We start from the raw sequence: 87,311 nt of genomic DNA on the forward strand, positions 1-87,311 counted from the left end.
GTGTTGCGACGCTGTCGCATGCGTTCGATGCTGCTGGTGCTCAGAGTGTTACGGCTGACTTCACTGCCGGTGCAGGGTTTGTCAGCTCGTCGGCGCCTGCTCAGACGGTGACGGTGTCGGATCCGGCTCCGGTGGATGTGGTGACGACGACGTCGTTGTCGGTTCCCGCGACTGCCATCACGGGCACGGCTGTTGATCTGACCGCGACGGTTGCTCCGAACAATGCTGTCGGTACGGTGCAGTTCAAGTCGAATGGCACTGCGATCGGCACTCCGGTGGCAGTCACGTCGGGTGTTGCGACGCTGTCGCATGCGTTCGATGCTGCTGGTGCTCAGAGTGTTACGGCCAATTTCACCGCCGGTGCTGGCTTTGTGAGTTCGTCGGCGTCGGCTCAGACGGTGACCGTTTCTGATCCGGCTCCGGTGGATGTGGTGACGACGACGTCGCTGTCGGTTCCGGCTACGGCGGTTACGGGTGCGGCTGTTGATCTGACGGCGACGGTTGCTCCGAGCAACGCTGTGGGTTCGGTGCAGTTCAAGTCGAACGGTGCGGCGATCGGTTCCCCGGTCACGGTGTCCGGTGGTACCGCGACCCTCTCACATTCCTTCGATGCCGCTGGCGCGCAGAGCATTACCGCGGATTTCACCGCTGGTGCCGGATTCAAAAACTCGGTTGCGAGTGCGAAGTCAGTTCAGGTCAGTGTTGCCGACCAGGAATCCGTCGTCGAACTGAATATTCCGACCGACGCCAAAACTGGTGTGGCGACCGACTTGTGGGCAACCGTCCGAACGTCGTCGGATGATGCTGTCGGCGTCGGAACCGTGCAGTTCTACGACGGTGGCGTCGCGATCGGCGGTCCTGAAGCGGTTACGGCCGGCGCTGCGGGCCTGACGCATTCGTTTACCTCTGCGGGTGCGCACAGCATCACTGCGGTCTATTCGGGAGGAGCCGGTGTAGTCGGATCCTCGGCCCAGGCGCGGACGGTGAATGTAACGGACCCTGCGCCTTCGGATGTCACCACGGAGACTGTGGTGACGGTGCCTGGTGATGCCGTGGTGAACAAGTCGGTGACCCTGTCGGCGACTGTCAGTTCGGTGCAGAACGGTGGAACGGTGCAGTTCATGGATGGGGATACTCCGATCGGTGACGCTGTGGCAGTGGTCAACGGGATCGCGGCGCTGAACCACACCTTCACCACAACTGGCACGCATTCGATTTCGGCAATCTACAGTGGCGCAGCCGGATTCACAGGCTCCACCTCGGCGGCCCACGCAATTCAGGTCAAGGCTGCAACCGGTGGTGGCACGGGCAGCCTCGGTTCAGGCAGCGCTGGCTCGAGCGATTTCCTTCCCTTCGGTTCCTGACCGAAGCAGTTCAGGTCGCGGCCCCGAGGCAATATCCCTCGGGGCCGATCGACAGGGTGAACTGCATCGAGCGCGAGTTACCGGTTCCGTCGCTGACGGGCAGGGTGACACGGACGTAGTCGCCGCGAACCGGAGTGACTGTTGCAGCGTCGGCGTCGAAAGACTTGATACCGGCCAGCTGATTCGGATCGAGCTTGAGAGGCGGCTGGCCGGTGGCGCCGGTGCCGTCCGGATCCCACGGGCTGTTGCCGGGGCAGATCAGTGGATAGAACGTCTCGACGTCGCGGGTATTGACCGGCCGTCCCGTGGCGCGTGAGAGAAACCTGACGACGGCGTGGGAAGCGTCGGCCGCGGTGTAGAAGTTTGATTGCCCCGCAGGGAAGACGAACGGGCACGCATAGCCGGAAGCGATCTCCGAGCGCTTGGCGGCGACGGAGAGTCCGCCGCCGCTCCAGGTGACCGCGTACTGGCCGTCGACGCCTGGTGCGGCGATGGCCGTCAAGATGGCGGGAACATCCGAGTATCGGTCGGCGATCGTTGTGGGCGGCATCGTCCAGCATGCGTTCGTGAGCGCGTCCACGTCCAAGGACACCAGGTCCGTTGCCCAAGCTGCCAAGGCCGGCGCAGCAGCCGGATTGCCGGGCACGTCACCAACCGGAGGTGGCGCGACCGGCGCAGCGGGCGCAATTGTCGTCGTGGGTGCGAGAGTGGTTGTCGTCGTGGTTTCAGTCGTCGGCGGAGACGGTTCGTCCGTCAGGATTCCCGTCCGTCCGTCGTCCTCACATGCGGTTATCGCCAACGTCATGGCGAGTGCGACTGCCCCCACTGCCGCTCGTCCTGCCGACTTCATTCGTTCGTACGCCCCTTTTGCGACATTCTGACCAACATCCACCCCAGAACTGCTGCGGGTCAGATCACGGATTCCCGTCTACGCTAGCGAACTGTGGATCCCGTTTACAGAACAGTCATCGGCATCGCCCGTACCGTCTTCGCTTTCGAGGGCCTGAAGTTCTCCGTCAAGGGAGAGCAGAACATCCCGGCGTCCGGTGGCGCCGTGATCGCGATCAACCACACCGGGTACATGGACTTCACGTATGCGGGACTGCCGGCACGGACCCCGAAGCGCTACATCCGGTTCATGGCCAAGAAAGAGGTCTTCGACAACAAGATCTCCGGACCGATCATGCGGGCCCTCAAGCACATCCCGGTCGACCGCGGCGCGGGCGCCGACTCCTACAAGGCGGCCGTAGATTTCCTGAAGCGCGGCGAATTGGTGGGCGTGTACCCCGAAGCCACGATCAGTCGGAGCTTCGAGATCAAGGAATTCAAGTCCGGCGCCGCCCGCATGGCGATCGAGGCGGGCGTCCCGATCGTTCCCGTCGTCATCTGGGGCGCTCAGCGCGTGTGGACGAAGGGTTATCCGAAGCGTTTGGGCCGCACCAACACTCCCATCTCCATTGCCGTCGGCGAGCCGATTGCACCTTTCGAGCCGGCGAGTGAGCTGACGGCGAAGCTGCGGTCGACGATGCAGGAGTTGCTGCTCGATCTGCAGAAGAGCTACGACCATCCCGCCGGCGAGTACTGGGTGCCGGCCCGCCTCGGTGGCAGCGCGCCGACGCTCGAGCAGGCCGACAAGATGGATGCCGATGAGGCCGAGGCGAAAGCCAAGGCTCGCGAGGCGCGGAAGTCCGAAGGCTGACCGATGTCCTTCGAACCCGTTTACACCGCTGTCGAGGTAGTCGCGCGTGGTTTGAGCGGTTTCCAGGGCGTGAAAGTCACCCGCACCGGGACGGAACACGTCCCGGTGTCCGGCGGTGCCGTCATCGCGATCAACCACACGAGCTACCTTGATTTCATACCGGCGGCCCTGGCGGTCGGTACCGCGAAACGCAAGCTCAGGGTGATGGCAAAGGCCGAGTTGGCGGACAACAAGGTCCTCGGCGTCCTCATGCGTGGATGCGGCGTCATCGAAGTCGATCGCTCTGCCGGAGCGCAGGCGTATCGAGCCGGAGTCGACGCCCTGAAACGGGGCGAACTGGTGGGCGTCTACCCGGAGGCGACGATCAGCCGGAGCTTCGAGATCAAGGAAATGAAATCCGGAGCAGCTCGGATGGCCATCGACGCCGGCGTACCGATAATTCCGCTGATCGTCTGGGGCGCCCAGCGGATCGTCACCAAGGGCGGACCGAAAAATCTGGGCCGCAATCATTTCCCGATCTCGGTGGAGGTGGGTGCACCGATCGATCCGGTCGAGCCCGCCGAAGCGCTGAGCGAGATCCTGCGCATCGAGATGGATGCGATCCTGCGCCACGTTCAGGACGGGTTCGTGCACGAGCCCGGGGCGTACTGGGTGCCTCGTCGACTCGGCGGTGGCGCACCGACGCCGGAGGAAGCTGCGGCCATGGACGCACAGGAACGCGCGAAGCGGGCGCGCTGAGCGAGACCGTCGTACCGGGCAGGCACAATGGCGGTGTGAGCCCAGACCGTCGTATCAGCCCTGACCGCCCAACCTTGGTTGCGACCGATGTCGACGGCACCCTCATCGATCACGACGAGTTGGTCAGTGCCCGCACCCGCGCCGCCGTGCATGCCGTCGTCGAATCCGGCACGCCGTTCCTGCTGGCAACCGGGCGTCCTCCGCGATGGATTTCGCCCGTCGTCGAGGGCTTGGGATACGCGCCACTCGCCGTGTGCGCCAACGGAGCCGTTGTGTACGACAGCTACGCCGACCGTGTCCTCAGCGCCGCGACCTTGTCGGTCGACGCACTCACCGAACTCTCCGAGCTGGCACTGGTTGCCCTCCCGGGCGCAGGTTTGGCCGCGGAACGGGTGGGGGAGAGCGCACATGACGCCGCCACCCCACAGTTCGTCAGCTCACCGGACTACGAACATGCCTGGCTCAACCCGGACAACACCGAGATGTCCGAGGACGAAGTGCTTGCGGCGCCGGCCGTCAAACTCCTGATTCGCCGTCCAGGCATGACCAGCACGGCGATGTACGACACGCTCGCTCCGCACGTCGGTGCGCTCGCCGACATGACGTACTCCACCGAGAACGGACTGATCGAACTCTCGGCGCCGGGCATCACGAAGGCGTCGGGCCTGGTTGCTGCCGCGGAGAGGTTCGGCTTCGACCTGTCGGGTCTGGTGGCCTTCGGGGACATGCCCAACGACATCCCGATGCTGGGGATGGCTCGACTCGGCGTTGCCATGGGCAACGCTCACCCCGAAGCCAAAGCCGCAGCCGACGAGGTCACCGACACCAATTCGGCACACGGGGTTGCAAAAGTCCTCGAGCGCTGGTGGTCGTAGAACCCACCAGCGCCCGAGGACGTGTCTTGCTCGAGTGTCAGCCGACAGGCGCGCTGTTGGCCATTTCCTGGGCAAAGGTCTCGTTGTAGGTCTTGAGGACCTTCGTGACCATGCCGGTGATCTGGTTGAAGATCAGCGAACCGTTCTCGAAGTCGCTTCGCAGGCCGTCCGGGATCGAGTACTCGTCCGAGATCGGCAATCCCAGTTCACCCGCGTCGGAACCGAAACTCTGCCACGACTTGAAGATCTCGCCGAGCACGGTGAACACTCCGCCGTTCGGCGAGGTGTAGACAGCGCCGTTCTGGAACAGCGCACCCTGGTTGCCGAGCTTCGCCTGCAGAATTCCGGACAGTGCCTGGCCGAGGCGTCCGATCTCGCCACCTTCGGCGATCCACTTCTGCGCGAGCGGTGAATTGTCGGTGATCTGCAGAATCTGTGTGACCAGATCCGGGATCGACGAACCGGTGCCACCGGTGACCGTGTCGACAGGAGTGGTCGGCTTGGGCGCAGGCGTCGACGGATTGGAAGGGTTCGAGGGGTTCAACGTTCCCCCGATGTTCGCGGCCGCGATGTTCCGGATGTCGTTCATGTGTGCGTATGCGGCATCACCCGGGCACGCGGTGTTTCCGACGTCGCGGTGGGCGAAGATGATCGGCAGATCGACTGCTGCGCCCTGCGGGTACGGCGTGAACTCGGTGCCCTCGGAGTACATCGTCGTTCGGCCCTTGGGATCGAGTCCGGCCATGCCGAGCTTCCAACCGAGGAACTTGCCGACGGCGTTGAGCGTCGCCTGCGAAGGCTCGACGGTGGAGTAGTCGCCCATCATCGCGATACCGGTGGTGTTCTCGTTGAATCCACCCGCGTGTGCACCCTGAACTGCCTTGTCGAGTCCGCCTGCGCGGCCTTCGAAGGTCTGACCGTACTTGTCGACGAGGACGTTGTATCCGACGTCGCACCAGCCGAGCGTCTGTGCGTGGTAGGCGTAGATCGAGCGGACGATGCCGGCCGATTCGGCCTTCGTGTAGTTGTTGCTACCTGCGGTGTGGTGAACGGTCGCGCCACCGATGAAGTCGTCGTAGGTGGGGGAGTCGCAGCGAAGTGACTCGTCTGCTCCCCACTGAGCGCGGGTGATGACGGACGGTCCGCTGCCGCCGAGCGGCGCTGCGACGGCCTGCAGATTGCTGTCTGCCTCGCTGGCACCCGGGTCGATCAACACGGCGGTGACGGCATCTGCTGCCGTCGTCACCTGGCGAAGCGGCTTGGACACCGAAGCGGGTGTGTACCCGAGTTCGCCGGTGGCTGCGGGTGCTTCAGCGGGGGCAGCTTCCGGAGCGGGCGCGGGGGCAGCTTCCGGAGTCGGGGCCGGCACAACCTCGGCTGCGGGAGCAGCGGCACCCTGCGGCGTGAGGATCTGGATGGACTTGGTGGCGCCGACGAAGACCGGTTCGGTGGCGGTACCGGAGTTGGTGGCCTGATCCGAGCTGGCGGAGTCGATGGCGTCAGGGGTGAACCACGGGCCCCAGGTGCCGTCTTCGGCCAGGGCGCGGACCTTGGACTGCGCCGAGGCGATGGTGTCCGAGGTCAACGCGACCATGCTGAACGGAGTGTCGCGGGTGACTTCCTTGACCACGGCACCTGGCTCTTCCTCGGAAGGAACCGGAGCGGTTTCGGTCGGGGCGCCGGGAGCAGCGGGTGCCGGGAACAGCTCGGTCGGCAGCGTGATCCCGGGAGGTAGCGGGATTTCGGTCGGGAGCTTGAGGTTTCTCAGATCACCGAGGTTGATGTCGGGGAGATCGAGACCGGTCAGCTCCTTGACCGGAATGATGATGTCGGGCACCGACGCGAGGAGCACCTCTGCGATCTGGGTCGGCACTGCTACTGACGTCGTCTCGTTCGCGGAACGTACATCGGACGTAGTGCTCGTGAAGCCGTAGACCGCAAAAGGACTTGCGACAGCCACTGCGGCTACAGCCCCGAGTACGAGCGAGGGCTTCGGTCGACGGTGTGGCAAGGGATTACTCCTCGGTTGTAGTTACTTGCGAGCGAACTTCAGGGCCGATGACGGCCGTGAACGGAATCCTTCAAAACCGGATCCGAGCAGGTCGGATGCCATGTTCTGGGGTTGAACTCCAGTTTTCGGACGCGTACGTCTGCAACTCGTGATGCTGATGTGACTCGTGTGACTGGTGTTGCTAACTCCAAACACTCTTGCCACACTAGTCACAAAAGTCCATAACGCTCAACCTTAGGGTGAGACTTTAGTTAAATCGTTGTGGACTGGCCTGCGCGCGAAGTACCGACTTCGCGGACTCGTGAGGCCGGTAGCGATGAGGAGAGCATTGATGGCGAGAAGCGGAAGAAGCGGAACTGCAGGTAAGAAGCCTGTGTCCGGTCGCGCAGGTCGCTTTCTGGTGGGCGGACCCGGGAGGCGAACCTCGCTGATGCGGATCTCGGTCCTCGGTCTCGTTCCGGCTCTTGCGCTCGGCGTCGCGATCGGAGGTTTCACGCAAATCCGCGCTGACGAGCCGTCGATCCTGCACGCCGTCGCTGCCGACACGCAATTCACGCTCTCCGGGCACGGCAACGGACATGGCCGTGGAATGGGCCAGTGGGGCGCTTACGGCTACGCCAAGAACGACGGCTGGTCCGGCGAGCGAATCCTCAGTCACTACTACGGGGGAACCGTCCTGGACTCGATGCCGCCTGCCCAGATGAGTGTGCGGCTCACGGCCCAGGACAACTCGACGCTCGACGTCTACTCCGACGCCGGCCTCGTGGTCAACGGTCAGCGCACCGCGCCCGGCGAGGCTGCCCATCTCACTGCACTGCCCGGTGGCGGTGCGCAGGTAGTGGTCACCAGCGGGTGTGGTGGCGGGGTTGTCTGGGAAGCGGTCACCGACCATCCGTGGGTGGACCCGGTGGACCTCGGTCCTGATCGACCCGCCGACCAGTTCCTGAAGCTGTGCAACAACGACGCGCCCTATCGAGGCGCCCTCGGCGTAGTGCTCGACAACGGCTCGGCTCGGACAGTCAATCTCCTCGACATGGAGGACTACCTGCTCGGCGTGGTGCCGGTCGAAGCGAAGGCCGAATGGGCCGATTCCGGTGGGGCCGAAGCGCTACGGGCGCAAGCCGTGGCAGCACGCTCGTACGCTGCGACCGAGCATCGCAGCTCGTACGCCGACACCTGCGACACTCAGGACTGCCAGGTCTACGGCGGAGCGGGCAAGGAAGATCCCCGCACCACCGAAGCCGTCCGGTCCACCGCCGGCGCCGTTCTGTCGCGTGACGGCAAGATCGTTGCCACCGAATTCTCCTCGTCCACAGGAGGTTACAGCTCCGGCGGTGAATTCCCGGCCGTCGAGGATCTCGGTGACGCCCTTTCTCCGAATCATGACTGGACAGTGAATCTGACCGCAGGGCAGATTGCGGACGCCTTCGATGTGGGTGAGCTGCAATCGCTCAAGATTCTCTCGCGCAACGGATTCGGTACCGACGGCGGGCGAGTGACGGCAGTCGAGGTAGTCGGAACAGATGCAACTGTTGGCGCCACCGGAATTCAGTTCCGTCAGAAACTCGGCCTGAAATCCGACTGGTTCACCATCGGTGACGGTGCGGGTGTGGTAGTGGCACCGAATTCGGAATCGACAGTGCCGGAATCCAATTCGCCATCCGACGATCCATCGGGTACGGTTACGGAGACGCAGATCGAGAAGAAGTATCGGGAGCTCGGCGGTGAAAGCGGCTCTCTCGGTGCTCCTGCCGGCCCGGAGATGCAGTTGCCCTCCGAAGCAGGCACTTTCCGTGTCTACGAAAACGGAACCATCATCTGGACAAAGGTTTTGGGCGCGCAGGTAGTTGATGCCAACGTGCTCCGCGAGTGGATACCGACGGGCGGAAGCTAGGGGAAGGTCGGTCGGTAGCGACTCGCACGTATCGACTCTGAAGGGTCTCTGCCGTAACCCGGCGGAGGCCCTTCAGGTCGTTCAGGGTTCGTTGGTTGTCGGTCAGATGGTCGGGGCGTCGCCGAGCAGGCGGTACTCGAGCCACAACTCCGCACGTTCCGTGGGGGAGCCGAGGTCGAGCTGGAGAAGGCTCTCGATCCGAGCGAGTCTGCTGCGCAACGTATGCCGATGAATATTCAGCGCTGTGGCTGCGGCGTCGCCCACCCCGTTGTGTGCCAACCACATGGCCAAGGTCCGGTAGAGATCGCTACCGCCCTTCGCTTCCAGAAGCGGGCGCAAGTGTGCCGCCGCGAATGCCGTCGAGCGATCCTGGTCGAGAAATGCGGACAATCCGCTCTCCGAGAGTTCGGCGAACCGCATCGAAGGCAGGTTGCGGGCACCCGCCTCGGCTGCTGCTTGCGCGGCTTGGCGTCTGGCGCGCGAGAGATCGTCCCACCACAGCATGTCCGACACGCCGACGGTGACGTCGATTTCGTTGACACGGGCGAGGATTCGCCCGCTGTCGGTAGCCGAGACGACGGCAATCAGTGCACCGTCGGTGATGCCGAACGCCAGATCGCGGCTGAGACCATCGAGCAGTGAGACGGACACGCTCTCGAGCAGGCCACTCGGGCCCGCTACGTGGAAGACCTGGAAAGGCTCGACCGGAAATCCTCCCCACAGTTCCCCGGAGATGTTGCGGGCGAGCGCATTCTGTCCCTCGAACAGCTGATGCATCGCAACGGTACGAAGGTGGTTCATCGTCAGCTGTGCGTCTCGGGTTCGAGCCGTCATCAACGTGAGCAGAGACGCGGCTGCGATGACGATGCCCTGATTCAGTGAACCGACGGCGCCGGGGCAGCCGGCGACGAGGTACCCCATCAGCTTTCCCCTCGACGTCAGCAGCGGATGGGAGATGACGTCCTCGTTCTCACTCGTGAGGAAACTGACTTCCATCGGGCGGGCGTCGCGCTCGGGGGCAGTTCGCTCGATTCCGGCGGCCGCGGCGGTGTGTGAGATCTCGACGGTATGTCCGGCCGAGTCCAGCAGAGCCGCCCATCCGCCGATCAATTCCGCCACCCGTCGTACGACTGCCCGGGTGCCGTTGACCGTCACCGCAGCTTGAAGCAGTCGCCGCAGGCTCTGGTAATTGCTGCGCAGCGCTTTCATGTCGTCGTCGGATTGCGCCTTCGACACCGCTTTGGTCAGGGCGATGAAAGGTGTTCGCAATGGGACGTCGAGAAGGGGCACACTGAAACGGGTGGCCGCATCCACCAGAGTCTGTGGCGCCTGCTCGTATCCGAGGCCGGTTCCGAAACCGATTCCGGCAATTCCGGCCGCCACCAGGGTCCGTACGAATCGGGTCGTTTCCGCGGCCGTCGTCGGTAGTGACACCCCGGTGATGAGTAGTAGTTCACCGCCGTCGAGGAAGGGCGTCGGGTCGGGAAGTTCGGAGACATGTGCCCAGGTCAGGGTGCGATCGAGCTGGTCGTGCCCAGCCAGGACGCGAAGGCCGAACTGTTCGGTCGCACAAAGCTGGCGGAGCGTGATGGGCATGAGTCCAGTCTGACACCTCGAACTTGCCACTTTGTAGTGCCTGCGGTCACGTTTGTACAAAGTGGAGCCTGACGCGAGCTTGCCGAAGGTCCGACACTGGCGCTATCGAAAATGCGCTCCGGATAGAGCGCCACCGAGATCCACGTTCCGAACAGCCCACAAGGAGTACTGATGTCCAGTACAGACCAGCCGGCACTTCAGCACACGCTGAAGAAGCGGCATCTGTCGATGATTGCGATCGCAGGCGTCATCGGCGCCGGACTGTTCGTCGGCTCCGGTGTGGCGATCCAGGAGACGGGACCCGGTGTCCTGATTTCCTACGCGCTTGCCGGCGTCGTCGTCATCCTCGTGATGCGCATGCTCGGTGAGATGTCGGCAGCGTCGCCGGAAACCGGCTCGTTCTCCTCGTACGCCGACAAGGCCATCGGCCGCTGGGCGGGCTTCTCGATCGGCTGGCTGTACGCGTGGTTCTGGATCATCGTGCTCGGTATCGAGGCCACCGCCGGTGCCCTCATCATGAATCGCTGGGTCCCCGGCGTTCCCCAGTGGACCTGGGCATTGATTCTGATGATCGTGCTGACGCTGACCAACATCATCTCGGTCAAGTCGTTCGGCGAGTTCGAGTTCTGGTTCGCCTCCATCAAGGTCGTCGCCATCATCGCGTTCCTCGGCATGGGCATCGTGGCGATCTGCGGATGGATGCCCGGCGTCGAAGCACCCGGAATGACAAACCTGACCGGTCACGGCGGCTTCCTGCCGAACGGAACAGGAGCGATGCTCGCCGCAGTCCTCGTGGTCGTGTTCTCGTTCTTCGGGGCCGAAATCGCCACGATCGCCGCCGGTGAATCGGCCAACCCGCTCGAAGCTGTTCGCGCAGCCGTCAAATCCGTCGTCTGGCGAATTCTCATCTTCTACATCGGCTCGATCGCGGTGGTCGTCACCCTGCTTCCCTGGGACAGCGCGTCGGTTGCACTCAGCCCGTACGTCGCCGTCATGGACTCCTACGGCATTCCGGCCGCGGGCAACATCATGGACGTCGTCGTCCTCACGTCGGTTCTGTCCTGCCTCAACTCGGGTCTCTACACCGCGAGCCGCATGATCTTCTCCCTCGCCGGCCGCGGCGACGCCCCCAAGTCGCTCTCACGTATCGAGAAGACCGGCGTCCCGATGCGCGCTGTCCTGGTCTCGACGATCGTCGGCTTCCTGACCGTCGGCATGAACTACCTCTCCCCGGACAAGGTCTTCCTGTTCCTGGTCAACTCCTCCGGTGCGATCGCGCTGTTCGTCTGGCTGGTCATCTCGGTGTCCCAGCTGCGCACCCGCCGCAAGCTCGAAGCTTCGGGCCAGGAGCTGGAACTCAAGATGTGGTTCTTCCCGTACCTGACCTACGCCACGATCGCCGCCATCATCGCGCTCTGCATCGGCATGCTCACCCTGGACTCGACGCGCAGCCAGATGATCGTGTCCCTGGGACTTGCAGCGATCCTCGTGGGTATCGGGCTCTACCGCTACCGGAACCACAAAGACACCGACGCCGAGGTCGTGCCCGTCGCCGAGAGCGCTCCCACACCCTGACACCAACGTCCCCATCTGCGAGATACTTCGATGTCCTAGTATCGGCCACGGACAGAGAAATCGACGTGAGCACAGCAGATGGGGACAATCATGACCACACCCGAACCGATCGTCATCGTCGACGGGGCCAGGACCCCCGTCGGTAGCTTCGGCGGCGTCTTCAAGGACGTACCCGCACACGAGCTGGGCGCCGCAGCAGCCAAGGCCGCGCTGAGCCGCGCCGGCGTTGCGCCAGAAGACATCGACGAGGTCGTCATGGGCTGCATCGGCCAGGTCGGCCCGGACGCCTACAACGCACGCCGCGTCGGCATCGCCGCCGGACTGCCCGAGAACGTCCCCGCCTACACCGTCAACCGCCTCTGTGGCAGCGGCCTGCAGGCTGTGTGGTCTGCGGCGATGCAGATGCGATGGGGCGCAGCTGCCATCACGCTCGCCGGCGGTGACGAGAGCATGTCTCGCATGCCCTTCTACGACTTCGCCGCCCGCTCGGGCTACAAGCTCGGCGATCGCAGCCTCGTCGACGGCACCGTCGCGATGCTCACCGACCCGTTCAGCAAGGCTCACATGGGCCGCACTGCCGAAGCCGTCGCCCGTAAGTACGGCGTCAGTCGCGAGCAGCAGGACGAGTTCGCCGTCGAATCTCAGCGCCGCGCCGCTACCGACGCAGCGAAGGCGGCATTCGCCGAGGAAATCACTCCCGTCGAGACCGGTGGTCGGCGCTCCGTCACCGTCACCGAGGACGAGCATCCCAAGCCCGGAACCACCGTCGAAACCCTCGCCAAGCTGCGCCCCGCATTCGAAGAGGGCGGATCCGTCACCGCCGGTAACGCGTCGGGCATCAACGACGGCGCCGGCGCACTCGTCCTCGCGACGGGCACCGAGGCAGCCAAGCGCGGTCTCACCGGACTGGTCACGCTCGAAACCGTCACGACGGCAGCCATGGAGCCCGGCCTGATGGGCTACGCTCCCGTGCTCGCTCTCGAAAAGCTCTTTGCACAAACAGGATTGAAGCCTTCCGACATCGGCACCGCCGAGGTCAACGAGGCGTTCGCTTCGCAGGCCATCGCCGTCATCCGTGACAGTGGCCTGGATCCGGAGAAGACCAACCCGTACGGCGGAGCGATCGCCCTCGGACACCCGGTCGGCGCCACCGGAGCCATCCTGACCCTGCGTGCCGCACGCGACATGGTCCGCCGCGACCTCGAATTCGGCATCGTCACCATGTGCATCGGCGGCGGTCAGGCACTCGCTGCCCTGCTGAAGCGGGTCTGATCATGGCGACCAAGCGCAAGCCGTCGTGGCACGACGACGAGATCACCGCAGTAGCCGAACTGGCCCGTGGTTTCTTCGATCGTGAACTGATCGCCAAGCGTGAGCAGTGGGACGCTCAGCATCGCGTCGACCGGTCCGTGTGGCTCGAAGCCGGCAAGCTCGGCCTGCTGTGCTGCTCGATTCCCGAGGAATACGGCGGGGGCGGTGGAACTTTCGCGCACGATCTCGCTGTCTTCGAGGCGCAGGGCTACTGCGGTGACTATGCGCTCGGTAACTCCGTGCACAGTGGCATCGTCGCCCACTACGTGCTCGAGTACGGAAGCGAAGAGCAGAAGAAGGCCTGGCTGCCAGGTATGGCGACAGGCGAAATCCTCGGCGCCATCGGAATGACCGAGCCCGGAACAGGTTCCGACCTCAAGGCCATCACGACGTCCGCTATCCGCGACGGTGACTACTACGTCGTGAACGGGTCGAAGACCTTCATCACCAACGGCGGCAGCGCCGACATGATCGTGCTCGCCGTCAAGACCGACCCCAAGGCGGGCGCCAAGGGTGTCTCGCTCCTGATCGTGGATCTTCGTGACTGCGAAGGCTTTGCGGTCGGCCGCGTGCTCGACAAGGTCGGGCAGCACGGCGCCGATACGTCGGAGCTGTCCTTCACCGACGTTCGCGTTCCCGTCTCGAACCTCCTCGGTGAGTCCGAGGGGCTCGGCTTCGGTCAGTTGATGGCGCAGCTGGTGCAGGAACGCCTCATCATCGGCGCGCAGGCCATCGGCACCATCGAGCGTGCAGTCGAGGAGACCGTCGCATACACCAAGGCGCGTCAAGCGTTCGGGCACAGCCTCTTCGAGTTCCAGAACACCGCCTTCGAGCTGGCCGAGTGCCAGACGATCGCACGCACCTGCCGTGTCTTCCTCGACAACTGCATCGAGGATCACCTCAACGGCGAGCTGGACGGCGCAGACGCCGCGATGGTCAAGTACTGGCTCACCGAGCAGCAATGCGCCGTCGTCGACCGGTGCGTGCAGCTCTACGGCGGATACGGCTACATGCGTGAGTACCCGATCGCGCGCATGTACGAGGACTCCCGCGTCCAGAAGATCTACGCCGGCGCCAACGAAGTGATGAAGGGCATCATCGCGAAGAGTCTTTGATCACCGGCGTCGAAAACCATTGACACCGACCAGGCACCCACCGAGCATTTCGGTGGGTGCCTTTGTGTGTGCCTACAAGCGGTATCGAGCTGTTCGGAAGGCAATCACTGATGAGCTTCACCATCGACGTCGGATCGGCGCGCGTCACCCAACTGACGGAGCTGGCGCACTGGCCGTTTCCGCCGCGAGAGCTTTTTCCGCACGCGGGTGATGCGGAGATCGAGGACACGTCGGCGCGGCTGACACCGGAGTTCTTCGACGCGGATAGCGGTGACCTCGTACTTGCCATCCACACCTACCTGGTGGAGATCGGCGGCAAGGCCGTCGTCGTCGACACCGGCAACGGAAACAGCAAGCACCGGCCGAACCTCTTGCCGCATCACATGTTCGGCACCGACTACCTCTCACGCTTCGCAGCCACCGGTGTGTCCGTCGACGACGTCGATCTGGTGGTCAGCACACATCTGCACCCTGACCACTGTGGCTGGAACACCGCCCTCGACGCCGAAACCTGGCGGCCTACCTTCCCCCGCGCGACCTACATTTTCGATCGCACCGAACTGGCCGCGCTCGAACAACTCGCCGCCGACGGTCCACACGAAGGAGTGGTCTCGGATCTGGCGCAGACCTTCGAGGACAGCGTCCGTCCCGTTCTCGACGGGGCGAAGTGGGAGGCGGTCGACGACGGCCACGTCCTGGTCGAGTCCGAAGGCACACGCGTCGTCGTTCGCAGCGCGCCCGGCCACACGCCGGGCCATATCGTGATCGAGATTCGCACTGCCGACGGCGGCGCCGTCATCTCCGGCGATGTGATCCACCATCCGATCCAGTTTCTGTACCCGGACCTCAGCCAGGGCGGCGACGCGGATCCCGAGATCGCCAGGGTCACCCGCCGCGAACTTCTCGAACGCTGCGCGTCGGAGGGACTCCTTCTACTTCCCGCACACTTTCCGGTCGACGAACCGATCACGGTTCGGTTAAACGAGGACGATCGCCCGATGGCACCTTCGATATATGTTGCGAGGCCTGCATAGAATGAGCCAATGCCTGCGACCGAATCGACGCCATCGCTCTCCGGCAGGCCGCTTTCGAGTCGGATCGGATACGGCTTGGTCAAAGCCGCACTCCGCGTGAGGCAGTCGTACGCGGAGGCTTTGTCTCGCGTCGGACTGCTGCCCAATCATCACGCCATTCTCAGCACACTCGATGAACTCGGCCCATGCCATCAAAAGGAGCTTGCTTCCCGAGTGGTGGTCGACCCCGGTGACATCGTTGCCTATCTCGACAGTCTGCAGGAGTCGGGATACGTTGTGCGCGAACGTGATCAATCTGATCGGCGTAGGCAGGTCGTTTCGATCACGGACTCCGGAGTAGCGAAGTTGATCGAGGGTGATGCGGCCCTCGACGGCGTCGAGCAAGAGGTCTTCGAGTCGTTGACCGATCAGGAACGTGAGACATTGACGGTCGTATCCGCCAAGCTCACGGGGCCGACGGCGCGGCCGTCAGAGGCCTGATGATTCCGGGTACTCTTTTGCTCGTCTCGGCTGGACGCTTGTGGCCCCAGTAACTCGGTTGGTTGTAAGTTCTTGCCACCCAACTCAGATCGTCAACGGTGAGTCCACCGAACCCGTACTCGATCTGCAGACCGGACGGGCTGCCGATGTAGATCGACGTCATCAGGTCATTGGTGTGGCGCCCCAGCGTTTGCATGACCTCGGTGTCGTGGCTGTCGAGAAGATCGATCAGGCGTCCGAGATCATCCATGCATTCGACTTCGAGCATGAGGTGGTTGAATCCGACGTGGCCGGGATATTCGGCCAGTGCAAGTGAATGATGACGTCCGTTGACGTGATAGAAGCGCACGGTGAATTGGTCGTTGGTGATCCGGTCCGATAGTCGGAAACCCAGCACATCCACGTAAAACTTGTTGGCTTCCTCGATATTCGGTACCTGTAAAACGATGTGGCCCAGGCCTTGATCTCCGGTCACGAATCCGCCGCGCATGACACGACCCGGTGTGAACGACAGTGGTGTCGATGCCTTTCCCCACGAAATCTCGTGTCGAGTTCCCCATGGGTCGGTGAACCACACGAGTTCGGCGACTTGCCGCTCGGCGAGCAGGTCGGGATTGCCGTCGTGCAGCGTGATGCCGCTCCGGTCGAGGTGCGCGGCAAACGAGTGAAGATCGGTTTCATTGGCCATTGCCCAACCGGCGTACAGGAATTCGTCTACCTTGCCGGGGTGGACGGCAATTCGATAGTTGACGTCGTCTACTGCGAGCCGGATTGCGCCATCCGGTCCGTCTGGTGACAGTTTCGCGCCCAGAAGTCCGGTTCCGTACTTTCTCCAGTCGTCAGCCCTGGGTGACGCGACTCCGATATACGACAGTTCCTGGATCACGATGATCTCCCTCGAATGCACTTGGTGGTTACTGTTCCCAAAATATAAGCAGTGCAACCAATGGTTGGCAAGACAATCGTTGGTTTTGCCAAGCAATTTGTGAGTGGCAGCCGCCAGCGATGCTGAAATCAGGAAACGAGGGCCATAGTCCCTGGTGACGCATCCAACCCTCGGCTTCCGAACAGGTCCGATACCCTGGTTCATCGTGACCGCTGCAAATTCAGAGACCGTCCGTGCCCAGTACGACCTGATCGTCGTCGGTTCGGGATTCTTCGGGCTGACCATCGCCGAGCGTGCCGCTACCCAGCTGGGTAAGCGCGTGCTGGTGTTGGATCGCCGTCACCACCTTGGGGGGAACGCATACTCGGAGGCTGAGCCGGAGACCGGCATCGAGGTCCACAAGTACGGTGCCCACCTGTTCCACACCTCCAACAAGAAGGTCTGGGACTACGTCACTCAGTTCACGGAGTTCACGAACTACCAGCACCGCGTCTTCGCGCTGCACAAGGGGCAGGCGTATCAGTTCCCGATGGGACTCGGTCTCGTGTCGCAGTTCTTCGGTCGGTACTTCACTCCCGAAGAAGCACGCGCCCTCATCGCCGAACAGTCCAGCGAGATCGATTCGAAGGACGCCTCCAACCTCGAAGAGAAGGCGATCTCCCTGATCGGGCGCCCGCTCTACGAAGCATTTGTGCGTGACTACACGGCTAAGCAGTGGCAGACCGACCCCACCGAGTTGCCCGCGGCGAACATCAGCCGCCTGCCGGTCCGCTACAACTTCGACAATCGCTACTTCAACGACACGTACGAGGGCCTGCCCGTCGACGGATATACGGCGTGGCTCGAGAACATGGCGAAGGATCCGAAGATCGAGGTCCGCCTCGACACCGATTACTTCGACGTCCGCGACGAACTGCGCACCGCCAGCCCCGACGCACCCGTCATCTACACGGGCCCGCTCGACCGCTACTTCGACTACTCCGAAGGTGCACTGGGATGGCGCACCCTCGATTTCGAGACCGAGGTTCTGCCCACCGGAGACTTCCAGGGCACCCCGGTCATGAACTACAACGACGCCGACGTGCCGTTCACCCGAATCCACGAGTTCCGTCACTTCCATCCGGAGCGCGAGTACCCGACCGACAAGACCGTCATCATGCGTGAGTTCTCACGTGCCGCGGAGGCGAAGGACGAGCCGTACTACCCGATCAACACTCCGGAGGATCGTGAGAAGCTCTCCGCGTACCGCTCACGCGCCAAGAAGGAGACCGCGGAGAACAAGGTCCTCTTCGGTGGGCGTCTCGGCACCTACCAGTACCTGGACATGCACATGGCGATCGCCAGCGCGCTGACGATGTTCGAGAACACCCTGCGCCCGCATCTCGAAACGGGTGCGGAATTGGCAGGGGAGAGCGAATGAACGCACGTCATCTACTCGAAGGCGAAGATGCCGTCACCGGCGACGAGGTGACCTACCTCGGCAAGTCCCTGCTCTCTCGGATCATCCTTCCCCGCGCCGGCGAACCTCTCGACGTCCGCACGCTGTACTTGGAGGAAGCTTCGACCAACAGTCGTCGGGCTCACTCCACCTCAAGGACGTCCGTCGCGCTCGGTGCCGAGACCGAGGTCTCGTTCGCCACGTACTTCAACGCGTTCCCCGCCAGCTACTGGCGTCGATGGTCCATCCTGAAATCTGTGGTCCTTCGACTCGAACTGTCCGGACACGGCCGCGTGGATGTCTACCGTTCCAAGGCGGACTCCTCGCGAATTCACGTGGAAGGCAAGGAATTTGCCGACGGTGATGCCGCGGTCGAACTCGAGGTGGAGCTGGCACCGTTCGAGGACGGCGGCTGGATCTGGTTCGACATCACCACCGATACGGCCGTAGTCGTCGAGAGCGGCGGCTGGTACGCGCCCGTCGAGGCTCCCGGCGAAGCGACGGTCGCCGTTGGTATTCCGACGTTCAATCGCCCGACCGACGCGGTCAAGGCGCTGGCTGCGTTGTCCTCGGATCCGCTGGTGTCGGACGTGATCAAGGCCGTCATCATGCCGGATCAGGGCACTCGTAAGGTGCGTGACGAGCCCGGGTTCGCCGAAGCTGCTGCAGCACTTGGTGATCGGCTCGCCATTCACGATCAGGGCAACCTCGGTGGCTCCGGCGGATACAGCCGAATCATGTACGAGGCGCTCAAGACCACGCAGTGCCAGCACATCCTGTTCATGGACGACGACATCGAGATCGAACCCGACTCGATCCTTCGTGCGCTTGCTTTCTCGCGCTTCGCGAAGTCGCCGATGCTGGTGGGTGGGCAGATGCTCAACCTTCAGGAACGTAGCCACCTTCACGTGATGGGTGAAGTGGTCAACCGCGGGATCTTCATGTGGTCTGCCGCGCCGAACGTCGAATACGACCACGACTTCTCCAAGAATTCGCTGCGAGATTCGAAACTGCTGCACCGTCGCATCGACGTCGACTTCAACGGTTGGTGGATGTGCATGATCCCGCGCCAGGTCGCGGAAGAGCTCAAGCAGCCGCTGCCACTGTTCATCAAGTGGGACGACTGCGAATACGGTTTGCGCGCAAAGGAAGCCGGATACCCGACCGTCACGTTGCCTGGTGCCGCGATCTGGCACATGGCGTGGAGCGACAAGGACGACGCCATCGACTGGCAGGCGTACTTCCACCTCCGTAACCGTCTGGTGGTGGCCGCGCTCCACATGCCGGGCAACGGGCGCGGCCTTGTCGTCAACACGGTGAAGGCGACTCTCAAGCACCTGCTGTGCCTCGAGTACTCCACCGTCGCGATCCAGAACAAGGCCATCGCGGACTTCCTTGCCGGACCGGAACACGTCGCGAACATGCTGCCCACCGCACTCGGTGAGGTCCATGCCCAGCGCAAGGAGTACCCCGACGCCGTCGTGGTGCCCTCGGCAACCGCACTACCGCTGCCCTCCGGCGCCGAGGTCGGGGACGTCAGCGCGCCGACCAACCCCGTCGCCAAGATCGTCCGCGTCGGCAAGGCCGTGGTACACAACCTCAAGCCTGCGCACCCTGAGCATCACGAGCGTCCTCAGCTCAACGTGCCGACCATCGACGCCAGGTGGTACCTGCTCTCGCAGGTCGACGGCGTCACCGTCACCACCGCCGACGGCCGCGGCGTCGTCTACCGCAAGCGCAACCCCAAGCAGGCACTCGAACTGCTCAAGGAAGCCATGCGTTTGCGCCGCGAACTCGCCGCGCGTTTCCCTGAGCTCAAGAAGCAGTACCAGGACGCCGTTCCTTCACTGACCAGCACGGAAAGGTGGGAACGTGTCTTCGGCATCTCCTGAAGTACAGATTCTGGCCGGAATTCAATCGACCGTCGGGCAGCTGCCGGGAGCCGTCAAGGTCGCCCGCGGTATGTCTCACTTCGGTGAGCACTCCCTCGGGTGGATCGCGATCGCTGCCGTCGGAGCTGCTGTGGACAAGCCGCGTCGACGGGAATGGGCCGGAGCAGCCGTCGGAGCATTCGGTGCACACGCCGCCTCCGTGGTGATCAAACGAGTGGTCAGGCGCAAGCGACCTTCCGATCCTTCGGTGCAGGTCAACGTCTCGACACCGAGCAAGCTCAGCTTCCCGTCATCACACGCGACGTCGACGACGGCGGCGGCTGTGCTGATCGGTCGGCTCACCGGGCTACCCTTACCGGCGTTGCTGGTGCCCCCGATGATGCTCTCGCGTCTGGTCCTGGGAGTTCACTACCCGACCGACGTACTCGCCGGAGCGGCACTGGGAGCCGCATCCGCGGCGGTAGTTCGCCGGGTCGAAGAAGCCAGAGCCGAACAGAAATGTGGAGATAAATGAGCGAGGAACCGGCTACGGTCAGCGGACCCCCGAAGTCCCTGCCCGCCGGCATCGTCAAGGCGCTTCGCCCACGTCAGTGGGTCAAGAACGTCCTTGTGCTGGCAGCGCCCATCGCGGCCGGAACCGCCACCGAAGCCGACGTGCTGTTGCCCGTCGCGCTGGCGTTCGTCGTGTTCTGTATGGCGGCATCAGGCATCTATCTCGTCAACGACGCGATGGATGTCGAAGCCGACCGTGCTCACCCCACGAAGCGATTCCGTCCCATCGCGGCCGGCGTTCTACCCGTCAACATCGCCTACGGCATGGCAGTCGTGCTGCTTGCCGGTGCGATCGGGCTGTCCTTCCTGGCCAACTGGCAACTCGCCGTGGTCATGGGCGTGTACATCGTCATCCAGCTCGCCTACTGCTTCGGTCTCAAGCATCAGGCCGTCATCGACATCTGCATCGTCTCGTCCGGCTTCCTGCTTCGAGCGATCGCCGGTGGCGTTGCCGCCGAGATCGATCTCTCGCAGTGGTTCCTGCTGATGATGGCGTTCGGCTCACTCTTCATGGCGGCAGGCAAGCGCTACGCCGAACTGCAGTTGGCCGAGAAGACCGGCGCGAAGATCCGTAAGTCCCTCGAGAGCTACACGATGACGTACCTGCGTTTCGTGTGGACGATGGCAGCGACGACGCTGGTCCTCTGCTACGGACTGTGGGCGTTCCAGCAGGACGCCATCAAGGGCACCAACTGGTACGCCATCTCGATGGTGCCGTTCACCATCGCGGTGCTGCGATACGCGGTGGACGTCGACGGCGGCGAAGCCGGAGAGCCTGAGGAGATCGCGCTCGGTGACCGGGTGCTGCAACTCCTCGCGATTGCGTGGATCGGAGTAGTGGGTGTCGCTGTCTACCTCGTCTGAGCCACGCACCGAGGCCGACCCGCACGTCGACACTGCGGCGAATCGCACCACCCTCAGTCGAGGAGTTTTTCTCGGCGGGGTGGTGCTTGCTGCTGCCCTCATGTTCTGGGGGGCGTGGGAGCGTCGCTGGATCGCCGACGACGGACTCATCGTCTTGCGAACCGTCCGCAACCTGCTCGCGGGGAACGGCCCGGTCTTCAATGCGGGTGAGCGTGTCGAGGCGAACACGAGTACCGCGTGGACGTACATCGTCTACGCGTTCAGCTGGCTCACGCAGATCCGCCTCGAATACGTCGTTCTGACGATCGCGCTCGTGCTATCGACTGCTGCCGTCGTGCTGGCGATGCTCGGCACCGGTCGTCTGTACCGCGGCGTTCGGCCGTCGGCGGGCGGAACGATCCTGCTGGTACCGGCGGGTGTTCTCGTCTACATCGCGGTTCCGCCTGCGCGAGATTTCGCCACTTCCGGGCTCGAGACTTGCTTGGTGATCTTCTGGATCGCGCTCCTGTGGCTACTGCTCGTTCGGTGGGCGCAGGCGTCGACGCCGTCCACGGCGTCGATCCTGACTCTCTCGTTCGTGGCCGGACTCGGACCATTGGTTCGACCCGAGATGGCGATTCCCGGTGCTGCCGCGTTGATGATGATCGTTCTCTCCGCAGGCCTGACCTGGAAGATTCGCACATTGATCGTCGTCGTCGCCGGACTTGTCCCGGTGGCCTATCAGGTCTGGCGAATGGGCTATTACGCCTTGCCGTACCCGAACACCGCGGTGTCGAAGGACGCCGGTGGCGCGAAGTGGGCGCAGGGATTTGCGTACCTGTGGAACCTGGTCGGGCCGTACCTGCTCTGGTTGCCGTTGCTGTTCCTGCTCATCGGTGCGCTGCTGCTCGTGTGGCGAAGCCGAGCGGACACACCTACCGCTACCGCAGATCAACCCGCACGCCCGCTGTGGCAGCGCTTTCAGCAGTTTCTGCGCACGCCGCGGGCGATTGTCACCTTCATTCTCGGCAGTGGGCTGATCCTCGGGATCTACTCTCTGCGCGTCGGCGGCGACTTCATGCACGGCCGCGTCCTGTTGCCGGTGCTGTTCTGCCTGCTCATCCCGGTGGCGGTCATTCCGTTGCGGGTGCCGGCGCGGGCAGCGTTCGGAAGTAATCGCGACACCGCGATCTTCGGAGTCTCGGCGGTGCTGTGGATCGGCACGATCATCTGGGCCTTCTTCGCCGCGAACACGACGGGTATGCCCGAAGGATCCGTGGTGGGTCGCTCGGGAATCGTCGACGAGCGAGCGTTCTACGCACTCAACACCGGTCACAAGCATCCGATCCTGGCCGAGGACTACCTCGACTATCCGCGAATGCGTGCCATGGTCGAGACCATCGCGCGGACTCCGGAGGGTGGGCTGCTGCTGCCGTCCGCGAGCTACGACTCCTGGTTCGTCGTCCCACCACCCGGACCGATCGACGAGCCGGCCGAGCACGTCGTCTTCTTCCTCAACCTCGGAATGACGAGCATGAACGTCGGCCTCGACGTTCGGGTGCTCGATCAGATGGGGCTGGCGTATCCCCTGGCAGCTCACACCGAGCGACTCGAGGACGGCCGGATCGGGCACGACAAGAATCTCTATCCGGACTGGGTGGTCGCGGACACGGGAATGATCGACGTTCGACCGTGGCTGCCGTTCTTCCTCGACGAAGACTGGGTTGCGGACGCAAAGCTGGCCATCACCTGCCCGGAAACGCAGGAGTTGCTCACGTCGTACCGCTCCGAGCTGACCTGGGCCAGATTCAAACAGAACTTCCAGCAGGCATTCGACTTCGCGAAGTACCGATTCGACCGGGTTCCCGCCTACGAATTGGAACGCTGCGGTCTCGTTCCACCGGATTCACCCAGGTGATGTGATCAGCATCACCGACTGTTGAGGGTTTGAATATTTCGATTCAGTAACACCGAATTGATTGGCCACGATGTACTCGAAGACGATTCACCTAACCTGAATCACCCCCGAGGGGTGATGACGGTGTTGCTCGCGGACTGGGACGTAACGGTCCACCTATTTGTCACAGCTGAACCTGTGACATAAAGTCCAGCGAGCGCAGTGTGACTTGGAAGAGGTCCGCTGCCGACCCGAACTCGTTCGGGCTGGCAGAAAAGCCTGTTCCCCGACGGAATCCGCCGGAACCACTCCACCGAGTGGGTTCCGCAGACGAAGAGAGAGAGCAGTATCCATGCGTTTTGCCAGAAAGAGGCTGACCCAGCGCCTCAAGCACCGAGCGTTGGCCATCGGTGCCGCAGCACTTGTGCTCCCCCTTGCTGCAGGAGTTGCCGGTAGTGCTGTCGCCTCTGCTGCGCCTGCGCACACTGCTCCCAGCCACACCGCCCCCTCCGGCGGATACGACGAGCTGTGGGTGCCCTCCTCGATGGGCAACATCAAGGTCCAGGTCCAGTGGGCCGCTCGCGGCGGAAACGCTGCCCTTTACCTCCTCGACGGCCTGCGTGCGCGTAACGACGCCAACGCGTGGAGCTTCGAGACCAATGCGAAGGACCAGTACCGCAACGACAACATCACCCTCGTGATGCCCGTCGGCGGCGAGTCCAGCTTCTACAGCGACTGGTATGCACCGTCGAACTTCAACGGCCAGCAGATCACGTACAAGTGGGAAACCTTCCTCACCGAAGAACTGCCCAACTTCCTCGCGAACTACGGCGTCTCGCCCACCAACAACGCGGTCCTCGGCCTCTCGATGGGTGGCAGCGCTGCTCTGACGCTGGCTGCTTACCACCGTGACCAGTTCAAGTTCGCCGGCTCGCTGTCGGGCTACCTGAACATCTCGGCTCCGGGCATGCGCGAGGCAATCCGCGTCGCAATGCTCGATGCCGGTCGCTTCAACGTCGACTCCATGTGGGGACCGCCGTGGAGCCCGTCCTGGCTGCGCAACGACCCGTTCGTCTTCGCACCGCGTCTGCAGGGCCTGTCGATGTACATCTCGTCGGCAAGCGGCCTGCCCGGTGAATACGACCACCCGCGCGCACCGATCGACTACTACAACACGGCTAACGGCATGGGCCTCGAGGCTCTCGCCCTGGTCAACACCCGTGCATTCCAGATCCGCATGAACTCGCTGGGTATCCCGGCCACCTACAGCTTCCCGTCCAACGGCACGCACTCGTGGCCGTACTGGTCGGCAGAGCTGTGGAAGGCTCGCGGCCAGATCCTCGACACCATGAACGCTTGGTGATCGTGCGCGATCCCGTGACCTAGTCACTTCACCAGTGCCGTTCCGGACTCCTCGAAGGAGAACCGGGACGGCACTTGTGTATTCAGGTGCTGCACAAGCGCCCGATGTCAGTAACAATTGCACCACCAGTAACAGCGCGGCTACCCCAAGCGGGGATCGTTTGCGTGTAGAAATAGTTTCAACGGGGGTCTGGCTGCTCAGGCGGCCACACGATCGACGCGCGGACCGAACGTAAGGAAAGAGAGTGAGCTCATGCGAGTAGGCCTTGCCACGGAGGACCGTCGCCGGTCCCGGGCAACCTTCCGGACAAAGGTCGTCGGCGCACTGGCAGCGATGCTGGTTCTGCCGATCGCCGCGGGCTTGACGACGGCCGGAACCGCGGCAGCCGCGCCGGCACCTGCTCAGGCCGCACCGGCCGCCACCCAGAACCCCACCGGAGCAGCGGTCACGAAGGTCGACTGGCTCAGCGAGCGTCGCGTCGCGCTGTGGGTGAACTCTCCCGCGATGGGCACCCCGATTCAGGTGCAGATCCTCTTGGCCCGCGATTGGAACGTCAATCCGTCGGCCAGCTTCCCCTCGGTCTGGATGCTCGACGGTCTTCGCGCGACCGACAACGAGAACGCCTGGACCTACGAGACCGACGCCGAGTCCTTCTACGCGGACAAGAACGTCAACGTCATCCTCCCGGTCGGCGGTCAGTCCAGCTTCTACTCCGACTGGCTCCAGCCCGACAACGGCAAGAACTACCAGTGGGAGACGTTCCTGACCAAGGAACTGCCCCCCATCCTCGAAAAGGACTGGCGGACCACGCAGACACGCGGTGTCGTCGGACTGTCGATGGGCGGCACGTCCGCCATGTTCCTCACGGCGCGCAACCCCGGCTTCTTCAAGTTCGCCGCTTCGCTCTCCGGCATCCTCACCACCACCTCGCTCGGCATGCCTCAGGCAATCCAGTTCGCGATGACCGACGCCGGTGGATACAACTCCGCCGCGATGTGGGGACCGCCGTCCAACCCGCAGTGGGCTGCACACGATCCGTACGCGCTCGCCGAGAAGCTCAAGGGCGTCAGCCTGTACGTCTCGAGTGGTAGCGGTACGACCGGCCCGTACGACCAGCCGTCGGGAATTCCCGGCGTGAGCACCAACTACGCAGGCATGGGCCTCGAGATCCTCGCTCGCCTGACCTCGCAGACCTTCGCGACCAAGCTCAACCAGCTCGGAATCCCCGCGCAGGTCAACTACCGCCCGTCCGGAACCCACTCGTGGCCGTACTGGCAGTTCGAGCTTCATCAGCTGTGGCCGCAGTTGGCCAACGCCATCGGCGTCGAGGTCGAGAAGCCGGCTTGCGGCACTTCGGGTGAGATCGGTGCGACGGCCGCAGCCAACGGCTGGATCGGTGACTGCATCACCCCCGAGTACAGCGTCGCGGGTGGCCTGGCACAGGACTTCCGCAACGGTCGCATCTACTTCACCAGTGGAACGGGCGCCCAGCCCGTCGCCGGTCGTATCGCCGGCGCGTACATGAACACCGGAGCAGCGGCCGGCCCGCTCGGCTTCCCGCGTACCCCCGAACTCGGTACCCCCGACGGACGCGGACGCTTCAACCACTTCCAGAACGGCTCCATCTACTGGACCCCGCAGACCGGCGCTCACCCCGTCAGCGGCGACATCCTCGCCGAGTGGTCCGCACAGGGTTGGGAAGGTGGCCCGCTCGGCTACCCGACTGCCGACGAGATCGCGACCCCCGGCAAGCCGGGCAAGGTCCAGGGATTCGAGATCGGCGCAATGTACAGCAGCGCCAACGGAACTCACGCGGTTCTCGGAATGATCATGGGCAAGTACGGCGAACTCGGCTGGGAAAACGGCTGGCTCGGATTCCCGAAGTCGAACGAGGTTCCGATCAAGGACAACGGACGCTTCACCGAGTTCGAGGGCGGCAACATCTACTGGAGCCCCGGCACCGGTGCATGGTCCGTCGAGAACGGTCCGCTGTTCGACGGTTGGAAGAGCGTCGGATACGAAGGTGGACGACTCGGATTCCCGATCAGTGACAAGTTCGACATTCCCGGTGGTGTCCAGCAGAACTTCCAGTTCGGCTACATCACGGTGATCGGTGACAAGACAGAAGTTCACTAACTCACAGTGGTGCACGACGGGCGGGCCCGATCACGGATCGGTGCCCGCCCGCGTGCGTTGCGTAACCTGTTGATGGACTTTCGACTGAAGGCAAGGACGGACATTGATGTCGCTTTTCTCGGGTAACCGAAACACTTGTGCACGCGCGATCGCGGTCGGCGCCCTGGCGCTCGCCACCGGTGGCGCGCTTGTCGCGTGCGGTAGTGACGACTCCACTGCAACCTCCAATCCGGTCACCACGACGTCCGCGGCGGCTTCGTCCTCGAGCGGTTCGGCATCTGCGTCCGCCTCTGCGACCACGACGGCGTCGGCTGCGCCCACCAGCCCGGGAGCCGCGGCCACCGCGCCGCCGGAGCAGCCGCAGAGCATCGAGGGCTTCCCGGGTCCCACAGTCGTCGAGGTCAGTCCCGAGGCACAGAAGTTCCTCGACGGACTGAAGGCGAAGGGCATCACCCCAGCCGGTGACGGAAGCATCGCCGTCAACACGGCCAATTACATCTGCGCTGCCGGTCCTCAGACCGACGACGAGGTCCTGACCTTCGTGACCGCCTTCGTCGGCCAGGAAGCGTCGGCGGAAGGCAAGCAGATCACTCCCGAGCAGGCAGGTGCGAACGCTCAGATCTACATCGACGTCGCCAACGCCACCTACTGCAAGTAGGCGCGGGTCATGGCGAGGTCTGGAAAGCGTCGTGGGTGCCTGATCCCGCTGCTGATCATTCTTGTGGTCGCAGCGGTTGTGATCGGCGGTTGGTACATCCTGGCCGGGCGGGTGCCTTCGCCGACTCCGATCCCGCCGAGCCCGGAGCCTCCGGTGTCTCAGCCGGCCAGTTGCCCCGATGTCCAGGTAGTAGCCATACCGGGTACGTGGGAGTCGAGCGCTACCGACGACCCGTACAACCCGACGGCCAATCCGGCGTCGTTGATGCTGAACGTGACCCGTCCTCTGCAGGAGAAGTTCGATACTTCACGGGCCGACGTCTACACCGTTCCGTATGTCGCACAGTTTTCGAATCCGGTTGCGATCCCGCCGGACGGACAGCAGTCCTACAACAACAGTCGGGCCGCGGGAACTGCTGCCACTAACGACTTTCTGATGAAGCGGCACGCCGAGTGCCCGCTCACGAGTTACGTCCTGACCGGATTTTCCCAGGGCGCGGTGATCGCGGGTGACGTCGCCGCGAGTATCGGCGACGGTACCGGCGCGGTGCCTGCCGATCTGGTTCTGGGCGTCGGCTTGATCGCCGACGGTCGGCGCGATCCGGCGTTCGGGAACACCGTTGGCCCGAGCGTTGCCGGTGTCGGCGCCGAGCTGTCGCTGAACGGGCTGAAGCTGCCCGGTCTCACGATGACCGGCCCGAGGCCCGGCGGGTTCGGTGACCTCAACGATCGGACCTATCAGATCTGCGCGCCGAGCGACGGTATCTGCGACGCGCCGGCAGCCGCTCTCAACCCGACCAACTGGCTGAGTTCGGCGCCGCGACTGCTCGAGTACTACAACAACCCTGTGCACGCGATGTACAACTCCTTCCAAGTCGATCCGAACGGCACGACGGCCACCCAATGGATGGCACAGTGGGCTGCGGAGAAGATCGACGCTGCACCGACGCCGCCCCACAGTTGAGTCACCGCCGCACTGTTGATTCGTCACAATCGGGCGTCTCGGGAGTTCGCTCGCGGGTAATCTGCTCGTTTGGTCCCGGTAGAGTGCTGCACGGTCCGGGGGCTTCCTCTACAGTGCTGTCACGTAAGTGACTGGCGAGTAGGTTCGATTTGTCCGAGTTTGTAGTTCGAGTACGACGTACGTGTCCATCACAGGAGATCGATATATGAGTTCCACCCACGGCAGCGATGCCCTACGCAAATTTCGGTTTGCGGCCGGTGGCGAGGGCAACGCCGAAGAGGGTGGTGCGCGACGCTTCGTCAAGCTCGCGCAGAAGGCCGAGGAACTCGGCTACGACTCGTTCATGATTCCGGATCACCTGGGTAATCAGGTCGGCCCGATCGCCGCTCTCGGAGCGCTCGCGGTGGCCACCGACAAGATTCGTCTCGGCACCGCCGTGTTGGCCAACGGCTTCCGTCATCCTGCTGTGCTCGCGAAGGACGCGGCGACTATCGACGTGCTGTCCGGTGGTCGACTCGAACTCGGTATCGGTGCGGGCTGGATGAAGGAAGAGTTCGACAAGGGCGGCATCGCCTACGAAAGTCCGGGCGTTCGCATCGAGAAGCTCGAGGAGTCTCTGCAGATTCTCGACGTTCTTCTGCGCGGGCAGGAATGCACTTTCGAAGGCAAGCACTATCAGGTGCGCGGCCTCAAGGGCAGCCCGCGACCGCGGCAGGGCCCGCGGCCACCGATCATCGTGGGCGGCGGAGGCCCGAAGATGCTTGCTCTCGCGGCGAAGTACGCGGACATCATCTCGGTCGCCACACCGACCAACCGTGACGGGCGGCTTCTGCTCTCCGGAATCACGATGGAAAAGACCATCGAACGTGTCGAGCGGATCCGCGAAGCTGCCGGCGAGCGTTTCGATGAGATCGAACTCAACTGGACCATCACCATGATCATGATCACCGACGATCGAGAGCAGGCTGCCGAAATGGCAATCGCCGCTCTGGACCAAGGTTTTCCGCCGAACATCGAAGTGGATCGTAAGCTGAGCGTGGAGGAGCTGTTGAACTCTCCATACCTGGCTGTGGGCACTTTCGAGGAAATCGCAGACCAGATTCGACTGGTCCGCGAGAAGACGTCGATGTCGTACGTCGGGGTCTTCCCGACGCAGATGGAAGCGTTCGCCCCGATCATCCCGTTACTGGCGGGCGAGTAGGCCGGAGAATACGGACGATGCGAATCTGTAACATATCGATGGTTTGGGATCGATGAAGTGATTCAGGTGAGTTGCGCACAAAGTGCGATTCGATTGATCGAAGATGGACCCGAGAGAGCGAAGGAAGTCTGGGGCGCAGGCATGAAAGACAGTGCTTGTGTGATCGCTTCGGAGGAGATGGAATGAACGCGCTGTTCGATGGCTTTCTCGACGAGAAGGGCCAGATCCGCCTGCAACCAGGCTTCACGCTGGTCGACTACGTCGAGCAACACTCGCGTGTCAACGCGGACGAGCTCGCGTATCGGTACATCGACTACTCACGCGAGCGTGACGGTGAAGCCCTGGAGCTGACCTGGGAGCAGTTCGGTGTGCGTCTGCGCGCTGTTGCAGCCCGTCTGCAGCAGGTCACCAAGCGTGGCGACCGCGTCGCGATTCTTGCTCCGCAGGGACTCGACTACGTCATTTCGTTCTTCGCGGCCATTCAGGCCGGTTCCATCGCGGTGCCGCTCTTCGATCCGGACGAGCCCGGTCACACCGACCGTCTTCACGCTGTTCTCGGTGACTGCAAGCCGACTGCGATTCTGACTGCCGCATCGTCGGCGGCCGGTGTTCGCCAGTTGTTCCGCTCGCTTCCCGCTGCCGAGCGTCCGCGCATCATCGCCGTCGACGCGATTCCCGATACCGTCGGTGAAACGTGGGTTCGTCCCGACATCGAACTCGACGACATCGCGTACCTGCAGTACACCTCGGGTTCGACCCGAGTTCCCGCCGGCGTGGAGATCACCCATCGTGCTGTCGGAACGAACGCGCTCCAGATGGTCGACTCCATCGAACTCAACGAGGACTCACGCGGTGTCACGTGGCTGCCGCTGTTCCACGACATGGGCCTGCTGACGGTCATCCTGCCTGCTCTGGGCGGCAAGTACATCACCATCATGAGCCCGCGCGCTTTCGTGCAGCGGCCGTACCGGTGGATCAAGGAACTTGCTGCGGTTTCCGACGGCGCCGGCACCTTTGCTGCCGCTCCCAACTTCGCTTTCGAGCACGCTGCCGCGCGTGGCCTGCCGAAGGACGGCGAGACCCTGGACCTGAGCAACGTCATCGGACTGATCAACGGCAGTGAGCCGGTCACGACGTCGTCGATGCGCAAGTTCAACGACGCTTTTGCTCAGTACGGTCTGCCCAAGACTGCGATCAAGCCGTCGTACGGCATGGCCGAGGCGACGCTCTTCGTCTCCTCGACCAAGCATTCCGACGAGGCCAAGGTCATCTACGTCGACCGCACGGAACTCAACAAGGGACGCATGGTCATCGTCGACCAGTACTCCGAGAACGCAATCGCGCAGGTCTCCTGTGGGTACGTCTCGCGCAGTCAGTGGGCGGCGATCGTCGATCCCGAGACGCTGACCGAGGTCCCCGACAATCACGTCGGCGAGATCTGGTTGCACGGCGAGAACATCGGTATCGGCTACTGGGGTCGCCCCGACGAGACGGCGGAGACCTTCCACAACAAGCTGGACAATCGGTTGAGCGAAGACAGCCACACCGAGGGCACGCCGGCGGATGCCAACTGGATGCGTACCGGCGACTTCGGCGTCTACGTCGACGGCGAGCTGTACATCACCGGGCGCGTCAAGGACCTCGTGATCGTCGACGGTCGCAATCATTACCCGCAGGACCTCGAGGCTTCGGCTCAGGAAGCCAGCCCGGCTCTGCGCCCCGGCTTCATCGCTGCGTTTGCCGTACCGGCCAACCAGCTGCCGTCCGTCGTGTTCTCCAACACGCACTCGGGTCTGAAGTTCGACGACGACGATTCCTCGGAGCAGTTGGTCATCGTGGCCGAGCGTGCTCCCGGCGCAGGCAAGGCCGATCCGCAGCCGATCGCGGACACCGTGCGTGCGGCGATTTCTTCCCGTCACGGTGTTACGGCCCGAGACATCCTGCTCGTCCCCGCGGGTTCGATTCCGCGTACGTCCAGCGGCAAGATCGCTCGCCGCGCGTGTAAGGCGAGCTATATCGAGGGAACGTTGCGAGGCGGCTATCAGCAGACCGCATTCCCCGATAGCGTTTGAGGAGCAGTCCCTTCATGATCGGTGGCTTGGTGAGTTGATGGTTGAACAAGATGGTGCGCAGAGCAAAGACGTTGTGAGCGAGATGAGTGTCGCGCAGCTGCGTGAGTGGCTTCGCAATTGGATCGCCAACGCGACCGGACAGCCGGCGGGTTCGATCACGGACGATCGCCCGATGGAAGAGTTCGGGCTCGCCTCGCGGGACGCAGTCGCTCTGAGCGGAGACATCGAGGATCTGCTCGGCGTCACGCTGACCGCCACGGTTGCCTATCAACACCCCACCATCGCTTCGCTGGCTACTCGGATCATCGAAGGTGAGCCCGAGGCGCCGGAGGAGACCGTCGACGCCTCGTACTACGTCTCAGGCGGCGCGACGGACGCTCACGACATCGCCATCGTCGGACTGTCCACACGATTCCCCGGTGCCGGGCACACGCCTTCGGACATGTGGGAAATGCTGGCGGCCGGACGCGACGGCATCAGCGACCTCCCCGAGGACCGCTGGGCCGAGTTCATGTCGGATCCCGCCATCAAGGCCGCGGTCGAGAACGCGAACACCAAGGGCGGGTACCTCGACGACGTCAAGGGCTTCGACGCCGAGTTCTTCGCGATGTCTCCGCTCGAGGTCGTCAACGTCGATCCGCAGCAGCGCCTCGCACTCGAACTCGCGTGGGAAGCACTCGAGCACGCTCGCATTCCGGCGAGTGGGCTCAAGGGCAAGCAGGTCGGTGTTTTCATCGGCAGTTCCGCCAACGACTACCAGTTGCTCGCGGTCAGTGATCCGACGACGGCGCATCCGTACGCGTTGACCGGAACGTCGACTGCCATCGTCGCGAACCGGGTCTCGTACTTCTTCGACTTCCGTGGACCGTCCATCGCTCTGGACACCGCGTGTTCGTCTTCGCTGGTTGCCGTTCACGAGGCTGTGCGTTCGCTGCGCAGCGGTGACTCCAACATCGCGCTGGCCGGTGGTGTCAACATGCTGCTGGCCCCTCCCGGAACCCTCGGTTTCGATCAGACCGGGATGCTCGCTCCCGACGGAAAACTGCGTGCCTTCTCCGCTCAGGCTCAGGGCATCGTTCGCAGTGAGGGCGGCGGACTCGTCGTGCTCAAGCGTCTCGAAGACGCCGAGCGTGACGGAGATTCCATCCTCGCGGTGATCGCCGGATCCGCGGTCAACCAGGACGGCCGTTCCAACGGTCTGCTCGCACCCAATCCCGATGCCCAGGCCGACGTGTTGCGTTTCGCGTACCGCGACGCCGGAATCTTGCCGACCACCGTCGACTACATCGAGGCGCACGGAACGGGTACCGATCTCGGTGATCCCATCGAGGCCGACGCGCTCAGTCGTGTCGTCGGTCGTGGTCGTGACGACGACAAGCCGGCACTGCTCGGTAGCGCGAAGACCAACTTCGGGCACCTGGAAGCAGCTGCAGGCGCCGCCGGCCTGATCAAGGTCGTTCTGGCGATGCAGGAAAACAAGATTCCCGCGACGATCAACTACCTGGGCCCGAACCCGCACATCGACTTCGAGAAGTCGCACCTGCAGGTGACGCCCGAGGCCACCGACTGGCCGCGCTACACCGGCAAGGCTGTCGCCGGTGTCTCCGGTTTCGGTTTCGGTGGAACCAACGCGCACGTCGTGGTCAAGGAATACGTGCCCGCCGACGCAGTAGTCGATGAACCGGTTGTGGATGCCCCCGTGGTCGACGAACCGGCAGCAGAGAACGAGAGCACCGTTGTGCTGGCCGTTTCCGGTGCGCTGCCGTCGCGTCGTCGCCGCGCAGCCGCTGACCTGGCCGACTGGCTCGAAACCGAAGAGGGAAGCAAGACGCCCCTCGCCGACGTCGCCCGCACACTCGCGCGTCGCAACCACGGACGCTCGCGCGCCGCTGTTCTGGCGAAGACGCGCTCCGAGGCCATCAGCTCGCTGCGCGCCGTCGCCGCGGGCAAGCCTGCTCAAGGAGTCTTCTCCGCCGACTCGCCGTCGCCCAAGGGCGCGGTGTGGGTGTTCTCGGGCTTCGGCTCGCAGCACCGCAAGATGGCCAAGCAGCTCTACACGGAGAACTCGGCCTTCAAGGCAGCCGTCGACGAGGTCGACGCGCTGATCCAGGACGAGGCCGGTTACTCGATGGTCGAGATGTTCCTCGACGATTCGATCGAGTACAACGTCGAGACAGCCCAGGTGGGAATCTTCACCATCCAGGTCGGTCTGGCCGCGTTGCTGCGTCACCACGGCGCCGAGGCCGAAGCCGTGGTTCCGCACTCGATGGGTGAGGCCGCTGCCGCGTACGTGTCCGGTGGTCTGAACCTGGAAGACGCTGTGCGCGTGATCTGTTCACGTTCACGGCTGATGGGTGAGGCCGAGGGCGCACTCGTCGGTGACGACATCCGTCTGATGGCTTTGCTCGAGTACAGCGCATCCGAGATCGAGGCGCTACTGCCCACGTACCCCAAGCTCGAGGTCTGTGTTTACGCAGCTCCGACGCACACGGTGATCGGTGGACCACAGCCGGACATCGAGGCGATCGTCGCGGCCGCCGAGGCCGACGGCAAGATGGCGCGTGTCCTGCAGACCAAGGGCGCCAGCCATACTTCGCAGGTAGATCCGCTGCTCGGTGAGCTTGCCGCCGAGTTGGCCGGTATCGAGCCGACCACGTTGAAGCTCGGCGTCTACTCGTCCGTCGACAAGGACACTTTCTACCGCCCCGGTCACGAGCCGATCCATCAAGAGGCGTACTGGGTCAAGGGTCTTCGCCACAGCGTGTACTTCACCAACGCGGTACGCGGTGCAGTTGCCCACGGCCACACCACTTTTGTCGAACTTGCACCCAATCCGGTGACGTTGATGTCGGTGGCGGCTACTGCTTTCGATTCGGGCCTGCACGACATGGAGCTCATCCAGACGCTCAAGCGTAAGGAAGACGAGTCCGCGGGTGTTCTTGCCGCTCTCGCACAGCTGTACGTGCACGGCCATGCCGTGAACCTCGAGTCTCTGCTTCCCGCAGGCGATTTCGCTTCGGTTCCGCGTACCGCATTCCTGCGTAAGCCGTATTGGCTCGACATTCGCGTCAGTGCCGGCGGTTCGGCTCGCGTACCCGGTTCGCACGTCGCTCTGCCCGACGGCCGCCACGTGTGGGAGGTCGATGCATCCGTCGTCACCGATCTGGCTGTGCTCGTGAGCGCTGCTGCCGGACAGGTGCTCTCGGATGTCGCTCTCACCGCTGCCGTTCCCCATGGTGAGCTGGCCGGCGCTGCGACCCTGACGACGACACTCAACCCGCATCCGGGTGGAGCGTCGGTGCAGGTGCACGCTCGTGAGGGTGCTACGTTCCGTCTGCTCTTCGACGCCGTCGTCACGTCGGGTGAGCCGCTGCCCGAGCTGGTCGTCAGCGCGCCGGTCAAGACCAGTGCGCCGATGGAATCCCTGGCCGAGGTCGTCGAAGACGCCGGAGACAAGTGGGATCCGAACGGTTCGCAGAGCCTCGACGACCGCCTCAAGATCGTGGTTGCCGAGTCGATGGGGTACTCGCCGGAGGATCTGCCGGCCGAGGTACCGCTCATTGAACTGGGTCTCGACTCGCTCATGGCGATGCGTATCAAGAACCGCGTCGAGTACGAGTTCGACATTCCGCAGCTCCAGCTCCAGGCAGTCAAGGACGCGAGCCTCAACGAGGTCAACAAGTACCTGCGCTACGCGATCGACAATCGCGAAGAGGTTCAGGCGATGGCCGACAAGCAGGCCGCGGAGAAGTTGGCGGCCGACGCTGCTGACGAGGACGTTGCTCCCGCCGAGGTGGCAGTGGAACTACCTACCACTGCTCCGGTTGCAGCTGCGCCTTCCGATCCTTCTCGTGCCGGAACTGCCGACGACGCAGGCTCGGACGTTCCGCCGCGAGATGCGGCCGAGCGCTTGACGTTTGCGACGTGGGCGGTTGTCACCGGGAAGTCGGCCAAGGGCATCTTCAACGATCTGCCGATCGTCGGTGACGAGCTCGCCGAGAAGCTTGCTGCTCGGCTTTCCGAGCGTGCCGGCGGCGAGATCACTCTCGATGACGTTCTCGACTCCACCACCATCGAAGAGCTTGCGGACGTCGTTCGCCAGTACCTCGAGGACGACGGCAAGATCGACGGACTCGTACGTACTCTGCGTGCCCGTCCCGAAGGTTCCACTGCCGTACCGGTATTCGTCTTCCATGCTGCCGGTGGTTCGACGGTGACGTACGAGCCTCTGCTCAAGCGCCTGCCCGCCGGCACGCCGATGTACGGATTCGAGCGGGTCGAGGGCTCGATCGAAACCCGCGCTGCTGCTTACGTTCCGCTGCTGCGTGAGATCCAGGGCGACGGGCCGTACGTGCTGTGTGGCTGGTCGTTCGGTGGCGTGATGTCGTATGCGGTCGCGAAGTTGCTGCGCGAGCAGGGTGCCGACGTGCGTGTGGTCGGGCTGCTCGACACCATCATGGCCGGCGAGGTCGTGCCGGACACCGAGGCGGAACGACGCAAGCGCTGGGAGCGCTACGGCAAGTTCGCCAAGCGCACCTACAACCTGGATGTGCCGCTGCCGCTTGACGTTCTGGCTTCCACCGAAGCCGACGAGGATCAGATCCAGATCTTGATGGACATGATCAAGATGAGCGGCGCCAAGATTCCCGGCGGCATCATCGAGCATCAGCGGACGTCGTGGTTGGACAATCGCGCCATCCAGACGGCCGAGTTCAGCAGTTACGACGGCGACGTCGTGCTCTACATGGCTGACAAGTACCACGACGAGCTGATGACGCTCGAGCCTGCATTCAAGACCCGCAAGGCGGATGGTGGCTGGGGTGACTACGTGAAGAACCTCGAGGTCGTCTACATCGGCGGGGACCACCTGCAGATCGTCGACGAGCCGTACATCGCGAAGGTTGCGGCAGACCTCACCACCAAGCTGGCCCAGATCGAGACAGCTCAGACCAAAGCAGCGGAAACCGGAGTTCAGAAGTGACGACAACCACCGCGGAGAAGCTCGCTGAACTCCGCGAAAAGTTGGAGAAGGCAAAGGAACCCGGCTCGGCTCGGGCCATTGCCAAGCGCGATGCAGCAGGGCACAGCACGCCGCGCCAGCGCATCGACATGTTGCTCGACCCCGGTAGCTTCATCGAGATCGGTGCCCTGGTGAAGATGGCGGGCGAGGGCAACCCGTACAGCGACGGCGTCATGACCGGTCACGGAACCGTCGACGGGCGTCCGGTAGCCGTGTTCGCGCACGATCAGACGGTGTTCGGCGGTGCCGCCGGAGAGATGTTCGGCCGTAAGGTCGCAGCTGTCAACGATTTTGCGCTGAAGGTGGGCTGCCCGGTCGTCGGTATCAACGATTCCGGTGGAGCTCGCATCCAGGACGCCGTTTCCTCGTTGGCCTGGTACGCCAACATGGGTTCACGTCAGGAGCCGTTGTCCGGCCTGTGCCCGCAGATCTCGGTCATCCTCGGTAAATGCGCCGGCGGTGCCGTCTACGCCCCGATCAACACGGACGTCGTGGTCGCGACCGAAGAGTCGTACATGTTCGTCACCGGACCCGACGTCATCAAGTCGGTCACCGGCGAAGAGGTCAGCCTCGAGGACTTGGGTGGAGCCCGCAAGCAGGCGGAGTACGGAAACATCCATCACGTCGCTCCCGACGAGAAGGCTGCCTTCGACTGGGTGCGTGAGTACCTGAGCTTCATGCCGTCGTCGTGCCAGGAGAAGGCGCCGCTGATCAACCCGGGCCTCGAACCCGAGATCACCGAGTCGGATCTCGAACTCAATGCGTTCATGCCGGATGCCGACAACGCCGGCTACGACATGCACGACATCATTCTGCGGATCTTCGACGACGGCACTTTCCACGAAATCGGAGCCCAGGTCGCGCACAACGTGATCACCGGATTCTCCCGCGTCGACGGCCTGCCCGTCGGTGTCGTGGCCAACCAGCCCACGTACCTCAGTGGCGCCCTCGACGCGGACAGCTCCGACAAGGCTGCCCACTTCGTGCGTCTGTGCGACGCTTTCAACATCCCGCTCGTCTTCGTCGTCGACACACCGGGCTTCCTTCCCGGCGTCGATCAGGAAAAGGTCGGCGTCATCAAGCGCGGCGGGCGTTTCCTGTTCTCGTACATCGAAGCCACTGTGCCGAAGGTGACCGTGGTGGTTCGTAAGGCGTACGGCGGCGGTTATGCCGTCATGGGCTGCAAGCAGCTCGGTGCCGACATCAACCTCGCGTGGCCGACCGCTCGTATCGCCGTGATGGGCGCCGAGGGTGCCGTCAACATCATGGGGCGGCGTCAGCTCGCCGAGGCCGGCGATAATGCACCCGCGGTGCGTGCTCAGCTGATCAACTTCTACAACGAGTTCGTCGCGACGCCGTACATCGCGGCCGAGCGCGGATACATCGACGCGGTGATCGAGCCTTCGCAGACGCGTCTCGAGATCCGTAAGGCTCTGAAGTTGCTCGCGGACAAGACGATCTTCAAGAACCCGCGCAAGCACAACTTGATGCCGCTCTAGTTCTTTTTGTCACCGAGGGCGTCGAACTGGCGGCGTAGCGCTTCTATCGCCGCCAGGACGGCCGGCCTTTCGCTGTCTGTCCGCCAGGCGAGGTAAATGTCTCGGCCGAGCGGCGGAACCGTGTCGAGCATTCGAACACCTTCCGGCGGTACAACTCTCGCCAGACGTGGAATCAATGCGACGGCGAGGCCCTGAGCGACGAATTCGACCTGGGTGGGAAACTCGGCGACCTCGTACTCGATTCGTGGGTCGAACCCCTGCGCGCGCAGGGTCCGGACGGTGAAGGTGTGAAAGTCCGTTCCCCGGGTCCACGTCGCCCAGGCATGCTCGGACAGCTCGCTGAGCGCGACGACCTTGTTCTCCGCCAGCGGATGTGACGTCGGGAGAGCGAGCAGCGCCACGTCGTCGTACACGGGTGTGAAGGAGAGTCCGTCGGGAAGTTCGACGGGCAGAGTGCTCCAACTGTCGACCACCACGACGTCGAGGTCGCGGCGAATCAGTGCGGGGAGCAGTTCTTCGGATTCGCCTTCGTTGAAGGTGATTTCGAGCTGCGGGTGCGCATGCCTGATTTCGGCGATGGCTCGCGGCAGCACCGTCCTGCTGGGGGAGACCAGGGCGCCGATACGTACGCGGCCCGTCACCTCGCTCTGCAGCGACGCGATTTCCGCCTCTGCCTGGGCGAGCGTCGAGAGAACCTCTGCGGTTCGGCGCGCGAGGATTCGGCCCGCTTCGGTAAGTCGTACACCGCGGCCCTGCGGTTCGAGGAGCGGAACACCGACCTCGCGCTCGAGTTTGTTCAACTGCTGCGAAATCCCGGATGGTGTGACATGCAAGGTGCGGGCGGCCGCCGCTACTGATCCGTTCTCGGCGACAGCGTGCAGGGCGCGAAGTCTTTCGAGATTCAACACGGTAGTAATGCTACCGAATATACGGTCTGAACATTTGCTTGTGCTGAATAGTTAGCGGCAGGAACATTGTCGAGTGACCACACTGACCTCCGCGACCGCGCAGACACCGACACCCACCCGAACTCCTCGGGGGCGCATCGACCCTCGATTGCTCGTCGTCGGAGGCGCAGCCGCGATCTCGATCAGTTCGCTCCTCATCAAGTTGGCTGATGTCGGGCCCTCGACGGCCGTCTTCTTCCGTTGCTTCCTGGCCCTGCCGCCGCTGTTGTGGTTGGCGTGGCGGGAGTACCGCCGGGTGGGCAAGCCGAGCCGGCGGGCAGTCGTTCTGCAGGTGCTCGGCGGTCTGCTGCTCGGACTGGATTTCGCGTTGTGGTCGCAGTCGATTCTGATGATCGGCGCGGGGATGGCGAGCGTCGTCGTGAACGTGCAGGTGGTCGTGGTGCCCGCACTGTCCTGGTTGGTGTTCGGCCATCGGGTGCCGATGCGGTTCGTCTTCGCCCTGCCGTTCATGTTCACGGGAATCGCCTTGGCGGGCGGCGTGTTCGGGGGTGGGGGAACCGGCGACGACTTGCTGTGGGGAACGGCGCTCTCGCTCGTCTCCGGAATCGCCTACGGCGGCTACATCTTCGTGGTCGGCCGGACGGGCGAGGCGGATCGGGCAGCGAGCCAGGTGTTGATCTCGACGACGTCCGCGGGCATCGCCGGGTCCGTCATCGGATCACTGTGGGGCCGGATCGATTTCGTCCCGGGCTGGGAAGCCTTCGGCTGGCTCGCGGCACTGGCGCTGGTCGGCCAGGTGTTCGGCTGGATGCTGATGGGGCACTCGCTCCCTCGGCTTCCCGCCGAGGTGGGCGCGACGCTCCTGCTCATGCAACCGGTTCTCGCCGTGCTGCTGGCAGTTGTGCTGCTCGGCGAACGGCCAGGCGTTGGGCAACTACTCGGGTGCGTCGTCGTTGTCGGAGCGGTCTCGGCCGTCTCCGTACGTCGCACCCGAGCAGTCACCCGAGTAGGTAGCGCAGGCTAGTGCACTCGCATCTCGCCGGGCATCCACATGCCCGAGCGGGTTGCGGTGCCCGTCTCCACCTCTGCCGGAACCGCATTGGGGAAGTACCGGTCGTACCGCTCGAGTGATCCCCAGTCCCGCGCCCAGTCGTCCTTCAGATATGTAGGAACCGTCGTCGCACCGGCAAGAACCTCGGTGAATCCGAGCGGGCCACCGTTGTCCGCGGACTGCCAGGTGTCGGTGGAACTGACCGCAAGAGGACGGTCCGGGAGGATGCGGAAGTTCGGCATCTCGGCCACGCCGTTCTGATGTGTGAACGGACGTTGGCACGGGAACTGAAGGCCGACAGCCCAGTCCAGGAGGATCGGCTGCTCGTTGCCGATGTACGAGTTCAGGGACTCGAGCTTGGGCACGCGCGGCGGCGTGAATGCCATCCACTGATCGCCCGTGAGGTTGGGATCGAACGCGACCACCCGAACGGCGTCGGCGTCCGGCGCGAGTTCGTCGATCGGGATACGGACGTTGCGCCACGACGGCGCGGGTCCGATGTCTCGCGGCATGTACGAACCCTGAACCTGCACGGTCCCGTCGGGCTGAGTCTTGCCGTACTCGACCAGAAGTGACTGGCCGTACGTGATCGCACCGGTGTTGTCGACGGACCACACACGCCCGGCGACGGACATGACCACCAGCGGTGATTCTTCACTGCGAGTGGGCAATCCGTACCAACTCGAGATGAGGGAAGCAGGTTCCTGCACACCGGGCTGGTAGCTGCCCATGACCGGTGTCTTCGACGGATCGAGGCCGAAGGGGAGCTTGGCCGTGCTGCCGTTGACGCCGACGTTGCCGGTGCCGCCGCTGGTTCCGGCGCCGGAACCGGTGGCGAAGGTGGGACCGACGCTCTGGCTGTCGGTATTACCCATGCCCTGCTTGACTTCGATGTAATCCGCAGTCAGATCGCTGGGAACCCCATTGGGGGAGAAGCCCTTCGATTCAACTCCGGACAACGGATCCTCGGCGTTGAATCCGGGAGCGGTCAGAGGCCGCAGATTCCCGGAATTGACGTCGGTCTCGACCAGAACGTCCTCGGCCATGCCGCAGGTCTTGCCCGCGAGTGCCTCGATGTTGCTTCGGCCCAGCGAGTACGCCGGGTACTGCGACACTGCGCCCTTGAGTAGCGAGAGCACCTCGAACAGGACCATCAGACCGGCGATCACGGTGAGGGGAGCGGCCGCGAACTTGCGAATTCGTCTGCCCTTGGCCGTGTTCGGCTTCTCGGGCGGGGCCGCGAATCCCTCACGCAGGTACTGCCAGGCGGCAAAGGCCAAGGCGAGAGCAAAGAGTGCGAGGAACAGGGTGTTGGATTCACGGCCGTCGTAGGAGATGGTCTTGTCGAACCACGGCACGCCGTAACTCGAGACGTACCAGTAGCCGTTGATGCCGGCGAACGTCAACGCGAGCATCAGGAGCAGTCCGGCCACGAACACCGATCGGTTACGACGCGAGCGCAGGGCGGACGCGGACACGGCCACGGCGGTCAGCGCGGCGAGAGAACCGGCGATGCCCGCGTACGCACCGAAGTGGTGAGTCCACTTGGTGGGGTTGAACATCATCAGGAACATCGTGCCGAAGACGACGCCGACCAGGCGCCACGACGGACCGGTTGCCGCGCCGGGGACGCGGCCGCGGCGCAACAACACGAAGAGCGTCGTGAAGAGGCACAGGATCATCGTCAAGAACGCGAAGCGTCGGGCAACCGAGCCGTCGACCGTCTGGACGAAGAGGTAGTAGTAGCGCAGGAAGTCCTGGTACCACTCGAGATTGGGGCCGATGATCGTTCGGACGCGCGTGGCTTCCATGACGCCGGCAAAGGTCTGGTCGGCGAAGATGACCACCAGCACGATGGTTCCGGCAGCGGCGATCGGAGCGAGAAGCGGCAGGGTGCCGACCAGTCGGTGACGCTTGACGACGATGCGCACCAACGGGCGCACACCGGCGAGAAGGGCTGCGATACACATCAATCCGGTGGGTGCGGCGGCAAGAGTGAAGGCGCCGATCAAGATTGCCGTGGCCGCGGGCAGCAGACGTCCGGTGGCGATGGCGCGCTCGATGGAGCACCAGGTGAGCAGTGCGCCGAGAGCCACGATGGGCTCGGGGCGAAGACCGTTGTTGTACGCCAGCCAGAAGGACAGGAACACCAGACCGCCGGTCCAGAGGGCGACGTTGCTCCGGCGAACCGCCCGCCCGAGACGCGGGACGACCTCGCGGCTGATGACCATCCAGCAGAGGATTCCGGCGAGCAGAGCGGGCAGACGCATGAACGGGCTCGCGGTCGAGATCTTCGCCATCACGGCCAGGACTTCGTAGTACCAACCGAACGGGGCCTCGGGAACGCCGAACCAACGGAAGTAGTTGGCCATGTATCCCGCGTCCGGTGAGACTCGGGCCATGGTGAGGAGGTAACCGTCGTCGGCGGTGTTCGCGCCGATGAAGTGCCACACGACGAGCGTGCCGACCACCACTCCGTCGATACCGGAGAACTTCCACCAGCGTGCGGGCAGGAAGCGTCGGTGCTTGCGGCCGTCGGTGCCGTCGAGGCGAGCCAGGGCGACCAGCGCGACGATGGTCGAGAGGACTGCCACGATCATCGCGACCAGCTTCAAGACGCTCGGGCTCGACGAGAAACGTGAGTCGATCGTCATCGAGAAGCCGAGGCCCTCGGGGGCAGCGCCGTCGGGCAGGTCGCTGAAGACGCCGACCACCTGCGGGCGGAAGTCACCGTCGAGTTGGCCACGAATCGGGTTGCCGTCGGGATAGGTCAGTCCGACGAACTCTGCCGTGGTTCGGTTGACGTCAGAGCTGAACGCGATGGCGCCACAGCGACTGGACTCGACGTCCTCGCGTGCCGCCGAAGCGACGACGACGTTGCGATCGAGCACGTCGACGCTGGTAGCGGACACGCGGACGAACATCGACGAGAGCGCGGCGCCGTCGCCCTGAGCAGGTGCCGTCGACAGCAAGATGCCGCCGCCCTCGGGCAGCGAGCTGACCGCGGTGCAGGGGATCGACGCGTTGACGTCGATGGGAACCTGCGCCATCAGCGGTGCCTCGACGTCGCCGATCACGCCGTTCTGCGGCCAGTTGACCGAAGCCGTCGTCTGCACGACGGGAAGCAGCGGAGTTGCCAGTGCGAGCACGAAGCCGAGCAAGCCGGCGATGATCGCGACCCATCGCGTGCGATGGAAACGCTCGCGGGCATCCTGACCAGCAGGAGGCGGCGAACTCGAAGTCTGAGGTGAAGCTGTCACGGCGTCGGGCACGGCTACCGATGGTATGTCAGGGCTGAGCGTGGACCTACCGTGCCCAGGTGGTTGGTAGGTCCACGCGTAACAGTTACGACTGGTAACGAATCGGGCCCGGTGTCCAGGTGCCCGATCGGGTCTCGGTGGTGACGTTCATTTGCGCGGGAACCGCGTCCGAATCGAGCGGTGTGTACTGCTCGAGCGATCCCCAGTCACGATCCCAGTCGTTGTCCAGATAGGTCGGCAATGCCCTGGCCGAGAGCAGTTCGGTAGTCCAGCCGAGCGGTCCGCCGCCGTAGTGGTCCTGCCAGGCGTTGGTGGACTCCGCGCCGATGCGGTCGGGCAGGATGCGCCAGTCGGGGATCTCGGCGACGCCGTACAGGTGATCCACCGGACGTTGGCACGGGAAGGCCAGACCGACAGCCCAGTCCATCAGCACGGGATCGGTGGATCCGACGACGTCCTGCAGCGTGCGCATGGTCGGCACTCGTGGCGGTGTGACCGCCAGCCACTGGTCGGCGCTGATGTCGGTGTCACTGGCCACCAGACGCACGGTGTCGGCGTCGGCGGGCAGCTGATCCATCGGAACGCGCAGGTTGCGCCACGACGGCGACGGGCCGATGTCGATCGGATCGACACGTCCCAGTGCGTCGACGCTCCCGTCTGCCTGCTTCTTGCCGTACTCGACCTGCAGCACTGCGCCGGGGGTGATGATGCCGTCGGAGTTGACGTAGCGGATGCGTCCGGCGGCCGCGACGGTCAGGAGCGGTGCGGCGTCGTTGCGCTCGGGGAGTGAATACCAACCGGTGGTCAGTGACGCGTTCTGAGGTGCTCCGTAACTACCGAGCACCGGGGTTTTTGCGGGGTCGAGCCCGAACGGGAGCGCGACGTTGCTGCCGTTGACGCCGGCCGTCGACTGCGAGCCACCGGCGGTGCCGGATCCGGTTCCCGGCGTGGTGGTGCCGGACTGCGAGGTCGAGGTGTCGAGGCTGTTTGCACTGCCTGCCGTCGAGTCTTCTGCGTCGGCCGTGAGGTCGCCTGCAACCCCGTCCGGCGAGAACCCGGTTGATTCGCTCGCACCGAATGCACCTGCGCCGGCGAGATCGGTGGGCCGATCCGTCAATTGCAGAACGCCGGCGTTCGGATCGGACTCGACGAGTACCTCACCCGCGAGACCGCAGCTTCCGCCGAAGACGGATTCGATGTTGGACTTGCCGATCGAATACGCGGGGTACTGCGCGACCGCGCCCTTGAGCAGGGACAGCACCTCGAACAGCACGACCGCTCCGGCCGCGATGGTCAACGGTGACGGGGCGAGAAGGCGGAGTCGCCTGGTCTTCTTGACGCTGTCCTCCGTGCCGTTTCGCCGGCGCGGCTCCATGACGTGGTACCACGCGGCCAGCAGCAGCGCGAGAATCGTGAGGCCGAGGAAGGCCGTCGAGAATCCCTTGCCGGCGATTGACGGCGGCTTGTCCCACCACGGGACGCCGTAACTCGAGACGTACCACCAGCCGTTGGAGCTCGTGAACGCCACAGCGAGGATGAACAGGATGCCCGCGGCGAACAGCGCGCGGTTTCGTTTGGAACGCATGCTCGACGCACTCACACCGACGGCAGCGAGGACGGCCACCGTGGCGGCCAGACCGGCGTACACACCGAAGTGGTGAGTCCACTTGGTGGGGGTGAACTGCATCAGGAGCAGCGACGCGAACACGATGCCGAGGATTCGGCGCGAGGGCCCGATAGCGGTGCCGGGGATCCGGCCCTTGCGCAGGATCATCATGACGCAGAAGACGAGTCCGACGATCATGACGAACATGCCGAAGCGGCGTGCGAGTGAGCCGTCGGGGGAGATGGTCATCAGTGCGTCCCAACGCAACCGTTCCTCGAACCACGGAACGTTCGGCCCGACGGCCGTTCGCACTCTGGTCGATTCGAGAACTGTCGCGAGGGTTTGATCTGCGAAGACCGCGACGAGCACCACGGTTCCGGCGGCGAGAATCGGCATGATCTGGGACAGGAAGCCGACGCGTTTGCCGCGGGCGATCAGGATCTGCAGGATCGGCCTGGCTCCGGCGATCAGCGCGCCGATGGCGATCAGCCCGGAAGGCCCGGCGGCCAGCGAGAATGCGGCGATCAGCACGGCCATCGCGGCGGGCAACAGACGTCCGGTGGCGATGGCGCGTTCGATGGAGCACCACGTGAGCAGGGCGCCGAGGGCGATGATGGGCTCGGGACGCAGGCCGTTGTTGTACGGCAACCAGAAGGCCAGGAACACGAGCCCGCCCGTCCAGATGGCAACCTTGTTGCGGCGCACCGCAACACCGAGTCGCGGTATCACCTCGCGGCTGATGACCATCCAGCACAGAATGCCGGCGATCAACGCGGGCAGGCGCATCCACATGCTCGCGGTGCTGACCTTCGCGAACAGCGCCAGCACGTCGTAGTACCAACCGAACGGCGCTTCGGGGACGCCGAACCAACGGAAGTAATTGGCCATGTACCCGGAGTGCTCCGAGACCCGGGCCATGCCGAGCAGGTAACCGTCGTCGGAAGTGTTGGCGCCGAACACATGCCACAGCGCCAGCGTGCCGATAACCAGGGCGTCGATGCCGGTGAACTTCCACCATCGCGCCGGCAGGAACCGCCGCGCACGACGGCCGTCGACGCCGTCGATCCGGTGCAGTGCGTACAGCGAGACGATGGTCGAGAGTGCCGCCACGATCATCGCGAACAGTTTGAGAAGTGTGGGGCTGGACGAGAACCGCGAGTCGACGTCCATGTGGGCGGACAGTCCGGCGGGCGCTGCGCCCTGCAGGTCGGTGAAGATGCCGACCACCTGTGGGCGGTAGTCACCGGTCAGGGTGGTGCCGACGCCGTCGATTCCGCTGACCGCCGCGACGGTCTGCTCGGAGTTGGTCGTGATGGTGATCGCCGAGCACCCGCTCAGTTGATCGAGCGGGGTCGAGATCAGTACCGAATCGCGGGTGAGTGCTTCGAGGCGGTCGGCAGTGGTGCGGACGGTGAGGCCGCGGGCGTTTCGGTCCGGCGCCCCGTTCGGCATGGTCGAGAGCAGTGTGCCGCCGCTGCCGCCCAACTGGCCGAGGGTGGAACAGGGGATGCTGATGTCGAGCGATGTGGGCGAGTAGGAGATCAGCGGCGACGAAACGCTGTTGACGGTCCCACCCTGTGGCCAGTCGATGCTCGCGGCTTCCTGCTTGACGGGCAGGCACGGCGTAGCGAGTGCAAGAAGCAGGCCAAGAAGTCCGGTGACTATCGCGATGAGTCGTGCCGTCCGGACTCGCTGGGAATCCGATTCTCGGGGAGCTTCGGGGCCAGTGGGCACGGGTTTCGGGGGCACTACTACTTCAGACGGCACAAGGAACGATGTTAGGCGAGTGCGGGCCCGCACATCCTGAGAGAACTACTCAGGATGCAACTTCCTGTTCGGATTGTGGTGTTTCAAGTGTTCGGGCGATGGTGTCGAGTGAAATACCCAACACTTCCGCGACCGCGCTGATGGTGAAGAAGGCGGGTGTCGCGATGCGTCCGGTTTCGATCTTGCGCAGCGTTTCGACGGAGATGCCGGCGTCGAGCGCTACCTGAACCATGCTTCGGTCCCCCCGCGCCGATCGCAGGAGTTCACCCAGTCGTAGTCCTCGTTCGAGTTCTTCCGCCGTCAGCGGCACGCGCACCATGTGCTTATAGTAATACCGGTATAGTTATTCGACAGGGAAGGTGTTCGAAATGGTCGAAATCAAGACCGCAGGGGAAATCGACGCGATGGCGGCGGCGGGGAGAATCACCGCGCAGGCGCTGGCTGCGGCGCGTGAGGCGGCGAGCGTCGGAGTGACGTTGCTCGAATTGGACGCCGTTGCCGCGGAGGTCATTTCGGCTGCCGGCGCCTCGGCGCTGTTCTTGAATTATCGGCCGGCGACGGCGCCGATACCCTTTCCCGGTGTGGCCTGTATCAGCGTGAACGATGCTGTGGTGCACGGTATCCCGAATGGGTACCGACTCCGTGACGGTGACCTGATCAGTATCGACTGCGGTGCGAGACTCGACGGCTGGTGCGGCGACTCCGCCATCAGCTTCACCGTCGGACAGGGAAGTAGTGAGGATCAGGCACTGATCGACGCGACCGATGAGGCACTAGCCCGTGGCATTGCCGCCGCCCAGCCCGGAAACCGATTGGGCGACATCGGTGCCGCGATCGGACAGTACGCGCGCGGCCTCGGATACGGAATGCTCGCCGATCACGGTGGGCACGGCATCGGCCGCGAGATGCACGAAGGCCCGGACGTGCCCAACGAAGGCCGAGCAGGCAAAGGCTTCCGGCTACGGCCCGGCCTGGTCATCGCCATCGAACCGATGCTCATCGCCGACGGAACCGACGACTACCGGCACGACGCCGACGGGTGGACCCTTCGCACCGTTTCGGGCGCCCGGGCTGCGCACAGTGAGCACACGGTCGCGATCACCGAAGACGGTCCGGTGATCATGACCCGCTGATCAACCCGCTCAGCTCTGGTTGGAGGTCTTGCCGCTCACGAGGTCTCGTACGTCCCACACCCACACGTCGTCGACGCGCTTGGCGTCGAAGCCGACCAGTTCGTCGACCGTGTGGCGCAGGGCGTCGTCGCCGGAGAATCGGGGAAGCACCAGTACGTCGGCGTGCCAGTACCGCAGGTCGGTAAGTGCGTTCGCTCTGGTGCCCACGTCGATCAACGGGACCTTGCCGGTTTGTTTGGCATTGACCAGCAGGGTCGAGGTGGGCCGGGACTCGGCGCCGTAGATTCCGGCGCGGGTCTTCGAATCCGGGCCGACGAAGTACCCGCCGGCGATGGGGAAGCCGAAGTCGGCGTCGACCTGCCAGCTCAGTGCGCGGGCGTCTTCGGCGCTCGCGACGGGAACCGTCACCAGGGTGCCGTCGCTGACGTAGTTCTCCCACGAGCCGCTGGTGATGAATTCGGGCGTCGCAGATCGCTGATCGGCGTCGATGGGGGTCGGGATCAGGGGAATCATCGCGACGGCGAGTGCCACCAGCCAGACACCGGCGGCCGTGCGGCGCGGTCCACGAAGTTCGACAAAAGCGCGGTAGGTGCCGAGGGTGAGCAACAGTCCGATCGCCGGAATCGCGCCCATCGCGAATCGGGATTCGAGCACCGATTCGAACAACGGCAAGTCTGCGAGGAGTTTCCACGGCAGGGTGATGCCGGTCTTGTCACCGTCGATGGTCAGTTCGGAACCGAGCGAGAGCACACCCATCACCACGATCACGGCAGCGGCAGCGCGGGTCAGACGGATGCGCCACAGCCACACCGTTGCACCGAGAAGCAGGAGCACCAACGGCCATCCGAAGTACGCATTCTCCTCGGTCGGGTTCATTCGGAACTCCGCGCCCTCGGGATCACCCGCAACCGATTCGGTCGGGAACGTGGTGAGTGCAGCGGTGTCGTTGCCTGCCTGACCGTGTGAGACGCCGTCGTAGCTCGCTGGGCCGAAGAACTGCGACCACAGCGGCACCGCGGTGATCAGGAGTGTGACCGCGCCGCCGATCACGAGGCCGGGCATCGCGCGCTTGATCGCCTGGCGCGACTTGGCCAGGTCGGGCAGTGCATAGGCGGCGCCGAACACCATGGCTGACATCGTGAAGATGAGGAGCGGTTCTTCGCCGAGGAAGATCTGCCAGGCGACGAGTAGGCCGAGGACGATTCCGTCGCGAACCGGACGCTTGCCGTTCGAAATGCGCACTACCTGCAAGAATATGAACGGAAGTACGAAGAACGCGACGAAGTTCGGGTGGCCGTTGGCATGCGAGATCATGGCGGGCGCAAATCCGCAGAACCCGGCTCCGACAGCGGCGGCGACCTTGGAGCGGACGGAGACTCCGGTCAGTACGTGCCGCGAGAATGCCCAGTACCAAGCGATGGCGGTGCCGCCGAGGCCGGCGGTCAGCCCGATCGCATACGTGGCTGTCGGTCCGAAGATCAGCGTGATCGGGGCCAACGGGATGCTGATGCCGAACATCGCGGTATTGGCCATCAGGTTCACGCCGAGTGGGTAATTCTGCAGGTCACTGAACAGTGGGCTGCGGAACTGGGCGAGGGCGTGAGCGGTATCGGCGAAGAACCATTCCCACATGGCCTGGTCGCGGCCCGCGTTGAACAGATAGCCGGACTGCAGATCGCTCCACAGGTTGGACATCACGTAGATCGCCGCGACGGTGAACGTCGCCATGATCGCGAGGTCGACAAGACGCCCGCGCTGGACGACCGAGCGCCGCACTGCTGAACGGACTCGCCCTGGACGTGCTTCTTCGAGCAGTTGGACGTCGGGCAAGGTCTCGGTCATGCAGTCGGTGCCTTTCGGTTCTGGCGCCCATCCCTGAAGTGGCAGTTCTCAGAAGTTCGGGGTGGCCTATTTAGGTCTCGATTCGATAACTTCCACTGTCAGAGTAACGAACAAAACGGTTCGCGTCCGCGAGCGGGCGCACTCAGCGGGACAAACCGGTCCGCCCGACTTGTCCGGAAAGTAATGTTTTCGTGCACCGTTTGACGGGTTCGTGACCGGGGTATCGCAACAAGGATCTTGCTCGCGTTTGTTCAGGCAGCCCCGACGAATCCCATCCTCGACGAAGAGTTGGAACCTACGTCCGGGGCCTATACCGGATGGGATGGTGCTTGTGCATGTCGAAGACAGCAGTTCGTAGTAGCGCAGTAGGAGCAGTGGCCTTGTTGGCCGTTGTCCTGGGGGGTGGGACGGCGTCGGCAGGCGTCGACAACACCAGTTCGATCACCGACGTCAAAGGAAATCGGATAGAAGTCTTCCAGGCTGATACCGCTATCCACGTCTTTCCACCTCTCGACAGCTCACCGCTGAGTGTCGAGTTCTTCCACGACGGGGTTGCCGGCGTGAAGATCGACGGCCCGGATGCAGCAAGTTTCACCGGAACGAAGCTGACGATCGGCTATCAGATCGGTTACCCGATCGCGTTGACCGGCGCGACGGTCGTTCTCAACAGTCCTGGTCTCGACTGGGCAGTCGAGAGCGGAACGAACCTCGGGATCGGTCTGGTTCCGGATTTCGAACTGGGCCTGGATATTTCCAATGGGTTCGTCATCGGTGGTGACATCATTCCGTCGCAGGAACTGGACGTCGACCTGGCGCCGGGCGGTATCACCGACGTCGCGCTGCTCGAAGATCAGGAGTTCGACGGTCCCGAAGCCGCTGTCCGTCTGTCCGGAGTTCACGGTTATGTACAGGGAGCAATCGGTCCGGTGACCATCAGGCCGTACGCGAAGGCTGTCACGTCGAATGGCGATACCGTCGTCACTTACGGTGTACCGCAGAGGCTTTAGCGAAAGCGGATGCTCCCGCCGTCACGCTGCAACAGCGTGACGGTGGGAGTTTTCCGCGTTCCTTGTGGTCGAATCGGCGCCACGAATCGGCGAAGCGTCCGCCCAGTGGGCACTACGGGAAACACTGACGAGTTTCGCGACCAACCGTGCCGCGATCCACACGAGGTACACGGCGGTGATCAGAAGCAGAAGTGCCCAGTCGTGCGCGAAGAATCCGACTATCCCGCCGATCGTGAACGCGAGGGCGACGAAGACGACCCGTCCGCCCACGTCGGTCTCGACCAGATATTCGGGTTCGATCGGATCGTCGGGTTCACTCGATTCATCGACGTCCTCGGATGACTCGGCCCTGGACTTCTCGTGGTGTTCGGTGGGGATCTCGAGTAGCTCGCCCCATTCGAGCACCGCAACAGTGTGCGCGGTGTCGGTCGGGATCGCTCGGTAGTCGCGGGACTCGGACACGTCGATGAGAGCCCTTGCCAGAGTGAGTACTTCGATGCGATTGCGAATCGCGACGCTCAACACTTCATGGAAAGCCTGTTCGCGCCCGAACGGTTTGCCGCGCGCAATGACCAGAACATGCTCTGCGGAATCGAGAACTGCACGATGCGGTACAAGCTCGCGGCTTTGCGCAACGAGTTCGCTCACTGTCATCACCTACCCCGCCGGTGGTTGATGCGGCCGTTTGCTCGACTGCGCTTGGAGGGGCTGAGTACCCCGGCAGTTTCGGAAACAAACTCGCCGGACAGCGTGTCAGATTTGCGCAGCCGGGGCCGAGAGTGCTCCGAGGCAACTTTCGATCAGGTCGGCAACGATCACGTGAGCACGTTCGCGGCTGTCGACGCGGCCTTCCCACGTGGCAAAAGTGACGACGGTGAGCACGGTCAGAGTTCCCGCCCGAAGTTCGGCGATCTCTGCCGGTAACGAGGACGCAGCGACTATCCGCCGCTGAACTTCGCGGAAACTCTCGGCCTGCATGTGGTCACGGATAGTCGACGACATCGCCGGGTCGAAGATCGACTGCACCAGGAACCGCGCGTACAACGTGCCCTCGCGGTAGATGGTCTGTTCCGCCAACGGCAGGACGAGAGCCTCGACGAGGGCACGCATCGTCGGTGGATTCGCGTCGAGATCGATCGTGTCGAGCAACTCACGACGACGCTCACCGGCAGGTCGCATTCTGGACTCGACGACGGCCGCCAGCAAACCTTCACGTGACCCGAAGTGATACTGCGCAGCCGATTTGTTGGCCTGCCCGGCTTCGGTCTGAACATCACGAAGAGTCAGAGCGGCCAGACCTCGCTCGGCAACCAGACGCTCGGCTGCATCGATCATCGCCGCTCGGGCATCGGTTCGGGGCACGGTATGAAGTTAGGGGTGCGTCGGGGTCGCGTCAACGACCCCGACGGTAAGCCTTTTGTGACGTATCTCCTGGTTAGATTGCGTCAGAGCGGGTAACGACCACAAACGGCCCCTGCTCGGTCACGGTGAAACGAGGATCGTCGAACAGTTCCTTGGGGAACGTGACCGTGTAGCGGCGGACGTTCGGGTCGTTGGGGTAGACGTCCTCTGCCAACCGCAGCGTGTACCCGTCGGCGCCCTGGCGGAAGACGAAGGCGTCGGGGCTGCGCCACGGCGCCGAGTCCAGCGCAGCTACCAGTTCGTCAGGCGTCTTCAGTTCCGACCACTGCTCGATCAGCGCGGCGCGCGCACGGAAATCGGCGAGCGGGTTCGCGTAGTGCGACGTCAGTCCTTGAAAGCCGAAGTACGGGTAGAAGCTGAGGAAGCCGATGTCGGCAGTGAGGACCACCGTGTCATGGGGTTCGCGTCCCAACTGCTCGCGAATGATCCGGTCGATGTCGGCGTAATTGGCTTCGGCACCCGGGGGTCGCTTGTCCCCGCGCTCGCCGTTGCCGTCGGTATCGCTGTATGCCACAGCGATATCCGGCGCCAGCACCTGCGGGATGTTCTGCGCGAAGGCGATGGCTCCGATGACACCGAGTGCAACCAGTACCGCTTTGACGCGAGGATTTTCGCTGGTGGCCAGCACGATCCAACCGGCGAACTCGAAGAAACCGAACACACCGGCGGCGGCAAGGAGTCCGATCAGGACCGGCTCCAGTCGGAAACCGAGGAGCGTACTGCCGGCGACGGTGAACGTCATGGACAGCAATGCCCACAGATACACGGCAATGACACCGATGCCGAGTGCCCGGGCGCGGCGGGAGAAGAGGAAACGAGAAATCAGCCAGATCGTGCCGAGTAGGCACAGTCCGCCGACGAGGGTGAAGCTCAGCATCGGGAAGGGCAGCACCGCACCGGAATCGGGGAGGTAGTGCATTGCGGTGCCGGACTCTGCGGTGGCACCGGAGAGTGCCTTCAGCAGGTACGGCGTCCAGACGGTCAGAGCCACCAGGCCGGAGATCACGGCGATCACGGCGAGCCTGACGAGGGGTCCCAGTGCGGCTTTCCACGTGTTCTGGGCGCGTGCGGCAAGTACTGCGGCAACCAAGGCCATCAGAGTCACTGCGAACGCGGCGAATCCGAGATAGAGCGTGTAGACCGTTGCGGCGAAACCGAGGAACAGGCCGGTTCCGAGTATTGCGCCGGCTCCGGCAAATCGAGATGCCCCCGGCCGGTCCAATGCGCCCCACGCGAGGATCAGCACCGGCGGGATCAGGAGGTTGATGACGGCGCCGTACGCCTCGGGGGAGTTGTACGCCAACACGACGGCAGTGACGGCCAATGCCGCGACGACGGCCCAATCGCGTCGAATCAGCTTGGTCCACAACACGAGTGCAACGACGGCGACGACAGCCAACGAGCCGATCGCATAAGGCTTGAAGGCTTCCCAGCCGTCCATTCCCAGCAGGTTCGCGACGCGTCCACCGATCCAGAACCAGCCGGCCGGGTAGAACGGCGGCAGATCCACGTACGTCATGTCCTGCAGCGCAGCAGAATCCGTCAGCCGGGTCAGGTACTCGGTCCGGAACTGCTGATCGACCGAGACGCCGTGCAGATACAGACTCGTCGCGGCGAGGGGAAGTCCGAGCGTCGTGGTGACGAAGCCGGAGAGCCCGGCCCACGAGAGGAGTTTTGCGACCCGCTCGGCCTTGCGGGCGCGGAACATCAGAACCGCAACACCGACCACTGCGATGCAGAGCACCTGCAGCACCGTCGTGACGGCCTGCGTGACATTGGAAGAGGTGAACGCCGGCCACTGCACTCGGCCGAAAGCAAAGAGCCCGACAGCGGCTACAACAGCGGCGACCAGCGCTCCGAGGGCCATTTCCACCACCGTCGCCGCGGCATTACGCCACGGCGACGGGGTCGAAAGGTCTGTACTCGGAGCAGTTGTTGTTTCTGGCACGGGAGGAGCTTAAACCGGCAACTTCCGGAAGATCGGGCGCGGCACGTGGCGAAGACCCATCATGACGAAGCGCCACGGGCCGGGAGTCCAGACGATTTCCTTGCCCTTGTCCGAGGCGGCAACAGCGAGCTTCGCGACGATGTCCTTGTTGACCGTCAGCGGAGCTTCCTTGACGTGGGCACTGAACTGCGTGCGCACCATGCCGGGGCGAACGACGGTGACCTGCGGTCCGAATTCCGCGAGAGCCTCGCCGAGTCCGAGGTAGAAACCGTCGAGGCCCGCCTTGGTGGATCCGTAGACGAAGTTGGCACGCTTGACGCGCTCGCCGGCAACCGACGACATCGCGATGATCTTGCCGAAGCCCTGAGCCTTCATCTTCTCGCCGAGAAGAACACCGACCGAGACGGAAGCGGTGTAGTTGACGTTTGCCACCAGAACGGCCTTGCGCTGGTTCTGCCACAGCTCTTCGGAGTCACCGTCCAGTGCGAAGGCGACGATGGCGACGTCGACGTCACCGTTCGAGAACGCCTGGTCGATCACCTTCGGGTGCGATTCGAAATCAACGGCGTCGAAGTCGATGAGTTCCACCGAGGTGGCGCCCTTGGCTTCGAGCTGTTTGACCGCAGCTTCGCGTCCCGGATCGCCGGGGAGTGCCGCCAGAACGACGCGGAGCGGCGCCTTCTTCAGGTACTCCTCACAGATGGCGAGGCCGATCTCGGAGGTTCCACCGAGAAGCAAAACGGTTTGCGGGTTACCTACAGCGTTGATCACAGTTCCAGCCTTCTGGACATATCGGAGGCGAAAACGCCTGTGGGGTCGTACTTGCGGCGCGTCGCGATCCACTCGTCGATGCGCGGGTACATGGCGTGGAAGGTTTCCGCGGACGTCCGCGAGTCCTTGGCCGTGTACAGGCGTCCGCCGAATTCGAGGACACGCTTGTCGAGTTCGGTGACGAACTCGTTCAGGCCCGGCTTGATGCGGAAGTCGACGCAGATGTTCCAGCCCGGGATCGGGAAGCTCAGCGGCGCCTGATTGCCTTCGCCGAAGAGCTTGAACACGTTGAGGAACGAGTAGTGCCCGCTGCGCTGGATGTCGACGATGATCTTCTTGAACTCGTCGACGGCCTCCGGCGGAACCACGAACTGGTACTGCAGGAATCCGTTGGATCCGTACGCGCGGTTCCACTCACCGAACATGTCGAGCGGGTGGTAGAACTGCGTCAGATTCTGGACCTTGCCGCGGTACTTGCCGGACTTGCGGAACCAGACCTCACCGATCGCGGTGAAGTTGAACTTGTTGGCCAGCCCGTTGGGGAAGACGTCGGGGAACGTCAGCAACTGCGGTGCGTCGAAGGCGAGCGGGTTCTTCTGCAGCTTGGCCGGAAGCTGGTCGAGCTTCGCCAGAGATCCGCGCGAGACTGCCGCACGACCGAGCTTCGGGGGCGCGGAAATCGCGTCGAACCAGGCGCTCGAATACTCGTAGTTGGCCTCGCTGCCGTCGCTGTGCAGCGCGATGGTCTCGTCGAGGCTGTTGGTGACGTCGCCGTCGGCGATGAAGTACGCCGTCTCGGTCGGTGTCATCTTGATGGTTGCCCGCAAGATGATGCCCGTCAGGCCCATGCCGCCGATCGTGGCCCAGAACAGTGCGGCCTTCGGGTCGTTGCGCCCGCCCTTGGGGGTGAGCGTGCGAACCTTGCCGTCGGCCGTCAGCAGATCCAACGACACGACGTGGTTGCCGAAGCTGCCCGCGCTGTGGTGGTTCTTGCCGTGGATATCCGAGCCGATGGCGCCGCCGATCGTGACCTGACGAGTACCCGGCAGGACCGGAACCCACAGGCCGAACGGCAGAGCAGCCTTCATCAGCTGATCCAGATTCACGCCGGCGTCGACGTCCACCAGAGCGGTGTCGCGATCGATGCGGTGAATGCGGCTGAGTGCATTCATGTCGATGACCAGGCCGCCGGCGTTCTGCGCTGGGTCACCGTACGAGCGGCCGAGGCCGCGCGCGATGACGCCGCGTCGCAGATGCGAGGGCTTGGAATCGTTCTGTTCCGCAACCTGGGCGACCGCGTTGGCGATCACTTCCACGTCGGGGGTGGACAGCACCTGTGCAGTGGTGGCGGCGGTGCGTCCCCAACCGGTGAGGGTGCGGGCTTGGGTGTGGAGAGCCGGCTGCGGCGTCTCTTCTGCTGTCGTGGACATCAAGGTAGAGGTTACCTGGGAGTAGTGCCGACGGCTCCGACTCGAGTGGTTACTCTCGTCGTCGTGCCCGAAACACCTGCAAGTCACCAGCACGAACCCCACGTCCCGCTGCCCGTCGAGATTCCTGTCACGACGGACATCGCCGACGACGCGTTGGACCTGAAAACGCAGATCGTCCGGTTCGTCGCGACGGGTGGGCTGTCGGCGGTCGTGGACTACGGGCTGTATGTGCTGCTCCTCGCGTTGGGGTTGCCGCGCGTCGCCGCAAAATCGCTGAGCTTCGTTGCGGGCACCACGACGGCGTACCTCATCAATCGTCGGTGGACGTTCAAGGCCGAGCCTTCTCGCGCCCGCTTCATCGCTGTAGTCGCGCTGTACGCGGTCACTTTTGCGGTTCAGGTCGGACTCAACGAACTGATGGTCCATGTCTTCGACGAGCATTGGTGGCGGACACCGCTGGCCTTCGTCATCGCGCAGGGCACCGCGACGGTCATCAACTTCATCGTTCAGCGGGCAGTGATCTTCAAGATCAAGTAACGGTTCGGGGTGGATTAGCGCATTCGTCCGGTTTCTCGAGAGAGAATCGAGCCCATGATCATCGTTCTCGATTCTTCGGCCCTGACCAGGGGCGCACGGTTCGACACTGCCATCGCCGACGCTCGCGCACTCGGACACCGCGTCGTCGTGCCGCGATTGGTCGTCCTCGAGGTTGCGAGTCGCTACCGCGAGGAATCGGCGGAGATGATCGCGGCCCTGAGCGTCCAGGCGCGCATGTACGACCGACTGGGGTTGCGGCGCGACCTTACGAGGTTCGTCGACGCGGCTCACGACAAGGCCGACGGCTACGTCGACGACGTGATCGAAGACCTCGTGGCGATCGGCGTCGAAGTGGTCGATCCAGTCGACGTTTCGCATCTCGAGGTGGCCGAGAGGGCGATCTCGCTGCGTCGGCCCTATACCGACAAGAAGAAGCGAGACGGATATCCGGCGACGCTGAACTGGCTGACCGTGCTCGATCTCGCCGACCGCAACCCGGGCGTCGACGTCATCTGGGTGAGCTCCGACGCACGGGCATACGGCGACGGCGAAGACGGGGTCTGGCACGGCGATCTCGCGCGTGAGCTGGCGTCGCGCGGTCTGGAGTATCGGGTCCGCTGGGCGTCGGACATCCCGGTGATCGACGGACCGGTGCAGGTGGAGCAAGTGGCGGAGGTCGAGGAAGCCGCTGAGGTCGCGCCCGAGGCCCCGGTTGCTCAGGGCTTCGTGGAGCCGGAAGCGGTGGTTCCAGCCGAGGTTCCCGAACCCGCGGCACCTGCAGCAGCCCCCGCCCCCAAGCCTGTTCAGCGCGCAGCGCGGACGAGAGTTGCGCCGCAGCGCATCGAACCCGCCCCGAAAGCTCAGTCCGGTGGACTGCGCGGTCTGGGCAAGGTCATCGGCGGGCGGAAACGAAAGGTCACGATCGTCGACGATCTCGACGAAGTCGACCTCTTCGGTGCCTGATCGCTTCTAATCTGGACAGATGTCTCTGTTGCCGACAGTCAGTCGAAGGACCGGAACTCGATACGGCAGGCCGAGTATCGAATCGCAGGTCCTCTACAACGCGTGCCGATGGATGCTTCGGCCCGTGGTCGGGATCGCGCCGCTGACGCCTGGCGCCATGCGCCGCGCCGCAGTGCTGGACTCGGCCGCGGGTGTACGCATTCCGTCCGGGATCGATCGGGAAGCGATTCGCTTTCCAGGTTTCGACGGTGAACTCGTGCGGACGGCAGGCTCGACGGCTGATCTGCGCGACGGTGTTGTTCTCTACCTGCACGGCGGCGGGTTCATGTGCTGCGGGCTCAACACGCATCGGCCGGTCGTTGGCAGCATCGCCAAGCGAACCGGCCTTCCGGTCCTGCACATCGCATATCGACAGTTGCCGAGCACGAGCATCAGCGGGTCCGTCGACGACTGTCTCGATGCATACCGGTGGCTCCTCGAACAGGGAGCCTTGCCGGAAAAGGTTGTCTTCGTAGGTGATTCGGCCGGAGGTTTCCTGGTTTTCGCGACGGCACTTGCAGCTGTTTCCGCGGGGCTCGAGGTTCCGGCCGGTCTTGTCGGGCTCTCACCTCTCCTCGATCTCGATTGCACCACCAAATCGGTCCATACCAACGCTCGACGCGACGTGATCGCCCCGGTGTCGGCATTGATGGCGATCGGAAAGCTTGGCGGACAGACGAACTCACCCGTCGACGGCGATCTGGCCGCTCTGCCGCCGTCGTTGCTGATCGCCGCCGAATCCGAGGTGCTCAGAGTCGATTCGGAGGTGATGGCGCAACGGCTCGCCGCCGCGGGGGTGCCGTGCTCGCTGCAGATCTGGAACGGCCAGGTTCACGCGTTTCCCGCCGTCTGGCCTGGCTTGCCGGAGAGCCGGGCTGCGCTACGTGACGTTGCCAGGTTCATTCGCGCCAGGCTAGATGCGGTCCCGCCCCAGGCGTCACGTGCGCAGTGACGCGACAACTGCCCGTGCGAGGGCGTCGGCAGATCCAGGGGCGAATGGCAGAAAGAGTTCGGGCTCGATCAGTTCCACTTCCATGAGCAGTGGCTGATCCACCGGACCCACGACGTCCACACGCGCATAAAGCAATTCGCCGGGGCCGCATGGGGTCGCGGCCAGTGCTGCGTCGGCCACCGCGAGTTCGGCGGCGGACGGTTCGTGGAGGTGGTTGGTTCCGCCGTGAAATTCCTGCACGCGGAAGTCGTTGGCGGCCGGGATCTTCCGGACAGCGTGCGAGTAGCGTCCGCCGATGTGGATGATCGAGCGCTCGCCGTCGACGACGTCCGAGACGAATGGCTGGACCAACGCGTCGTTGCCACTCTCGAGGATCGAGCTGAGGTGAGCGTGGGCCTGCGCGGACCCCGAGGCAAACTTTCCCACTCCGACGGCGCCGGCGGACACTGCAGGCTTGACGATGACGTCGGCACCCTCGAACGAAGGGAGGGTGAGTGTTTCGCTCTGTCCGGCAGCGATCACAGCGGTTGGGACGATAGGTACGCCGGCCGCGGCAAGTTCGGTGAGGTATCCCTTGTGTGCGTTCCACTTCACGATCGAGAGTGGATTGGCGATCGGAGCGGTCAGCTGATCGAGAACGGCGAGAAATTCGTCGAGGCGCTGGGTGTAGTCCCAGGTCGACCGGATCAGAACCAGGTCGGCGTCGATATCGAGGAGGGACGGGCTCGACCACGGCGCCATCGTCGACGCGATGCCGTAGGAGGTGAGAGCTTCCATGACGAGTTTGCTTTCGACATCCGCCTCGCGGGCGGCGCCGTCACAGGTGAGCAGGAGAACCGTGGTCATGCCACGATGCTTTCACGGCTGGCGCCTTCTAAGACTAGCGAGGTGGCCCCTCGTCGAGGACCAGCGAACCGGTCCCGGGTTGCCCGGTTGCGTCCACCCACGTCACCGCGACGGTGTCGCCGGGGCGGCGCGAGCTCATCGCCGCGTTGAGATCAGCGGACGACGCGATCCGGCTGCCACCGAACTCGGTGATGACCGCACCTTTGGTCAGCCCCACCCGCTCGGCCGGCGAATCGAAGCTCACGGCAACAACTTCGGCGCCGGCCGGCATGTCCGCGTGATCCTTCACCGCGACACCGAGTACGGGTGTCGGTCCCACACGCACGGTCTCGGAGGAGCGGCCACCGAGTACCTGCTCGACGATCGGTAGTGCGGTGTCGATCGGTATCGCGTAGGACTGAGGCGCCGGTGAGGTTTCGGTGCGGTCGGTGACGGCGTTGCCTGCGCTGCTGACGCCGATCAGCTCGCCAACGGCGTTGACCAGGGGACCACCGGAATCGCCAGGCCGGATGTCCGCGTCGACCTCGATGAGGCCCTTCAACTGGTTTCGCGATCCGTCGGACACGTTGCGGGTGTTGACGGTGACACCGAGGTTGGTGATGACGCCGGGAGCAGGGACGGGTACTCCGCCGCCTTCCGCATTTCCGATTGCAGTGACGGCATCCCCACGAGTGGCTTCTGCTGATTTGCCGACCACAGCCACCGGCAGATCGTCAGCGCCCGCGAGTCGAAGGACGGCAAGATCGCTGACGCTGTCGTACCCGAGGATCTCGGCGTCGTAGATCAGCCCGTTGGACATGCTGACGGCAGTGACGTCCGAGGCTCCGCTGATGACGTGGTGATTCGTGAGCACCACTCCGTCAGGGGAGAGCACGATCCCGGTCCCAGCAGTGGTGGTGAATCCGGCCGGCGCCGTGATGGTGACGATGGTGGGGACCACTCGGGCCGAGAGCTCCTCCGGGGTGAGCGGAACAACCGGCGCGGGTGGGGTGGTCGTGATGACGGTGACCGGTGCGGACTCGATCGTTCCCGGAGTCAGGGGCGGTGCGACCAGCGCGAGACCACCGAGGCCGGCTGCGAGAACGACGGCCGTCCACAGGCCGCGTCTGCTCGCACGTTTGGTCATCCAGCCGTCCGTCCCGCCGGTGTCATGCCATCGAGTCGTGAAAGGTGAAGATTACCGATTCGGCGAATCTTCGGCCACAAAACCGGGCAACATGCCGTCCGCGCGGAGCGTCGCCAGGGACGGCGCGGCAGCGTCCTTTGCGGAGAGCTCGTAGGTCAGAGGGTTGCCCTTACGGTCTGTTCTCGGCCATTCGATCGCGAGTTCCGGATCGAAGGGATCGAGGTCGCGGTCCAGGTGGGGGGAGTATTCGATGCTGCACAGGTACATCACTGTCGATCCGTCTTCGAGTGAAAGGATCGCGTGGCCGAGGCCTTCCGCCAGGAACACCGCTCGTCGATCGACGTCGTCGATCACCACTGCATCCCACTCGCCGAAGGTCGGTGATCCGACGCGCAGGTCTACGACAACGTCGAGGAAGGCACCTTTCACGCAGGTGATGTACTTCGCCTGTCCGGGCGGATTGTCGGTGAAGTGGATCCCGCGGAGGCTACCGGCTTCGGAAACCGAGCAGTTGGCCTGCGCGAGGTCGAGAGTGCGGCCGGTCGCGGCGGTGAAGGCGGAGCTTTTGAACCATTCGAGAAAGACACCGCGGTTGTCGCCGAACTGCTTCGGTGTAATTTCCCAAGCTCCGGCGATCTTCAGTGGACGGATTTCCACGTCACCATTCCTTGCCGTGCTCGAGCAGCTCGAGTAGGTAGTTGCCGTACCCGGATTTTCCCAATGCTTCTGCCTGAGTGCGTAATTGGTCGGAGCTGATGAATCCTTGACGCCACGCAACCTCTTCAGGGGAACCGATCTTGAGGCCTTGGCGGTGTTCGATGGTCCGCACGTAGTTCGCTGCCTCGAGCAGGGAATCGGGTGTGCCGGTGTCGAGCCACGCGGTTCCGCGGGGGAGGACATCGACAGAAAGTTTGCCAGCTTCGAGATAGTGCTGATTGATGTCGCTGATTTCGTATTCGCCACGCGCAGAGGGCTTCAGAGTGCGTGCGATGTCCACGACGTCGCTGTCGTAGAAATAGAGGCCGGGGACTGCGTAATTGGATTTCGGCGACGTCGGCTTTTCCTCGATGGACACGGCGCGACCCGAGTCGTCGAATTCGACGACGCCGTAGGCGGTCGGATTCGAGACCCAGTAAGCGAATACGGCTCCGCCGTCGATGTCGGAGAAACGCCTGAGTTGGGTTCCGAGGCCGGGGCCGTAGAAGATGTTGTCGCCGAGGACGAGCGCCACGGAGTCGGATCCGATGTGCTCTGCGCCGAGGGTGAATGCCGTTGCGAGGCCGTTCGGTTCGTGTTGCACTGCATAGGTGAGGTTGACGCCGAATTGTGAGCCGTCGCCGAGAACCCGGCGGAATTGTTCGGCGTCGTGTGGGGTCGTGATGATCAAGATGTCGCGAATGTCGGCGAGCATGAGAGTGGAGAGCGGGTAGTAGATCATCGGCTTGTCGTAGACGGGCAAGAGTTGCTTGCTCACTCCGAGGGTGATCGGGTGCAACCGCGACCCGGTGCCACCGGCCAGAATGATTCCGCGCATGCGTGCAGTGTCCTGCACTCCTGCCTGCCGACGCAAACGGACATGACACGCCCGGCCGCTAAAGTGGGGTTCGTCCGATGAGCCTGAGGAGATGACGTGCGACTACTGGTCACCGGGGGTGCCGGCTTCATCGGTGCCAATTTCGTTCATCAGACGGTGGCGACGCGTCCCGACGTGGAAGTCACGGTTCTCGACGCTCTGACCTACGCCGGAAATCGCCAGTCCCTGGCGTCCGTCGAGGACCGGATCACGTTTGTCCACGGCGACGTGGCCGACGAGTCGCTGGTCGACGATCTTGTCTCGCGCTCCGACGCAGTCGTGCACTTCGCGGCCGAAAGCCACAACGACAATTCCCTCGCCGACCCCGAACCGTTTTTGCGCACCAACGTCATGGGAACCTTCTCGCTCCTGCAGGCAGTGCGTTCGCACGGGGTCCGTTATCACCACATTTCGACCGACGAGGTGTACGGCGACCTCGAACTGGATGATCCGGCGAAGTTCACGGAGACGACACCGTACAACCCGTCGAGCCCGTACTCCGCGTCCAAGGCGTCGAGTGATCTGTTCGTGCGCGCCTGGGTGCGCTCGTTCGGGATCGCGGCGACCATCTCGAACTGCTCCAACAATTACGGCCCGTACCAGCATGTGGAGAAGTTCATCCCACGCCAGATCACCAATCTGCTCGACGGAGTGCGTCCACGGTTGTACGGGGAAGGCCGCAACGTCCGCGACTGGATTCACGTCGAGGACCACAACCGCGCCGTCTGGGACATTCTGGACCGCGGAAAGTCCGGCGAGACTTATCTGATCGGCGCCGACGGTGAAACCGACAACCGGACGGTGATTGCGGCTCTGCTCGAAATTTTCGGACGCAAGCCGGACGATTTCGACTTCGTCACCGACCGCCCTGGTCACGATCTGCGGTATGCGATCGATTCGACGCGACTGCAGCAGGAGCTCGGGTGGAAGCCGCAGTACCGCGATTTTCGAAGCGGACTGGAAGCCACCGTCGAGTGGTATCGCGACAACGAGCAGTGGTGGCGTCCGCAGAAGGCCGGCGTCGAGGCAACGTATTCAGCCGGAGAATCCGTCGTCCGCTGAACCACCGGCTGCCGCGGTTGATACCCTCGAGCCCGATACGTGCTCAGATGTAGCTACATCAACAACGGTAGGGATCAGTAGATGAACGAGGCCTCCGCGGATACGCCGGTCGCAAATGACACGGCTGTGCTTGACGAGGTAATGGTCGAGCATCCACACGGGGATCGTTTTCTGGTCCAGCGTGGCATCTTCCGATCGATGTCCCCCAAGGTGCCAGAGGCAATGTATGTGGTTACCAAGGGTGATGCGCTCGTCGATCGGCATTCTCTGACATTGGGCGAAGCGGCGACCGCGAGCACCAACACGTATTTCGGACGATTTGCTGCCAGTTTCTGGCAGCGGTGGACGCCTGTGAGTTCGGTGCGGATTCAGCTGAGCTACGTCGGCGACGGCGGGCTCGACGTCAGCCTGCGTGCATCGGATGTGCGCGGACGCAAGAGGACGATTTCACTTCACTCGGTCGCCGGATCGGGTGAACTCTCGATCGATGCCCCACTCGCTCATTTCGTCGACGGCGGGGCGATGTGGTTGGAATTCGTCGCGACCAAAGGTTCCGTTGTCGTTTCCGGCGTGTCATGGACTGTCTCGGCCCCAGAGTTCATACGCCCGGCGGCTGTTGTCATCTGCACTTTCAATCGCGCCGACGACTGTGTCGAAACCGTTGCGACCATGGCGTCCGATGCGGGTGCGATGACCGGTATCGACGCCGTCTGTGTGGTCGATCAGGGCACAGATCAGGTTCAATCCAGGGATCGTTTCAAGACTGTCGCGCACGATCTCGGCAAGAAGTTGATCTATCTGACGCAGCCGAATCTTGGTGGCGCGGGTGGTTTCTCGCGTGGAATGCTCGAAATCACTTCCTCGTCAGGTTCTGAGCACGCCAACGTCATCCTCATGGACGACGACATTCTTTGCGAGCCCGAATCGGTGCTCAGGATGAATGCATTCGCAAATATGACGGTCGAGCCGGCAATCGTCGGGGCGCAGATGTTGTCACTGAACAATCCGACGATGTTGCATGTCAGTGCGGAGCGAGAGGTTCTCGACGAGCTCAAGGCCGGGGTCCTGACTCCTGGCGCGATGATGGGCGTCGACCTGTTGAAGAAGAAGCAGGAGATGCGCTTCGATGCGGGCTGGAATGGTTGGTGGACTTGCCTGTTGCCGGCCGAGATCATCTCCGAGCTGGGCTTGCCGATACCGCTTTTCTTCCAGTGGGATGACATCGAGTACGGAATCCGAGCGCGCTTCGCCGGCCACCCGACGATAACTCTGCCCAATGCCGGTGTCTGGCACGCGGATTTCCATCTGAAGGATTACGACGACTGGTCCCGGTACTTCAGCATTCGAAATGGGTTGATCGTTTCTTCGATCTACGGCCCGTTCGACGGTAAGGTGATCTCGAAGTTCTTGTTACGCAAGATTACTCAGCTCATTGTAGGAATGCAGTACGGGTTGGCGGCAACATTCGTCAAGGCGGCTGAGGATTTCCTGCAGGGGCCTGACTTCCTCAACGACGGCGGGCAATCTGCTCTTGTCGACGTTCGTGCTCTACGTGACGAATACCCTGAAACGAAAATGCAGCCGGCCTCGGCAGTCGGTGCGGAGTCCGATCCACATACGCAGATGACCGTGTGGGAGTTCGAGCCCGACGAGAACCGCGAGGGTCTGGTGCTTCTCAAGCGCGTAGTTCAACAGTGGACTGGGCGTGTCGACCGTCGACCGGTAACGGTTCCTGCGATCTTCGGCGACTGGTGGCATGTGTCGTTGTTCGAAAATGCCGCTGTCACGGACGCGTCGCAGAACGGCGTCCGCGTCCGTCGGCGCAACAAGAAGCAGGCTACCGAGTTGGCCAAGCGCGCGGCCAAAGTCTGTTGGGAGCTGCGTAAGCGCGCACCTGAGATGAAGAAGGCGTACTCGGACGCCATGCCGCGCCTCACGAGCGCCGAGAACTGGACGCGCTTGTACGGAAACAAGATCGGATAGCTTGTGGCCCTCCCGCTGGGGCAGAGATTGGCCCAGTGGCGCTTGCCGGCTCTACTGGGGCTCGCGGCTACCGTCGTGGGTGTCGCGTGGTCCGGTCGTCCGTCGTTCTGGTGGGACGAAGCGGCGACGGTCTCGATGGCGGACCGATCGCTTCGTTCGACGCTGGCAACCCTCGGACACGTGGATGCGGTCCATGGGCTCTATTACGTGCTGCTCCACTGGTGGTTTCAGGTTTTCGGGGTATCGGAATTCTCTGCGCGAGCGCCGAGTGCGCTGGCAGTCGGAATCGCGACGGCAGCGTTGGTAGCGCTGGCGCGGATGTTCGGGGGTACCAGACTCGGCGTTATCGTCGGCGTCACTTTCATGGTGCTTCCCCGAGTTACCTGGGCAGCCACCGAGGCACGCTCGTATGCAATGGTGTTGGCATTGTCCACGGTCACAATGCTGGTGCTCGTGTGTTCGCTGCGAACGTCGAAGCGCGCGTGGTGGATCCTGTACGGCGTGTTGGCAGCTGTCTCTGTAGCACTGTTTCTCTACAGCGCCGTGCTGCTGCTGGTACACGCTGTCATCGTGGTGTTCGGGGCCAAGGTGATTCCGGACGCCGATTCGAAGCGGAATCGTTTCAACGGGTTGTGCTTTGTCGGTGCTTCCGCGTCCGCGGTCCTGCTTGTGTCCCCGCTGATCGCCCTGTCGCTCGGACAATCGAGGCAAGTCAGTTGGATACCACCGTTGGATCGGCATATTTTCACGACGATCGCCGTTGACCAATGGTTCCTTTCGAGTCCGTTGTTTGCTGTCGTGGCGGGGATCATCGTGCTCTCAGGGATTGCGGGCTATTTCTTCGCACCCAGTCGGTGGACTGTCGGGGATCGCAGTGCGTCGACTGTCGCACTGGTGTGGATTCTGGTCCCGATGGCGCTGTTTCTCGTGTATTCGGTCGTCCTGGGAAACATCTACGTCGATCGGTACGTCATATTCACTGCGCCCGGTGTGGCCTTGCTGCTGGGTGTCATGATCAGCCGCCTGACGTCGAGCTGGGTCCTGGCCTCGGCGGCGGTGATACTTCTTGCTACGGCGTCTCTACCTGCATACGTCAGCCAGCGAGAGCCGTGGGGAAAATCGGGTGGGATGGACTACAGTACGGCTGCGGATTTTCTGAAAGCCAATGGGAATGCGGGCGATTGCGTCGCGTTCCAGCCGGTGGTGTCCTGGGCGCCGAGTTCGTTGCATGCTGTCGCCGAGGCACGGCCTGACTCGATCAAAGGTTTGCGAGATATCGGCCTCGAGCATGATGCGAACTCGATCGACGAGCTGTGGGATTCCGAATATTCAGTGGACGAGACGGCCGAGCGGGCACAGGGCTGCCAGACCGTGTGGGTCGTCACCGACGGTGAGCGTCAGAGCTATGAGGCAATACTTCATACGGCCAATGTCGTGTGGAATTTCGAGCCTTTCCATTTCATCGACACGGAACTGTTCACACAACTTTCAGTGCGAGGGTTCGTTGTCGAAACAGCGACACCGCTGCACCACTTGCAGATCGTGCAGATGGTTCCTTCCACACGCAGGTGACTATACCCAGTACGCGACGCGTGAACGGTAGTTGCGCATGGCCAGAAGTGCCAGGCCCCACCCCACGACGGTGACGGCGAGCACGATGACCCAGTGGTACAGCTGCTGGTCCCCGCCGAGGAGTGGCGTTCGCACGATGTCGAGGAAGTGATACAGGGGATTGAGCTCCGCGATTCGTGCTCGTTCAGCGTTGGCTGTTCCTTGCAGTGACTTCTCGGTCCAAATGATGGGAGTCATGAAGAACAAGAGTTGAACGACGCTCGCGAGCAACGGACCGATGTCACGGTACCGAGTGGAGAGGATGCCGAAAACCAGGGAAACCCACACTGCGTTGATCGCGATCAACGCCAAAGCAGGAATGAACGAAAGATCCGTCCAGGAAAGCTGTTTCGGGAACACGATCAAAATGACGATGTAGATCACGAAGTTGTGGGCGAAGAGAATCAACTGGCGCCAGACCAGCCGATACACGTGAACGCTCAACGGCGTGGGTAGCTGTTTGATCAGTCCCTCGTTGGAAATGAAGACTTCGGCGCCCTCGAGGATGGCACCGGAGATCATGTTCCACACGATGAAGCCAAGAGTGACGTACGGGAGGAATTCCGCGACGTCCAGATTGAACAATGACGAGTAGAGGATGCCCATCGCGACTGCAGTGGTGCCAGTGGCGATCGTGATCCAGAACGGTCCGAGGATGGATCGTCGGTAGCGCTGCTTGATGTCCTGCCACCCGAGATGGAACCACAGTTCTCGATGGCCGAGACCCTCGCGCAGATCCTGGATTGCTCGGGCGAACGTGCGGGACGCCGGCGCTATGGGGGCCTTGTCGGCAAGGGTTGGGGCAGACACAGCCGCCAAGCCTACTCGGTCGCCGAGCGGGCTCGATCAGATGCGAGAGAAGCGTTCGGATCTACCCAGCTTGCGTAACCTCATCCACTCGCGCAGCCCGGAGACGTCACGCCTGGTGATGAGGAAGTACCAACCGAATCGCACCCATTCCTGTGGAAGGAGCCGTCGCATCCCGGGTTGCGAGAGTAAATAGCCACGGTTGCGATAGGTGTAGAAACGCTTGGTCTCGTTGTCCGGGTACTGCGTGTGCATACGGCCGCCGAGAATGGGTTTGAATTCGTCGGCGCCGTCGGGGTGCAGGTACGCAGTCTGTAGGCATGTGCCGAACCGAAGTCCGGAACGGATCAGTCGGCGATGGACCTCCACCTCGTCGCCACGGACGAAGAGCCGCAAATCGGGAACGCCAACGGTCTCGATCGCTTCCGCGGTGAACAGCGCACCGTTGAAGAGGGACGCGATTCCCGGGAGAAGATCACCTTCACCCAGCTCGCTACGTCGTCGACGCCATTCGACCCCACGGCGTAGCGGGAAGGCCAGCTTGTCAGGTTCGGAGATGTCGCACACGACGGGAGATACTTCCGCCAGGTTGTGACGAATTGCGCAATCGAGAAGCGTCGAAAGTACCTCGGGCCCCTCGGGGCGGCCGTCGTCGTCGGCAAGCCAGACTCGGTCTGCACCGAGCGACAATGCCAGCAACATTCCGAGGGCGAAACCACCGGCGCCGCCGAGATTGTGTGCCGACCCTATGTACGTGGTGGGGATCGAGCAGTCGTCCACGAGCGCGCGGACATCGGATTCGTCGGCATTGTCGACGACGACGAGATGGTCGAGTGGGCGCGTCTGGGTTGTGAGTACTTTCAGGGACGAAGCGAGAAGTTCACGACGCCGATGGGTGACAACGACGCCGATTATCCGCTCAGGCATCGTCCGAGCTCGCTTCAGCAATCGCCGATGCCGCGGCGTCTTCGCGTTCCATTTCGCGAATCACATGAGCGACGTGGTCGCCGGCATCGTTGCCCTCGTACGCGCGGACGATTTCTTCGATTCCCCCGGACTGTCTGACAGTTCCGTGATCGATCCACATCGCGCGGTCGCACAGTTGCGCCAGAAATTCGTTCGAGTGGCTCGCGAAAACCAAGATTCCAGATCGTTTGACGAGGTCTTGGAGACGGGTTCGCGCCTTCTTCATGAATTCTGCGTCGACGGCACCGATGCCTTCGTCGAGGAGCAGGATCTCCGGATCGATGCTGGTCACCACACCGAGTGCCACTCGGACCCGCATTCCGGTCGAGTAGGTGCGAAGCGGCATCGAGAGGTAGTCGCCCAACTCGGTGAAGTCTGCGATCTCATCCATTTTCGCGAGCATCTGCTTACGGGTCATTCCGAGGAACATTCCGCGGATGATGATGTTCTCGTATCCCGAGATCTCGGGATCCATACCCACCCCAAGATCGAAGACAGGGGCTACGCGGCCACGAATTGCGGCTGATCCGCGAGTCGGCTCGTAGATCCCGGACAACAGTCGGAGCAATGTGGATTTGCCTGCACCGTTGTGGCCGACGAGTCCGATTCGGTCGCCCTCCTTCAGGGACAACGTCACGTCCCGCAAAGCTTCGACGACAACGACGTCGGAATCGTTTCGTCCGATTGCGCCACCTGCACGACCGAGGAACGCCTTTTTCAGCGAACGCGATTTCGCGTCGAAGATCGGGAAGTCGACACACGCTCCGCGTGTTTCGATGCTGACGTTCTCGGTCATTCTGCTCCTTGCATCCGGTGGAGCGCCTGGTTGGGCGGGCTCCCCGGTTCGGCGTCGCCGGGATTGAATCCGCTCAGTTCGCGGAGTCGGGCACGAGCACCGAGCCTACCGGGGCGCAACACCGTGAAGACTTCAGCTGGGGACGCAGCGCTGCTCGTTACAGATACTGGCCGGTTCCCGGGCTCTGTTGGTCCGGATGCGCAGGCGAATGCGGAGCCCCGATGCTCATGCCGGGAGGCAGTGCACCCTGCCGCATTTGTTCGAGCTGAGCGCGCGCTGCCATCTGCTGCGCGAACAGTGCGGTTTGAATTCCGTGGAACAGTCCTTCGAGCCAGCCGACGAGTTGGGCCTGCGCGATTCGCAGTTCGGCGTCGGAGGGAATGGAGTCGTCGGTGAACGGGAGGCTCAGTCGCTCGAGTTCTTCACGGAGTTCGGGTGCCAGGCCCTGTTCCAGTTCTCGGATGGACGAGGTGTGGATGTCCTTGAGGCGTTTGCGGCTGGCGTCGTCGAGCGGCGCGGCGCGCACTTCTTCCAACAGTTGTTTGATCATCGTGCCGATTCGCATGACCTTCGCCGGCTGCTCGACCATCTCGGCGACGGACTCGGCTTCGGATTCCGCGCCTTCGGTGGTGCCAGATGTGGAGGCCTCTGCCTCGGCCGCCGGCATCGCGACGGGTCGACCGTCGGGTCCGATAACGAGTACCTGCTCTTTGTCGGGGTTCGTCATGCTTCCATCTTGTCGTGTGTGGGCGACAAACGCCGCGTAACCCCCAAAAAGTTAGCTACCGAATAACTGTACTGACGGGTAATTGGGTGACTGCCTTCGACTAAGCGGGCGTCTGCACCTAGAGTGTCGAGCATGGCTTACGACGTTGCCCGCGTACGGGGGTTGATTCCCTCACTCGGTGACGGCTGGATCCACCTCGATCCGCAGGCCGGAATGCAGATCCCGGACGCCGTCTCGCGGACGGTCTCCACCGCGTTCCGTGCCTCTGCATCTTCTTCCTCCGGTCGCCACGTCTCGAACCGTCGTAGTGCTGCCATTCTCGAGAGTGCGCGCACCGCGGTCGCGGATCTGGTCGGCGGAGATCCTGCGGGAGTCGTTCTCGGATCAGACCGAGCGGTGTTGTTGGCTTGGCTCGCCGAGTCGCTCAGTTCGCGGTTGGGCCTCGGAACCGGTCTCGTACTCTCGCGCCTCGACGAAGAGGCGAACGTCGCGCCCTGGCTTCGTGTGGCCAGTCGCTACGGCGCTCAGGTGCGATGGGCAGAGGTCGAAATCGAAACGTGTGAGCTCCCGAGTTGGCAGTTCAACGATCTCATCACCTCGACCACTCGATTGGTGGCCTTGACGGCCGCATCACCGGTCGTCGGTTCGGCTCCGAACGTCCGCGCCGCAGCTGATCGTCTGCACGAATTCGGCGGACTGATGGTGGTCGACGCCGTCGGTGCAGCGCCATATGCGCATGTGGACATGGCTGATCTCGGGGCGGACATCGTTGCCGTCAGCGCGCCGTCGTGGGGCGGTCCGCAGGTGGGCGCACTCGTCTTCCGCGATCCCGGACTGCTCGACCGAATTCCGGCCGTGTCGCTCAACCCGTACGCGCGTGGCGCCGAGCGACTCGAGGTGGGCGGTCATCAGTTCGCGCTGCTGTCCGGTCTCACGTCGTCGATCGATTTCCTGGCGGGCTTGGACGAATCGGCAACGGGAACCAGGCGTGAGCGCCTCGAAACCTCGATCAGCTCGCTGCAGGACTACCAGGACGGTCTGTTCGATCACCTCATGCGTTCTCTCGCAGCCCTGCCCAACGTGATGGTGATCGGCGGCGCACCCACGCGGGTGCCGACGCTCAGTTTCACACTCGAGGGGATGGCGGCAGACAAGGTCGCGGCGCACCTGGCCGACAAGCGCATCGCGACGGTCAGCGGTACGCATGGTGGTTCCAGGCTGCTCGACGCCCTCGGTGTCAACGACGAAGGCGGCGCGGTCACCGTCGGCCTTGCGCCGTATACGACGCGGTACGAGATCAATCAGCTGGTCGCCGAACTCGGCGCCCTGGGCTGATCGATCCCGCTCGGCTCACTTCACGGTGAGGATGACCTTGCCTACGGTTTCCGGCGAATCCAGCAACTGATGGGCTAATGGCGCCTCGGTGATCGGAAGTTCGGTCGACACGATCGGTTGAACCGATCCATCGGCGATCAACGGCCACAACTTCGCACGGACGTCGGCGACGATGTCCGCTTTACCGCCTGGGCCGGTGAGCGGACGCCCGCGCAGGCCCGTCGACGTGATGTTTCCGCGCTTTCCCATCAGCTTGGCGATGTCGACTTCGCCCTTGCGGCCACCCTGCATTCCGATGATCACGACGTGGCCGTCCATGGCGAGTGCGTCGACGTTGCGCCCGAGGTACGACGCTCCCATGTTGTCCAGAACCACATCGGCGCCGTGGTTGTCGGTGGCTTCGGCGAGTGATGCTACGAAGTCGCTGTCGCGATAGTTGATGAGAATATCCGCGCCCAATTCGCGGCAGCGGTTCAATTTGTCCTCCGAACCCGCGGTAACTGCGACGCGGGCGCCGAGGGCTTTGCCGACCTGGATGGCGTGGGTGCCGATTCCGCCGCCACCGCCATGGACGAGTAGTACCTGTCCGCGTCGTAGGCCGCCGCGCATCACGACGTTCGACCACACCGTGCACGCAACTTCCGGCAGAGACGCTGCGACACGGAGATCGACGCCAGCGGGAACGGGGAGAAGTTGTGTTGCCGGGACCGCAACCTTCTCGGCATAGCCACCGCCGGCCAGCAGTGCGCAGACTTCGTCGCCGACGGACCAACCGGTGACGTCTTCGCCGAGTTCGGTGATCACACCCGAGCATTCGAGGCCGAGAATGTCACTCGCGCCGGGCGGCGGCGGGTAGAAGCCTTGACGTTGGAGCAGGTCGGCGCGGTTGACTGCGGTCGCGGCGACCTCGACGAGTACGTGCCCGCGAGGTAGTTCAGGATCGGGCTGCTGCGCCCATTTCATGACCTCGGGACCGCCGGGCTGATCGATCGTTATGGCGTACATGGATACGACGCTAGCGAATCTCCCCGCTGACGGGTGTTTTGCCGCTACCGTCGCGGACGTGACTTACTTCGGGAACATGCAGAACGAGATTTATCTGACGGGACTGAGCGGCGCGAAGCCGGCTTTGCCGATGACTGCGGCAGGCTTGGAAGATGCCGCGCGCGAGCAACTCTCACCGGAGGCCTTCGGGTACATCGCAGGTAGCGCGTCGACCGAACGAACCGCGGTGTCGAATCTGCGGGCGTTCGACAAGCATGCGATCGTGCCGCGGATGTTGCGGGGGACTGCGGCGCCCGACGCGCGTGATCTGAGCGTCGAGGTGTTGGGGACGCGGTTGGCTGCACCGATCCTGACGGCTCCGGTGGGCGTGCTCGGCTTGGTCCACGACGACGCCGAGGTTGCGGTCGGTTCGGTCACTGCCGAGTTGGGGATCGGATCGATTCTCTCGACGGCGGCATCCTCGACCATCGAAGACGTAGCGGCGGCCTCCGGCGAGAACTGGTGGTACCAGCTGTACTGGCCGGCCGACGACGAACTTGCGGAGTCGTTTGTCCGCCGAGCGGAGACGGCGGGCGCGAAGGCTATCGTCCTGACTGCCGACACTCCCGGTATGGGTTGGCGTCCAAGGGATCTCGAGCTCGGCCACCTTCCGTTCCTGCAGGCGAAGGGTATTGCCAACTATCTGTCGGATCCGGTGTTCCGCGCCAAACTGGCGACGCCGCCCGAGGAGAGCGCAGAAGCGCTGCAGATCGCGGTTCTCACGTGGGTGTCGTTGTTCGGTAACCATGCGGTGCGGATCGCGGATATCGCGAAACTTCGCCAGTGGACGACACTTCCGATCGCAGTGAAGGGAATTGTCCATCCCGACGACGCACGTGAGGCCGTCGCGGCCGGCGCCAACGGCATCGTCGTGAGCAACCATGGTGGGCGTCAGGTCGACGGGTCGATTTCGGCACTCGACGCTCTCGGTCCCGTCGCTGATGCGGTGGGGCATGAGGTGGACATCCTGATGGACTCCGGAATTCGTTGTGGCGCAGACGTAATCAAGGCTCTGGCCTTGGGTGCCGACGCAGTGCTGTACGGGCGGCCGTGGGTGTACGGGTTGGGATTGGCCGGAGCGGACGGAGTGCGTCATGCATTGCGCAGTCTCCTGGCCGACCTGGATCTCACTATGGGACTGGCGGGGCTGGCATCGGTTGCCGAAATCGACCGTTCGATCCTGATGTCCAATTCGTGACTTTAGGGTGAGTCTTACTGTGACGGGCGGACACAGGTCTAAACTTGGAACCTGTGACAGCTGAAGCGACAACCGAGGAGACATCGCAGGCGGCGCACGGTGAGACACCGTGGCTGACGCCATGCGAGATGCGTGCATGGCGCGGCTACATGGACGGTAATCAGCGCCTCATGGAGGTTCTCAACCGCGAACTGCAGGATTCACACGACCTGTCGTTGGCCGATTACCGCATTTTGGTCATGCTCTCGGAGTCAGCTGACGGGTCGTTGCGGATGAGTGACCTGGCAGACGGCGTGCTGTCTTCGCGGAGTCGCCTCACGCACCAGATCAGGCGGATGGAATCTCAGGGCATCGTCGTGCGAGACACCTGCGTCGAAGATGGTCGCGGCGTGCTCGCGCGGATCACGGAAGAGGGTAGGCGTCGCCTCGCCGAGGCAGCGCCTACTCACGTGGCCGGGGTGCGGAACAATCTGGTCGATCTGCTGACTCCCCAGGAACTGGACGTGCTGGCAGACGTCTTCGAGAAGGTCGACAAAGCCATCGGCGAGCGCTGACTTCTGGAGCCGTTTTCGCGGTCCGTGGGAACACCCGATAGGATCGCCCACGGAAGCGTGGCAGAGCGGCCGAATGCACTCGCCTTGAAAGCGAGCGTGGCGTTAAACCCACCGGGGGTTCAAATCCCTCCGCTTCCGCCAAATGTTCGTTGTTCAAACCCAGCCCGCGCGAAAGCGTGGGCTGGGTTTTTTCGTGCCCTACGAAGCGCAGGAGCGTCGAGGAGTCGGATGTGTAGCAATCTTTGCCGCCCTGGGGTCGCCGGGTGAAGCAATGGCTTCGCCACTTCGGTGCTACGTCCGATGTTGCGGCAATCTGCCGGTTCTCGTTGTGCTGTGGTGAACGATCAGCCATTGCGGCGCTCGGCGACGAGAGTTCCAGGTGATCGCATCGTGCGGCTGGTGGTCAATTCGATTCCCTCCTTGGCTAGATGGGCTCGTGGTTTACGCGGCCTCCTTGCGCTTGGTGTCCGAATGAGCTGCGCGCCACAAATTAACTGTTGACCGTTCAATAAGTTTGCGTGGCCATATCGCCAGAGACCACGTTGCATTCAATCTGCTGAAATGCTCCGGATCGTGCCTTGTTTGCACGTTTGCTCGACTGTCACCAATGGGCGGATGGTCCAAGTTTGGTGTCGTTCGCCACATTGGGACCTAAGTCCCATTCCCTGCTCTGAGCCCTGTCGATATGTATCTGTTACCGGAAGTTCACCGCAAGTCTCCGATAGTTGGTCGCGGGAGCCTGTTGATAAAACGGAACGCTTGGTACTGTCCGGTAACTTGCATTTAGTTAGTGTTCAGCTACCGAATTGGTTGCTGGTCCGCGACGTAGGAGTTGCTCATGGCAACCGAATTGAAAGCACGAACATCTCGCCGTTGATCGAGGGCCGCGGTAGGGCTCGCGGCGTGTGCGGTTGCCGCGCTGTCGTCGGGTGTGGTCTTCGCAGGGAGCGCATCGGCAACGCCGATGGCGTTGGCGGACAAGTTCGCGAGCACTGTCACCGATGACGGTTGGTCGTTGGATCTTGTCGCCACGAAACTGTCGGCGAACCCGGTGCCGAATCTGGCGACGACGGCGTTCACTCGTGAGGGGTTCGTGTCGGCGAAGGTGACCGGCACGATCGGTGGTGCGGGCGATTCGGCGGTGAAGACCGGTTATGTCGAGCAGGGGTTGCAGATCGGCTGCCAGATCGATGTTTCCTCCGGACTTGGCTTGGGGCTCGGTTTTTCGCTCGGCCCGTCTGTCGGTGTGAGTATTTCGGGTGTCCCGTCGGCGAACGTGGGTGTGAATGCGTCGGTGAATCCGAGTATTCAGTCGACGATTGCGCCGGGCACGATCACGACGATTCCGTTGGGGAAGAAGGATCTCGAGTCGTCGAAGGCGTCGATCACGGCAGAGAACGTGCACGTGAAGGTTGATGCGTGCATGGGGCCGGTGACGATCCGCTCGTACGCACAACTCTCGGTGTCGACGGCGACGTCCGACAACACGTTGTTCGTGTACTCCGATCCCACCTGGCTCTGACCCACGCAGCCGTCGTCAGCGCTGCATTCTCAACCCACTCTGCGCAGGCCACCATGCCCTCGCACACCCCGTCACACGAGGCCCGAGTCACGGGTTTGCCCATCAATCAGCATCACAGGAGAAGTTCATGAAGATTCGTACCTTGGCCACAGCCGGAGCGCTTACCGCAGGTATCGCCCTCGTCGGTGTTATCGGCGGGGGCGTGGCATCGGCTGCTACCCCGATCGTGCAGCCGGAGCAGGGTCGGATCGGGCTTTCGCTCTCGAATGCGGAGACCGCAGCACTGGCGGCGAGCCCGATCCCCGATGCAATCGCGAACATTGTTCCCGGCTCGCAACGTTGGGTTGGCCGGGCTCCGGGTTCGGTCATCACCAACGTCGATGGCAGGGCAAGCGCCCCCGATCGGGTCGTGATCGCCGAAGCTGCGGCGCATCCGGGTGGCTACGTCAACATCTACGTGTCCGACCCGAACAACCCCGTCACCGGGGGCTACATCGTGCAGACCTACCAGCACTGGAACTGAACTAGGGCCGGTAACTCCGGACCCTGACTGCTGCCGCCGATCTCGTTGTTTCACTTCACCTATCCGCCGTTTGGAGTTTCTGTCATGACCATCCGCAACGCTGAACACGCTCGGTCCCGCCCGATGACGGAGCCGCCGGCCACAGTGCACAGTGGTCAAAGTGCGGACGTCGACGACTGGGACCCCGCCAGTGAGCTGAGCGAAACCTCGAAGGCCATGATCGCCACCGTCTTCGGTCTCGCATTGTTGATTGCAGCGTTCGCGGTGATCGGACGTCTCGGGGGCTGGGCCGCTGACTATGGGACGATTCTGGTGTATCTGGCGTTCTTTCTGTGGATGTCGATCGCGGGCCGGGTGTTCTGGTGGGGCGCGGACAAGCTCATCGCCGAGGCGCGGAAGAAGTCGAACACGGGTGATCGCCGGTGAAGTCCGTGCTGAAGCTGCGCAGGTCCATCGCGGGAGTACTTGCTGCCGGAGCGCTCATGATCGGCGTGGCCGGAGCCGTCGGTGCGGGAATCGCACTGACCGCCTCACCCGCAACTGCGGGACCAGCGGAGGACTGCGCGGCTGTGCGGGCACGTGATCATCAGATCTACCTGAACCTGATCGCGTCACTGCCACCCGGTGCCCCCATCCCGCCCGAGTACATCAACCCATGCCTGACGGCACCATCCACGACAGCGACCGTCGCCCCGACGACCACCGTCGGGTTGCCCGGTGCGCAGGCTCCGGGCGGCGGCCCGAACGTCGGCGCGAACGCTCCGACGAACTTCCCTTCCTACAACGGCACCCCCATCGTCCCCGTCCCCGGCGCCGCGCTGCCTGGACAGCCGAATACGCCGACAGCGCCAAGTATCGACAACCCTGCAGGAGTCCCGGTTCCGACGACCACCAGCGGACCCGCCCCGACCACCCCGCAGCCCGCTGGATCGACCGCACCCACAGCGGTCCCCGATCGTGGTCCCGGACCTGTTCCCTCTGGAACACCGAAGACTGTTCCCGGACAGTCGGAATCGAATCCCACAGTCACGCCCTCGGGACTCAGCGACGACGACGGGCGCGATCGTTACCTCGAACTCGTGTTGGTCGGTGCCGCCGCATTCACAGCCGGCGGGATCGGAGTACGTGGGCGTCGTTCACCGTTCGGCCCACGCATACCGTTGGGTGGGCGTACGCCGGAATCGATCCTCTCCCAGACAGTCGGTACCCTCGCGTCACCGCTGATGCAGTACGCCAAGGGTGGCCAGTCGAAGATCACGGTCACCGAACCGGGCGGGGGACGTCGTACGTTCTTCCTCATCCATGACGCGACGTCCTCACACGAAGCGGAAATCCCCGTCGACGTCCCGCCCGGCGGGCATATGAGCGTTAATCCGGACGGCTCAGTCACCGTCTTCGACGCGGACGGAAACCCGGTCTCGGTCGTGGCAGCTCCGTGGGCGTACGACGCCAACGGCAATCCTGTTCCCACCGACTACGAAGTTCGCGACGGCCGCCTGATTCAGACGGTGTACGCCGACGAAGCGACCGCGTACCCGATTTTGGCTGATCCGCCGGAAAAGAAGGCGAAAGCACCCACCTCTGTCGCTTCGAAACAAGTCCAGAAAAATACGAACACCGCCGCACCCAAGCCGAATTCGATGACCTCGCGCACAAGTCCGCAGAAACCGCAGAACAGTGGAAACACGAACTCGGGCAACACTTCCGGAGCCACGAACAGCGGCACCACCGCTGGTAAGTACGCCGGGACCACCACCCAAGGCTCCGCTCCGGTCACGAAACCTGCATCTCCCAATCAGTCACCGCGCACCACCACCAAACCTGGACCGAAGCCCGCGCCGACCTCTCAGGAACAAGCAACGAACCAACTCGCCCAAGCACACGGCGAAGTCCCTCCGGTTGCACCTTCGAAACCCGCGCAACCAAATCAGTCGCCACGCACCACAACCAGTCCGGGCCCCAAACCCACTGTCAGTCCACGTCAACACGCTGCGAACCAGCTTGCCGAAGCGCACGGGGACGTGCCTGCCGGGTTCACCGGCAATGTGCCGATCCCGCCAGATCCGAACGCGCCCGACGACCGATCGTTCCCGCAAAAAGTATGGGACACCGCGTGGGGTGTCGGGGAAAGTGCCGTCGACACAACAGTCGATAGCGTCGGAACGCTCGGAGATGCGTGGCGAAACTTCCTCGTAGTCCCCGTGCACGATGCCGCCGTCGATCCGTTCGGCTTCAATCGCGGCCAACGAGCACAACCTTCACCCGAGCATTCTCCGGCTGAGATCGCTGCCGCAGCAGCAAATATCGTCTCCCTCATTCCGATCGTAGGCACAGGAGGCAGAGTCGGCGGAGCTGCCGTGCAAGAAGCGGTGGAGGCTGTTCTGCGGCGCGGCGGAACCGCCGCAGACGCCGAAGCCGCAGGTCGCAGGGCAGCCGCCACCGCCGGTGAGGCCGGGAATAGAGCCCCTAGCGATCCGACTATTCCCGTCGGAGACAGACCGGCCTCGACGCCTGTGGGTGGGCGCGGAGATCGCGAAATAAATGTAAAGCCCGGAACCAATCGTCCTGGAATAGTCAACGGTCGTGAATATACGGGGCATGCGTTCGACCGAATGCAAGAGCGCGGCATACTCCCATCCCTGGTTGAACAGGCCATTCGTGAAGGGGTGGCGACCCCGAGCAGAGGAAACACGACCGTGATCTATGATTCGATAAACAACCTATCAGTTATCATCAATGAAACGGGCAGAGTTGTGACCACCTCATTTGGCAATTTATCGGGAAAGTGAAAAACATGACGGATCAATCAATTTACCGCCTGGAAGCTGAGCAGGTTAATCGCGATTATTGTGACGGAAAAATATCCTTGCATGCGCTAGTTGAAATATTCGAGAGGTACGTCAGAGAACGCGAATCGGAGCGTGCATCAGATTCCGAAACCCTGAGGGGGGCCTGGGGTCAAATTGAAATAATGAATGCAATTAACCAGGATGATCCTTCGAATTCGAGCAAAAATGAGTCGGAGGTGCGAGAAGTTATTCAAGAATTCTTGGACTTGCTTCCGTAGTCTCTTTTCTCGGTCCAGGGGCGACTAATCAAGGCAGGCTTTGACTCACTTGCGCGACCAGTGTCATGTCAAGTGACACTGGCCAGCAGTTGCTTATTGTGATGTGGGAGCAGATTAGGATTCGCAGGCTGACGGTTCAGACGTCTTCGCCTTCGAGGGTGGCCATCCATTTGCCCTGATCGCCGATCACGACTACCTCGCCTACCGCATCCCAGAGGAACACAACCACATCCTGATGATTCCAGGTAAAACCGACTACCTGTACAGCAGCGTCCAGCAGAAGAGTCCTGTGCACCGACAACACACCGTTCCTCAAGCGGAATCGGCACCATGACCACCTTTTATGCAATTTGTGCGATCACCACAGGGGCTGTGGCGTTGATCGCATCCACGCCCTACGTGATGTACCGCAGTCATGCGAGAACGATCTACTGGAGTTCGTCGATCCTGACCATCGTTTTCGGTTGGCTCACCGCTCCTCAGCGGTCGATTCTCGGACCTGTCCTTTTGTGCGGTTTCGCTGCTGTGTTCGTGGCGTGGTGGTGGACCCCCTTCCTCACGCGAAGGCATCCCACCGGATTCAACGATGTTTTCGGTGCTTGGCTGACACGGGCGCTCTACCGCGAGCAGAAGGATGCACCTCCGGTAAACAGGTACGACAAACTGCACTACAAAGACACTGACCGCCAAGCACGAGATACCGATTCTGACGGAAATCAGGTCAACACCTGAGCCGGCGCGTAGAGCGCTTTGACGTGATGTCCTCAATACCACCCTCGCGCGTACCCGAACAGCTTGTAGTGAGATGCCATGGGAAACAGTACTTTCCACATGGCGGCGTACACGCGCCCGGTTTGCGCAAGCTGTACAGCAACCAGGATGATCGATGGCTCGAAACTGCTCTTCGCGCAGCCCAATTCAGTAGCTGTCAACGCCATCGCGAGCGGTAGTCCTCTTCCCCTAGTCTCTGCAGCTCATCCCATTTTTTTCGAGCATCCGCCGCGAATTGGACGTAAAGCCAGGAACCAATCCTCCGGGAGTGGTCAACGGTCGCGAATACACTGGGCATGCGTTTGATCGAATGCAGCGGCGCGGCAACCTCCCCTCCCTTGTCGAACAGGCAATTCGAAATGGGGTGGCCACCCCTAGCAGCGACGCAACGATCGTATTCTATGATTCGGCAAATAACCTATCAGTCGTCGTTAACGAGGTCGGTACAGTTGTGACGACCTCATTTGGTCGGCTAAGAGGAAAGTGAAGTTGATATGACGGGAAACGGAAAATATCGCACTGAAGGCGAGCAAGTTAGTCGTGATTACAGGGAAGGTAAAATATCCTTACAAACGCTCGTCGATATATTTGAGAGTTATGTGGACGCACGTGAATCCGAAAATGCGCCCGATTTCGAGGAATTGAGGGGTGCGTGGTTTCAGATTGAAATAGTAAATGCGGTGCGGTGGGACGATCCCGCGAAGGCATCCAAAAATGAGACGGCAGTTCGAGAATTTATCCAAGAATTCTTGGAATTGCTTCCGTAGTCCTTTTTGTTCGGTCCGGGGACGATTAATCAAAGACGGTCTTGACCACCTCAGCGATGGTCCCGCGCTGCTGTTTTGCTTGCCATTCACCATGCACACGCTGAACCCTGTGGGACCGGATCCTGCTGGGAACAGCGTCACACCATTTCGCACCATGACGGCAGCACCCGTTTCACCGCGGTGGCGGTCACGATGATCGCTATCTCTTTTCGAGTCCAGCTCATTCGTTCGCCTCAGGGGTCGGTTGTGGATGCGTTATTACGCAGCGGCACAAGGAATTTCTCGCTCGAATCGGTGCCCGTTTACAGTCCTCACAAAAGTCGCCCGGGATAGCGTCGCCTGTTCAACACTCGGCGACGAACGTGGCCACGGGAAACGAAAAATGCTCCGCCCCGCCACAGGAAGAGCGAAGCATCAATTCGACGGCGGAGGGTATTACCAGTTCTGAATGAAGAAGAACTGCTGTGAACCCCTCGCCGGGTTGAGTACGCCGAGAGAAATTTCTCCACCACGGGAGGCTGCTTCGTTGGCGAACTGGTCGAGACGTCCCCAGACGACGTTGGGGCCGCTCTCGAAGCGCGATCCTGGTGCGAGGCGCACGCCGATCTGGGTGGAGTTAGTGATGCTTTCGATCGCAGCGCCGGCATTGAGCTGGCCGAACAATGCCGTCTCACCCTGGTTCAGCTGCACGCCGATGCGCCCGTTGTCGGCGATCGGAGTAACAGCTGATGCTGCGCCCGCGCCGCTGAGTGCGATGGCTGCGATACCGGCAGGTATCAATGCGGCCGCGGTAATCATCTTGCGTAGGTGCGTCATTCGGCTTCTCCCTCGTCGGTGGCCCACTCGAGTTGCGCCTCCACAGGCCACTTTGTCTGATTCTTCCGGTAACAGTCAACGCCATGTCGCAAACAATGAGCAATCCACTGGGTTGGTTTGAGATGCAGCTCACTACTGGAAATCCGTTGAAGAATAAACTGTTTCAGTGAAACTGCTGGTCGAGATCGTGAATGCCAGAGAAGCGCGCGGGCTGTCGTTACGTTTCCGTTACTGCTCGGTCTGGCTGCGAGAAGGACACGCACTCGGTCACCCAGAAACGCTGCGGCACAGGAATTGTCAGAGCAAGAACCCGCGCAGAGGGTCCTCCGCAGTTGAGCGCCACTGTCAAGCGGTCTTTCATTCTTCGAGGGCGCGCTGCTTCGGCAGTGGGCTCTCGACTGTCAGAACCGCACGGTGAATACCACGTGGCGACGCTCTCGGGCCGCGCGCTGGAAAAAGTCCGCCACTTCCTGAAGCCAGCCCCAGGCGTACCCGCGCTCGTCGGAGCCGTACTCCGGGTTGCGGTCGTCGAGTGGCATTGCGTCGTAGCGCACGCCGAACTCGGATTCGGTGACTTCCGCCAGGTACGAGGAGACTTCGGCGACCCGATCGGGTGCCAGGTAGGTGACGAGTTGGTCGTCGGTGTCGGTGTTGAGGTCTTCGTCCCCCAAGATCACGCCGTAGGCCGGCCAGTTCTCGGACACGCGCTCGTACCCCGTGCTGGAGAGGGCGCACAGGATCGGATCCCACGCCTTGTCCGTGTCGCACGAGAACTCGGATCGGCCCGTCTCCTCGATGTCCTCGACCACAGCGCCGAGTTTGTCGTCGTCGCCGCGCGCGTCCAGAAGTTCCGCTGCCACGCTGTCTGACAGCGCGAAATGCACCCCAAGTTCCATGGCGTGATGCTAACGGCCGACCTTGCCGCCGTCCCGCCGTCACTACAAGACGAATCGACTTAGGTAACGATCCTGCTCTGCCTCCGACCGAAGTTACCCATGGAGGGCCTGCTGTCATACATACTTCATCGGTGATTCCGACAAAACGGACCGGCCTTTCTGTTGTATCGCTGGTGATCCTCGTCGTCGCGGGGTTGCTGGTCGCAGCCCCTGCCAGCAGCGCCGCGCCGCCGCCTGACTGGAAATACACAATGGTGGCGTTCAGCAATGCCAGCGACCGCGACATGGATGTCTACGAGTCGGCTGACGGCACCGGCTTTCAACTCGTCCAGCAGTCGGCGTACAGGCCGCCATCTGGGCTCGTGCGTGATCCGAGCATCTTCCGGAACACGGACGGGTTGTACTACCTCACCTACACGACGGGTGGTGGGGCGAACATCGGGTTTGCACGCAGCAGCGACCGCATCAACTGGACGCCGCTGGGGAACTATCCGGTTCCGTTTTGCTGCGCCTTGATGCCCGGTACGGGAGATGGCACCGGTTCTGCGAGCCCCCCGGGCTTCTCGGGTTCGGCTGGTTTCAGCGACGGACCGTCGCTGTCACCATTCGTCACCAAGGCCTGGGCGCCTGAATGGTTTGTGGACGGCGATCGCGTCAACGTCATCCTGTCGATGTCGACCGGTGGAGGATTTGTGCCGTATCTGATGACGGCGTTGGAACCGTCGCTCCGGTTGTGGAGCCCGCCTGTTCCGCTCGCCGGGATCGGTGCGGACCACATCGACACCACCGTGGTCAAAGTCGGATCGACCTATCATGCGTTCACCAAGAACGAGACGAAGAAGGTCGTCGAGCATGCGGTCGCTCCTTCGGTGACGGGACCTTATTCGTTTGTCCCGCCAGGGAATTGGGGTTCGCTTGTCGAAGGTCCGGCCGTGGTTCAGTTGCCGAGCGGCGACTGGCGGATCTATCTTGACGCCTATACCGAAGGTAAGTATCTCTACTCCGACAGCACGGACGGGCTGAACACCTGGTCTCCTGTGCAAGAGGTTCCTGGGGTGTCCGGGACTGCACGGCATCTCGGCATCATGAGAGAACCGGCATAACTTTCGACCCCGAGTTGGTAAGGCTCTGATCAAGGACTCCGGTCTTGGTCAGAGCCTTTTCTCGTACTTGCGTACTACTTGTGTGCGTCGCCTGCGCTAATCAGTGATTGACAAGCTAACGATGCGATGCCAGTGGGTCCGACGAGTTCGCGCCGACCACGAAGTGAGTATCTCCGCGTGAGCTGTGCAGAGTTGCGCTCCCAGGCCCCGCTCGGGCGCCGTACTTCACGATTGATTGCCAAGTAATGCCTGTTGGTTTCATATTCAAGTACGCGCACTGGCTTGATGCCCGCACTTTCGGTCTCCAACTGCTCTGAGGCCCGCGAAATGCGGATTCAATTCGATTTGCCGCACTGTTTCTGAGGGATCTTCTCGTCCGTAAACGGTGACCTTGCTCATAGTAGGACCTAGGTCCTTTTCGCTGCTGATAAGCCTGTCGATATATATCTGTTACCGAAAGTTCACCCTAAATCCAAGATGGGGGAGATGGCGCGCTGGCGGGCAAACAGGACGATTGGTACCGTCCGGTAACTAATTCAGTTAGTTGTCGGCTACCGCTCTGGTTGCTGTGTCACGTGGAGGAGCAGTTCATGTCGATCGAATCGCAAAACGGCGTATCCCACCGTCGATCGAGGGCCGCGGTAGGGCTCGCGGCGTGTGCGGTTGCCGCGCTGTCGTCGGGTGTGGTCTTCGCAGGGAGCGCATCGGCAACGCCGACGGCGTTGGCGGACAAATTCGCGAGTACGGTCACCGATGACGGCTGGTCGTTGGATCTCGCCGCCACGAAACTGTCGGCGAATCCGGTGCCGAATCTGGCGACGACGGCGTTCACTCGTGAGGGGTTCGTGTCAGCGAAGGTGACCGGCACGATCGGTGGTGCGGGCGATTCGGCGGTGAAGACCGGTTATGTCGAGCAGGGATTGCAGATCGGCTGCCAGATCGATGTTTCCTCCGGACTTGGCTTGGGGCTTGGCTTTTCGCTCGGCCCGTCTGTCGGTGTGAGTATTTCGGGTGTCCCGTCGGCGAACGTGGGTGTGAATGCGTCGGTGAATCCGAGTATTCAGTCGACGATTGCGCCGGGCACGATCACGACGATTCCGTTGGGGAAGAAGGATCTCGAGTCGTCGAAGGCGTCGATCACGGCAGAGAACGTGCACGTGAAGGTTGATGCGTGCATGGGGCCGGTGACGATCCGCTCGTACGCACAACTCTCGGTGTCGACGGCGACGTCCGACAACACGTTGTTCGTGTACTCCGATCCCACCTGGCTCTAACCCACGCAGCCGTCGTCAGCGCTGCTGGCGACTATTCCCGATCCGCCCCGTCCAGGGGTGGTTACTCATCACGCCCACAAAGGAGAAATCATGAAGATTCGTACCTTGGCCACTGCCGGAACTCTCACCGCAGGTATCGCCCTGATCGGTGTTCTCGGCGCCGGCGTGGCATCTGCCGCAACTCCGATCGTCGAACCGGAACATGGCCGGATCGGTCTGTCGCTCTCGAATGCGGAAACCGCGGCATTGGCGGCGAGCCCGATTCCTGATGCGATTGCGAACATCGTTCCAGGTTCGCTGAGGGGGTCTGGTTGGCGCCTGGTTCCGCGATAACTGTTACCGATGGCAAGGTCGACGCCCTCGAAGGAGCTGTGCTCGGTGAAGCAGCCGCGCGTGGTGGGCATGCCAATGTCTTTGTCTCCGACCCGAATCACCCCGCCAGTGAGGGGCACATAGTGCTGACGGAGCAGTACTGGAACTGATACCAGGCCGAACGTCGGCGACCCGTTGTCCCCGCTCTCCCTTCCTATTTGGAGTTCCAGCCATGACCGTCAACAACGCCGAACGCCGCAGTGTCCAGTCGGAATCCACTGCCGTCGATAGTAAAGACGTTGCAGACGTTGATGACTGGGATCCGGACAGCGAACTCAGTCCACTTTCCAAGGCTGTGATCGCCACCGCAGTCGGACTGGGGTTGCTGATCGCGGCATTCGCGGTGATCGGGAAGCTCGCCGGCTGGGCGAACGACTACGGGACGATCCTGGTTTACCTGGCATTCTTCTTGTGGATGTCGATCTCCGGACGGTTGTTCTGTTGGGGCGCAGACAAACTCATCGCGCTACTCCGAACGAAGAAGAGTGACAATCGTGGTGCGCACCGGTGAAGTCCGGTAGACGACTTCGCCGGACTCTCGCGGGAGTGCTTGCCGCCGGGGCGCTGTTGACCGGAGCGGCCGGAGTGATCGGTGCGGGAATCGCACTCTCCGCCGCTCCGGCGAACGCGACGCCGGAAGAAGACTGCGCGGCGGTGCGGGCACGTGATCATCAGATCTACCTGAATCTCATTGCGTCGCTGCCACCTGGCGCGCCCATCCCGCCAGAGATCATCAACCCGTGCCTGAGCGCGCCGTCCACGACGTCGACAGCTGCGCCGACGACCACGGTCGGGCTCCCCGGTGTGCAGGCTCCAGGCGGTGGCCCGAATGTCGGGGCCAATGCTCCGACGAACTTTCCCACCTACAACGGCACCCCCATCGTCCCGGTTCCGACGATCGAGGTTCCGCCCATTGCTTCCGAGGCCCCGGCCTCGGAAACTGGTGTCGGTGCATTCCCCAATGCATCGGCATCAGCGGTTCCCTCACCCACACCCACCCCGGGTGAGGGAACCACCACCGATCGTGGTCCCGGACCGATCCCCGCGGATTCGGATTCGAATATCGCACCGGCCCAAACGGTTCCGGACCCGGCAGCAGATGTCTCTACAACCGGGGAGGACTCGGGCCGTGACCGGTATCTCGAACTCACCCTGATCGGCGCTGCGGCGTTCACCGCTGCGGGTATCGGAGTGCGCGGGCGGCCGGGACCTTTCAGCCCCCGCACGCCCGAATCAGTACTCTCCCAGGCGGTCGGGACTGTCGCGTCACCGTTGACGGTGTACGCACCTGGCGGGCAGTCCTCGTTGCGGGTGTTCGATCCGATCACCGGCGGAAGTCGGTTCTTCTTCCTGATCCACGACGAAACGTCGTCGCACGAATCCGTGATTCCGGTGACGGTGCCGCCCGGCGGTCACATGAGTGTCAACCCCGATGGCACGGTCACCGTCTTCGACGCCGACGGAAACTCGGTCTCGACAATCGATGCCCCGTGGGCCTACGACGCCAACGGCACACCCATTCCGACGCATTACGAGATCCGGGACGGGCAACTCGTTCAGGTCGTCGACACCGCCGGTATCGAGAACCTGCTCTACCCGATCCTCGCCGACCCGGAGCTGACACCGGAAGAACGTGCTGCGCTCGAAGCGCAGGCGAACTTCATCGGCCCGATGACCCCGGAGGGCGAACAAGCACGCAGGGACGCACAAAACGTCCTCGCCGCCAACCCCCCGGAGCCGGAAGATTCAGGCCTCGAGCAGCTCATGCTCGGTGACCCTAACTCCGAGGTCTCCGAACCACCGATCACTGAAACAGGAACCGGA

70 protein-coding genes, 1 tRNA gene and 1 pseudogene are annotated in these 87,311 nt (G+C 63.0%); 46 read left to right on the forward strand and 26 right to left on the reverse strand.

What is annotated here, in order from left to right:
- Positions 1 to 1,364 (forward strand): Ig-like domain-containing protein (locus QM609_RS05485; RefSeq protein ID WP_283337110.1); only part of this gene is annotated, 1,364 nt, incomplete at its 5' end.
- A gap of 10 nt (positions 1,365 to 1,374) precedes the next feature.
- On the opposite strand, the gene QM609_RS05490 is transcribed toward QM609_RS05485, so the two are convergent.
- Positions 1,375 to 2,214: a hypothetical protein gene (locus QM609_RS05490; RefSeq protein ID WP_042921235.1), complete on the reverse strand. Its 840-nt coding sequence runs from the start codon at positions 2,212 to 2,214 to the stop codon at positions 1,375 to 1,377.
- 93 nt (positions 2,215 to 2,307) lie between these two features.
- Here QM609_RS05490 and QM609_RS05495 point away from each other — a divergent pair, with 93 nt between their 5' ends.
- The 3 genes from QM609_RS05495 to QM609_RS05505 are packed head-to-tail and all read left to right on the forward strand — an operon-like array spanning position 2,308 to position 4,676.
- The gene (locus QM609_RS05495; protein ID WP_042921233.1) at positions 2,308 to 3,063 is read left to right on the forward strand and encodes a lysophospholipid acyltransferase family protein; all 756 of its coding nucleotides are present in this window, start codon (positions 2,308 to 2,310) and stop codon (positions 3,061 to 3,063) included.
- Between the two features lie 3 nt (positions 3,064 to 3,066).
- Positions 3,067 to 3,801, forward strand: coding sequence for a lysophospholipid acyltransferase family protein (locus tag QM609_RS05500; protein ID WP_042447599.1), 735 nt, complete (start codon positions 3,067 to 3,069; stop codon positions 3,799 to 3,801).
- Positions 3,802 to 3,854: 53 nt separating this feature from the next.
- The gene (locus tag QM609_RS05505; RefSeq protein WP_037131235.1) at positions 3,855 to 4,676 is read left to right on the forward strand and encodes a Cof-type HAD-IIB family hydrolase; all 822 of its coding nucleotides are present in this window, start codon (positions 3,855 to 3,857) and stop codon (positions 4,674 to 4,676) included.
- A gap of 37 nt (positions 4,677 to 4,713) precedes the next feature.
- Here the strand turns inward: QM609_RS05505 and QM609_RS05510 are convergent, their stop codons facing one another.
- Positions 4,714 to 6,687 (reverse strand): N-acetylmuramoyl-L-alanine amidase, encoded by a 1,974-nt coding sequence (locus tag QM609_RS05510; RefSeq protein ID WP_030535825.1) that lies wholly within the window; start codon positions 6,685 to 6,687, stop codon positions 4,714 to 4,716.
- 331 nt (positions 6,688 to 7,018) lie between these two features.
- Here QM609_RS05510 and QM609_RS05515 point away from each other — a divergent pair, with 331 nt between their 5' ends.
- Positions 7,019 to 8,581, forward strand: a complete 1,563-nt coding sequence (locus tag QM609_RS05515; RefSeq protein WP_047272751.1) for a SpoIID/LytB domain-containing protein — start codon at positions 7,019 to 7,021, stop codon at positions 8,579 to 8,581.
- Between the two features lie 102 nt (positions 8,582 to 8,683).
- Here QM609_RS05515 and QM609_RS05520 read toward each other — a convergent pair whose 3' ends face one another.
- On the reverse strand, positions 8,684 to 10,177 hold the full coding sequence (locus QM609_RS05520) for a PucR family transcriptional regulator (RefSeq protein WP_003943944.1): 1,494 nt from the start codon (positions 10,175 to 10,177) through the stop codon (positions 8,684 to 8,686).
- A 171-nt stretch (positions 10,178 to 10,348) separates the two neighbouring features.
- Here QM609_RS05520 and QM609_RS05525 point away from each other — a divergent pair, with 171 nt between their 5' ends.
- From QM609_RS05525 to QM609_RS05545, 5 genes are all read left to right on the forward strand, one after another.
- Entirely contained in the window at positions 10,349 to 11,752 is a 1,404-nt protein-coding gene (locus QM609_RS05525) for an amino acid permease (RefSeq protein WP_007731826.1), read from the forward strand.
- 90 nt (positions 11,753 to 11,842) lie between these two features.
- Positions 11,843 to 13,024 (forward strand): thiolase family protein, encoded by a 1,182-nt coding sequence (locus QM609_RS05530; protein ID WP_007731825.1) that lies wholly within the window; start codon positions 11,843 to 11,845, stop codon positions 13,022 to 13,024.
- 2 nt (positions 13,025 to 13,026) lie between these two features.
- On the forward strand, positions 13,027 to 14,178 hold the full coding sequence (locus tag QM609_RS05535) for an acyl-CoA dehydrogenase family protein (RefSeq protein WP_047272752.1): 1,152 nt from the start codon (positions 13,027 to 13,029) through the stop codon (positions 14,176 to 14,178).
- Between the two features lie 110 nt (positions 14,179 to 14,288).
- The gene (locus QM609_RS05540) at positions 14,289 to 15,212 is read left to right on the forward strand and encodes an MBL fold metallo-hydrolase (protein WP_047272753.1); all 924 of its coding nucleotides are present in this window, start codon (positions 14,289 to 14,291) and stop codon (positions 15,210 to 15,212) included.
- Positions 15,213 to 15,221: 9 nt separating this feature from the next.
- Complete coding sequence (locus QM609_RS05545; RefSeq protein ID WP_052959981.1) at positions 15,222 to 15,692, forward strand: MarR family winged helix-turn-helix transcriptional regulator; 471 nt, start codon at positions 15,222 to 15,224, stop codon at positions 15,690 to 15,692.
- On the opposite strand, the gene QM609_RS05550 is transcribed toward QM609_RS05545, so the two are convergent.
- Positions 15,658 to 16,578, reverse strand: a complete 921-nt coding sequence (locus QM609_RS05550; protein ID WP_052959982.1) for a VOC family protein — start codon at positions 16,576 to 16,578, stop codon at positions 15,658 to 15,660. The genes QM609_RS05545 and QM609_RS05550 overlap by 35 nt on opposite strands.
- Positions 16,579 to 16,783: 205 nt before the next feature.
- On the opposite strand from QM609_RS05550, the gene glf reads away from it, so the two are divergent.
- The 13 genes from glf (at position 16,784) to QM609_RS05615 (ending at position 38,112) form a co-directional block, all read left to right on the forward strand.
- Complete coding sequence (gene glf, locus QM609_RS05555) at positions 16,784 to 17,998, forward strand: UDP-galactopyranose mutase (protein ID WP_003943925.1); 1,215 nt, start codon at positions 16,784 to 16,786, stop codon at positions 17,996 to 17,998.
- Positions 17,995 to 19,908 (forward strand): glycosyltransferase, encoded by a 1,914-nt coding sequence (locus QM609_RS05560; protein WP_003943981.1) that lies wholly within the window; start codon positions 17,995 to 17,997, stop codon positions 19,906 to 19,908. The genes glf and QM609_RS05560 overlap by 4 nt, the downstream gene beginning before the upstream one ends.
- Entirely contained in the window at positions 19,889 to 20,422 is a 534-nt protein-coding gene (locus QM609_RS05565) for a phosphatase PAP2 family protein (RefSeq protein WP_003943893.1), read from the forward strand. Before QM609_RS05560 ends, QM609_RS05565 begins: the two co-directional genes overlap by 20 nt.
- Positions 20,419 to 21,324, forward strand: coding sequence for a decaprenyl-phosphate phosphoribosyltransferase (locus QM609_RS05570; protein ID WP_003943808.1), 906 nt, complete (start codon positions 20,419 to 20,421; stop codon positions 21,322 to 21,324). The genes QM609_RS05565 and QM609_RS05570 overlap by 4 nt, the downstream gene beginning before the upstream one ends.
- On the forward strand, positions 21,302 to 23,221 hold the full coding sequence (locus QM609_RS05575) for an arabinofuranosyltransferase AftB family protein (RefSeq protein ID WP_047272754.1): 1,920 nt from the start codon (positions 21,302 to 21,304) through the stop codon (positions 23,219 to 23,221). The genes QM609_RS05570 and QM609_RS05575 overlap by 23 nt, the downstream gene beginning before the upstream one ends.
- 331 nt (positions 23,222 to 23,552) lie before the next feature.
- Positions 23,553 to 24,563 (forward strand): alpha/beta hydrolase, encoded by a 1,011-nt coding sequence (locus tag QM609_RS05580; protein ID WP_003943835.1) that lies wholly within the window; start codon positions 23,553 to 23,555, stop codon positions 24,561 to 24,563.
- A gap of 252 nt (positions 24,564 to 24,815) precedes the next feature.
- Entirely contained in the window at positions 24,816 to 26,699 is a 1,884-nt protein-coding gene (locus QM609_RS05585) for an alpha/beta hydrolase-fold protein (protein WP_003943922.1), read from the forward strand.
- 106 nt (positions 26,700 to 26,805) lie between these two features.
- The gene (locus tag QM609_RS05590) at positions 26,806 to 27,357 is read left to right on the forward strand and encodes a DUF732 domain-containing protein (protein ID WP_003943980.1); all 552 of its coding nucleotides are present in this window, start codon (positions 26,806 to 26,808) and stop codon (positions 27,355 to 27,357) included.
- Between the two features lie 9 nt (positions 27,358 to 27,366).
- The gene (locus QM609_RS05595; protein ID WP_003943848.1) at positions 27,367 to 28,320 is read left to right on the forward strand and encodes a cutinase family protein; all 954 of its coding nucleotides are present in this window, start codon (positions 27,367 to 27,369) and stop codon (positions 28,318 to 28,320) included.
- Positions 28,321 to 28,525: 205 nt separating this feature from the next.
- Complete coding sequence (locus QM609_RS05600) at positions 28,526 to 29,521, forward strand: LLM class F420-dependent oxidoreductase (RefSeq protein ID WP_007731815.1); 996 nt, start codon at positions 28,526 to 28,528, stop codon at positions 29,519 to 29,521.
- 182 nt (positions 29,522 to 29,703) lie between these two features.
- Positions 29,704 to 31,593, forward strand: coding sequence for a long-chain-fatty-acid--AMP ligase FadD32 (fadD32, locus tag QM609_RS05605; RefSeq protein ID WP_003943899.1), 1,890 nt, complete (start codon positions 29,704 to 29,706; stop codon positions 31,591 to 31,593).
- Positions 31,594 to 31,630: 37 nt separating this feature from the next.
- Positions 31,631 to 36,574 (forward strand): polyketide synthase Pks13, encoded by a 4,944-nt coding sequence (gene pks13 / locus QM609_RS05610; protein ID WP_283337121.1) that lies wholly within the window; start codon positions 31,631 to 31,633, stop codon positions 36,572 to 36,574.
- Entirely contained in the window at positions 36,571 to 38,112 is a 1,542-nt protein-coding gene (locus QM609_RS05615; RefSeq protein WP_047272756.1) for an acyl-CoA carboxylase subunit beta, read from the forward strand. The genes pks13 and QM609_RS05615 overlap by 4 nt, the downstream gene beginning before the upstream one ends.
- Here QM609_RS05615 and QM609_RS05620 read toward each other — a convergent pair.
- On the reverse strand, positions 38,109 to 39,020 hold the full coding sequence (locus QM609_RS05620; RefSeq protein WP_065351773.1) for a LysR family transcriptional regulator: 912 nt from the start codon (positions 39,018 to 39,020) through the stop codon (positions 38,109 to 38,111). The genes QM609_RS05615 and QM609_RS05620 overlap by 4 nt on opposite strands.
- 73 nt (positions 39,021 to 39,093) lie before the next feature.
- Here QM609_RS05620 and QM609_RS05625 point away from each other — a divergent pair, with 73 nt between their 5' ends.
- Entirely contained in the window at positions 39,094 to 40,044 is a 951-nt protein-coding gene (locus QM609_RS05625; protein ID WP_042447620.1) for a DMT family transporter, read from the forward strand.
- Here QM609_RS05625 and QM609_RS05630 read toward each other — a convergent pair.
- The 3 genes from QM609_RS05630 to QM609_RS05640 all read right to left on the reverse strand — a co-directional run bounded on the left by QM609_RS05630 (position 40,041) and on the right by QM609_RS05640 (position 47,023).
- Positions 40,041 to 43,343, reverse strand: a complete 3,303-nt coding sequence (locus QM609_RS05630) for an arabinosyltransferase domain-containing protein (RefSeq protein ID WP_047272759.1) — start codon at positions 43,341 to 43,343, stop codon at positions 40,041 to 40,043. The genes QM609_RS05625 and QM609_RS05630 overlap by 4 nt on opposite strands.
- 73 nt (positions 43,344 to 43,416) lie before the next feature.
- Positions 43,417 to 46,671, reverse strand: a complete 3,255-nt coding sequence (locus QM609_RS05635; protein WP_283337192.1) for an arabinosyltransferase domain-containing protein — start codon at positions 46,669 to 46,671, stop codon at positions 43,417 to 43,419.
- 82 nt (positions 46,672 to 46,753) lie between these two features.
- Entirely contained in the window at positions 46,754 to 47,023 is a 270-nt protein-coding gene (locus tag QM609_RS05640) for a helix-turn-helix domain-containing protein (RefSeq protein ID WP_003943854.1), read from the reverse strand.
- Positions 47,024 to 47,072: 49 nt separating this feature from the next.
- Here QM609_RS05640 and map point away from each other — a divergent pair, with 49 nt between their 5' ends.
- Positions 47,073 to 47,837, forward strand: coding sequence for a type I methionyl aminopeptidase (map, locus tag QM609_RS05645; protein ID WP_029537381.1), 765 nt, complete (start codon positions 47,073 to 47,075; stop codon positions 47,835 to 47,837).
- Between the two features lie 9 nt (positions 47,838 to 47,846).
- On the opposite strand, the gene QM609_RS05650 is transcribed toward map, so the two are convergent.
- Positions 47,847 to 49,679: a glycosyl transferase gene (locus QM609_RS05650; protein ID WP_047272761.1), complete on the reverse strand. Its 1,833-nt coding sequence runs from the start codon at positions 49,677 to 49,679 to the stop codon at positions 47,847 to 47,849.
- A 335-nt stretch (positions 49,680 to 50,014) separates the two neighbouring features.
- On the opposite strand from QM609_RS05650, the gene QM609_RS05655 reads away from it, so the two are divergent.
- On the forward strand, positions 50,015 to 50,686 hold the full coding sequence (locus tag QM609_RS05655) for an MspA family porin (RefSeq protein ID WP_003943954.1): 672 nt from the start codon (positions 50,015 to 50,017) through the stop codon (positions 50,684 to 50,686).
- Positions 50,687 to 50,707: 21 nt separating this feature from the next.
- On the opposite strand, the gene QM609_RS05660 is transcribed toward QM609_RS05655, so the two are convergent.
- The 5 genes from QM609_RS05660 to dprE1 all read right to left on the reverse strand — a co-directional run bounded on the left by QM609_RS05660 (position 50,708) and on the right by dprE1 (position 56,257).
- Positions 50,708 to 51,340 carry a hypothetical protein gene (locus QM609_RS05660; RefSeq protein ID WP_230691801.1) on the reverse strand — a complete coding sequence of 211 codons (633 nt, stop codon included), beginning with the start codon at positions 51,338 to 51,340 and terminating at the stop codon, positions 50,708 to 50,710.
- 99 nt (positions 51,341 to 51,439) lie between these two features.
- Positions 51,440 to 52,048 (reverse strand): TetR family transcriptional regulator, encoded by a 609-nt coding sequence (locus QM609_RS05665; RefSeq protein ID WP_003943927.1) that lies wholly within the window; start codon positions 52,046 to 52,048, stop codon positions 51,440 to 51,442.
- 73 nt (positions 52,049 to 52,121) lie between these two features.
- Positions 52,122 to 53,975, reverse strand: coding sequence for a galactan 5-O-arabinofuranosyltransferase (locus QM609_RS05670; protein ID WP_047272776.1), 1,854 nt, complete (start codon positions 53,973 to 53,975; stop codon positions 52,122 to 52,124).
- A gap of 90 nt (positions 53,976 to 54,065) precedes the next feature.
- Positions 54,066 to 54,827 (reverse strand): decaprenylphospho-beta-D-erythro-pentofuranosid-2-ulose 2-reductase, encoded by a 762-nt coding sequence (dprE2, locus tag QM609_RS05675; protein WP_007731800.1) that lies wholly within the window; start codon positions 54,825 to 54,827, stop codon positions 54,066 to 54,068.
- Positions 54,824 to 56,257, reverse strand: coding sequence for a decaprenylphosphoryl-beta-D-ribose oxidase (dprE1, locus tag QM609_RS05680; protein WP_003943934.1), 1,434 nt, complete (start codon positions 56,255 to 56,257; stop codon positions 54,824 to 54,826). Before dprE1 ends, dprE2 begins: the two co-directional genes overlap by 4 nt.
- Positions 56,258 to 56,320: 63 nt before the next feature.
- Here dprE1 and QM609_RS05685 point away from each other — a divergent pair, with 63 nt between their 5' ends.
- Genes QM609_RS05685 through QM609_RS05695 form a run of 3 tightly spaced genes read left to right on the forward strand, consistent with a single transcriptional unit; the run spans position 56,321 to position 58,748 of the window.
- Positions 56,321 to 56,794, forward strand: coding sequence for a GtrA family protein (locus QM609_RS05685; protein ID WP_074447111.1), 474 nt, complete (start codon positions 56,321 to 56,323; stop codon positions 56,792 to 56,794).
- Positions 56,795 to 56,848: 54 nt separating this feature from the next.
- Positions 56,849 to 57,757 (forward strand): PIN domain-containing protein, encoded by a 909-nt coding sequence (locus tag QM609_RS05690; protein ID WP_042447630.1) that lies wholly within the window; start codon positions 56,849 to 56,851, stop codon positions 57,755 to 57,757.
- Between the two features lie 19 nt (positions 57,758 to 57,776).
- Complete coding sequence (locus tag QM609_RS05695) at positions 57,777 to 58,748, forward strand: alpha/beta hydrolase (RefSeq protein ID WP_047272762.1); 972 nt, start codon at positions 57,777 to 57,779, stop codon at positions 58,746 to 58,748.
- Here the strand turns inward: QM609_RS05695 and QM609_RS05700 are convergent.
- The 4 genes from QM609_RS05700 to rfbA are packed head-to-tail and all read right to left on the reverse strand — an operon-like array spanning position 58,734 to position 62,254.
- Positions 58,734 to 59,594 (reverse strand): ATP-grasp domain-containing protein, encoded by an 861-nt coding sequence (locus QM609_RS05700; protein ID WP_042447632.1) that lies wholly within the window; start codon positions 59,592 to 59,594, stop codon positions 58,734 to 58,736. The two genes, QM609_RS05695 and QM609_RS05700, sit on opposite strands and share 15 nt — an antisense overlap.
- Before the next feature lie 34 nt (positions 59,595 to 59,628).
- Entirely contained in the window at positions 59,629 to 60,720 is a 1,092-nt protein-coding gene (locus QM609_RS05705) for a S1C family serine protease (RefSeq protein ID WP_047272763.1), read from the reverse strand.
- A gap of 51 nt (positions 60,721 to 60,771) precedes the next feature.
- A complete protein-coding gene (locus QM609_RS05710; RefSeq protein WP_042447635.1) occupies positions 60,772 to 61,377 on the reverse strand; it encodes a dTDP-4-dehydrorhamnose 3,5-epimerase family protein in 606 nt (201 codons plus the stop codon).
- 1 nt (position 61,378) lies between these two features.
- A complete protein-coding gene (gene rfbA, locus QM609_RS05715) occupies positions 61,379 to 62,254 on the reverse strand; it encodes a glucose-1-phosphate thymidylyltransferase RfbA (protein WP_003943968.1) in 876 nt (291 codons plus the stop codon).
- A gap of 96 nt (positions 62,255 to 62,350) precedes the next feature.
- Between rfbA and rfbB the strand changes: the two genes are divergently transcribed.
- The 3 genes from rfbB (at position 62,351) to QM609_RS05730 (ending at position 66,910) form a co-directional block, all read left to right on the forward strand.
- Complete coding sequence (gene rfbB, locus QM609_RS05720; protein ID WP_047272764.1) at positions 62,351 to 63,355, forward strand: dTDP-glucose 4,6-dehydratase; 1,005 nt, start codon at positions 62,351 to 62,353, stop codon at positions 63,353 to 63,355.
- 81 nt (positions 63,356 to 63,436) lie between these two features.
- On the forward strand, positions 63,437 to 65,338 hold the full coding sequence (locus QM609_RS05725) for a glycosyltransferase (RefSeq protein WP_042447641.1): 1,902 nt from the start codon (positions 63,437 to 63,439) through the stop codon (positions 65,336 to 65,338).
- 3 nt (positions 65,339 to 65,341) lie between these two features.
- On the forward strand, positions 65,342 to 66,910 hold the full coding sequence (locus QM609_RS05730; RefSeq protein WP_283337128.1) for a glycosyltransferase family 39 protein: 1,569 nt from the start codon (positions 65,342 to 65,344) through the stop codon (positions 66,908 to 66,910).
- Here the strand turns inward: QM609_RS05730 and wzm are convergent, their stop codons facing one another.
- The 4 genes from wzm to QM609_RS05750 form a co-directional block, all read right to left on the reverse strand.
- Positions 66,911 to 67,759 (reverse strand): galactan export ABC transporter permease subunit Wzm/RfbD, encoded by an 849-nt coding sequence (wzm, locus tag QM609_RS05735; RefSeq protein ID WP_003943943.1) that lies wholly within the window; start codon positions 67,757 to 67,759, stop codon positions 66,911 to 66,913.
- A 36-nt stretch (positions 67,760 to 67,795) separates the two neighbouring features.
- The gene (gene glfT1, locus QM609_RS05740; RefSeq protein ID WP_047272765.1) at positions 67,796 to 68,683 is read right to left on the reverse strand and encodes a galactofuranosyltransferase GlfT1; all 888 of its coding nucleotides are present in this window, start codon (positions 68,681 to 68,683) and stop codon (positions 67,796 to 67,798) included.
- Complete coding sequence (wzt, locus tag QM609_RS05745) at positions 68,676 to 69,518, reverse strand: galactan export ABC transporter ATP-binding subunit Wzt/RfbE (RefSeq protein WP_003943818.1); 843 nt, start codon at positions 69,516 to 69,518, stop codon at positions 68,676 to 68,678. The genes glfT1 and wzt overlap by 8 nt, the downstream gene beginning before the upstream one ends.
- A 157-nt stretch (positions 69,519 to 69,675) precedes the next feature.
- Positions 69,676 to 70,245 carry a bacterial proteasome activator family protein gene (locus QM609_RS05750; protein WP_003943894.1) on the reverse strand — a complete coding sequence of 190 codons (570 nt, stop codon included), beginning with the start codon at positions 70,243 to 70,245 and terminating at the stop codon, positions 69,676 to 69,678.
- A 132-nt stretch (positions 70,246 to 70,377) separates the two neighbouring features.
- Here QM609_RS05750 and QM609_RS05755 point away from each other — a divergent pair, with 132 nt between their 5' ends.
- Positions 70,378 to 71,580 carry a cysteine desulfurase-like protein gene (locus QM609_RS05755; protein ID WP_007731767.1) on the forward strand — a complete coding sequence of 401 codons (1,203 nt, stop codon included), beginning with the start codon at positions 70,378 to 70,380 and terminating at the stop codon, positions 71,578 to 71,580.
- 15 nt (positions 71,581 to 71,595) lie between these two features.
- Here the strand turns inward: QM609_RS05755 and QM609_RS05760 are convergent, their stop codons facing one another.
- A complete protein-coding gene (locus QM609_RS05760) occupies positions 71,596 to 72,585 on the reverse strand; it encodes an NAD(P)H-quinone oxidoreductase (protein ID WP_007731765.1) in 990 nt (329 codons plus the stop codon).
- On the opposite strand from QM609_RS05760, the gene QM609_RS05765 reads away from it, so the two are divergent.
- From QM609_RS05765 to QM609_RS05795, 7 genes are all read left to right on the forward strand, one after another.
- Positions 72,584 to 73,822 (forward strand): lactate 2-monooxygenase, encoded by a 1,239-nt coding sequence (locus tag QM609_RS05765; protein ID WP_044480920.1) that lies wholly within the window; start codon positions 72,584 to 72,586, stop codon positions 73,820 to 73,822. The genes QM609_RS05760 and QM609_RS05765 overlap by 2 nt on opposite strands.
- A 128-nt stretch (positions 73,823 to 73,950) precedes the next feature.
- The gene (locus tag QM609_RS05770; protein ID WP_020968140.1) at positions 73,951 to 74,376 is read left to right on the forward strand and encodes a MarR family winged helix-turn-helix transcriptional regulator; all 426 of its coding nucleotides are present in this window, start codon (positions 73,951 to 73,953) and stop codon (positions 74,374 to 74,376) included.
- 51 nt (positions 74,377 to 74,427) lie between these two features.
- Positions 74,428 to 74,517 (forward strand) — tRNA-Ser (locus QM609_RS05775).
- 790 nt (positions 74,518 to 75,307) lie between these two features.
- On the forward strand, positions 75,308 to 75,898 hold the full coding sequence (locus QM609_RS05780; protein WP_283337131.1) for an MspA family porin: 591 nt from the start codon (positions 75,308 to 75,310) through the stop codon (positions 75,896 to 75,898).
- A 127-nt stretch (positions 75,899 to 76,025) separates the two neighbouring features.
- Positions 76,026 to 76,421 carry a hypothetical protein gene (locus QM609_RS05785; RefSeq protein ID WP_020968142.1) on the forward strand — a complete coding sequence of 132 codons (396 nt, stop codon included), beginning with the start codon at positions 76,026 to 76,028 and terminating at the stop codon, positions 76,419 to 76,421.
- 84 nt (positions 76,422 to 76,505) lie between these two features.
- Complete coding sequence (locus QM609_RS05790; RefSeq protein ID WP_020968143.1) at positions 76,506 to 76,847, forward strand: hypothetical protein; 342 nt, start codon at positions 76,506 to 76,508, stop codon at positions 76,845 to 76,847.
- Entirely contained in the window at positions 76,844 to 79,210 is a 2,367-nt protein-coding gene (locus QM609_RS05795) for a hypothetical protein (protein ID WP_196305169.1), read from the forward strand. The genes QM609_RS05790 and QM609_RS05795 overlap by 4 nt, the downstream gene beginning before the upstream one ends.
- A gap of 414 nt (positions 79,211 to 79,624) precedes the next feature.
- On the opposite strand, the gene QM609_RS05800 is transcribed toward QM609_RS05795, so the two are convergent.
- A complete protein-coding gene (locus QM609_RS05800) occupies positions 79,625 to 79,783 on the reverse strand; it encodes a hypothetical protein (RefSeq protein ID WP_155250639.1) in 159 nt (52 codons plus the stop codon).
- 35 nt (positions 79,784 to 79,818) lie between these two features.
- Between QM609_RS05800 and QM609_RS05805 the strand changes: the two genes are divergently transcribed.
- Complete coding sequence (locus QM609_RS05805; protein ID WP_020905813.1) at positions 79,819 to 80,220, forward strand: hypothetical protein; 402 nt, start codon at positions 79,819 to 79,821, stop codon at positions 80,218 to 80,220.
- 1,241 nt (positions 80,221 to 81,461) lie between these two features.
- Here the strand turns inward: QM609_RS05805 and QM609_RS05810 are convergent.
- Positions 81,462 to 81,842 carry a hypothetical protein gene (locus tag QM609_RS05810; protein ID WP_030535797.1) on the reverse strand — a complete coding sequence of 127 codons (381 nt, stop codon included), beginning with the start codon at positions 81,840 to 81,842 and terminating at the stop codon, positions 81,462 to 81,464.
- A 401-nt stretch (positions 81,843 to 82,243) separates the two neighbouring features.
- Positions 82,244 to 82,738, reverse strand: coding sequence for a DUF1877 family protein (locus tag QM609_RS05815; RefSeq protein WP_030535796.1), 495 nt, complete (start codon positions 82,736 to 82,738; stop codon positions 82,244 to 82,246).
- 251 nt (positions 82,739 to 82,989) lie between these two features.
- Here QM609_RS05815 and QM609_RS05820 point away from each other — a divergent pair, with 251 nt between their 5' ends.
- From QM609_RS05820 to QM609_RS05840, 5 genes and pseudogenes are all read left to right on the forward strand, one after another.
- The gene (locus tag QM609_RS05820; RefSeq protein WP_223257880.1) at positions 82,990 to 83,841 is read left to right on the forward strand and encodes a glycoside hydrolase family 43 protein; all 852 of its coding nucleotides are present in this window, start codon (positions 82,990 to 82,992) and stop codon (positions 83,839 to 83,841) included.
- Positions 83,842 to 84,431: 590 nt separating this feature from the next.
- Positions 84,432 to 85,115, forward strand: a complete 684-nt coding sequence (locus tag QM609_RS05825) for an MspA family porin (RefSeq protein ID WP_020968149.1) — start codon at positions 84,432 to 84,434, stop codon at positions 85,113 to 85,115.
- A 90-nt stretch (positions 85,116 to 85,205) separates the two neighbouring features.
- Positions 85,206 to 85,448: a hypothetical protein gene (locus QM609_RS05830; protein WP_283337134.1), complete on the forward strand. Its 243-nt coding sequence runs from the start codon at positions 85,206 to 85,208 to the stop codon at positions 85,446 to 85,448.
- A gap of 211 nt (positions 85,449 to 85,659) precedes the next feature.
- Entirely contained in the window at positions 85,660 to 85,998 is a 339-nt protein-coding gene (locus QM609_RS05835) for a hypothetical protein (protein WP_020968151.1), read from the forward strand.
- Positions 85,995 to 87,311 (forward strand): annotated as a pseudogene (locus QM609_RS05840) (hypothetical protein); the annotation flags it as partial. The gene QM609_RS05835 and the pseudogene QM609_RS05840, both read left to right, overlap by 4 nt.

Origin of the sequence: Rhodococcus sp. IEGM 1302, from assembly GCF_030056935.1 — a bacterium.
Taxonomy (GTDB): domain Bacteria; phylum Actinomycetota; class Actinomycetes; order Mycobacteriales; family Mycobacteriaceae; genus Rhodococcus_F; species Rhodococcus_F qingshengii.

What these genes read in the sequence shown, in the direction of transcription:
- pks13 (WP_283337121.1), top strand. Translation starts at nt 31,631, where the DNA reads ATGGTTGAACAAGATGGTGCGCAGAGCAAAGACGTTGTGAGCGAGATG.
- QM609_RS05545 (WP_052959981.1), top strand. Translation starts at nt 15,222, where the DNA reads ATGCCTGCGACCGAATCGACGCCATCGCTCTCCGGCAGGCCGCTTTCG.
- QM609_RS05750 (WP_003943894.1), bottom strand. Translation starts at nt 70,245, where the DNA reads ATGACGAACCCCGACAAAGAGCAGGTACTCGTTATCGGACCCGACGGT.
- QM609_RS05725 (WP_042447641.1), top strand. Translation starts at nt 63,437, where the DNA reads ATGAACGAGGCCTCCGCGGATACGCCGGTCGCAAATGACACGGCTGTG.
- QM609_RS05765 (WP_044480920.1), top strand. Translation starts at nt 72,584, where the DNA reads ATGGATACGACGCTAGCGAATCTCCCCGCTGACGGGTGTTTTGCCGCT.
- QM609_RS05820 (WP_223257880.1), top strand. Translation starts at nt 82,990, where the DNA reads ATGGTGGCGTTCAGCAATGCCAGCGACCGCGACATGGATGTCTACGAG.
- QM609_RS05770 (WP_020968140.1), top strand. Translation starts at nt 73,951, where the DNA reads ATGCGTGCATGGCGCGGCTACATGGACGGTAATCAGCGCCTCATGGAG.
- QM609_RS05540 (WP_047272753.1), top strand. Translation starts at nt 14,289, where the DNA reads ATGAGCTTCACCATCGACGTCGGATCGGCGCGCGTCACCCAACTGACG.
- QM609_RS05785 (WP_020968142.1), top strand. Translation starts at nt 76,026, where the DNA reads ATGAAGATTCGTACCTTGGCCACAGCCGGAGCGCTTACCGCAGGTATC.
- fadD32 (WP_003943899.1), top strand. Translation starts at nt 29,704, where the DNA reads ATGAACGCGCTGTTCGATGGCTTTCTCGACGAGAAGGGCCAGATCCGC.
- QM609_RS05535 (WP_047272752.1), top strand. Translation starts at nt 13,027, where the DNA reads ATGGCGACCAAGCGCAAGCCGTCGTGGCACGACGACGAGATCACCGCA.
- dprE1 (WP_003943934.1), bottom strand. Translation starts at nt 56,257, where the DNA reads ATGTCCACGACAGCAGAAGAGACGCCGCAGCCGGCTCTCCACACCCAA.
- QM609_RS05595 (WP_003943848.1), top strand. Translation starts at nt 27,367, where the DNA reads ATGGCGAGGTCTGGAAAGCGTCGTGGGTGCCTGATCCCGCTGCTGATC.
- QM609_RS05585 (WP_003943922.1), top strand. Translation starts at nt 24,816, where the DNA reads ATGCGAGTAGGCCTTGCCACGGAGGACCGTCGCCGGTCCCGGGCAACC.
- QM609_RS05810 (WP_030535797.1), bottom strand. Translation starts at nt 81,842, where the DNA reads ATGACGCACCTACGCAAGATGATTACCGCGGCCGCATTGATACCTGCC.
- map (WP_029537381.1), top strand. Translation starts at nt 47,073, where the DNA reads ATGGTCGAAATCAAGACCGCAGGGGAAATCGACGCGATGGCGGCGGCG.
- QM609_RS05790 (WP_020968143.1), top strand. Translation starts at nt 76,506, where the DNA reads ATGACCATCCGCAACGCTGAACACGCTCGGTCCCGCCCGATGACGGAG.
- QM609_RS05560 (WP_003943981.1), top strand. Translation starts at nt 17,995, where the DNA reads ATGAACGCACGTCATCTACTCGAAGGCGAAGATGCCGTCACCGGCGAC.
- QM609_RS05515 (WP_047272751.1), top strand. Translation starts at nt 7,019, where the DNA reads ATGGCGAGAAGCGGAAGAAGCGGAACTGCAGGTAAGAAGCCTGTGTCC.
- rfbA (WP_003943968.1), bottom strand. Translation starts at nt 62,254, where the DNA reads ATGCGCGGAATCATTCTGGCCGGTGGCACCGGGTCGCGGTTGCACCCG.
- QM609_RS05705 (WP_047272763.1), bottom strand. Translation starts at nt 60,720, where the DNA reads ATGACCAAACGTGCGAGCAGACGCGGCCTGTGGACGGCCGTCGTTCTC.
- QM609_RS05660 (WP_230691801.1), bottom strand. Translation starts at nt 51,340, where the DNA reads ATGACAGTGAGCGAACTCGTTGCGCAAAGCCGCGAGCTTGTACCGCAT.
- QM609_RS05755 (WP_007731767.1), top strand. Translation starts at nt 70,378, where the DNA reads ATGGCTTACGACGTTGCCCGCGTACGGGGGTTGATTCCCTCACTCGGT.
- QM609_RS05580 (WP_003943835.1), top strand. Translation starts at nt 23,553, where the DNA reads ATGCGTTTTGCCAGAAAGAGGCTGACCCAGCGCCTCAAGCACCGAGCG.
- QM609_RS05500 (WP_042447599.1), top strand. Translation starts at nt 3,067, where the DNA reads ATGTCCTTCGAACCCGTTTACACCGCTGTCGAGGTAGTCGCGCGTGGT.
- QM609_RS05830 (WP_283337134.1), top strand. Translation starts at nt 85,206, where the DNA reads ATGAAGATTCGTACCTTGGCCACTGCCGGAACTCTCACCGCAGGTATC.
- QM609_RS05670 (WP_047272776.1), bottom strand. Translation starts at nt 53,975, where the DNA reads ATGGCCCTCGGAGCGCTGGTCGCCGCTGTTGTAGCCGCTGTCGGGCTC.
- QM609_RS05825 (WP_020968149.1), top strand. Translation starts at nt 84,432, where the DNA reads ATGTCGATCGAATCGCAAAACGGCGTATCCCACCGTCGATCGAGGGCC.
- QM609_RS05490 (WP_042921235.1), bottom strand. Translation starts at nt 2,214, where the DNA reads ATGAAGTCGGCAGGACGAGCGGCAGTGGGGGCAGTCGCACTCGCCATG.
- QM609_RS05650 (WP_047272761.1), bottom strand. Translation starts at nt 49,679, where the DNA reads ATGACCGAGACCTTGCCCGACGTCCAACTGCTCGAAGAAGCACGTCCA.
- QM609_RS05590 (WP_003943980.1), top strand. Translation starts at nt 26,806, where the DNA reads ATGTCGCTTTTCTCGGGTAACCGAAACACTTGTGCACGCGCGATCGCG.
- QM609_RS05640 (WP_003943854.1), bottom strand. Translation starts at nt 47,023, where the DNA reads ATGGTGCGCGTGCCGCTGACGGCGGAAGAACTCGAACGAGGACTACGA.
- QM609_RS05690 (WP_042447630.1), top strand. Translation starts at nt 56,849, where the DNA reads ATGATCATCGTTCTCGATTCTTCGGCCCTGACCAGGGGCGCACGGTTC.
- QM609_RS05655 (WP_003943954.1), top strand. Translation starts at nt 50,015, where the DNA reads ATGTCGAAGACAGCAGTTCGTAGTAGCGCAGTAGGAGCAGTGGCCTTG.
- QM609_RS05700 (WP_042447632.1), bottom strand. Translation starts at nt 59,594, where the DNA reads ATGACCACGGTTCTCCTGCTCACCTGTGACGGCGCCGCCCGCGAGGCG.
- QM609_RS05530 (WP_007731825.1), top strand. Translation starts at nt 11,843, where the DNA reads ATGACCACACCCGAACCGATCGTCATCGTCGACGGGGCCAGGACCCCC.
- wzt (WP_003943818.1), bottom strand. Translation starts at nt 69,518, where the DNA reads ATGACCGAGAACGTCAGCATCGAAACACGCGGAGCGTGTGTCGACTTC.
- QM609_RS05695 (WP_047272762.1), top strand. Translation starts at nt 57,777, where the DNA reads ATGTCTCTGTTGCCGACAGTCAGTCGAAGGACCGGAACTCGATACGGC.
- QM609_RS05815 (WP_030535796.1), bottom strand. Translation starts at nt 82,738, where the DNA reads ATGGAACTTGGGGTGCATTTCGCGCTGTCAGACAGCGTGGCAGCGGAA.
- QM609_RS05525 (WP_007731826.1), top strand. Translation starts at nt 10,349, where the DNA reads ATGTCCAGTACAGACCAGCCGGCACTTCAGCACACGCTGAAGAAGCGG.
- QM609_RS05600 (WP_007731815.1), top strand. Translation starts at nt 28,526, where the DNA reads ATGAGTTCCACCCACGGCAGCGATGCCCTACGCAAATTTCGGTTTGCG.
- QM609_RS05835 (WP_020968151.1), top strand. Translation starts at nt 85,660, where the DNA reads ATGACCGTCAACAACGCCGAACGCCGCAGTGTCCAGTCGGAATCCACT.
- QM609_RS05570 (WP_003943808.1), top strand. Translation starts at nt 20,419, where the DNA reads ATGAGCGAGGAACCGGCTACGGTCAGCGGACCCCCGAAGTCCCTGCCC.
- QM609_RS05760 (WP_007731765.1), bottom strand. Translation starts at nt 72,585, where the DNA reads ATGTACGCCATAACGATCGATCAGCCCGGCGGTCCCGAGGTCATGAAA.
- glfT1 (WP_047272765.1), bottom strand. Translation starts at nt 68,683, where the DNA reads ATGCCTGAGCGGATAATCGGCGTCGTTGTCACCCATCGGCGTCGTGAA.
- QM609_RS05805 (WP_020905813.1), top strand. Translation starts at nt 79,819, where the DNA reads ATGACCACCTTTTATGCAATTTGTGCGATCACCACAGGGGCTGTGGCG.
- QM609_RS05520 (WP_003943944.1), bottom strand. Translation starts at nt 10,177, where the DNA reads ATGCCCATCACGCTCCGCCAGCTTTGTGCGACCGAACAGTTCGGCCTT.